Raw genomic sequence first — 115,343 nt, 5'->3', positions numbered from 1 at the left:
TCCACATCGGTCATTTCTATGATAATAAACCCGGCACCACCAATGGCCCGGCTAACATAATGCAGATAGTGCCAGTCGGTAGCGATGCCATCTTTATTCTCGACGGAATATTGACACATCGGCGGCATGACGACACGATTTTTTAATTCCAAACCTTTAAATTGATATGGGCTAAACAAATGGTTCACGAAAACCACTCCTTATCATCCTATTTAAATGCATGCGCACGCATATAAATTAGCACGGATAAATTTCTTTGTCAACTTCATCAAATACGTTTCGCATAAAGAAAAAACCTTCAGAACGTGTCTGAGGTTTTCAAGAATCATAACGATGTTTTACAGTCGTAGCAATTGAACTCAATTCCTGTAATAACTGTTCCTTGGAGAGATTATCTCGCAATAAAGTCTCAACCGTAGCTAGCGATTCCTGAAACTTCACTTCTCCAGACGGAGTGAGACAAGTGTATATTCCCCTGCGGTCATTTTCACATACATCTCTTTGCAGTGTACGGCAATTTTTGGCCTCTAATCTTCCAACTAGCCGTGATATGGCGCTTTGACTAAGGCCAACCCACTCCTGAAGCTCCTGCAAACGCAGCTTTTTATCCTCTGTTTGCGCTAGGAGATATAGAACAAAAAACTCTTTTAGTGAAAGGTCATGCTTAGCTTGCAGTTCTGCTTCAATGCTGTTATTGATCTGTGTCTGGAGATTTGTTATGGACATCCAGCTGTCTATGAGATCGCTTTTACTGCGGCTGCTCATGCTTGCTCCATTCACCTCATCTTTCCCGTCTTTAGGCGTCGTACCCTCATTTAAACATGTTAATTCATTATTCTATCTATCTTATTTTGAATAGTCAAACAGGTTCATGTTTTATGATGGGGAAAGCTTCGTCCTTGGAAATGCGGATCATTTCGCCAGGAAAAGACGCTTTAAAATACTTTTCAACCCGCAGGTGAATATCCTTTTGATACCACTTGGACAGATCATGTGTCTCAAATAATTGAGGCATGCCCAATCTTTCTGAACGCCTGCCCATAAGGCCGTCTCCGATCATTAACGTATCGATCCAGATTCGGTCCACAATTCCTTTCAGTACGTCTGGAAAATCAGGTGTAAATGGCAGAACCGGAGAAAGTGCAGCCTGGGTAAAAATGCCCGCATCATGCAATTCCCTTAACGCCTTGAGCCGCAATTTGATTCCGGGAGCATACGGGGCAAAAATTCGCTTCACATCTTCACGGTCTGTTTCAACCGTCATCGATACGAGAACTTCACATCGTTCCTTTAATACGATCAGCAAATCCATATCCCTTGTAATCAAAGGGCTGCGCGTTTGAATTTGGAGCAAATCCGGCGGATTGTCAATCATTTCCTCCAAGAGCCGCCGGGTCAAGGCTGCATTGGCTTCGACCGGCTGGTACGGGTCTGTTGCCGATGACATAAAAATATTTACCGGTTTGTTGTTGCGGCGAAGTTTGAGAATTTCATTCCGGTAATTTTCAGCGGCGTTTGTTTTGATGTCCACCCATTCTCCCCAAGGCATCTCCTTAAATTTTTGAATCGGCATTTCTCGGACATAACAATATTTACACGCAAATGCACAGCCGCTATATGGGTTTAAGGAATGAGTAAATCCGATATCCAGGTAACCCTTCGCTTCGCTAAGGATTTTTTTCGCGATCTTCTCTTTGATTTCAGTTGGCACTTGATTCGTTGCCCCCCTCCCTTTAACGACCCTTTACTCTCGAGGGATAAAAGTGATCTAACGGTTGTTATCTTGGTTATTTCGCGGATTATTCCCTGTTTGAGAATCTAACGGTTGTATATACGGCTATTCTAACCTATTGTTACTGTTGTGACGATTTTGGCATGAATAACGTGGATTACAACCGTTAGGATTACTAATAGCTCGAATTCCATCGATTAACGTTTGTGGCAACCGTTAGAAATAAACGAATTTTGCAATAGAAACAGTAGCCGCAATAGCAACAACTGTAACACCCGCAGCAACCGCAACACCAGCACCATCAACAGCAACACCAGCACCATCAACAGCAACACCAACCCCATCATCACACTTACCGAACTCCAAATAAAAAACATGGGGATTAATAATATCAATTCCATAATAACAGTATTTTGGGCGAACGACGAAATAACCCCCTAGATATCTCCAAAACTTAAACTTGGATAAATATCTAGAGGGCGTATTTTCTAGACTCCCGTCCAAACGTCCTTGGCGTATTGTCCTTTAAAAAGAAGATCGTCGAGCCAGGCAACCGCTTCTTCTTCGGTCTTGCCGCGGATCGCCCGATACGCTTCACGGATCGTGGTCTCTACATCTGGAGCCATGCGTGTGCCGTCTCCACATATATACAGCCGTCCTCCCTGTTCCAGCAGTGAAATAATAGTCTCCCGATCCTCATTCAGCTTATGCTGAACATACTGCTTGGCTAAAGGATCCTGTCTGGAAAAAGCGGTGTGCAGCTTCACGATACCGGAACGGTCATAGCCTTCAAGCTCCTGCTTGTAAATAAAATCTTCCTCAGGCTTTCTGCAGCCGAAATACAGATGAGCCTCGCCAAGCTTCGCTCCTTCCGCTCGTAAGGCCTCTCGTGCCTGCAGGAAGCCAATGAACGGCGCAACGCCTGTACCAGGACCAACCATAATGATTGGCGTTTGCGGATCCGCCGGGAGCTCAAATCCCGCCCCGGGTCTTCGCAGAAATACGACGACCGATTCGCCGGGCTGACGGTCTCGCAAATAATTCGAAGCGATTCCGCGGTATTGGCCATGACCGCTGCGGGCGGGCCCTTCGACTACACCGACCGTAATGCTGAGCCTGTTCCCGAGAGCCTTAGGCGAACTAGAGATCGAGTAATATCTCGGCTTCAAAGGCGGAAGCAGCTCCAAAAACCGGTCAAAAGGCATCTCGCAGGCCGGATACTTCTCAATCAGCTCCAGCATGCTGACTCTTTTGTGGAGCACCTCACTCTTATAGGTTTCCTCCTCCAGCAGTGCTTCAAGCTCCTTCTTATGCGGCGGGCATGTCGTGTAGGCCATAATTTCGCGCAATTGCGAACGGCTGGCCGCCTCCTGCAGCTCGACACTGTATCCCAGCAAATCCAGCAAACTGATCGGTCTTCCCAGGGGCAGGTGAGCGATGCTGCGCCCACCGCCCTCCAGCAGCAAGTGGTCATCCGTATTCAGTCGAAAACGTTCAACAACCCGCTGTATCAAAGCAGTCGGGTTGCGCGGCAGCACACCCAAGTGATCCCCTTCCTGATAATCAGCGCCTTCCGGCAATTTAATCTCGATGTACCGCGTGCTTCTAGGGCTGTCAGGTCTCTGCAGCTCCCTGTTCTGCACGACCTCTGCATGAAAAGCGTCGTAGCTCTCCGCTAGAGGCATGCCCGTCATTCCGCTGACATAGCTTATTGAGAGGGAGCTTTCTTTTTTATCCACTTTCTTATAGGTGAGCCCAAAAGCCTCCATGATGCCAGCCCACAGCTTCTCTCTCCACTCTTCATATTCTTTCTCGAAGTCGCCGCTGGCATCGCCGCCCCCGCGTTCAACCAAACGTGCAGCGCCGAGCGCTTCAAGACGCTCATCAATATATACCGGAATCCGCTGATATGTGCTGGCCCAGTTATGGTCTCCACAGCCGAAGACGGTATAACGCACCCCTCGCAGTTTTCCTTCTTCCTCCCCGCTCAGCCATTCCACGAACTGTCTGCCGTTATCCGGGGGGTTGCCATTATACGAAGCGGAAACGATTATCACCGCTCCTTCCGTGGGCAATTTGCCGATTCGTGAGTCCAGACTAGCCGATTCGCTCTTGAAGCCAAGCATCTTTCCATGCTCCGCCAGCTCGCGCGCTATGCCTTCCGCCGTCCCGAGATTGGAGCCGTATAGCACCAGCAATGGCGTATCATGCCCCTTCAGCTCTGGATTGGCTGCAATATTCAGCGCGCTGTCCTGCGGTTTGGGCGCCTCTTCCTCCGCCGCCGCAGCAGCTATCGGCTGCTGTCTGACCTTCACCTGGATCGTAAATTGATCCGGCTTCAGCGTCAGCGTCTCTTTGACTTTTAGCTCATAATTGGTATGGTCGATCAAGTCAAAGTGCTTAAGCACCATTCCCAGGGTCAGCGTGGCCTCATGCAGCGCAAACTGCTGCCCGATGCACGCCCTTTGACCATTGCCGAAGGGCTTGAAGGCATGATGCGGAATCTTCCCCTCATCCTCAAACCGCTCGGGACGGAATGCTTCAACGTCGTCTCCCCATACCTCCTTGTCGCGATGCAGCTGGGGGATCAGCACAGTGACCGTATCGTCTTTTGGAATGGCATATTTCCCGCCAATGACGGTATCTTCTTTGGCATATAAAGAAAACGCCGGTGCCGTCGGCCATAACCTTAGACTCTCGTTCAAAATCATGCGAATGTATTTCAATTCCCTGACCTGCTTATAGGTCGGAACGGAGCCGGTAAGAATCCGGTCAACCTCTTCCTGGGCTTTGCGGAGCTTATCCGGATTTTTCAGGAGATAATATATGGCGAATGACAGCAAGCCGCTCGTCGTCTCGTGGCCTGCAATCAGGAACGTAATGATCTGGTAACGGATGTTTTCGTCATCCAGCATCTCTCCGGTTTCCGGATCTTTGCTGGTCAGCATATGGGCGAGCAAATCATCCTTGCTCTCCGTTTTGCCGGCGCGCCGTTCCGAAATGATTTTGTCCACGGTCGAGAACATCGATTGAATATCATGCTGGAATTGACGCTTTGTAAGGAGCATCAATTTATTTTGAATGCCGAGCCTTTGTCCCTGGCTCATCGCTTCGTCCAAGGCACGGGTCATACTGACGACGAAAGGATGGGGCTGATCCCGGTAGAAACTGTTAAACCGGAAATTAAAGCCGCAGAGTCCGATCGTATCCAAGGTTAGGCGCGTCATATCATCCGGGACATGAACCGCCTCGTCCGGATTGAGCCGTGCCCATTTCTGAACGAGCTGCAAGGCGATGTCCACCATCATGTTATGGTAACCTTGCATCGCTCTTTGACTGAAGCTGGGGAGCAGAATGTGATGGGCCTTCTGCCAATTCGGTTCGTAAGTCCAGCTGGTGAACAAGCCGTCTCCCGTAAAAGCACGCACTCTTTGCAGCGGGCTCCAGACGTTCTTGTCAAACCTGGACTGATCGCATGCCTCCTCGACGAGCTGATGCCCGGATATGAGCGTGAGGTGTCCACCCGGCAGTTCTACTCTAAAAATAGGCCCGTACTCTTTAGCCAGCTTCACTAAAGATTGGACGGGCTGATCCGTGTCAATGTCAGGAAGATTCCCGAGAATGCCTTTGGTTTTCGGTTGGGGAATAATAGGATTCGTCTGCTTATCCATCTGTGGTTTTCTCCTTTTTTGTTTGATATATGCAACATCAATAAATACCACAAAAATAGAGTTCAACTCGATTAGATCTTCTACTGCCATACAAGTATACACAAATTTGCATTAAATGCAAAAATAGTCTTTAAGAACCAAAACAAAAAAGCGTCCGAATGATGAACGCTTTGCATCTGAGGGTACAAGCTCCTATTTTTGCAAATATATCGTCAATAACTTGTCGGCGGTTTGCCGCCATGTAAAATACTGAAGGACGCTGTTTCTCGCTTGGATTCCAATTCCGTTTCTTAGTTCTTTATTTTTTCCCAATCTGATTAAATATGGTGCAAACCGTTCAGCGCGCCGATATTCATCAACCAAAAAACCATTACTCTCATGTTTCACTATTTCGGGTATCCCGCCTATTTTTGAAGCAATTACAGGCAATCCCGACGCCATGGCTTCTACATTCACCAGTCCAAAGGCTTCATGCTTTTGGGAGGGACAAACGAAACAATCTGCAATCTGATATACCTTATGAATATCGGAATGTTTCTGCTTCCCGATCCACTTTACAGATACATTCAACTTGGAGGCTGTAGCTCTTAGCTGCTTCATGTACGAAGCGCTCCCCCGTCCCGCAACAACCACTTGAAGAGGAACTTCCTTCCCGGCAATGCTGGCCGCTTTGAGCAGTACAGGAACACCTTTGCGCGGAATAACGCGCCCTACAAACAGAGCCGTAAATTTGTTGTCCAAGCCATATTTTTTCCTGTACTTCGCTCGATCAGCTATCGTTGCGGGGCGAAATCTGCTCGTATCAACCCCGAGTTCCACGGTTCGAATTTTCGATGCCACCTCAGGGAAACGACTCGTTAACTTTTGCTTCAGTGAGCTGCTGTTGGCAATAATAAGCTTGGCATGCCTCAAGCTCGTTGCAATATGGCCGTTAGACGGTACAAATGTAAGTGAATGCAGGAATAAGGCAACCTTCATTTTGGGAAAAGCCTCTTGGATGGCTGCCATATAATGAGGACGATTGTCGACTTGAATGATGTCAAAAAATTTCCCCTGAATATAACGAAGAACAGAGGCAATATAAACCTTGGAGCTGCCCGATTGGACTCTCACGATGTTAACGCCACCCTCGTTGCCTTGAGCGGGCAATCCCTTTGAAGCTCTGCTTATAATAGTTACCTTATGTTTGCTTGCAAGCTGTTTGGCAATAGCAAGAATACATATTTCTACCGATCCGCTTCCAGGAACAGGGATCTGTTCTGGAGCAACGATCAAGATCTTCACTCTATTCCCACCCTCTCAGAGCACGAATTGTGCATGAACACTACTATATTTATTCAATCTTCTGGAATGGGTATAGTCTGTTCACCTTGTTGCCTGCCCTTTTTACAATAGAGGATTTGCTTTATGTAAAATGTTTAAATTGCCTACTCCCGCAAGGGGGAGCACACATAGAATGTGAGATGATGAACGAATTATGCAACAAGGCAGCAAGTATATCGGGAGGGTCTAGAGGATGAGCGTTAAGAAAACTTGTAGGGTAGTGATGAATAAATGGGCCAAAACAAAGGCGCTTCTAAAGAGCAAACAAGTTCTCCCCTTTATTCCGGATACCCGGAAATTCAACTACTCCACCTTGAATAAAATGCTGAGGCTTTATAGCATGGTATATATTAAACCAGAGCTCGGGACTCATGGGAATGGAGTTATACGTGCAAGGCTGCTAAAAAGCGGTGAATATGCGTACCAAATTGGAACAACGGAGAAAACCTTTAAGGATTACAAATCATTTTACAACTCCATCCAAAATTATACGAACAAGAAAAGCTATCTTATCCAGAAGGGCATTCATCTATTGAAATATAACAAACGCCATTTTGATACGAGGGTCATGGTGCAGCTGAATCCAAAAGGAACATGGGAAACAACGGGGATCATTGGAAGAGTGGCGCATCCTAATAAAATAGTGACCAATTATCACAGCGGCGGCACCCTCATGGATACCAAACGCCTCTTCGCTGCCCACATCTCAAATAGCGAAATTCAAAAGAAGATTCATACGCTTAACGAGCTAGGTGTAACTACGGCAAAATCTCTTCATAAGAAGTATCCCGGGATACGGCAAATAGGTCTGGATATTGGCTTCGATCATACCTGGACACCGTGGATTATTGAAGTAAACACCAATCCGGATCCTTATATATTCAACAAATTGAAGGATAAATCGATGTACAGAAAAGTAATTCGTTATAAACGAGCAGCTGCCGCAAAATAATGACTAGTCGGCAATGCATTCAGTACGCGGCGTATTATGGAACAGATGGCTGATTCTTTATACCATGCTGGAACGATATTAAACAGAAAACCGCTGAGGCGGTTTTTCTTGTTTATATCCCTTAATTTAGCGTTTTGGCTTGTAAAACATCGACAGGTTGTCGGCCATTTTGAGGAAATTTGACTTCGCTCAAACGATAAAACTATGATTGTATTTGGGATTATATTTCATTTTTACTATTATTTTCTGAAAGGATGGTCGTCATGAACAATTCCGGCGGAATCACGCCAGAAAAAGCAGTGTTCAGTTTGTTTAGCGGGGAAAACGGAGATAATCCGTTCCCGTTATTTGCCCAGCTTCGAGGAATGGGGTCCGTTATTCCGATCCCCTTCCCCATAGGCGGTACGGATTATCCGGCATGGATGGTTACGCGTATAGAGGAAGCCATGCTTGTACTGAAGGATCATCATCACTTTACCGTAGACAGCAGCTCCATTGCAGGAACCAGCCGTTCGATGCTCTCCTTATCCAGTTATTCCGATTCAGACTCGCCCACTACTTTCTTTACCGGCAAATCCATGCTAAGTGTCGATGAACCCGATCATCGCCGGTTGCGGAGATTAGTATCGAAGGCCTTTACGCCTAGATTTATAGAGAGCCTGCGTCCGCGTGTGCAGGAAATTGCCGACGAGCTGCTTGACCAGGTGTTAGCCGCAGGCGAGATGGATCTTGTAAAAGATTATGCGTATCCCCTGCCAATTAACGTGATTTCCGAAATGCTCGGCGTACCTAAGGAGGACCGGGAACAAATCCAAACCTGGTCTGCAGCGCTCGCGCATGGTCTTGGACTGGGGCGGCGGGAACCGGGAGTCGATGAGCATATGCGTGCTTTCGGCGACTATACCGCACGGCTTGTCGGCAAGAAACGCGAGCTGCCTGGCGATGACCTGATCAGCCAATTGATCGCGATCGAAGAAGGGGAAGACCAGCTTGACGAAGCAGAACTGGTCTCCATGATTACGCTGCTCATCTTTGCGGGTCATGAAACTACCTCGAATCTGATCGCTACCGGCAGCCTCATGCTGCTGGATCACCCCGAACAGTTGAAGAAGCTTAAAGCCGATCTAAGTCTGGTCCCCTTGGCCGTCGAAGAACTGCTGCGCTTCAACGGGCCCGCCACGATTGCGGGACCTCGTTTTGCCACGGAAGATATCGAACTCGCCGGACAACAAATCAAAAGGGGCGACGCCGTGATTGTCGTACTAAAGTCGGCAAACCGGGACGAAATACAGTTCGCGGAACCGGAAGAACTGGACATCACACGCACGATCAACCGTCATCTTGCTTTTGGACATGGCATCCATATGTGTCTAGGAGCCCCTCTAGCCCGCATGGAAGGAGAAATTGCGTTTACATCTTTATTGACACGTATGCCTGGCCTGCGGTTAAACATCCCACGCGAGAAGGTGGTGTGGAGCTTTACCTTAAGCTCCCAAGGATTAACAACACTACCTGTCGCTTTTTGAAGTGGACTAGGCCGGTGCAAATCCGCTTAAGTCTACGATACATTCGTCCATTCCGCATCTCCATGTTTGCCATACGATATAGCAAAACAGGAGGTGTACACCCATTGAGAATCAATCATTGTAAAGTAAGAAGAATAAGAAAGCAGATATGCCGGTTTAAAAGAGGAAAAAAACGTTTTGTGGTGAAGAAAAAACTTGTTTGCCCGCCGCCAAAAATTGTCGTCAAGGCTCCGACAGGGCCCGTTGGACCTGCCGGGCCTGCAGGGCCTGTTGGGCCTGCGGGGCCAGTTGGCCCGCTAGGACCTATTGGACCCGCTGGAGCCAAGGGCGCTACGGGAGCTACTGGTGCAACGGGAGCTACAGGAGTTACAGGCCCTCCAGGATTGAATGGAGCCCAAGGTATCCCTGGACCACCCGGTCCTACAGGTGCGACAGGGGCCACTGGAGCCACAGGACCTGCAGGAGGGCCACAGGGACCAACAGGGCCTGCCGGGGCTACAGGAGCTACGGGGGCCACTGGCGCTACCGGTGCGACAGGAGCAACGGGGCCAGCCGGAATTTTCTCATCCTTTGACTGTGCGCGTTTTAGCGGTATTACTTTAACTTCAGCAGCCCCAACGGCAACACTGGGAACTGTAACCGTCAATGTAGCTGCACCAACCAACCGAGTTTGGTTAGTAGCATCTTCAACCTGGACGCCAAGCTCAGCCAACCCGACGATTACTTTTAGGATTCTTCGCGATGGAACCACGGTTATTGATACCGCAAGCGATACGCCCGTATCCGCCAATAGCCCGATTACTACGGCTTTTACTACTTGCGATGAAGCACCTCTTGTGGGAACGCATACGTATTCACTGCAGGTAACCGGCAACGCCTTGTCAGGTGGTCAGACCATTACCATTAATCAGGGAGCAATCACTGCTGCTGATATTAATATCTAGCCTGTCATTCAGATCAAGGCGTTACTTCAAATGCTGTAACGCCTTGGTTTAACGAAGCCCTGACTGTCTCTAAATAATCCTTGTTATGCAAAATTCGCGGATCGTCAGGACGATAGGTTCTCGCTAGTTCGTTGTGCTCGTACGCTAATTCAAATTTTCCGATGCTGGAGTAACACACGCAAAGCTGCAAATGTGGAAGCCATGTCCAGCATGCGTAATTAACGAATCCTTGCATCTCTTTGGGCAGATCGAGCCTTGAAGCCGTCTTATACCAAAAAATCGACCGATCCCATTGCTTCTTTTGCATGAAATAATAACCGATTCGGCAACAAAGATCTGCCCTGGGAGCATCATAATGAAAAGACCGAAATGCCCAATCCAGGGATTTATCGTGCTCGCCTAAGAAATGACAGCAGTCGGACAGCTTGCCGCATGCTTGGATGTTGTCCTCCACCCAACCTTGGCCAGTTCGGAGAAATCGGAGATAATATCTCTTCGCCCTTTTATACAAACCATGATCGTACAGCTCATTTGCATAATAATACAAATCGCGTGGTGTAAACCGCTTTCCGTCGGCATCGTGTTTCTCATATATTTTAAGATTACGATCAGATGCCGTTGTTTTTATACTACGGTGCTCTACCTCAATATCGGAGTCCATAATATTGCCGCCTACCTCCAGATATTCATGAACGAATCCTTTCCATTTGAAGTCTCTTTCCCTACGAACGAGCCTGTTTCTTTTGACGCTATAACTCGGCTTGCCGTACTCATCCCGACCCAATACATACTTCATCAGGACGGAATCCACCGATGCGTCCAGGGCGTTCTTAAGAAGCATCAGTTTATGGATATTGTCCGCAGACAGAATATCGTCGGCATCCAGCCACAAAATATAATCCATGGTCGCTTTACTGAAAGAAAAGTTCCTTGCTTCAGCAAAATCATCAATCCACTGAAAATGATATACATGGGGCGTGAATTCGCTGACAATTTCAATGGTCCTATCGGAAGAACCCGTATCTACAATAATCATTTCATCCACGATGGGTTGTACGGATGCGAGGCATCTCGCTATTGTTTCTTCTTCATTCCTAACAATCATACAAAGGCTTATCGTGGCCAAAGCCTTTCCCACCTCCGTTTCGTCTTCGCCTCCAATTAGTTTATGACAAACAGATCAAATGGTTCTGCATGGTTCAGGCAAACCATTTAACTATATCCAACGACAGCATGAGCAATATACGGTTCTTCAAGCGAGGCCACCTATTACATCTTGCAATTGGCAATGAGGCAATTTAATCCACGATTGTCTCTAATAACACTGAGATCAGACGGAAATAACAAAAAAAGGCGTTACAAATTGTATGTAACACCTATTAAGGATATTAAATTCACAATTAAGCAGGAGCTACTTCAGTACACTGGCAGGCCAATTGCCGTACCAGGCATACCCGGTTCTTCTTTCCTGCTCGATCTCGCTAAGATTGTATTTCACGATACCGTCACGGCCAACAAATATAGGCTTGTTCGTGCCGATTTCATAAAAACGGGCCCATATCGGCGTTGTAACGCTGGAGTCCTTCACAACCACGACATCGTCGCTAGTCTTGACAACCTTGATGCCGGTAACTTGGACTGCCTTAAACCACTCTTCCGCTGCTTTAATCGAAGCGCTAATTTTGGAATTTGCCGATCTGGTCTTGAGGAATTTTACGATCGTGGCGCTTTCTGACGAGCTTAAAGATGGGACTTCATAGGCTCGTGCTCCTGCCGGCTTCAAGCTCGATGAGTCATGCTGCTGTCCCCAGACCGTCAGCTTTCCGTTCGTGACAACTTGAGTATTGAGAATGCAGTTAATGCCTTTATCTACGGCCTGCTTACTTTTACTAGCCAGGCTGCTATCCACGAAAGAGAAATCCCCTTTCTTATTAGCAATATCATCCAACAGAATCATGACATTAATCATCGCATTATCATTGTAAGTAATATGTTTATGATAGCCGGAACTTTGATATATTTGCGGCCAGCCGCCATTGGAATATTGCATATTGATCAAGAAGTTGATTCCTTTGATGGCAGCGGCGGAGTATTTGCTGTCTTTCGTCTTCTGATATTCGCCTGCCAGTCTCCGGATTTCCGTATAGGTAGCTTTGTTATCGATCGTTGATTTCGCCCATTCACCACTGATTACGGCGTAATCCTTCCTCCATCCGCCGTCATTCTGCTGATTTTTGAGAATCTCCGAAATACTTGCTGTTGTGCCTGAGGCATCTGCAGCTGCTACTGTCGAAGAAGATGACAGAAGTACCGCTGGTACGGATAGAATCATTGAGAATGCCAAAGCCAAGGATAACGTTGTTTTCTTCATTTTCGAACTCCTCTTTTTAGTTAGTCATATTCAGAATGCGCTTACATTTATATATATACCAATATTTGTTACTTAATTGTAACTTTTTCGTGACCACTTGTCAATTACTGGATGAAAAATGTTCCTCTTATGCGCAAAGACTAATGCGCAATGAAACAAAAGCAGCGAGGATGCCTGACAACAGGTCCTCGCCGCCCTTATCACTTTTTTATGCTAAGCCTAATCCCCGCCTTCGTACCACAGCTCCAGCGGAAGCCCGACTAAAGCCTTTCCGATCCATTCGCGGGCAATATTGTTCGATGGCCCCATGGCGATGCCTGCGCGAGCATCCCGGTACAGCCGCTCGAATATGCCTTTTTTGTAACCGTAACCGCCTGTAACATCAAGCGCCGTTTTGGCTGCCAGATTTGCAGCTTCCGAAGCCTGGATCTTAAACTCCACAAGCGGCAGCAGCAGCTCAACCTGCGGCCGCCCTTGCGCCTGGAGCTCGTTCAACTGCTTGGCCAGCAACAATTGCCACGGTTTCAAGCCGGCGATTGACACCTTTACCTCTGCGAGCTGCTGGCGAATAATCTGATAGTCGGCCAAGCGTTTATTGAAATCCCGGTGAACCATCGCTTTAACGTAAGCCGTTGCCGCTTCCAAAGCCGCTTCGGCAACGCCAAGCCATGTTGACCCAAGGCCGATCAGATAGACGGGCGAGACCCCGCTTTCCAGGATTTCCCTTCCCTGGCCCTCGGCTCCGAGCTTATCCTGTGCCTGGACCCTTACATTCTCGTACTTTATTGGTCCGCTATGATTCCCCCTCACTCCCAAGGCCTCCCAAACGCCCGCGTTAATGCCTGGAAGCGACCCGTCCACGATAAAGAAGCTTACATCGGTCGGCACCTTCGCCCCAGGAGACCGCGTCTGGAACACATAGAAATCCGCCTCCCCTGCACTAGTTGTAAATGATTTTTCCGCATTGAGAATGTAGTCGTTTCCGTCCCTGGCAGCTTCGCTAAAATTAAACCACCAATGGCCGCCTGAAGCCTTTTCACTCGTGGAATAAGTCCCAATCAGCCCATGGTGAACCGGCCGCAGCCAGCGCTCCTTCTGATCTTCATTCCCGTATAGAACGATCGTTTGTGCAGCACCGACATGCATGACGTATACGAGAGAAGTCGATGGACATCCCCGGCCGATTTCTTCCGCAGCCAATGCAAAAGCAACGTAATCGAGCCCCTTGCCCCCATAGCGTTCCGGAATGAGCACCCCATTCCAGCCGGCCTCTGCCAATACATTCAGGTTGGCCCGTGGAAAGCGCCCTTCGCGGTCCGTGACCTCTGCATTTGGCTTGATGAACTGGTCTACGAGTCCTCGTATCTCGGTTCGCAGCTCCTCATAGTCATCATTGGATAAAATAGCAGTTTGCTTGGACTGCTTCGTCATTTGCATCTCTCCTTCTATTTAAATCAATTTCATGATCCTACAGTCCATCAATTCACGGCCGAATCCAACAAGGCCGCCTCCTTCTCCCTGACGAGCGGAATGACCTTCGCTCCAAAGGCCTGCAGGTCTTCGTCATAATGCAAGAAACCGGTTAATATGAGGTTGACCCCGATGCGCTTCAATGCAATAATGCGATCGGCCACTTGCTCGGGTGTCCCGATCAACCCCGTCTTAAACCCGTCATTATACTGGACGAGATCCGCAAAATCCGAATTGGCCCACATCCCCTCCTGCTCTGGAGAAGCTTTTCCGGCAAACTGCACCTGGCTCCGAAAACCCTCAACCGCCTCAGGATCGGCATAGGCAATGATGTCCCTCAGTACCTGGCGGGCCTCTTCCTCGGTATCCCTGACGATTACGAACGCGTTTGCTCCGAAATTCAACATGCGCCCCTTCGCGAGGGCCAGCCTGGATACCTCCTCGATCTGCCCGCGAAAGCCTTCTATTGTATTGCCATTCATGAAATACCAATCGGACACTCTTGCTGCCATCTGCCGGGCGGCTGCGGAATTGCCCCCTTGAAAGACAGGCGGAATAACCTGGGGTTTCGGCTTATGCGGCGCCTCGTTTATCCGGTAAAAGTCACCGCGAAAGCTCGTAACCTCTTCATGCCAGAGCTGCTTCAGGACACGGATAAATTCCTCCGATCGGCGGTAACGCTCGTCATGATCCAGCCAAGGTTCGCCAAAACCGTGAAATTCGCCCTTGAACCAGCCGCTGACGATATTCACGGCAGCCCGGCCTTGGCTGATCTGGTCGATCGTAGAAACGGCTTTCGCAATCGTGCCGGGATGCCACAAGCCCGGCAGTACAGCGGCAATCAGCTTGATTTTGTTAGTTACTGCCGCAAGCGCGGATGCGAGCGCTATCGCTTCGAGCTGATTTTCCGCCCCATAGCTGGCGATAAATCTCGTTTGCAGCAGCGCATACTCAAACCCGTTGTTTTCGGCTATTCGGGCATACCTTTCATTGTCCCGGAAGGACCACCCCGTTTTTTGCGGGATCTTGGAAATGACCAGCCCTCCGCTGACATTCGGGACCCAGTAAGCAAATTTCATGGTCAATTATCTTCACCTCTCCATTCATCGATTTCTGCTTCGGGGTTCACAATTCACTTAACTTTGCGATCTCCTCCCTTGCTATTGTCCTGCAGCAGCCTCCAAATCGGCTCAGTCCATGCTTCCTTATTAGAGCGGAGATAATGATTCGCCAACCCCCGTACGGGATCTCCTGCATAGAACCGCTCATACAGCTGGTGCCGGGCTCCCAGTGGACTGCCGATCAGTTCCCATGCCAGCTTAAACAGCTCTACTTTCTTCTCGGCGCTCACGTTCGCACCTTCGAAATACCGATGCATCAGCCCTGAGATCGGACCGTAAAAATCCTCGACATCCGAAGGAGTTTGCACGAATCCACCGCCCCCTATCTGCTGCAATATTTCGATGGCCCTGGGATAGTAACGCGTCCCGAGGTTTCTGGCTGTTTCGATCAGGTTCAAATCCGGCACATAAACGCCCGCCCCATCGGGCGAAGCCCTTGCCTCCGCGGAGGCAATCAGTGCTTTGATGACATCGGCTTGGATCAGCAGTTCCCCCAGCTTTTCTTGAATGTGAAGAAACCCCGTTACCCCGATCGAATCAGCAACGGCAAACGTAATGCCCGTAACAAACTCCAGCTTAGCAACGAACCGGACGGCATTCTGATGAAAAGCTAATCCGTTTACGGTCTCATTTGCCCGGAGCGCAAGAACCTTTTCCGGATCTCCGTACAACAGCACTCTTTCCCAAGGAATGAGCACATCATCGAAGAACAGTACGGCATCCATCTCATCGTAACGGGCGCTGAGCGGATGATTCCTCTCCCGGGAGTCCGCGAAGGATTCCCGGCATACGATGTGCAGCCCGGCGGAGTCGGCGGGTACGATCAGTACATGGGCATGCTTCCGTTGCGTGGATTCAAACTGTAAAAAAGAAAAAATAATAAAGTCATGGCTGTACGGTGCTCCCGTAGCGATCATCTTTGCTCCCCGAACGACGATGCCTTCCGAGCTCTCCCGCACCACATGCAGAAATCGCTCGGCGATTCGTTCATCCTCAAGCCCGCTGGACCGATCGATTTGCGGATCGATGATCGCCGTCGTCAGAAATAAATCGTTATCCCGCGCCTGCTCGTAGTAGGCGGCTATCTTGTCTTTGAAAGCGGGATCCAGCTGTCCCAGTTCCTCTCGTGCAGCGTACCAGCCTGTAACGATTGAACGCGCATAATCGGATAGCCGGCTCATCATTCCGTGAGTCTCTGCCGACCAGCGGGAGAACGCAGTGCTGCGTTTTTTCAGCTCTTTAAGCGTATAAGGGACAAGAAACGAGCTATGGGCATAGCAGGATGTCCCCGGAAGCTCATAGCCAACTTGCTCCCGGAGATCGGGGGCGTCAAGCATATCAAACAGCGATTTGATCGTTTGTAATGTCCCTGCAAAAGCTGGATGCCCGGCAATGTGCTTGATCCGGCTCCCCTCCAGCCATACGCTGCGCCCGTCATCGAGACTTGCTATAAATTTATCGCCTCGCATGGATGCCCTCCTTCCACAAATATTATTATTCCGATTGATTTGCTCTGTTTTATCCCTTATGATAGCTATTATCCAAATTTTATCAATCAGCAATTACTCGCTAGGTGACGGATAAATAACAGCTTCTCCGGCACCTGTCGGAAAACACAGCAAAAACCCACATTATTAAAGCCTTTGTAGTCCGAAATGGATCGATCATCAAATGAAGAGGTGAATTTGACTATGGGAGCTGGCCGGGGAAAGGATCGAAGAGTTGTGCGGACAAGGATGGTGATCATGGAGTCCTTTGTTGCCATCCTGCAAATTAGGGAGTTTACAGAGATTAGTATTATCGATATTGCGGAACGGGCGAATATTAACCGTTCTACTTTTTATGCGCATTTTTTGGATAAAGAAGACCTGCTGCAGCAAATGGTCGATGAAAAGCTGGATACCTTGACGGAGGTTCTGATAACGAGCTCAGGACAAGGCATGTACATCCCTTCGCCTTCCGATCCTGACCCTTTGCTGCTGGCACTATTTGAACATGTCTTCGCGCATGCTGCATTCTACCGCGTGCTGCTTCATCGAAATTTGCCTGGGCAATTACAGGCCAAATGGACGGATGCGATCCGGAATGGCTTTTTTTGCAGAATATCCAGTTTGGGGTTGGGACAAAAGCTTGAGGTGCCGCTTGAGCTGTTGCTGGACTTTATCGCTTTTTCTACTGGCGGAATCATCGGGAAATGGCTGGAAGACAACTGCGCCTACTCACCGCATCATATGGCACTGCAGGTTACGAGAATTGCCGGGTTTGGCATGTACCCCTCAATGGGCATGCATCGGTAGTAGAAAAAACCCGAACTACTCCTCCCTGCCTTAAGATGCAGACAGGAGTGTCCGGGTTAAATACGGATAATATATCCTCCTTCTGGGTATGCTATAAGTCACTTATTCCCAGAATCGAGGTTCAAAATATGGCCGATCCTAACTGCAATTCTTCCTCATTGAAAGAACATTTGGCAAAACGTCTCCATGAAATCTCTTCATTGGCGCAGCATAACATCGAACTATTGAACAATGAAAATGTATGCCTCGTTCAGCAGTTTGAAAATATGCGAAATATGATGACCGACATCGTGGAGAGCGCAGCGTCTTTTTATTTGAAATGTTATTTATCGCCTTACACGTCTAAATACGAGGATTTGACGATTAGCGTGCGGAATTTATCGGAACGCAAGCATGGCGCGCTCATCGTCGTGGAACGGCAAGATCCGATTGAATCGCTCATTCGCTCCAATATACCGATCGGCGGGACACTCTCCCATGCTCTGATCGAATCGATATTTTATCCCGGAAACCCGCTGCATGACGGCGCTGTGTTGGTTCGCTCCACAACGGTTGTGTCGGCTGCCAACGTGCTTCCCCTATCCAGCATCCGGGTAACGGACAGAAAATTGGGGACAAGGCACCGCGCGGCGATCGGACTGACGGAGCAGTGCGATGCTATCGTGCTTGTCGTATCTGAAGAAACCGGACAAGCTTCTTTTGCCATCAACGGGACCTTGCATCCCATTAATGTGGAGTCTGGCTGACAAACCGGAACCAGCCGAAGTCAAACAGGCTGCCCGGAAGGAAAATGAAGGTCACCTTGCACGTTCCGGTAATTTTCTCGATATCGAATACCCGCTCTTCGTATTCTGCGGAATGCGTGAACTCGACGAGCTGATTGCTCTCGCCCTCCTCCGAGTCAAACCGGATATGAATCGTATTCTTGTCCAGCGGCGAACGGCCGCAAATGATGAGTTTCGTCGCCCCTTCACTGCCAAAGTCCATCTGCTCGAATACCAGGGAGACGTTATTGCCGATGCCTTCGACGCTGTTATCTGTGATGGTATACGTATCGCCGTAAATACGGTCGCTATGGGCGGCGATATTTTGCTCAAATGCTCTGTTCTTCGCTTCAAAAGAAAACCCCTTGATATGCACCTTCTGCCGCAGCACGAAGCAGATCGAGGTCACCCCGCGAAGCGTCTTGGAAAGACGATACGTCTCCTCCTGGTACACGTTCCACTGGCTCTCTTTCTGATAAATGACGTTGGCAAGAAGCTCGCTGCCTTCCTCTCCCGGCATACCTTCCCAAATTTCCAAGGGATACGGCTCGCTCGACAGGGCAAAGACTGAAATCGTAATCGTATCTGAACCATACGGCCCAAAGTCGATCTCATGGAAGCCAACCTGGGTCTCGCCGTCCCTGCTCGTAGCTACGCCCCGTTCATTTCCATTGCTGACCTCGCCTTTGCTATAATCATAGAGCCCGGCAGAAATGAATTTATACGGATCCTTATAGGCCGAACCAAGTCCGCTTGCCGTAAACTCCAACTGGGATATGAGCTTAATTTTGTCCGTACCGTTCTTGCTCATGCAGCGCAGCCTGAATTCTCCGTCTCCAAGAGCGGTGATTATCGCTTCATGCCCATTCGCCTCCACTTTCGCAATATTGGACTCAATGCCCGCGTCATTAACGACGGACCATTCGACATCACGGTACGAAACTGCTGCTGGATTTAGCTGAGCCCTGACCACGATTTCCCGTCTGGACGGATCAAACTGTTGTCCACCCTCGCTGATCAATTCGATTTTGCGGAGCGGTATTTCATTTGCAGCTCCCATGGCGCAAGGCAGCTCTTCATTCTCTGTTCGGGCGCTTATCCCGGCATGGACTCCGTCTTCGTCCACATGGGATTCAAAGACAGCTGTTTGGCTGGCCAGTCCCTGGGAGGTTACTTTCATATGAATCTCTCCGGCCTCCAGGGTCGCAGCGATGATCGCCATGAGCTTGCCGCTAAACAGCCTGCGGCTTCGGCCCTTATATGGATCATAGTCCGTACTGTCTCCGTTATCGAGCCCAATGAGCCTGCCTGCGCCCGTAACCTCGACATGTACCCGGTTATTGGCGTTTTCTACCGGATGGCCCTTGTCGTCCTCCATCGAAATTTCGACAAACATAAGATCCGTGCCATTCGCTACAAGCTGATCCTTATCCGCCTTTAAGCAGATTTTGCTTGCATCCCCGAATGAGGATTTGACGTCAGTGGCTATGATCCGGCCTGTCTCATCATAGGCGATGGCTTTCAATTCCTCTGGCGCATAAGGAATTTGCCACCAGCCGACAAGTTCAGTTCCATGCTCATGATCGATATCATGCCTGCCAATCGTTTCGCCATTGAACTGCAGTTCGATTCTCGGCGCGTTTGAGCAGACCCGCACGTCGATCAATTGCCCCGGATTGAAATCCCAATATGGCAGGATGTGCACCATCGGTTTCGTTCTGTAATCGGTCCAAGCCGACTGATAAATATAGTACGAATCTTTGGGAAAAGTGGCCGTATCAATCTGCCCAAAATATGAGCTCTTCGTATGATACGGCGTCGGTTCGCCGATATAGTCGAATCCGGTCCATATAAACTGGCCTAGTGAGAAAGGCGTATCCCGTTCAGCCAAAATGCAGGCTTCCGCCGATTTGGCTCCCCAGCTCGTAGAGCTGTTGCCGAGTGCAGAGCACTGCTCATCATCATCGGCAAGTATGGATTTTGCAAACGGAAAATGGTAGATGCCCCGGCTTTGCACGACGGAAGCCGTCTCACTCCCGTAAATGATCCAGTCTGGATGCTCCTTGTGGTGCTGTTTATAGTATTTTTCCGCATAATTATAGCCTGCGACCTTCACGATATCGGCACATTGCTGTGCGTTCTCCCATGGCATATAGTTCGAGCCAATCGTGACCCTGCCATTCTGCTTCGGGTCAAATTCCAATACGGCGTCCATCAGCATCCGAGTGATGTCCTGGCCTCGTTCATCGGCATGGGTATCATAAATCTCATTGCCGATGCTCCACATGATCAGGCTCGGATGGTTCCGGTCCCGCATGACCCAGCTGCGGACGTCCCGATGTGCCCAATCCTTGAAGAACCTGGCATAATCATATGGCGTCTTCGCTCTTTCCCACATATCAAAAGCTTCCGAGACCACAAGCATGCCCATCTCGTCCGCCAGCTCCATCAGCTCTTTGGCAGGCATGTTATGGGCCGTGCGAATCGCATTAGCGCCCATTTCCTTCAGAATAATGAATCTTCTTCGCAGAGCGGTCTTATTAAATGCCGCCCCCAAAGCGCCCAGATCATGGTGCTCGCATACCCCGTTCAGCTTGATTTTGACTCCGTTTAATATGAATCCTTCATTAGGGTCCAGGCGGATGGTTCGAAACCCGATAGCATGGGAAACGGTTTCAAACACTTCCGTTGCATGGCTCTGCGGCTTCTCCCCGCCTGCTACGGCAGGATATAGCCGGGTTATGAGCTGGTACAAATGTGGCTCTTCCGGGCTCCACAGCTTAGGCTGCTCTACCGTTAGCTTCTGCTGGTTAAGGATGGCTGGCCCGGCGCCTGCTGTGATGTGATCCGCAATCTCGGCGATGATCTGGCCTTGACCCATGATCGTATGCGAGAGATAGACATCCTGCTCAAGACTTAGCTGGGTATCAATTTCTACCTCCCAGCCGTGTTCTAACTGCTTTGTCGATATGTATACGCCATCGGAAGCAATGTAATTGGCTGTTCTTTCCTTCAGCCATACATTCCGGTATATACCGGCTCCCGAGTACCATCTGCTGTTAGGGCTCTGGTGCACGACTTTAACGATAATCTCATTTTCCCCTTCAATAACGGCATTTGTGATTTCATGCTCAAATGAAGAATATCCATACTTCCATTCGCCTACGAATTGCCCGTTCACATAAACGGAGGAATCCATATAGACGCCATCGAAGCAGAGCAGCAATTGTTTGCCTTCCTTGGCACATGTAAATTTCTTACGGTACCAGCCAATGCTGTTCTCATAGAGATCAAGTGTATTGTAGATCAGCCAATCATGAGGAATATCGACCGGCTCAAAGGACAGACCTGTATGATCCGCTGTCTTTAGACCGCTTTTGGCAAATTCCCATCCATCATTAAAGAGTGTTTTCTTGTTCATGGTCGGCATACTCGCTTTCTCCTGAGATTTGATAATAATGAGGAAATAAAGAGGCTGACTGCATAATCACATCCTTCAAAATACTATAGCATGTCGTGAAATCCAGTGAGCATGATTAGAGATCATTCTAAGTTTTCCAAAGAATTTTCTTTAAGTTGTTAATCAATAAACTATGCGCTAGATCTAGAAAATCATTTTTCAATTTTTGCTATATGAAAACAAACCTTTACCCTGCTTTATTTGCCTCTTACGGACTATGAATTATTGCATAAAATATATCAATCTATAAAAAGGAGTGATATTATTGGCAAATCGAGATATACGTCTTGTACTTTGGTCTGGCATCAATTTTACCGGTCGTCGAATTGTATTCAGACGTGGAGGAGTTGCGGTTCGGGATCTCGGGGCATTCCGGTTTGACAATGTTCTTTCCAGCTTCAGACTGAGAAATGTTGTTCAGAGATCTCAAGTAACGCTTGTATTGTTTTCGCAAATTAACTTTCAAGGATCGTTCCGGGTATTCCGTGGCAGCCAAAACGTAGCGAACTTAAGCAATTTTAATTTTAACAATGTCACATCTTCGTTCATTTTGGTAGGCCGAGACCTTACAAACTCCGAAATCAATCAAATTCAAAGCTCGGGTAGACCGCCTCAAGACGTACTCGTTATTAGACAATAACACCGTAAAAGGGTGCCTTATGGCACCCTTCCTTTATATGTCTCGGTCCCTCTAATCACATTTTCCGGTAAAACAGCAAATTAGCGAAAAATCATTTAATTTACATTAATTGGTCGTCAGGCATAGAAACAGTGACACTGTACTAAATCAGTACAAGCAAATCGCAACTTTACTCCTAAGTAGTTAGCCTCAAAATTCTACATAATTATACAAATTGTGATTCGTTATTAAAATACCCTGGACATGAAGTAGTTCCTTTTATACCTTTCCTGCGGCAGCTCGCTTTATGCAACCCGTCCCGTAAGAACATGGGCTCATATATTTTTTTGATATCAATGCTATAATAACCCCGTTCACTTTTAGAGAGAGATCAATTTCTTAGAGAGGAATGGAGGGTAAACCATGAATGTGAAAGGTTGCCAAAAGCTTGTCGTTCTTCTGGTTGCCTTGCTTCTATTGGGATTTCAATCCCCGGTTTACGGAGAAAAATCTATGATGAAAGCAACTTGGATATGGCAAACGGATATGATTATGGACGGCGGAGAGCAAATTCTTCGTTTTTCGCGGAATGAAGGCATTAATCTGATCTACCTGCAGATCAATCGACAAATGCCGAAAGAAACCTACGAAGCTTTCGTTAAGCGCGCGCATGAGGCGCAAATCGCGGTTCATGCTTTGGGGGGCGATCCAAGATGGGCTCTTGTGGAATATCGCGACGATATGCTTGGCCTTGCTGATTGGGTGATGGACTATAACGGTTCCGTAACGCCTGAAGGCCGCTTCGATGGCGTCCATCTTGATATCGAGCCTTATGTCCTTGACCAGTGGGAAAGCGGGCCCGATGAGATCATCTCATCCTGGGAAAGCAATCTAAAGGCATTTCTTAGCAAGTTATCGGGATCAGGCCTAGAGCGCGGGATAGATATCCCTTTTTGGTTTGACCACTTCACCCTGGAGAATGGCACCAGTCTAAACGAGTGGCTGATAAGTACGTTTGACCATGTGACAATCATGGCATATCGCAACCAGGTCGATTCGGAGAACGGCATCATCAGCCTCTCCCAGGATGAGCTCGAGCTTGCCAGCAAGCTGGGGAAGAAACTGCTCATTGCGGTCAACACCAAAGAAATGCCCCAGCAAGCCTACACCACCTTTCACGGTCACAGCAAAGAACAAATGGAGCAGACTTTGCAGCTATTGTCCTCTTCGTTAAGTTCCCATACATCCTTCGCAGGGCTTGCCATCCATGATATGCGCAACTGGAAGAACATCTATCAAGATAGTTCGGAAGATGACACGGTACCTGATGGAGAAGAGCCTTCGAAACCGGTTCCTGATCCAACGCCAGATCCGGACCCAGGTCAAGAGCCTGAGCCTGAGCCTGAACCAGAACCGCAACCGGAACCCGGTACGGAGCCTGAGCCTGAACCCATCGACGTTGTGCCTGATGCGCAGCCTGTTCAGCGCGATGAAGTCGTCAGAGGCACCTACATTTGGGAGTCCGGCGAAGTTATCCGGAACAGCCAAGATATTCTGGAATTTGCCATGGAAAAACAACTGAACTGGTTATATGTGCGATTGGATCTTCAGCAGCCGTTCAGCGCCTACTCATCATTTATAAAACAAGCGGCTGCAGCCGGAATTGAAGTGCATGCCCTGGGAGGAACACCGACATGGGCTATGGAATATGAACTACCTAGAATGATGAGGCTCGTCAACTACGTTAAAGATTATAACCGCGCCGTAGAGCCTGATGAGCGTTTTCATGGAATCCATTTGGATATCGAGCCTTATGTGCTGCCTGAGTGGAGGATGGATCCGCAGCAGATTATTTCCGAATGGACCTCGAACCTGGATGCGTTTGTCACAGAACTGAGGAAGGATTCCAACCTCGAGGCCAGCATGGATTTAGCCGTATGGCTGGACAAGTACAAGGTTACCGGCGAGGACATATCCCTCAGCAAATGGATGATTGACCGTATGGATCATGTCGCTCTGATGGCTTTCCGGGACTCGGCCGAAGGCTCCAACGGCATTGTGGATGTGACCAAAGAAGAGATTGCATTCGCAGAGGAGCTGGGCAAGCCGATCTATATCTCCGTCGAAATCAAAGCCAGCCATGAAGGCAATCATATTACCTTTTTTGAAGAGGGTGCAGCCTACATGGAGGAAGAACTCGCGAAACTGAAGGGGTTATTGAAGCATACGTCTTTCAAAGGTACGCTGGTTCATGCTTATACTTATTGGAAGAACGCCAAACCATAAAATAGGCTGGAACCTGAGACCATAGAAGATTATTTTCCTGATATCTGAAAAAATAGAGTCTGTTCAGTTAGTCCCAAAAACAAAAAGTTGGATGTAAACACAACCTGTTTATCATCCAACTTTTTTGTACTGAGCTTTTTGAGCGGGATAGCAGCAAGGCGTAAGCCTACCACCTTCAGTAAATTGTGGGCTGTAGCGACAATTCCAAATCCAAACCCGTTGTATATAGATAGTTTTCCTCTGCCACAGCAATTTTAATAGTTGGAACTTATTTAATGGATTTATAGTAGTTAATTTCTGCGGCGACGAACGGAAAGTGAGTTTAAGTGTATTTCATGTCGTTAGAAGAAGGAAGAAGGCGGTCATGGGCGAGATTCTTGAATATAGGTGCATAAAATCCATTTAATTCCCTGAACTATGCGCTGATAGGATAATTAGATACATGCATTCCATTTAGTGTTCGAACATAGCTTAGTGTACGATTTAGCATAGTTTACGACATAGCTTAGTGCATAGCACCTTAGTAATCGAAAGCAATATAAGACGAGCTAAAGAATGGAATGCAAGTAAACGAGTCAACGAATTCCGCTGAAACGGATAGCTTTCTGAAAGAAAAGGGGCGCCCCTCAGTCATCTATGATGACCTCTGTGGCAGCCCCTTCTGATCTCAACACTATTTAGTTCTCCCTCGATATTCTTCTTGCGAAATCAACGAACTGAAACTTGTCCAGCCGATGCCGGGACTCCGTATACTGAAAGAGCGTCGTATCCTCCAGGTGCACATATCCCCGGACGACAACCACATGCTTGTCCTCTCCTAAGTCCATGCAGCGATAATCTTGCTCAGTAGCCTGTTCTACAGAAATCACTTTCTCGGCATAGCTGATTTTCAACTGTAGCTCCTGCTCCAAATAATGATATATCGAATCAGCCGCGATATCCTCTGTCAAATGCGGAACGACCTCAGCAAGCAGATAATCGATATCCAGAATAATGCGTTCGCCGTCGATTTCCCTGGCGCGAATTACTTTCCACACCGGCTCTTCCGGTTCAATTTGCAGTTCCTTGGCAATCGTGTCCCCGGCAGGAACGCGTTCGGTTGTATAGACCAGGGTCCGGCTTGGTTTGCCGAGCCGCTCGGACAACTCTTTATAGCTGACTAGCCCCGATATCGGAAACTTGAGCCGTCCCGTAGCCAGAACGAAAGAGCCCTTCCCTTTTACTTTGTTGATGTACCCATTCTGTGCCAGCAGGTTCAAGCCCTTGCGCACGGTCTCTCTCGAGGCCCCGTAGGTCGCAGCCAGCTCATTCTCTGAAGGGAGCTTACTCCCTGGCGGCAGCGTACCGTCATCGATTCGTTCAGCGTAATCCTTATAGAGGCTCATAAAAATATTGTTCTTCATCACCTGATCACCTACATCATTGTATCATGATTTGTGGCAATGTCGTTACAGCCCCGCTCCTAGAGCACGAATTTTTATCTGAGCGTAACCTGCAGCACTGTCGTATCGCTGTGAACCGCTGGTCCTTCATATTCCTTCACCTGTTCGATGACGTCCTGTCCGTCCGGCACGATCACCGGTGTAATGACTGGAAGTCCAGCCTGCTCAATCCGCTCCATGTCGAATTCAAGCAGCAGCTGACCCTTGGTAATTGAAGCCCCTGTCTCCACGTGAGCGGTAAAGCCCTCGCCTTTCAAGGAAACCGTGTTGATACCGACATGAATCAAAATCTGAATACCGTTCGTATCTGTTAAAATCAATGCATGCTTGCTCTTGATCAGGTGCGCAACCGTACCGTCAAACGGAGCAAAAACCTTGCCCTCCGATGGAACGATAGCAATGCCTTGTCCCATCTGCTTCTCCGCGAAAGCAGGGTCAGGAACTTCGGACAAAGAAACAATTTCCCCGCTTAACGGCGCCGCGATATCAATGGGAAGCTTGCCCGAATTAGCTTGTACTTCAGATTGTGGTTGAACCGCCTCTTTCTTAGGTTCTTCCGCTTCAGCGTTGACCGCCAAGCCTGTTTTAGACATGCGATACTTGCCATACAAGAGCGTTCCCGCAAAGGGAACCACAAGCACAATAGCCATTCCCAGGAAGAAGATGCCCCATTGGTTCGGGAAAATCGACAGGAAGCCAGGAATGCCGCCGACCCCGATCGAAGACGCTAGAACATTATTAATGGCTAAAATCACGCCCGCGATCCCGGAACCGATCATTCCGAAAATAAAAGGATATCTGTGGCGCACATTCACGCCGAAGATAGCCGGCTCAGTAACTCCCAAGAAGGCGGAAATTGATGATGTTACGGCCAGCCCTTTGGCTTTCTGCTCTCTGGCAACGAACATCATAGCAAGCGCCGCAGCGCCCTGCGCGATATTCGCCAAAGCCAGCATCGGCCACAGGAAGGTTCCGCCTTGGCTGCCGATGAGCTGAATATCGACGGCTAGGAAGGTATGGTGCATTCCCGTGATGACCAGCAAGGAGTACAATCCTCCATAAATCAATCCGCCAAGCGCGGCAAAAGAATCAAAAATGCTGACCAGCCCTGACGTGAGTACGTTACCGATTGCAAACGTGATCGGCCCTACAACGATAAACGCAAGGAATCCGGTCACCAGCAAGGCTACGGGTGCTACGACAAGCAGCTTGATCGAATCATGCACGTGTTTGTTCAGGAAGCTCTCGATTTTCGCTAAAAGATACGCGGAGACCAGGACTGGAAGCACCTGCCCTTGATAACCGATTTTCTCGACATCAAGACCAAAGAGATTCCAGACCGGCACCGTGCCTGCAAGTTTGGCATCGGCATATTGATAAGCGCTCATCAGATCGGGATTGACCAGAATCAGGCCAAGCACGATCCCCAGCAGCGGGCTTCCGCCAAATTGCCGGACCGCGGACCATCCAATCAATACCGGCAGGAAGGCGAAGGCTGTGCTTGCAATCAGGTTGATGATCGAAGCAACGTCTGCCCACTGCGGGTGTACTTCAATGAGTGACTGGCCTGCATAGAAAATGTCCGGTCCCGTCAGTATGTTGTTAATGCCGAGCAGCAAACCCGCCATTACGATCGCAGGCAATATTGGAATGAAAATATCGGCCAGCGTCTTGATCGCCCGCTGAAGCGGATTTTGCTTCTTGCTGGCGAGTGTTTTAACGTCATCTTTGCTCGCTCTTGCTCCCCCGGTAATTTTCAGCATCTCATCATAGACCTGATCGACCAGACCCGGTCCGATTACGACCTGGAATTGGCCCTGGGTCGAGAACTGCCCTTTGACGAGATCATTTTCATCCAATGCCTTGGAATCAACCTTGCTTTCATCCACAAGGGCAAATCTCAATCGGGTCACGCAATGCGTAGCCGCTTCGATATTGTCTTTACCGCCAACGGCTTGGATGATGCGTTCCACATTTTTGCGATCTATGTTCGCCATCGTCATCTGCTCCTGACTTTATAAGAGTGAGTGGTAATTCATGGTGTTAAATATTTTTAATTAATCGTGTTAACAATCCACATGTAGGATCCATACGGCGGCAGCTTGATGGAAGCTGCAAGGTCCGGCGTATCCTTCGTATTCCCCAGTAGTAGCTCCTTAGAATGCGCAGCGGAGAGATTCGCTGTGAACCTGCCTGGCAGCTCAAACTGTACCTCTTCACGGCTGAAGTTCGAAATAACTACCAGTATCTGCTCCGCGTTCTTTCTTGCATAAGCATAAACGCGGGGATGCCCTTCATCAAGGCGCTCATACGTCCCGTCTGTTAAAACCGGAAGTTTCTTGCGCAGCTCGATTAACCGCCGGTAGTGATGATAGATCGATTCCGGGTCTTCCACCTGCGACTTCGCGTTAATCAGCGGATAACGCTCATCGATCTTAATCCACGGCGTACCGGTCGTAAACCCGGCCTGATCGCTATCGTCCCACAGCATAGGCAGCCGCGAATTGTCTCTGGAGCGAACCCTTACGATATGGGCGGCCTCATCAGGAGTCTTACCCCTCTGCATTAGGATCTCATACATATTAAGTGATTCGATGTCGCGAAATTCGGAAATGTCGTTCCATTTCGGGTCTGGCATGCCGATTTCCTCGCCTTGATACACATAAGGCGTGCCTTGCAGGCCATGAAGTGTGGTCGCAAGCAGCTTGGCGCTTTCTTCCCGGTATTCGCCGTCATCCGTAAATCGGGTTAACGCCCGCGGCTGGTCATGATTGTTCCAGAATAGCGCATTCCAGCCTCCGCCCTGCTGCATGCCGACTTGCCAATCGGAGAGCAGCTGCTTAAGTTCCTCGAAATCATACGGTTTGAGCTCCCATTTTTGTCCATTCGGGTAATCAACCTTCAAATGATGGAAATTGAACGTCATCGAGAACTCATGTTCATTCGGGTTTGAATAACGGATACAATGCTCCATCGTTGTGGAAGACATTTCTCCCACCGTAACCAAATTATAAGGCGCGAACACTTTGGCGTTCAGCTCTTTCACATACTCATGAACGCGCGGCCCATCGGTATAAAATCTCCGCCCGTCTCCTGGAGGCACCGATCCGTCATCCATGGGAAAGCTTTGCTCCTTGGAAATAAGGTTAATAACATCCATGCGGAATCCGCTTACGCCTTTTTTCGCCCAGAAGGTGAGCAGATCGACGACCTCCTGTCTAACCTTGTCGTTCTCCCAATTCAGATCCGCTTGGGTCTTATCGAATAGAGTAAGGAAATACTGACCCGTCCCCTCATCGTATTGCCATGCCGAACCGCCAAATTTAGACTGCCAGTTGTTCGGCGGACCTCCATCCGCAGCCGGGTCTCTCCAAATATAGTAATCGCGATATGGGTTGTTGCGAGAGGTTTTCGCTTCCTTGAACCAGCGATGCTCCGTGGACGAATGATTCACCACGATGTCGATCATTAGATGCATGTCTCTTCGTTTCAGCTCCCTAACGAGCTCGTCAAAATCCTCCATCGTCCCGAATGCGGGATCAATATTGTAATAATCCGCTACGTCGTAACCGTTATCATTTTGCGGAGATACATACACCGGCTGCAGCCATACAATGTCGATGCCTAAGCCCTTTATATAATCAAGCTTCTCCGTAACCCCGCGGATATCGCCAGTACCGCTGCCCGTCGTGTCCTTGAAGCTTTTGGGGTATACCTGATAAACCGTTGACGTTCTCCACCAGTCCCGAGGCAGGTTTCCTTTGCTTTCCATAAAGCATCCCCCTCCTTATTATCTTGTATATACAGGTTGTACGTTAAACATATTATACTTGTATATACAGGTTGTCAACCTTCTAAGTATAATTACCCTCTTCTTGCTTGCTGGACTAATATTTTATGAAAAAATCTAATAAATAAAAAAACATCTGTACCTTCCCCCCTTATTGATAAAAATCAATCCTTTGACAGGGAATGTAAGATGTTTAATGCGGCCAGCAAATGGGCATCATTGATGTTCATTGTATAATCTAGTTATTCGGTTGCGCCTAGTTCTGGGATATCACTTCAATAGTTTCAGACGCTACCTCTTGCCCATTAACCAATAGAACGATCCGGTGCTCGCCTGGGTAATGGCGGCGGGTCGTCAAATCCTTCCAGCTATGCTTCCGTGAACCTGTATACCGTGCTCCGCCAGGCAAAGTTCGGTCTGTTAACCGAAATAGCTTGCGCGATGTCTGTCCGTTTGCCTTCACAAAATCGATGCCATATTCGATTCGAACCCGGACGGGATCCCCTTCGCGAAAACGAAGCTCATAGCCAAACACACTGTTATCGCCGATCGCAACTAAGGCTTTGTCTACGGATAATACAGCATTAGACACTAGCGGCACCATCCCCGGTGCCGACGTATCCGTATACCCGAACAGCTCCATGATTTCAGGATCGGCTTTACGGATCAAGTTGCGGCACGCATGCCTCACGATCCAGTCCGTGTCCGGATGTTCGCCAAACCATTCGCGGGATAACTGGATCACCACGGATGGATGATCCTTCGTAATATCATTCAAGTTGTTGGCCACGCTTTTTCGCACATATAATGACGGATCAGCCTTCAGCCCTTCCAGCAAGGGAAGCAGCAGCGCAGGGTCGCGTTTAAACATCGGCAATGCTTGTCCCCAAGGCAAACGCGGCCGGCAGCCCTCGCTGGCAAGACGGCGTACATGCTCGTTATCATGCTTCGACCAAGTCATCATTTGCTGCATCATCTGCTCCGGATCTCGCAGCAGGAACGGCCGTACTGCAAATTCTGCGGTTGATTTGGACGTAAAACGCTCCAAAGCCTGCATCGAAAGCTCCCAATGCTCGTCGGCCTGACCGTGTACCTCCACAAAATCGGGAAAGAACAAATACGGGAACCCCACACACTGCTCATCTATTTGATAAAGAACCTTGATCGCCTCTTCATAATCGCCGGGAAGACAGTGTCCCAGCGTGGAGCTGATTTTTCGTATTCTGGCTTTTAGCTCCAGTTCGCCCCATGGCTCAGCCAATACTTCCGCGATAAATGAAGTTTCGTCAAATGCGCTGTAGGCTCGCTTCACCTTCTTAGCAAATTCGCTTAGAAAATCTTTGTTATACATTAACTTTAACGGCTCGGCCATCCTATATATCCTCCCTGTCTAAATACAAGTTCCTCCAACCATATTAAAGCAACAGCTCTACCAATGGCTACTATAAATATGGGTACAAAAAAAAAGACCAGATTAAAAATCTGCTCTTCTTTTTAATCATTAGCGATGTTCATGGCTTCTTTCAAATCGTCGAAGGTATTCACATTTACCCAGCCTATGCCATCTGTAGACCATGGACGCAGTTTGATTTGATCCAGGGCGTCATTTATGGCATAGGGCCACCAGACGTTTACAAGGCCCATGTCTAAATAAGTCGCGATCCGCTCGAAAATAAAAGCTGTATTGGAAGAGGATATTTTGGAAATACCGACGATTTCGCCCTTGCTTTCTTCTACAGAGAGCTCTTTGCTTATTTTAGTTATATAACCTTCACGATTCACTCTAACCTTCATAGCTCTTGAAGGAATTTCTTTCGTATCATCCACCATGAGAATATCGAACGGCGCTTGAACCGCTCTTAGCAGCAGTTGCGGCTTACAATATATATCCGAGCAAATACACAACATCTCTTCATTGCCGACGAATTCCTCTGCTAATGAAAAAGAGTAAATGTTGTCTTTTACTGAATATTGATCATTATATATAAACTGCAGCCGCACTGTAGGAAATCTTCGCTTCAAAAAAGTCTCAAGCACTTCGTGCTGGTAACCTGTTATTATCGCTATTTCCGAGAGCTGGATGTCTACTAGCCCTTGAATAATGTTTTCAATCAAAGTTTGATTGCCTACCGTGATCATCGTCTTGGGGATATGGTTCGTTAACGGTTTTAGCCGGGAGCCCATTCCCGCAGCAAGTATGATCACCTTCATGGCTGTCCTCCTCTTCATGTTAGGTCCATCCACTTTATAGCATCGGTTTATAGCTTTGCTATTTTCTGAAGAACCTGTGCCGTGACTTCTCCGGATTTTCCTCTTAGCCTTTGAGGGAGAATCTGCCTCATGAATTGCTGGGTTTTGCCATCAATTCCTTGAATCAAAGCGAGATCTATCAGTTCAATCATATGGTCGAAGTTATATGCATGGTAGCCGATTTTCTCACTATAAATTTTTGCAGGAATGGAGTTTGGCCAATCACTCATGACTTTGTCCTTGACAAGCCAATCAGGAAAGATGACGGGTTTTCCCAAGGACCAGGCTTCATAAACAATGCTGCTGGTGTCCGAAATCACTACGTCTGCTGACACAAGCTCTTCCATGGTTGGTTTAGGATGAACCTGATCATAGGGGTGCAAGGAAACGCCGAAATGAAGATGTGAAGGAAAGCTGTGAAGAAATTCCTTGAATGCAGGATAAGAAGAACAGGATTTAGAATGGGTTGGTGCATACAATACGGTTTGCTTGGTTGATTCGGCTGGCGGCTGGATAGTGAATAAAGGATCTAGTTTAGGATAACCTACGATAAACAATTTACTTCTAGGCACTCCGTCGTGAACCAGTTGGTTTACCCATATCGGCCCGGGAACAAAGACATAATCATGAAAGCCGACTTGCTCCCCTGTACGGATCTGTTTGTCTGCAATCCCATGAAACATACTGACATTGATGCCGCAGTGCGCAACCTCGCTCCTGTACTCCTGTTCATTAAAGAAATGAACGTTTACCGCGTCCTTCAACGCCCGGCGATCCGAAACCAGACTATCTGGCAGGTACTTTCGGATCGGCTCAACGATACTTGTTATGATACGGGTGTAGCTTTCGCTTTCAACGGTAATAAAGTTTATCGGTCTGGGCAATTTCTATCTCTCCCTGTTCCTTGCTCCTATCTGTACGAGTAGTTAGTTCATCATATTTGTAGAACATGCCTTTTGCTTGGGCAAACCGCCTGTTACTTAGGAATTAATGACACCCCACGAAAGGCATCGTTCCAATACGAATCACGAAAAAATTCATCATCGACATCGAGATTTACGTCTACGCTGCAAATGCCGTCATCCATCCAATGATGCTCAACGAGTCTGCCTTCCCTCGTATAATTAATTATTAATAGATGCGTCTTGCCTTTGACCAAAGAAGCCAGGCTATCTCTCAAACGCACCGCATCCTCATAGCTGCAGCGCTCGCGGACAAACAAAGCCGAATCTGCCTGGGCAGCTAAGCTGATGAAGCGGCTGATGCGTCTGTCCAATTTGTTTTTAAATTCAGAATAATTCGCAATCGTCTGATTACCGTCAGAGCATGGAAAGTCGTGAAAGGAATGCGCTTTGTATTCCGTGTCCTGAACCGAAAAATATCCATTATGGCTGCCTAGGATCTTTAGATTCTGTTCCTCCATATATCCCTGAAAACGATTGTCCAGCAGACGAATTAAATCTCTTGCCTCATGGATAATCACCCAGTCGACAGGTCCTGAAAAGCTTCTAAGTGCTAGTCTCTTCAATTGGTATGCCACCATGCAATTATAACCAAGGCTCATAACAAGATCATATGGGCGTTGCAGTTCAGACAGTCTCATCCTCATAACCTCCCCGTAGTTCCAACTCTATATATAGTATTCACATCTCTTACTAGGAACTAGATATTAGGAAGGGGGCAAACAAATATTTTCTAAGAGTAGAGTAATGACTAGTCCCTTCTGTCCAAAAAAACAGCTCCCGTCTCTGAAAGAGACGGGAGCTCATTAACTATCTCAATTCTATCCTATCTTGATCCCACCTAAACTAGCACCTTTAACAAACAAGCGCTCAATGTTCTTCTCCACCGCCGGGTCGGGAATGAGCGGCGGCGCTTGATGTGGCTTGCTGCGGGCATCGATAATGACGTTGTCACAAGCCCAATGCTTGTTGTCGTAATAGCTGTTTACTCCGTAAATATCATGAGACGGATTGCTGCGCGTGAAGGTCACCCAGAGAAAATTGCTCAGAGATGCGCTCAGAAACTCGCTGTCGTCGCATAGAATAATCATTGGGCAGGAAGGGAATTCTCCTTTTGCCGCGATCGCCTTGCTGAGCTCATCCATCTCCTTATTCGCGCTCGCGTAATCTCTAAACGCTGGTCCCTCCATGGCGACGATGCCCGGCAGGACGAAACGGACGTTTTCATAGCCGCGAATGTCCTTCAGCCCGTCAGGAACCTCCGTACAGAGCTCCCTTTTCTTCTCCCCATATGCTGCAAAAACAACCTTGCTCCCGGTGTTCAGTCCTGTACCGGAATAATCAAGTGTATCGATTGTCGTGTTCGTATGAAAATGGATATCCCGATGCAGGTCGATACGCTCTAGAATATAGCTCAAGAATTCGACTTCGCGATAAGTGCTTAGCGGCTGCTTATCTTCGGCGGTAATAAACAAATATTTCGCCAAGCTCAATTGGTTCGTTCCTAGAATATGATTGGCAATTGTCAACAGCTCGGCCGGCTGCTTGACCTCCTGGTACGGCGTATATCGCTCGCTGCCGATCGCGAACAGGAGCGGATGCACGCCTGCAGCGTCAACCGCCTGTACCTCTTTCACGCCCGGAACCTCCAGCTTGACGGCATCACCGGTCAGCTCGTGGATCAGCTCACCAAACGCCGTATCCTCCTGCGGAGGACGTCCGACAACCGTAAACGGCCAGATAGCATTCGGTTTCGCGTATACTTTGTGTACCTTCATGACGGGGAAAGGATGAACCAAGCTATAGTAGCCCAGATGATCACCAAAAGGTCCCTCCGGCTTTGTCTCTCCGGGATGAATTTCACCCGTAATGACGAAATCAGCGTCATGGCTGATGCAATAGCCGTCAACATAACTATAGCGAAAACGCCGCCCGGAGAGCATTCCCGCAATCGTCAGCTCGCTCATTCCCTCCGGCAGCGGCATGACGGCAGCCAGGGAATGCGCTGGATGACCGCCGACAAAGCAGCTTACCTTCAGCGGCTTACCTAGCTTGTTGGCCTTGTCCTGGTGAATGCCGATTCCGCGATGGATTTGATAGTGCATACCGACTTCTCTGTTGATCTCATAGTCGTTGCCGCTAAGCTGCACACGGTACATGCCCAGATTGGAATTCATAATTCCCGGCTTGTCCGGATCCTCTGTGTACACTTGCGGAAGCGTAATGAACGCTCCTCCGTCCATCGGCCAATGATGGATTTGCGGCAAATCCGAAATTTGTATTTCCTGCATGCCGGACGGCAGCCCCCCTGGTTTCTTGACAGGCAGCGCAGTCAGGGCGGCTAAACTGGAACTCATGCTTTGAAGCGGCTTCTTCAAGGCTTTCATCGGATCATTGCGCAAAGCGATGACGTTCTCTGCCGCCTGCCACGTATTGCGAAAAATAAACTTGCTCCGCTCGATCGTACCGAAAAGATTGGAGACAGCCCGATATTTCGTGCCCTTGATGTTCTCAAACAAAAGTGCCGGTCCTCCGGCTTCATAAACGCGCAAATGAATAGCGGCCATTTCCAGATAAGGGTCCACTTCCTCACGGATACGAACCAGATGCCCATGTCTCTCCAAATCAACGACGCATTCTTCCAAATTGCGATACTTCATATGTATACTCCATCCATTCTCCAGAGATATTCGTTCTAGCAATTGCTACATAACATCATCATTGTTGCTTTCCTCATGATAACATATCAGAAGCGGGCTAGAGTAGTTTAATAGCCGGCTCACTTGTGAACAATGTCCAAAATAACATGCACCGAAAATAGGAACAGCCCCCAAACCTTCTATAGGATAGAAAGTCTGAGGGCCGATAGCTTGATCCAGATTAATGTGAAATCATCGCTTTAGCATCCGGCATCGATTCGTTCTCCGGCAGCTCCTCCTCCGGTTTGCTCCGCGGCTTGCGCAGCAGAATGCTGAGCAGCAGCCCGGAAACCGCAATGCAAGCTGTCAGAAAGAAGGTATCGCCAAACGCTAGCGTTGAACTCGCCATGACATCTCCGGCTGTCTCCGGTGCCGTCATATGCTTCGTTATATTTGAAGTTAAATAGCCCGTCAATCCGGCGATAGCAAAGGAAGTAACAACCTGCTGCGTTGCCGAAGTCAACGGTGTAACACGATTCACAAGCTTACGGGGCGCCGAATTAAGAATATGCGTATTTAACGGCATCATCGTCATGCCCATGCCTGCCCCCATAAGAATAAGCGGCATTACAACCATGATCATCGACGTATCTACCTTGATCTGTGAGAGCAGGAACAAAGCCGTGGAAATCAGAGTCAACCCGGTCATGGCTAGCGGACGCGCCCCCCATTTATCAAACAGCCTTCCTCCAATCGGCATCATGGTCATGGAGGCCAGCGCCTGGGCCAGCGTCGTGAACCCGCTCTGCAGCGGCGTAAACCCTCTTACGTTCTGCAAATAGAGAGGCACCATCAGAATCGCACCGAACAGCGCAATCTGCACGATCCAGGATAGCAGCACACCCCTGGTGAAATCGGAAGAGCCGAAGACACGCAGCTCGAGGAGCGGTTCTTTTTTATTCAATTCTACGATAATAAAAATAATCAGCGCGATGCCCCCAACAAGGAGTGCTGTTAATGTAACCGGGGAGGACCATTCCGTTCCCCCTTCATTTACGCCAAAAGCCAGCGTTGCAAACGCGATCGGTGCCAGGATCATCCCCAGGATATCCAGCCCCGGAACCTTCCTGCTCTCAAACTTCGGCAGGAATTCAATACCAACAATGATCGCGGCGATGCCGATTGGCAGATTAATCAGGAAAATCCAATGCCATGAAGCGATTTTAATTAACCAGCCCGATAAAATCGGTCCTGAAGCTGGCGCAAGCAGCATCGGAATGCCCAGCATCCCCATGACCGCCCCTCTCTTATCGGGTGGAGCCAGCTTGAACACCATCGCCATGCCGATCGGAGCAACCATGCCTCCGCCCAGCCCTTGAATCACCCGGAAAATGACGAGCTGTTCGGACGTCTGCGCCAAGGAACACAGCACAGAGCCCAGTGTAAACAAGGTAATCGTAATCAAGAATACCTTCTTTGCGCCGTACTTATCCGTCATCCAGCCCGCAAGCGGAATAACGGCGGACAACGCCAGGGTATATCCCGTTATCGTCCACTGGATAGCCTTTAGCGAGGTGCCGAAGTATTGCTGCAAATTTGGTATAGCCACATTGATGACCGTACTATCGAGAATAACCATGATCATTCCCAGAATAACCGCCAGCAGAGGAGCTATTAACGACTTCATAGAAAACTCTGCCGGTTCATGGATGGCGTCTTTGGACATGAGTTATTTTCTCTCCATTTCTCTGTGTAATGATTTCCCCAAATATATGTTAGGATATAGGGGAAAACAAAAAACTCGTCATGACTACATGGTTTTTTAAAAAACCGCCTGGTCATTGAATACAATAATTCTACTTAAATTTGAACCAATGTCAAACATTTTTTAGGGAAAGAGTGAGGGTTTTGAGTGTAACCAAGCAGAAAATTTTGAATTCGGCGATGCGTTTCTTTTTAGAAAAAGGATATCTTGCTACCTCGATCCAGAATATTGCTGACGACTGCGGCGTAGCCAAAGGCTCCTTATATAATTTTTTCAGCTCGAAGGAAGACATCCTGATTGAAATTTTATTATCTCAGCAGGAGAGCATGATTGAGCGGAAAGAGCAAATTCAAAGCGACAAGTCGCTGTCCTCGAAGGAGATTTTTATCCGCGAAACGGAATGCCAATGCGAATTTTTCTTGAACAACAATTACATGATGCAGGAAATGAAGAAATTCTCGACGCCTGATGGCAAGGTCGCCCCCATTTTGTTTCAAATGAGGGCGAGCCTGCTCAAAAGTAATATAGAGAGCCTTATTCGGGTTTTTGGTGAAGGAATCCGCTCCAACGTCTGGGATCTTGTCTTCATTTATAACGGAATTATTCGCGAGATCATTTTCCTGATGGTGTTCGAGAAAAGATCGCTCATTCTTCGCGACGTGGCTGAGTTTATCGTTCATTGCATGGAAGATATGGCAGCGAATACACAGGCCGCCAGCAGACCTCCGCTGCTCAAACGGGAAGATATGGAAGTATACATGCAATCTGCGCTGCAGGGAGAGTCTTTTTGTACCCGCCACAGACTGCCTGACCTACTCAATGACCTCATGACCACCATACCTGAATTGCAGATTACAAATTTTAAAAAAGCTGAGCTGCAGGAAGCCGCTGAACTGCTCCAGGAGGCATTGCAAGCCAAGCAGCACAAGCCGGTATTGATCCGCTCGCTGATCGGATTTATGGAGAAGGAGCACGGTCTTCGCCATGTGCTGAAGCAAATCGAAAAGCTCGTGTTTGAGGGCTGATTGTTTTTATAGGTGATCGAAAAAAAGCAGCTTAAATCTCTTCAAGAGAAATTAAGCTGCTTTATTTTGTATGGGCGCAGAAGGATTAATCCTCCAGCTCCACGTTATGATATACCTGCTGTACGTCTTCCAAATCCTCCAGTGCATCGATCAATTTCTCAAATTGCGCTTGCGCTTCCTCCGAAAGATTCACGTAGTTCTGAGCCAGCATCGTCAGCTCGGCCACGGTAAATTCCGAAATGCCGGCGCTGCGGAAAGCCTCCTGCACAGCATGGAACTGATCCGGCTCTGCATAAACGATGACGTTGTCCTCTTCCTCAATGATATCCCGGACGTCCAGGTCCGCCTCCATCAGAATCTCAAAAACTTCATCGATCGTTTTATCCGCTACGCCAATAACTGCCGTGGCATCGAACATATAGGATACCGAGCCGCTTACTCCCATGCTTCCGCCGTTCTTGTTGAAGGCCGAGCGTACTTCGGGCGCCGTCCGGTTTACGTTATTCGTCAAGGTGTCCACAATGACCATTGAACCGTTTGGCCCAAAGCCCTCATAACGTAGCTCTTCATAGGTTTCTTCCGAGCTGCCTTTAGCCTTGTCCAATGCACGGTCAATAATCGCCTTCGGCACATTATACGTTTTAGCGCGTTCAAGCACGACCTTCAATGCGCGGTTCGATTCAGGATCCGGCTCCCCTTTCTTGGCTGCCACGTAGATCTCGACGCCGAACTTCGCATATATACGACTCGTATTCGCATCCTTAGATGCTTTCTTCTCTTTAATATTATTCCATTTACGACCCATGTTGTTCCCGCTTTCTTTTATTATTTTACGTTCCTATTATAGCATCTTCCGCCCGTTTGAAAAATTGCGGATGGCTATTAATCACCAACCCCCCTTTAACTTCGGGAGTATATGTTTGTGGTCGCCTCTAAGACTGGAGTGCTGCCTCTTATGTATGTAAATCATTCAAGGGATGTCGGGCTAGTGCCCGCAGGAACATTATACCTCTTCTTACCCACCTGCTTACCTGCTTACTTGCCCTACACCCTTTGAATAGTTCAACACTTATCTAAATGGATCTATAGTAGTTAGTTTCTGCGGCCAAAATGAAAATGTAAATTTAAATGGATTTCATATCGTTAAAAGCAGAACAATTGCCAATCAAGGTATGGATTCCTGAAATAGCTGCATAAAATCCATCTAATCCCCATTATCATCCGTTTAGAGCATAATTAGATGTATGAAATCCATTTACTGTACGACCTGCAAGACAGCTTAGGATCCAGTAGTTGGTATAAAAGAAAGGGGTTCCCCCAGCACGGATGATCACGCTTTGGACAACCCCTTCGCACTCCCCTAATATGTTGCGTACTTACGTCCTACTCCAAATATAACGGCATTTCCTTAACTCCCCGGACGATCATTCCCGGCCGCCATTCCAGCTCGCTTACATCGACTTTGAGCCGAATATTCGGATATCGCTTCAGCAGAGTGTTGATCGCAATTTCCCCTTCCAGCCGGGCGAGCGGCGCACCGAGACATAAATGGATGCCTTTGCCAAAGGCCAGATGCGGGCTCTTCTCCCTTGAAATATCAAAAAGATCGGGATCGTTGAACTGCTCCGGGTCCCGGTTTGCCGAGCTCAGGGAAATAATCACTGATTCTCCTCTTTTCATAGATACACCCTTGAATTCAAGGTCCTCCTTAACCCAACGGCCCGTACTGAATTCAACGGGACCGTTGTAGCGGAGCACTTCTTCGATCGCTGTATGAATCAGTTCCGGACGACTCTGCAGGATCCGAAGCTGTTCCGGATGCTGGAGCAGTGCAAGAATACCGTTGCCGATCAAATTGACGGTCGTTTCGTGACCAGCAATGATGAGCAGCATAACCAGATTAAACAGCTCATGCTCCGTAAGCCGATCTCCTTGTTCCTCCGCAATAATTAATTGGCTGATCAAATCATTGCCCGGCTGTTGTCTGACTTTGGAGAACCAGTCCGCCAAATACTCCCTGAACTCCATGATTAAATTGCGCACGTCCTCATCAGGCTCCCGGCCAGAGCGTTCGATAAGCGCATTCGACCAGACCCGAAACTTATCGCGGTCCGAATTCGGCACGCCCAGCATTTCGCTGATTACGATGATCGGCAGCGGAAATGCATATTCATCGATCAGATTGATTGACTCCTGGCCTTCTACCTCCGCCAGCAGTTCATCGGCGATTTGCTGGATCCGTTCCCTCATGCCGGAAATCAGCTGCGGCGTAAAGGCTTTTTGTACCAATCCTCTCAATCTCTTATGATCCGGCGGATCGGAGAACAACATATTATTATTGATAAAGAGCATATCTTCTTCAATCCCAGCATTTCTCATATCCTTCACAAAACGAGGGTCCTTCAAAGCCTCAACAGCATCGCTATACCTAGTAATGATCCAGCCATAATGCCCATCGGGGAAAAGAATACGCATAATCGGTTCTTTCTCTCTCATTTGTTCATAGGTCGGAAACGGATTCTGCGTGAATGCTTCAGTAAACAAATTTTCACTTAAGGACGAATTGGTCTGCATGGAAATAGTCTCCTCTCTCCTCATTTGAAATTGTTGAGCAGCTACAAGAAAATATTACCATGGCGTTTGCGGTGATAGCAAATATACGCAAATTTGCCTATTTTTATAAAATAATAGGCACTAAGACAGCAGATTTCTCCAAATATACACCTCTGTCCGCATCCAAGCGATATCCGGGATCAAACCCTGCTGACCGGCATGAAGGCTCATACGATTGATCAACTGGCATCTATTCATACCCATTTTAAATTGTATAGTCTAACAAATAAGCACATTCGAAACATGCATCATATAAAGTGATATGGAGACATACCAAATATGAGAGGAGAACAATGCCATAGGCCATGGATTCACATAAAATATGCTTCATTTATTGCGTTAGCCAACAAGATGTGTTGCAGGAATCGCTTCGCCATATTTCGGCTCTCCACATCCCCGACGGATTCGAAATCGAAATTATTTCGGTATCCGGAGCTCAAAGCATTACCTCCGGCTACAATAGAGCAATGCGTCAATCTGATGCAAAATATAAAGTATATCTGCATCAGGATGTTTACATTATCCATGAAAATTTCCTAGAAGATACGATTCGTATTTTTCAACAGCATCCAAATCTCGGGCTTATGGGAGTAATCGGTTCTGCCTATATTCCGCCAAGCGGGATGTGGTGGGAAGCCGCAGAGAATTATGGCCAGGTATACGGCAGCCACTCTGGCCAGATGGAACTGCTTGCCTTCAATAATAGTGAAGCAGGCCGCTCTTACCAGCCTGTCGCTGCAATCGATGGCTTGCTAATCATGACGCAGTCGGATATTCCTTGGCGTGAGGATTTATTCCAGGATTGGGATTTCTACGATTTGTCCCAATGTATGGAATTTTATAGGGCAGGTTATGAGGTTGGCATCCCTTCACAGGACACCGCATGGACTGTTCATGACTGCGGCGTGGCTGATTTGTCCAAATACGAGGAGAATCGCATACGGTTTATCCAGGAATATGCTCAGGATATCCGTAAGAGCTTTATGTTTTACTATGAGAAGAAATTAAATGAATGTGCTGCCGCACCATCCTTATACGAAAAAACAGCTTTATCTTTAATTGAGAAGCATTCACGTGATTATGAGGTAAGCACCGAACTCAAAAAAGCAATCAAAAAGGAGCGCTGGAATACAATGAGTTTTAATGGAGAATATCAGTTTTCCGAATTGCTTGACATCGTCAAAAAAACCGAAGGCTACTTAATGGAGCTCGAAATTTTAGGTCTTCTCCATTTGCCTTTGCTCGTAGATCATTTGGATGGAGAAATCGTAGAGATCGGCACCTTCAAAGGTAAAAGCGCGATAGCGCTTGGTCTTAGCAGCCAATATCTAACCACGCGCAAACGTTCTATTCACATTATCGATCCCTTCTACCACCCTGCTTTACCTGTAAACTATGAACATGATTTTGACGAAAATATCCGAAATGCCGGGCTGGAACCTCATATTCACAAAATCAAAAAACCTAGCCAAGAGGCTTATGACGACTGTCCGTCCAAGATCGCAGCGCTCTTCGTCGACGGAGATCACAGCTACGACGGGGTTGTTCACGATATTGTACACTATGCTTCAAGAGTTGTACCCGGAGGTATTATCGCCTTCCATGATTACTCATATAAAGATTGCCCTGGATACGAATGGGCAGAGCTTCCGGGGGTTACAAAAGCGGTGGATGAAATGTGCGCAAGGGATGAATATGCTTATTTATGCGACTATAACAGCATGCGGCTTGTCCGCAAGCTATAAAGTAATGAGTTCAACCCATGCGTCCAAAGCCCCGCCTTGCCATTATTGATACCCGATTTCCTTGGAAGCTCAGCGGGTTTCGATATTGGGAGAATGTTCAGATGCATGTCGAGCGTCCGGACACCCTGTTCTTTGCGACTGAACCTTACACGGATGATTTCCCTGCGGTCGTGCATCCCTTTTCTCAATTCAAGGAGTTAGCCGTTTCTGAACAGATTACGGATGTCTATTGCGTTTTTTTGAACTTGGTCGTAAGTTTGCTGGGAGCATGCACCCTCCCCGATGGAACTCATATGCCGGGCTCAAATCCATATTTGGATATTCGCTCATTTTTGATCGAACGGCAGATTAGGCTGCATACGACGCTTTACCCTGGCGGCGGCCTCGTACAAGATACAAGATCCGAATATCTGGACATTGTTGCCAGTCATTGCTCCACCGTCTTTACGAATATTGAAGATGTTCTCATAAAAATGAAATCGAGCATCTATCAGCCTGTGGTCGTTAATACTAAATTATATAACTACGCTGCAAGATCGTGGTCATCACCCATTCAGCTTGTTTTCTGCGCCTTTAATTACCCCAGAAAAGGATTCCCGTTGCTGGTTCAAGCTTATAATCTGCTTAATTCAGATGATTTCCATCTTCACATTGTAGGAGATTGGGAGAGTCAGCTTGGCTACTTCATAAATAAACGCATTACTTTCCATGGATTGCTAGCGCCCGAGCAGTTAAAGACCTTATACCAAAGCTGCCATGTGTTCATCAATTGCAGTATTAGCGACCACATGGCTTTAGATGGATTTCCAACGACGGCCGCTGTAGATGCCATGGCTACAGGATGTCTTCTGGTGACAACGAATCCGCGCAATGACCAGCTTATATTAAAAGAGGGAATTCATTATATCAAAATAGATGCTAACGTAGAATCCCTCCTCTCCGCTCTTTACTGGATCAGGGATCATCTTCCCAAAACAAGGCTGATAGCGGCAAAAGGCGCGAAAATCATCAAAGCCGCTTTTGACATGAAGAAGGTTGTAAAAGCTAAGCTGGCCCATATGCTCGGTAAGCGGTAATTATAAAATCCCCTTTCGTAAAATCCCGATTGCAACCATGAGGACATGGTTAGTCAATCCAAGTTTTACTGCAAGGGGATTTATGATTAAGGATTCGTCCTTGTCTTTTTGAAGACGGCTGGGACTCCTGCATAAAGAGCTTGAGGAGGGACGTCACTTGCCACAAATGAACCGCCCCCGATCATAGACCAGGCTCCTATGCTCACTTTCTCGCGAATAGCAGATCCTGTACCGATAAAAACGCCTTCTTCTACAGTGACATGACCGCTAACGTTGACTCCTGGCGAAATCGTACAATAATCAAAAACCGACACGTCATGCGCCAGCGTAACATTCGTATTGACGATGACGAAATTGCCCACCTGGACATTTATGCTCACTATAGATCCTGCGCAAAGAATACTATTGATCCCCAGCCGGCTGTTCTTAGGAACGTTCACGGATGGATGAACTAACGCAGGAGCGAATCGAAAGCCAGCCTCCTTCGTTTTAAATACGAATTTCCGCTTCAGGGCCGGGTCGCCTACTCCAGAACAAATGATTTCCGCTTCATTTCTGTATTTAGCGATATGCGCTATATCCCCGAGCACGGGAACATTGTCTACAAATTGTCCCCGCATTTCTATACGCTCATCAAGGAACCCTATCACATTTCGCCCCAGCACCTCGCATAGGGCGAGAATTTCCCGCCCCATGCCGCCACAGCCCCAAATCAGCAAATTTGCCTCACTCATGGATCAAGCTCCTGACAATACGCTCAACCTGTTCCTTTCTTATATCTTCCCAGACGGGCAAGCTAAGAATCCTCCGGCTAATTTCCTCTGTAACCGCTAGCGATGTACGAGGATGATAATCGAACATTTTTTGCCGATGACAAGGCGGTGAGAAATAAGTTCTTACCTGAATGGCCAATGCTTGCAATTTATCGACGTAAAACCTGTTTTCTTGATCAACCGGGCATAATATCGGATAAAATTGGTTGACGATTTTGCCTGCAATAGCCTGAACCTTCCATCCAGATTCTAATAATTTATAATCATTTAACGCTTCCTTGTACCATTCTCCGATCTTCTCCCTAATTTTAATCTTCTCAGAGAACACATCTAAAGTCGCGAGTCCTACGGCAGCCGTATATTCAGAAATTTTGCCATTCAATCCCAACTGCCCTGACGACCGCTCTTCATTAAATCCAAAATTCGTGGAGCGTCGTATACTTTGTATTAACTCGAGATCACCGCTATATACAATGCCTCCTTCGCCAATTCCAAAAGATTTCGTAGCATGGAAGCTGTACACGATAGCTCCTCCAAAACTGGTGAGATCCTGCTCCTCCATGGTCGTTCCGAAACTTGAAGCAGCATCAATAACGACGGGGATGCCGCGCCGAATCAACGATTCATAGTAAGCCAGATCAAGCTGTGTGCCAAACGTTGCGTAAGGAACGACGACGGCTGCCTCATCCCCGAGCTTCTCCAGTGCAAGTTCCAGCTTGTGTTCGTCCATGCACCAGTGTTCAGGGTCGATGTCGATATAATAAGGCTCCAGCCCGCACCACATCGCACTCAGCGGTGTAGCTGGAAAGGTAAAGCTGGGCATCAGAGCATATTTCCCTTGCCGCTTCAATTGGGAAATAGCCAATAGTAGACCTATTGTCGCATTGCTGACCGTGACGACGGCCCCTGTATGATTAAAATGTTCCTTGAGAATACGCTCTTCAAATCTTTTGTTCAAAGGACCATTGTTCGTATATATTCTTGATTCATCGATTTCGTCCAAATAACGTTGATAGTATTGTTTGGGAACCACTTTTGGCTTTAGAAACGGAATATACTCCATTAACACATCACAACTCCCTAATACTTCTTAGTCAAAGGCTCAGGATGTCTTGCCGTCTTGATCCCAAGCTCTAACATGCGCCGGACTTTATTCCAATCCCCGGGCTCATTGAGCAGGTATGATTTTGGATCCCAAGGAACACATTTTAACCAGTGATGATAGAACATGGACGAAGTTGTTATTTTGGCGCACATCAGCGGCTCTGCATCATTCACCACCCAGTGCTCCGGTACGACATAATAGTAAAATGGGTGATATATCAAGTCTGCGCGGGTTTCTTTTGCGAAGTTTACCAGCTTCTCAATTCGGTCTTCGGCAAACTCATCATCATCGTCCAGGTGAGTTATAAATTGGCCTGAAGCCAGCTCGAGCGCGCGATTTGTAGGGATGCTTCCAGCCACCAGCCAGTGTTGATAGGTCTCGGCCGGATACTCGCCACGGCTCTCCCGGTTTTCAAATATGATTCTTGGATCATTGAACTGGCGAATGACTTCTTCGGTATGATCAGTGCAGCAATCCCCGATGACGATGATTTCCAAATGCGTGTAGGTTTGGTTCACGGCTGACTTCAAACTGAGGTTTAATAATGAATCGGCGCGGTTATATGTGGGGATGCAAATCGTGACCAACGGCTGTTCCATCTCATAAACTTTCTTGTAATCATCGGTACTAGACGCTTGTAAGTAGTCTAAGCTCGTTACCAATGAGCTCACCCCCAGGCGCGAATGGTCTAAAGTCATAAATATGCTTGAACTTTATCTTCTGCAATAACTCTATATTATTCGTAAAATACAAGTCCGGCCCAATCTTGCGAATTCCATGAATCGGTTGGCCCAAATAACTTCCCACGCGGGCAATGACAAGCGAATCCCCGTTGCATTGTTGCAGCAGTTTGCGCTGCCACTCTTCCTGCGGATTCTTCCATTCCTCAGGACAGGAAGCAAATACAGGTATTTTGGGATTAGCTGCGACAATTTCTGCAATTTTATCCGGATCGGAGATGTTGACAAATAATGATAGAGGCATCTTATGCGGCGACCAATTTATGCCCCACTTACTTTCGAAATAGGATTGGTTATGGTGAAACAAACTGTTCTTCTGCTCCTCATCCCACTGGTTAAAAGTTGCGCTGCCCTTGTGATACACAAAAGCATCCTCCGCCACGGCTAGTCTATAGCCAGCGTGCCGCATCCGCAGGCAGAAATCATCGTCCTCAAACATGCCCGTTCCAAAATTCTTATCCAGTGAACCTAATTTCTTGAATATCTCCTTCTTGATCGCAACGCAGAAGAAACCAAGCATTTCCGTATATCTCATTCTTCGGTCGTACAGCTCATAAAATTCATCAAGCCAAACTTCGTTTGCACCTTGGATTTCATCTCCAACAAAGAAATCAAGCCTCTGGTCATTCCCAACATAGTTGGACATGGGACCAACGGCTGCGATTTGCGGGTCTGTCTTGAAAGGACGCAGTAAACGAGGCAGCCAATCTTTGGATACGATCGTATCGTTATTCAACAATACGACATAATCCCCGGTTGCATTCAAAATTCCAATATTATTTCCTTCAGCGAAGCCATTGTTTTCAGATAACAGAATCGTTTTAATGTCGGGATAACTCAGCTGCAGCAAGCGGGCTGACGTCTCGTCGGTAGATGCATTATCGACCACTATGATTTCAAATCTAGGATAAGCGGTATGCCGCAGCAAACTATTTAAGCAGCGTTCCGTGAAGGTCCAATTATTGTGAGTCACGATAATGACACTGACTTTTGGATAAAGCGCGGTAAGAACAATGGAGTGAAAGTCCTTGTACCGGTGTTCCCACGTATTCTCAGCTGCAAATTGCCGGCGCTTCTCCCTTGCTCTTGCTTGCTCTTCACCATTCTCTTGAAGTCCTCTAGCGATAGCTGCTTCAAATTCCTTCGGCCCGCTTGCAAGAGACACATATTCGTTCATCGGGGCGAGCTCTGGCAGCGGTGTGGATACGACGGGTTTGCCTGCAGACAGGTATTCGTATATTTTTACCGGATTTGTTGCCAATGTCAGGGAATTGATAAGAAACGGAATGATGCAGACATCAAAAGCATGCAGGTATGCCGGCAGCTCATGATACTGTTTCTCGCCTAGGAGAAACACATTTTGCAGCTTCTCTATGTTTGAGGTATCGCTATAGTACGTATCGCCAACCAATACGAAATTCCAATCCGGATTGCTTTTTGCAAGCTCATACACCAATGCCATGTCAAACCAGTCAGCAATGGCGCCAATATACCCGACAATCGGTTGATTAACCTTCGCTATATCAATAGGCCTGTAGCTGGGCTTCACGGAAAAATGTTCAAATTCCCCCGCATTGGGGATTAAATGAACAGACGGATTTAGATTCCGCGCTTTTTGATAGAGCACACCGGACGAAGCAACGACGGCATCTGCCCGGTTCATTAGAGTAGGCTCCAGCGCGAGCAGCTCGTCGGATGTATTCGAGAATCCGGCATGTTCATCCATGCAATCATAAATGACTTTATTATCCTTCAGATCAAATACAAGCATGGACCAGAACGGAAGATCGACGATGGATGCCGTTTGTCCGATATTGAACTTTTGCTTCAGGGCCTCAATCGACCATTTCATGTATCGTTTATCGAGCGGATGATCGATGGTATCGCGATAAGCGTTAAGACTGTTATGCGAGCACAATTGAACAAGCCAGACATTCTCCTCCGCCTCTCGAATCTGCAGCGCGGCTTGAACGTCCTCAAATGTAGCCTCTACACTGCCGATCGGCATCGTTTCAATCGCGAAATAAAATACCCTGTACCCATGTCTGGCGAACTGCTGACAAATGTGCTGCGGCCTTTGCCATCGGTAACCCCAGTCAATAATCGGAAAACGAAACAGAGTGATATTGTTGGGATCTAGTGAAGAATTCAACGGTTTCAGCTTATAATCATTTTTTGGAGGTTCATATAAGGACACTGGTGACACTGGTCTGATTGAATTTTCAGTCAACACCCCGCTGTCCGCTGGGGAAGCCGGTTTAACCGGAACAATAGGCGGGGCTATTGGCAAAACGGGACTTGGTAAATTTTCAGTGTCCCGATTCTGCTTGGCTTGAATCCTCTTGTCTTTTGTCGCTTCCCAGTACTGTATTTTACGCAGCAATGCCCTTCTTTGTAGTCTTGCCCGTCGTCTGCCTTTCTTCCATCGAATGGCCCCGCTTAACATTCTTAATAACCTTCGCTGCTCTCTCGTGTACACATTGATCCACCTTTCCGCCTTGGTCTAAATTCCTAAATAATTGCGAATGGTTCGGGGATGCTGCCCCGAGAATGGTACAGTTCTGATCTCATATTCGCCGTGCTGGAACGACCAGTCCGGGTCGCCTATATTGTCATATAAATTAACATCTCCACGGCGATTGTCGTTAAATTTGAATTTCTTCCCGAAGGCATAATGATAATGATAAATGGGTACTTCAATGCGTTCAGACGGCAGCGCCCAAATGTCGCTTTCGGGCCCCTTAAGTGTACAGTGATGTTTCTGGTCACGATAACGTATGCCGATCCCGTTTCGCCACATACGGATGATATCATTCGACCATCTCTCGTCATTGGGTGCATTAACGCGCACCGTCCATGGGTCCTTCCAGAAATTGATAATCGGGAATCTCAACACCTGGGCGGTCGTATGGGCTAATATGCCGGGGATGACCGATTCGAAGGCATCATCGAATATTTCATCCGCATCAATATTGGCGATCCATTCACCCTGCGCCTGATCCACCAAAAAATTTCTAACTTCAGATTCATTCCATTCATCCGTATAAGCAGTTCCCTGTTTATTGCTAAATAAGCGAATGTTGTGCTTCCTCATAAATGACTTGATAATGGAGATGGAATTATCACTGCTTCCCCCATCAACGATAAGAATCTCGTCGGCAAAGGACGTCACCCTCTCCAGAAATAGCCTCAAAAAAGTCTCCTCGTTCAAAACGGGTGTAATTACCGTAATAGTCATCTGTCACCACACTCCAAATATCATATAATTCACAGTCTATTCCCCTAGTTTGAAGGGGAACATCGGCATTTGCCCTTTTACTGCACAAAACAACTATTGACCGAAAATGGTTGACTGCCTCAATCATTTGCCGCTCCCGGCGCATATGTTGAAGAAATATTGAACCTAAATGAGATTGAATACAGAAAGGGCGATATCTTGTGCAGACAGATCTCGTGATTGTAACCTACAATTCAGCCTCTTACATTCAGCGTTGCCTTGATGCCATAAGAACATATACGCCATCTGACTATGCCATCATCGTTGTCGATAACGGGAGTACAGACGGTACTATGGAGTACTTACAAAGCTTCCCCGATATCAAGCTGATCCAAAACGGCCGAAACAAGGGGTTCGCCAGCGCGGTTAACCTCGGCATCGTGAACGGTTCCTCAGAAACGATCGTGATTATGAATCCCGACGTATTCGTAACGAAAGATTGGCTGCCGCCTCTAATTGACGCCCTATGGAGGGATGAACAAACAGCGGTCGTCGCTCCCAAATTAATAAATAGCTCCAACCAATTAGTCGGTGTCGGGACGAACATGGATTGGACCTCTCCTTACTTTTTATGTCCCAATGAACCAGGGATCTTGGAAGAAACCAGAGAATGTCTGGCAGTAAACGGAGCTTGTTTTTTATTAAAGAGGAAATTACTGGATAACCTCGGTTTATTAGATGAACAATACTTTCACTATTTTGAAGAAACGGACTATTGCTTTAACGCCATTTATTGCGGTTACAAAATATTGTTCTGTCCAGACAGTACGATTTATCATGAATACTACCCCAATCCGGAACGAGAGGAAGCGATCAAGCAGTATTGGGTGCACAGCGAAGCCCGGTTTAATCGCAAATGGAGCTATCAAGGCAATGGGATCGTTGCTAAAAACGCATGAAAAAGGATGGGCTGATCATTTATCAGCCCATCCTTTTTTTACTGATCTCTTAAATTCAATTCAACTCGATCTGGAATTTTGCCCCTTTATCGCCCGCAAATACAATCGTGCCGTTGTTCGGCAGTTTTACGGTATTGCTGCCGCTGACGCGTTCGAAGTTCAAGCAGATCCCATGCTCATCATAGACGGCAAACGAAGCATTGGAGGGCACTGTTACCTTCATTGTCTTGCCGGCCGCTGCATCGGGAACGGAGAGCCATCTCGCATATCCTTTATCTTGAATAGTGAGGAAGGAACGAGAACCAAGATAAAGCGGTTTGACGGCTTCTTCGCGAACAAACAAGCTTCCACCGATTTCTAAATACTCCAGCCCGCTCTGGCTGAAGAAATTATAATCCATCGTATCTCTTCCGCCCATGGCTGGAATTTGCAGCTCGCTGACCGCTCTGTTCGCATCGATCATTTTGCGGTTGAGCAAGTAATTCGGCGCCTCCGGGAATATCTCCACAGTCTGGACAGGCATCATTGCCAAATACAAAATAGAGGAATACTTCTCATTAACCGCGAAATATTTCTTCCCGGCCCTTTCCTTCCAAGCCGCTTGTGCCTCGGCTGACAAGGAATGCGCCTCCAGCTTCTCGGCGGCATAATGAGATATCGCCGTCTGCCCTAAGCCAGGCAGCGTGGAATAGGCTCTGAGCCATAGATAGGTGCGCCCGTTCTGTTCATGAACAAAACTCGCCTTGGTGCTGCCATCCTCTTTTACAAAAGAACCATCCGCCGTGTAGACATACTTCTCGATCGGATAATCCGGTATATTAAGTACGGATACAATCATTTCGTTATCTTCGGTAATGTCCACCTTCATTAGTGCGTTGCTCACTCCGTAGATGCCGGCATGCTCAGCAGCCTCTTTCGGCATGGCCGCCTTGACAGGGATTCCATGCGACTTCTCCGGTTTCAGTTCAGGAATAACACCTTTTTCGTGAAGCGCGCTAAGGAGGATTTCATTGGCAAGCAATTGATCTGTCATGCTGCTCCCGCCTGATGAGACCACGGCGGCAGCCATATTATGTTCTGGAAGCACCACGAGGGAAGCATGGTACAGCATCGTGTCACCACCCTTGGACAGCGCCTGAATGCCGTATTCGCTGAACGGGAACATATTTACCGTGTCCCAGCCAAGCCCGAACCCAAACGCCGAATCCGCTTCCTTAGGCCACAATCCTCTTCTGTATTCTTCCTGCTGCATCGCTTTGACCGATTTTTTACTGATGATCGAATCGACCTGACCCGTAAATATTTGCGAGAATTTTACCAAGTCCTCTGCGGTAGAATAAATACCGCCCGAACCGATGACATTGACAGTTTCATTTGGCAGCCGCCCTGGATATACCGGAAAGTATAACGGTGCCGACTGGCTTGTTTTAACATGATCCTGCGGCGTTTTCGTATGCTTCATATTTAAGGGCTTTGTAAAGGCCGTGTGGATATAATCCGTGAAGCTGAGCCCGCTGACACGCTCAACTAAAATTTCAGCCAGCGTGAAGCCGTCATTGCAATATACAGAGAATGCGCCCGGGTCAGCTTTCAAATTCTGCTCGGCAAGCTGTGCCAATAACTGATCATGCGCGTAAGTGTCGTTATCCTCGAACAAAAACGTATTGCTAAGGGCGCCCCCCTGCAGCCCGGAAGAGTGATTCAGCAGCATGCGCGGCGTGATTTGCTTATAGCGCGGGTCTTTCATTTTGAAATCCGTAATGTAGTTGACGACGGGAACGTCCAAATCTACCTTGCCCTCATCAACTAGCTTCATAACTGCAGCGGCGGCAAACATTTTACTGGTGGACCCGATGCCATACATCGTCGTGGCGGATATCTCAGCCTTTCCCTTCCCCGCATCTTTGCTGGCTACCCCGGAAATTACGATGTCCCCCTGATCGATCAGCGCATACTGCACACTGTTTGTGTCATAGGATTCTACCAGCAGCTTAGCCTTCCTGGAAGCAGTATCTCTAGTAACCTTGTAATCCCGGTTGAAATGCTGCTTGGTGCTCTCATACTCTGTCCCAATCCCACTGTCTGCCGCCACACTTCCTATCGGCATGAGCAGGCTCGCGGCAAGCATGATCGATACGGCGATACGTCCTTTTTTGTTCATCTCTCTCCCTCTCAATCCTAGTTATAATGGCAAATCATAGATAATACGCTGAGAGTACCGGTTTCGTTCAACGGGCCAATAATATTCGTATGAAAGTGTGGGCAGAGACATTCCGATTCACTTCCCAAGAACTCTATGTAAGCCTCCATCGCAAAAAAAAGAATCCGCATCCAATGCGGATTCTTCATATCCAATATAGTTGGTACGGTATAGCATGCTTACCTAGATAAGCCGCATTACAGAGCTCCGACCGCGCTTTGAAACTGCGCTTGATGCAAACGGCTGTACGGGCCGCGAGCTGCGAGCAGCTCCTCATGCGTTCCCTGCTCGGCAATACCCTCCTCGTTGACGACGACGATGCGGTCGGCATTTTTGATCGTTGCCAGCCGGTGGGCGATTACGAGCGTCGTACGGCCTTTAGACAATTCGGCCAGTGATTGCTGAATGACCTGCTCCGTCTCCGTATCCAGCGCTGAAGTCGCTTCATCCAGAATGAGAATCGGCGGATTCTTGAGGAACATCCGCGCGATCGCGAGACGCTGCTTCTGTCCGCCGGACAGCTTCACGCCCCGTTCACCGATAACCGTCTCCATGCCGTCAGGCTGGGATCGGATAAATTCGTCCAGACGGGCCCGGCGCGCCGCCTCCCAGATCTCCTCTTCCGATGCGTTCAGCTTGCCGTATAGTATATTTTCGCGAATAGTTCCTGCAAATAAATACACGTCCTGCTGCACGATCCCGATCTGATGGCGCAGCGACTGCATCTTGATGTCCCGAATGTCTACGCCGTCTATTGTAATCGCTCCTGACTGCACTTCATAGAAACGCGGCAGCAGGCTGCACAATGTCGTCTTGCCGGCACCAGATGGCCCGACAAAGGCCACCGTCTCGCCTTGACGAATCGTCAGGTTAATATTGCTCAGTACAGACGATTCGCTATCGTATCCGAAGGACACACCCTCATAGCGAATCTCCCTCCGCAGTTCGCCGATCTCCACGGCATCCGGCCTATCCGCAATATCCGGTTCGGTATCGAGCAGCTCGACATAGCGCTTAAAGCCCGCGAAGCCTTGCGGGTAGCTCTCGATGATTGCATTGATTTTCTCAATCGGCCGGAAGAAGACGTTCGTCAGCAGCAAGAAGCCGACAAATTCGCCATAGGACAACTGCCCGCGAATAACGAACCACGTACCGCAAACCATGACGAACAGCGTCACCAGGCGCATCATCATGTAACTGATGGCACTGTTCTTGGCGATCAGCTTATAGGAGAACAATTTCGTCAGACGGAATCGTCCGTTATTCACAGCGAATCTTTCCTTCTCATGCTCTTCGTTCGCAAACGCCTGAACAACGCGAATTCCGCCGACGTTATCTTCGACACGAGCGTTAAAGTCGCCCACGTCGGTGAAGAGCTGATGAATCGCCTTGGTCATTTTGCCGTTAAAATACACGACAAGCCAAATGATGACGGGAACGACAACAAAGGTGAGAACCGCCAGCTTCCAGTTAATCGTAAGCATGAGCGTAAAAGAACCGGCCAGCGTCATGACGGCTATGAACAGATCCTCAGGTCCATGGTGAGCCATTTCGCCAATTTGCATCATGTCGTTCGTCAGTCTCGACATCAGATGCCCTGTCTTCGTGTTATCAAAAAAACGGAAGCTTAGTTTCTGAATATGATCAAACAGCTTCTTGCGCATATCCGTCTCAATATTTATCCCGAGCATATGCCCCCAGTAGTTGACGATATACATCAGAACCGTATTTAACAGATATAATGCCAGCAATCCCAGCGATGCCCAAACGATCAGATTCCATTCTTCATTGGGCAGTAAATCATCCACAAACCGGTTTACGACCAAAGGAAAACCCAGCTCCAGCAGGCCGGCGATCAAGGCGCAGCCGAAATCAAGCAGGAACAAGCCCTTATAGGGCCGGTAGTAAGCAAAAAAACGGCGAATCATCATACTCATTGGCTCATTCCAGCCCCTCTCTATTTTATTTTTTTCACAGCAGCTAGGCTGGAGATTCCGGAATGGCCGCCCCTCTCCTTCAAACCTGGAGGTGACGGCCAAATATTAATGCCATTGTAACCCACGTTGCTCGAAGCTACAATACACATTTGCGAAATCGTATTTGTACAAACTGAACGATTCTCATAGAAGCTGCTTTCACACGTTAGCTTGCCGCAGCTAGCCGTTTGCTGCTTGAACGAGTGCAAAGCGAACCGCACGGCTGATCAAGGCGGGCAGCACCGAGATGTGGCTCTCCCCGGCAAACTCGCAATATTCCACGCGCAGCTCAGATCCCTGCTCAGCCAGCTTCGCCAGTCGGTCAGCGAGCCCGCTCGCGTTCTCGACCATTCGGCTGGGATGTGACTGCTCCAGCTCCCCTGCTGTAATCAGCAAGCTCAGCTTTTGGGGCCTGCTTGAGCTATCCGCCTGCCCAGCTCCCTGCCCCATACGGGATACAAATCTCTGCTCCGCTTCAGCCATATAGGATTTGTTCCAATGAATTGAGGGACTGCCAGCAATATAGTTCTGAAATAAATGCGGTTGATCGAACAGAGCCTGCAGCACGAATAAGCCGCCAAGGGAATGCCCCAGTACGGCCTGCCTGCCGCCATCAATGGGAAATTGGCGTTCCACCTCCGGCTTCAGATCCTGCTCGATGAAATCAATGAACTCACTGACGCCGCCCAGCTCGGGCCAAGGCTTGCCCTCCGGTCCGGGAATGATCTGATCAGGCTGCGTCGGCATCGTGTAATCATAGTAGCGCGCAGGATCAAATAGCGCATCGCCCGGATAGCCGATGCCGATCACAACGGCGGGAGACACACCGGTTTTCTTCTGTACACGGGATTGTGCACGGACAGCATCCACCATAGTAGCAAATAGCGCATTTCCGTCTAGCAAATAGATGACCGGGTAGCCGCCTGAAGGCGGCGCTTCCTCCGGCTTAAAGGCAAAAATGCGATAATCGCGGTTCGCTGCCGTTGAGCGCATATCCCAATACTCCGTATTCGGCAGCGTAAATGACTGATTAATATTTTTCAACGAAACCACTCTCCTTCTTCATTGATCTAGAGCAACTCGTTAGCTGCTGCGGCAGAGTCGCATTCAGGCAATGCCCCGGCCTTTGGCTCTGTAGAGCAGAAAGATGAAATAAGGCACGCCAAGTAAGGCTATAACAACGCCTACCGGCAGTTCCGACGGAGCGAACGCCGTCCTGCCGATATAATCGGCCAGCATGACCATCAGCGCCCCCACTATACCGCAAACCGGCAGCATGTGCCGGTGCGTCTGGCCAACAAGGGCCCTTGCAATATGCGGGGCCATCAAACCGACAAAGCCGATCCCGCCCGAGACGGACACGCAGGCGCTGACAATGCCGATGCTGCACAGCAAGAGCAAGGCTTTTTCTTTTTCCGAGGCAATCCCCACGCTAATCACGCTGTCTTCATCCAGCTGGAACAAATCGAGCATGTACGACTTCCACACAATGAGCGGTGCTAGAAGCAGGAGCCAGGGAAGCATGGAAATGATATATTTCCAGCTGGCGTTATAAATGCTGCCCATATTCCATACCGCGGCCATTTCAAAATCGCCAGGGTTCATTTTCAAAGTCAGGTACAGAGAAATGGCGCTTAAGCCCGAGCCGATCGCAATGCCGGTAAGCAGCAGCCGCTGCGGCTCCAGCCGGCCATTTTTCCAAGAGAACATGTAAATCAGCATCGCAGCGATCAGCCCGCCTGCCAAGCCAAAAAGCGGCATCGCCAGAATAGACAGCCACCCGTCTCCCCGAATTTGTCCTTGATAGAAAAAGAGGAAAATAACCATGGCCGCCCCTGCGCCCGAATTAATCCCCAAAATGCCGGGATCGGCCAATCCATTGCGGGTAATACTCTGAATGACGGCTCCAGCCAACCCTAGCCCAGCCCCGACAAGCAGTGCAATGACGATCCGCGGCAGCCGAAACTCGAAAATAACCAAATCGTGCTCCGGCTGGGGGTGAATGCGCAGCAGCGTCTGGACGACATCCCGGATTCCGATATCGAAGGTGCCGTTCGTCAGGCTGATATACGCCGCCGCGAGAACCAGGGCAAGTCCAATCATAAACACCCCGGCAAAACGTAGATTCCTTGATCTATACACGCTTACCATCCCCCTTGGATCGAATTAAATAAAGAAAAAAAGGAACACCAAGCAGGGACGTAACTACGCCAATCGGCATTTCATAGGGATAATTCAAAAAACGGCTAACTACGTCGCAAAGTGCCAGAAACAGCGCTCCAACGATGCCGGAGCAGGGAATAATCCACCTGTAATTTACACCGGTCAGAAAACGGACGATATGAGGCACAATCAAACCGACGAATCCGATTTTGCCCGCTAGAGCTACTGAGATTCCCGTTAGAATGACGACGGTTAGCATGGTCGCGAATTTAATCAGCTTCGTTTTTTGTCCGAGACTAAGGGCAATTTCTTCACCGAGGCTCAGTACGGTGATGGACTTGGACAGCCAAATGGCCAGCACAATGCCTATGACGGCAAACGGTATCGCCAGTTTGATCAGCTCCGGGTTCAATTGATGCAGCCGAGCATTGTACCAGAAGCTGATATTCTGTGAAATTTGAAAATAAGCTGCCATCGCCGCGGATAAGCTGCTCAGAAACGTGCCGATAATCGTACCCAGAATCGCCATGTGTACCGGCGACAATCCGCCGGGGAGCAGCGAGGCAAGCCCAAAGACGATCACGATGCTGAGCGCCGAGCCCATGAAGGAATACAGGATCATTTCCATCGAGTTAGAATCCGGCATAAATACCATGCAGAGCGTGATGGCAAATGCCGAACCGTCCGAGACGCCCATAATAGATAATTTCTTGTCATCCCCTGCATTAATGCCCCGGATATGGCGAGAAAAGCTCCAATGAGCAGTGCCCCAACAGCTCTAGGCAATCGGGAATGGATGATGATTTGATGATTCACATTACCTGCATCGAAATGAAACAGCGCTTCTCGAATCGTGCCTATATCGATGTTCTTTGCACCATATATCACGGATATCACAATCGTAAACACGATTAGAAACGGAGAGCTCCCTAAGATCAGGACAGCTGCAGAATGCCTTGCCCGCATACCCGTCTCCGTCACTTCGCTTCAGCTAATTTGCTGTTCTTGATGGCTTCCAGAAACGCAATTTTGCTGTAAGCCGTACCGCCTTGAGCGCTCGGATCAACGATGTTCACGAACAGATTACCGTTTTTCACCGCATTGATGCTGCTCCAGATCGGGTTGCTCTGCAGTTCTTCCAGCGTTTTTGGCGTGTCCTTGTTCTCAGCCTCTGAGAATTGGACGAACAGGTAATCCGGATTCATTTCAGACAGCTTCTCCAGTGAGATCATTTGCTGCGCCTTCGCCTGCTTTACTTCCTCTGGTACATCCGCCCCCAGATCTCCGTAAAGCGATGGATTAAAGAAGACATCCTCCGGATAGATCATCATACTGCCGGCACGCAGCCGGATCATCAACACACTTTTACCCTTAAGGGCTGGTTCGATTGTCTCCCTCAATTCAGCGGCCTCTTGCTTGTACGATGCAAGCAATTGATCCGCTTGCTCTTCCTCGCCTGCAAGTTCAGCAAGCAGCTTCAAATTTGCTTCCCAGTCCGTAGAAATATGAGAGACAGGAATCGTCAGGCCCACCTTGTCCAGCTTCTCCAGCGTCTCAGCGGGAAACTTCGTACTGGCCAAAATAACGTCCGGCGCCAGCTTTAGAATCGTTTCGACGTTCGGCTGCGTCTTCTCCCCAATCGCGACTGCTTCTGCAGTTATTTTCGCAAATAACGGCTCGAAAGAACCTCCCATCGTCATCGCGCCCGCCGGTTTAACGTTGAGTACGAGAGCATCCTCCATTGACTCTACCGAACCGGTAATGACGATTTTCTCGACCTCGGCCGGCACCGTGTATTCCTGCCCCAAATATTTGATCGTTCTTGTCTCAGCCGATGCATGTCCGTCCTTGTTTGCGGAATTGCCGGCAGAAGAAGCGGAATTCTCCGTTTGCTGATGGGTTGTACCTGCGTTAGCCGGCTGGGCCTCTTCCTTGGCTCCACACGCGGATAGACCAAGCATCACCCCCAACGCTATAACTAGTAACGTTGATTTCTTTAACATGTCTTGCTCTCCCCTCATCTTCGATCATCCTTGAGAATCATATCTTTTTCATCGATAATCATTCTCAATTACAAATTATAGGCTGCCGATTTCTAACGGAACATAGACTAAATCCAGAAGGTGTTTGGACGATATCCATTTGGGTCCGCCAAGATAAGCAAAAAAGGAGCTATCTCAATAGTGATTTAGATGGCTGCAGCTCCTATTCTTTAGCTCTGTTTATATAAGCTGTTGGATATACCAACCTGTCGTAGTACAGGTGGTCGTACAGTTTTCGTACAGTCTTCATACAGATCGTATAGGCCGTAAAGTAAATGGATTTCATGTATCTAATATCCTCAAAAACGAATGCTTAAGGGGATTAGATGGATTTTATGCAGCTATAATCAGAGTCCATTCCATGATTGGCAATTTTCCCCCTTTTAACGACATGAAATCCATTTATATTCACATTTCCTTCTAGACCGCAGAAACTAATAACTATAAATCCATTTAAATGGAAAGAGCCAAAGCGGTGAGTATGAAATATGCTTAAGATGAGCCGCCATGAAGCAAAAAGCGCCATTTCCGGGGCTGATAGCCCAAGAACTGGCGCTTTTGTTCGTAAAAATGAATTCATCCGTTCCCGCTTTGAAAAAACTACTTTGGGACAGCAGCTATTCGTGTGCCTCCCTTTTTCTACTTCAAAATGCTATTTAATACATCATCGATGATTTTTCCGTTGGCAATCACACCCGTATAGAGCCAGCTCGATTCATTATCAAATTCATATATCTGGCCGTGCTTCACCGCCGGTAGTCCGGCCCAGATCGGATCGGTGAGCAGTTCTTCCATCGGTACAGCGGAGCTGACTATGAAAATGTAGTCTGCATCCAGCTCAGCCAGCTTCTCCGCCGAGATCTGATTCCAGTTCGCCGTGGCTGAAGCGGATATTTCCTGCACGACGGACGGCACCTTCATCCCGAGATCCCGATAGAGAACATCTCCGCTAGAGAGCTTCTCATGAACGATGTAAGTGCTCTTGCCTAGAGGCCACAGGACTGCAGCAGATTTCTCGCCGATGGCGGCTTGCAGCTTCTCATTGGCCTCATTCGCCTTCGCGTCGTAATCCGCGAGAGCCTTCTTGGCTTCCTCGGCCTTGTTTAGAACGTCTCCGACGGTAAGCAGCTCTTCCCGCCAGTCATTGTTCTGCTCTGTACCTACGGAATATGTAGGAGCTATTTTTGAATATTGTTCATATTTATCTCCAGCTGCCATGTCGGCACTGTCCATAAGGATCAAGTCCGGCTGGAAGCTCATTACCGTTTCATAAGGAAGCTCGGACGGAATCGTCGGTACATCCTTCAATTCATATTGCAAATAATTCTGTACCGTCTTGCCGTCTGCTACAGACCATTGCGCGACTGGTTTGACGCCTAGGGCTACGAGATGGTCCTCCAAATAAGAAGCGATGATCCGTTCGGGATTCGCCGGTACCTTCATTTCATGGCCTAGTGAATCCGTAAGCACACGCTCTGCCGGCTGAGATTCTTCGACTTGATTTCCGCCGGAAGCCGGGCTTGCGTTGCCGTTCGTACTAGCCGGGGCAGACCCGCCGGAACAGGCGCTCAACAGCAGAACCAAGCTTAATATTCCTGCTGCTGCAGCATATTTAGGTTTTCTGTTTCTGTTCATTCCTGAATCTCCTCACTGTATGACTGATAATGATAATTATTTTCAACGAAAATATTATAACCTGAATTGGCAGAAGATACAATCAAAATTCTCCAGATGAGAACGACCACAACAAACCGTTCTGTCGATAAGGTACTATGTAACAACTGTTATAGCGTACTCCAATAACTATGACTAACCTATAACTTAAGACTATCAACCGTAATCCTTGGCTACAGATTCCTTGAGCGCCTCTACATAGGCTGTACCCAGCTTCGACAACGGCATGTTCCGATGCGAAATCCAGCCCACATTGATCGACTCGTCACATTCCAGGGGCACCGGAATGATGTCGCGTCCATTCAAATCGGCGCTCAGCACCCCCGTGGAAATCGTATAACCGTTAAGGCCGATCAGCAAATTAAACAGCGTCGCTCTGTCGTTGACCCGGATCAGCTTCTTATGGGACAGCGTGCTTAGAATTTCCTCCGAGAAATGAAACGAGTTGAATTCGCCCTGGTCGAAGCAGAGGAACGGATAATCGTCGAGCTGATCAATAGTGACAATGGGCTGTTTCGCAAGAGGGTTCCTGGCGCTAATAAAAATATGCGGCCGCGCCACAAACAAGCTGGTAAATTGCAGCCCGGCATCGTCCAGCAGCCTGTTTATGACCTTGGCATTGAATTCATTCAGATACAGGATGCCGATTTCGCTGTACATATGCTTGACATCCTCGATCACTTCGTAGGTCTTCGTCTCTCGCAGCGCCAGCTCGTACTCGTCATGTCCATATTGATTCACGAGTTCCACAAAAGCACTGACCGCAAAAGCATAATGCTGAGCTGATACGGAGAAATGCTGGGGAGCCGGCTTCACATTCAAATAGCGGCTCTCCAGCAGCGCCGCTTGCTCGACGACCTGACGGGCATAGCTCAGGAATTCCGCACCGTCCTTCGTGAGTACAATGCCCTTATTCGTCCGTTCAAAAATCGTAATCTGCAGCTCCTCCTCCAAATCTTTGATCGCATTGGACAGGCTGGGCTGCGAAATGAACAAGCGCTTCGCGGCTTCGTTCATCGACCCGCGGGTAGCCACCTCTATCACGTATTTCAACTGCTGAAGGGTCATCCTTCACGCCTCCTTTACTGTGATGATTATTGCATCTTTGCAATAAACCGACCAGTCATCCTGGTCGGCTGTCGGCGTAATATTTAAGCGGCTGATACCATAGATCAAAAATGGTTCAATGTATAGATGCTAAGCCTGTATGACATCGTGTGGTTCGAAAGCGACGATCTGATTTCGTCCGCGTTTCTTCGCTTCATACAGGGAAGCATCCGCCTTGGCCACAAGACCATCGAGATCGGAAGCATGCTCGGGATATGCAGCCACTCCCGCGGAGACCGTTACGATGTCTCCGCATGGACTCACCGTTCTTTCCATCTTCGATCTCAGTCTCTCCGCCACTTTTACTGCATCCTGCTGGGCCGTGTCTGGCAGCAGGATGACGAACTCTTCTCCGCCATAGCGGCAGCATATATGATTCGACCCTGCCGTTTCCGTCATTTGCATGGCCAGAAATTGCAGTACATGGTCTCCAGCCGCATGACCGTAAGTATCGTTTACCCGTTTGAAATGATCGATATCGAGCAGGATCAGCGAGAATGGCTTCTCTTCCTCCAGCCACTTCTTCATATGCTCCTCCATTCCGCGGCGATTCGCCAATCTGGTCAGTGAATCAGTCCTCGATTGATGAGTGGAATAATTGATGCGATTATGAAGAATCGCGAGGCTGTGAACAAGCGCCTTCTTTAACTGAATGACCTCATAGTACCAAGCAGGAATTTTCGCGATATGCTTCTCCTGGTTTTTCTCCGTGCTATTCTCTGTATAATAAGCCAGCTTATGCAGTGGCTGCGCTATTTTATTGGACAGCCAGATGATGAATATGAGCGATACGAACAAGAACGGAAAGGAGGTAACGATCATCTTCTTCAGCATTTCCTTCGCAGGAGCCAGTGTTACCTCCGTATCCCGCTGCGATACCACGCCCCAGTCGGCCGTAGGAATATAACTGTATCCTGCCAGCATGTCCTTCTTCTTCGTGTTAATGACCCGCTCGGCCCCCCGCTCTCCATTCATCAGCTTCCGAACGACCGGATTCTCGTCCACGACTTCATTAACGCGGCTTTGATCCTGATGATATATGATACGTCCGTCCTGATCTACTACGTAAACATACGAGCCGTCTTTGTAGAAATGTTCTCCCAGAATTTCATTGAGAATGTTCATTTCCTTCAAATAAAGCGTCCCGCCAACCAGACCCAAATAATTATACTGCTCATCGAAAATTGGATATGAGATAAAAATAATCAGTCGTCCCGTAATCCCCGTGTAGGGTTTCGAAATGAGCGGCCTTCTCTCTTCCAGCGCTTCCTTGCTCTCAGGTGAAGTCAATATTCTACCTTTAAGATCAAGCGATTGCGGAGATGTAGCCAATACTTTTCCGCTGGGATCAGTAATCGCCACGGAATTGAAAGTATTCGTTTGCATTTTCAAACGATCCGCTTCCTTCAGAAGAGCCGCCTCGTCATCCATGATTGTCGCGATTTCCGCCGCGCTAACGCTCAAAGTCTGCAATGTCGTATAAAGGAAGCCATCCGTCGCCTGCGCCAGCTTCTCCGCATACATCCGGTTCGTCTCCAGCGTGTTGGCAATCAGCGTCTGCTTGTTGGTGTCGTATCCGCTCAGCAAGCTGCTTATCAGCGTTAAACTGAAAGATAATAGAGCCACACAAACAATCAAATACCGCAGCGACAGTTTCATTCTTTTCATTTACGAGTCTCCCATTTCAACTGATGTAGGCTAATCCGTTGAATTCTATCATATTTACGAGTGGTTTTAAACAATGATTTTAGATAGGTCGCTGCCGCATGATAAAGGGATCATCGTAACATCAAAAAAGCCCTCCCCCGCAGAGAAAATGCAGGGCAGGACTGGCAAATTGGGATATATGCTATTGAATTATTGGTTCTCTTGCAGCTTGTGAAAGTGCTCAAATAATTTGTCGCAATCTTCGCGAGCAGGCACCTTCACCATATTCAGCACGCTTGTATCTTTGCCTGTCAAATAATTGCGCAGATGCATGTCGCTGAAGCCGTGTCTATCCGCATCTTCGGCCGTGTTGCAATAGTACACCTCTTTGATGCCTGACCAAATAATAGCGGATACACACATCGGACAAGGCTCGCAGGTCGCATAAATGACGCAGTCGGAGAGGTCCATCGTACCCAGCGTTTTGCACGCTTCTCTAATCGCGACCATTTCCGCATGCTGCGAAGGGTCGGTATCGGCCATCATGCGGTTGCTGCATACGGCAATAATTTCATCGCCGCGTACAATAGTAGCTCCGAAAGGTCCTCCCATGTTGTTGTCCATGCCCTCGATGGTTTTGTCTGCTGCTAGTTTCATGTAATCCATGTTCATACATCCTCCCCATATGATTTTACGATATGCGTGCCTGCCGCGTTGTTGATTGCGGCCTTCAAGCTTTCCGGATTGGTAATAATGACTCGGGAGCCGCTTTTCTCTAGGAAGCTTAGGCTGGCCTCGATTTTTGGCAGCATACTGCCTTTAGGGAAATGCTCTTCGAGCACATATTGCTTCGTTTCGGACACCGTAATTTTATCCAGCGCTTTCTGGTTCGGCTTGCCGAAATGAATGAACACTTTGGGAACACCAGTCGTAATAATCAGGATCTCGGCTTGGATTTGATCCGCCAGCAAGCTCGTTGCCAGATCCTTGTCGATTACGGCATCAATGCCTTCATAAGTCTGATCCGCTCTCTTGACAACGGGAATTCCGCCCCCGCCGACGGCGATAACCACGTAGCCGCTCTCAATTAACGATTTGATGGCATCCTTCTCGACGATGTCGATCGGCTGCGGCGAAGGCACGACGCGCCTGTAGCCGCGGCCCGAATCTTCCACGAAGACCCAGTCCGGGTGCTCCTTTTCCAGCTCCTGCGCTTGTTCCAGCGTAAAGAAGGAGCCTACTGGCTTGCTCGGTTTTTTGAAATTCGGATCATTGCTGCTCACTTCGACCTGTGTGATGACGGTTGCTACCTTTTGCTTCATACCGCGGCGAATGAATTCATTCGTCAGTGCCTGCTGAATTTGATAACCGATGCCGCCTTGGGTATCCGCTACACAGTTGACAAGCGGGACGCTAGGCATGCCGGCCACTTTCTCGGCGATTTCCCCCCTGCGAAGTGTATAGCCTACCTGCGGGCCGTTGCCATGAGTCACAATGACTTCACAGCCCGCTTCTACCATATCTGCAATGTTGACGGCAATTTCGCAAACAGACTCGTACTGATCCTGAATTGTGTCATAATCGTTTCCTTTGACAAGTGCGTTTCCGCCAATCGCTACGACTACCAGTTTTCCCACTTCAATCCTCCCAAGTCACTTAGCTGCCTGCATATTCTCGTTTGTTTCTTGTAGAGAAAAGTGTATAGCACAAACGAAATGATCAGCCCGCTAAAGAACGCAAAGTCTTTTAACGTTACTAATAATGGAGCATTCGTGAATCGGTTCGCCAAAACGATTTCCCCACCTACGATGAGGGGGTTATAAGTGACCATCCATAGTATGATATACGACAGCACCGTCGGAAAGTCCAGTCCTAGAATGTTGAAGCCGCCTTACAGTACATGTTATCAAGAAATTTACATGGAGAACTATCCGCCGAGATTCAATAAGTGTCAAAATGAAAAAGCAAAAGTCCTTAATGCAGAACTTTTGCTTTTGCTTATATGATTCACGATTCGAACATATTGATATGAATCTTAACCACAAGCTTGCGGATGGCCGCCGGCTGCTCAGCCATGCCTGGTCTATGAATATCATGCGGAAAAAATACGGCGAACATTCCGGGCTTCATCGCTAATTTCACTTCTTCATCTGAAGGCTGATACAGCGCATAGTCCCCTTCCTCATCATACGCCTGCACAGGTTGTTCTCCGCCTTCAGCAGGCGACCATCCGATCATCTCCTCGCCTTCGATCAGATAATGCACATCGATATAGGTTTCATGCTTCTCTGCTACCTGCTCTGTAAACGGCTTTGCTTCCAGTTCCATAACCGAAGCATACATCTCATCGCCCCGAATCTCGACGCGCCCAGGGGACGGCGGATCGCTAACGATGCTTTGGATCGCTTCAATCGCCTCTATAATGGCCTTATGCTCAAATTTATGATCATCTTTCCAGGTTGCTAGTGAGCCTAAAATCATATGCATCTCCCCGTAACTAATCATAAATTAACTTTACTTATAATAGCTTCTCGCTAACCGCTGCTGCGGTATTCTCCTTGTTGGCGATCGATTGCTCTTTCGCTCTTTTGAAATATTCGGTATATAGTACGTCCAGCAAATAGAGCTGGGATATTTTCGCTGATAAGGAGCCTCCCTGCAGCGGACCTTCATTGGCTCCGCACAGCAGTGTAATATCCGAATACGAAGTTAGCGGTGACTTGACGAACCGTGTAATCGATATTACCGTTGCGCCGCGCTCCTTTGCCTTCTTCGCCACTTCAATATTGTCCTTGGTTGAACCTGAATACGAAATGATCACAGCTACATCCCGCTCGGACATGAGAGCCGCCGACATCATCTGCAGATGTGAATCAAAGGTGCACTCCGCCTTATTTGTGATCCGCATGAACTTGACTTTGGCCTCCATGGCCGTGATCAGTGACGAGCCCACGCCAAAGAACAATATCCGGTCGGCCCCGATCAAATAATCGATGGCCTGATCTATTTTCTCAATGTTTAATAAATTAAAAGTCTCATTCAATGCGCTGATATTTGAAGACAGCGCCTTGGACGCGACCTGGTCGATCGAATCATCCATGAGCACCTGGTCGGTCAGCTGCGGAATCTCATTGTCCACGGTAATGCTGTGAGCCAGGGCGATTTTAAATTCCTGGTAGCCTTTATAGCTAAGTGATTTGCAAAAACGGAATATGCTGGATTCCCCAACATTACAGGCATCGGCCAAATCCGTAATGGACATGTAGACCACGCTCGCAGCATTTTCCAGCACATAGTCAGCTACCTTCTTCTCTGTATTCGTTAAATTGTTGTACTTGGAATGAATCGAAGTAAAAATACTTAATGGCCGCAAATTCTCTCCCCCTATCGACAAAATAGTGATGCCGCTCCAAGAACGCCCGCTTTATTCCCTAGGGAGGCTTTCAGAATTTTCACATCACGATAGCTTTCCATAACCGCTGCCTTCGTTCTGGCTTCTACAAGCTGAACCAGCTCATCCTGCTCCATTACGCCACCCCCGACTATAACGGCAGAGGGATTAAAGATATGAATGATTGAGGCTAAACCGTAGACGACTTCATCCACCCAGACGTGCAGAACTTGCTCCAGCTGACTGTTTCCCTGCTTGATCTTCTCGAACAGCATTCTGCCATTCCTGCAGTCGGGGTCAACGTCCCTGGCCATTTCCACCAAAGCCGTCGTTGAAGCATATTTTTCGTAAAAAAGAGGGGTACCCCCGTTGCCGCGATCGGCCACGGCATGTGTCACGATATGGCCAAATTCAGCAGCCACGCCGTTAGCCCCCTTATAAACCCGGCGATCGATCACGATGGCCCCGCCGATCCCCGTACCATAAGTCAAGCATAAAAAATCATCCAAGTGCCGGGCAGCGCCGAAAAATGCTTCTCCGAGCGCGGCCGCGTTCACATCATTTTCAACTTTTACAGGTTTATGAAATTTCTCCTCAAGCATGTCCTTTATTCTCATGCCGGTGTAATCTGGTATATTTTCGTTAGCGAAGACGATAATTCCTGCTTCCGAATCAACTTGCCCGGCCGTACTGATGGCAATTGCATCAAAATCGTCATATTCCGCAAGCTTGTCCATCAATCGGGCCATCACATGAGGGCCGCCTTGGCGGCTCTCCGTGGCGTATTCCTGGAATTTCTCCATCCTTCCGTGTTCATCACAGATGCAGAGCTTTGTATTCGTTCCGCCAATATCCGCGGCTAATATTCTCATTCTCTCACTGCCTTCACGAACCGCTGCGTAATTTCCATCGGCCGGGTGATGGCAGAGCCAACCACCGCCGAATATACGCCAAGGTCGTACATTTTCTTCAGCTGCTCCGGCGTCGAGATCCCGCCTTCCGAGATAACGGGAACCGATAGGCGGCTTACAAGCCGCTCCACTAAATCAAAATCAGGCAAAGCTATGCCTTTCGTCGCTTCTGTGTATCCGCTTAAAGTCGTGCCTACGAGATCAAATCCCAGCTCCTCGGCCATGATTCCTTCCTCGAACGTTGAACAGTCCGCCATAAACAACTGATCCTTATACATCTCTCTAATACGCGGGAACAACTCGGAAATCGTCGTCCCATCGGGACGGATGCGGACAGTTGCGTCCATCGCGATAATATCTACGCCTTCATTGTACAGAGCTTCAACTTCCTTTAATGTCGGTGTAATGAACACATCCGAACCTTCATATACCTGTTTGATAATGCCGATGATCGGCAATTGAACTGTTTTCTTGATCTCTCTAATATCTTCCACGCTATTCGCACGAATGCCTGCTGCTCCGCCCAAATAGGCGGCATATGCCATTCTCCCCATAATAAAGGGGCTATGAAGAGGCTCCTCAGGCAGCGCTTGGCAGGATACGACTAATCTATGATGGATCTCTTTTAGCACTTTATGATCTGTATTCATCTGTAAACCACTCCACGTTTTTATATGTTTATTACTCTTTCACTGCCCCGGCCGTAATGCCTGATGTAAAGTAGCGTTGGAACAATACGAAAATGATCAGCATCGGAATTGCGGCAACGGTCGCTCCCGCCATTTTGTAAGCAAAGTTAGGGTTGAGATCCTGCATCAGGGTCGCGGTGCCGACCATTAGTGTTTTCATCAATTTCTCCTGGCCAACGACCAATTGCCACAAATAGTCGTTCCAAACCTGGACGAAATTAAGGATGAACAATGCTCCAATGCCCGGTTTAACGATCGGCAGCATGATTCTCGTAAATGTTCGCCACTCGCTGGCACCGTCGATTCTCGCCGCTTCCCTGAGCGCATTTGGCGTCGTATCGAAGAACCCTTTTAATAGAAATACCCCGAATGCCCCCGCTACGTTTGGCCAGATCATTCCGCCGTAGGCATTTACCATGTGGAAATTCTGGACGATGCGGAAGAGCGGTACAATCATGATTTCCTTCGGAATCATCAAGCTGGATATGAAAATAATATAAATTAGATTGCTGAATTTAAAATTGATTTTCGAGAAAGCGTACGCTGCCATCGAACCGATGACAATGACCAGAATGGTTGTAACGCCAGACACGTAAATACTGTTGAACGTCCACCGCAAAGCGGGCTGGTTTTGAAATATATCGACATAATTGGAGAAAGTAATCGTCTTTGGCCACCAGTCTGGCGGCATCTTGACGACGTCCGAGCTGTTTTTCAAAGAGCTTGTAAATAACCAATATAGCGGAAACAGGTTTAAAACAGCGAAGAGGGTAATGATCGCGTTTGAAACGATATCGAACTTCTCCATTTTTTTCTTGTTCTTGATTTGTGACATTGAGCTTATCCCCCTCACTTCTCCTGAAGCATGCTTTTCAATTGAGGTACTGAGAGCAGCAGCGTGATGATGAACATAATCACCCCAACCGCAGAAGCAACTCCGAGCTGATTATATTTAAATGCGTTGTTGTACAGGTAATACATCAGAGTCACGGAGGCATTGTTAGGACCGCCGCCAGTCAATAACTGGATGACGACGAATATTTTCAGAACAGCAATGATGTTAATGATCGTGATGTACACGGTCGTCGGTTTGACGGATGGAATCAATATTTTAAGGATGACCTGCCATCTGTTGGCCCCATCCACTTCTGCCGCTTCGAATAGATCTTTGGGTACGCCGATCATCGCTGCGATATACAGGATGATTGCTTGGCCGACGTTGGTCGCAAAGGTGACGAAAATAATGACGGGCATAACCGTCTTGGGATTACCGAGAAGGTTCACTGTACCTAGCCCCATATCGCGGGCAAAATACGAAATCAATCCATTTGCCGGATTAAGCAAAAAGCTCCAAACCATACTCATGACAACCATAGAAACCATGACAGGAATATAATAGCTTCCCCGGATGAAGGAGACATATCTGGCGTTCTTGTCAAAGATTGCCGAAGCTACGAATAACGCAAAACCAACCGTAAGAATGACGATAAATACGACAAAGATGACGGTGTTAAATAAGGCCTTGAAGAAAACCGGATCACTAAACAGGGTCAGGTAATTATCGAAGCCGACAAACGTCTCGCTCTGATAGTTAATCCGGTACATGCTCAGCCTGATGCCTTCAATGATCGGATATACAAGGAAGAGCAAGAATACCAGCATCTGAGGTAAAATAAACAAATAACCGGTCATATTCTCTTTGGCATAAATATTTCTTCGTAGTTTCATATCCATTTTACCTTTCTAATTAGCAGCCTTGAGCCTAGCAAACTTCCAATGCTCAAGGCTGTTAATCGTGTAATGTTGATCAGCCGGCAGACTATTTATTGTAGATGACAGAGCCGGCTTTATTCTGCTCAATCACCTTGTTGCCATTCGTTTGATAGTCTTTCACCATTTGCTCAGGCGTTTTTTGTCCCAAGTAAAGCGCTTGAAGCTCTGGGTACAGTACTTCTCTCAATTGGCTGTAGCCTGGAACGTTGCCCGTAAAGTTGAACAAATATTTAGAGTTGGCATCGTAAGCCGCGAAGAGCGGATTTTCGCCTTTCAATTCCTCCGAAACCGAGCTTCTTACAGGGATGCCGTTCTTCGAGGATTTCACCAGTTCGGGATCCGTAGAGAAGAATTTAACGAAATCCTTGGCCACCTCTACTTTTTTCGCATTGCCAGATTGGAACACGCTGGCACCAACAACGTACGTAAAGGACAGCGGATCTCCGCTTTCAGACGGAATATTGGCCAAGCGTACGTCAAATTTCGGCGAAGTGCCATTCTCCATATTCGTCTTCATGTTGCTGAAGAGAACCGGATTGGTAAAACTAATGCCGAGCTGCTGATTCTGGAACATGGCGTTTGCATCGTTGGAGGATACGGACTCAGCACCTGGATTGGTGTAGCCGCCATCATACAGCTTTTTGAGCCAAGCTGCAGCCTTAGCACCGTTTGCATCATCCAGCACAATGTTGCCTTCGCTGCTGAAGAACTTGTTGCCGAACATTCTCAGGTAAGCCAGATTCCAAGTATCGCCTTGGTTATTCACGGCATACAGTGCCATTGGATAAGCATTCGCATATTTGTCTTTAGGCAGGTTATTCTTCAGTCCGTCCAGGATTTGTTGATACTCGTCCATGGTCCAGGTTTTAATCTCGTTTTCGTCGCCGACAAATTTCTCTAAGCCGGCTGCTCTGAACATATCGGCATTGTAGACAAGCGTGCCAGGATTATGCTGGAACGGATAGAAATATACATCATCTCCGAACGTCACCGCATCCCAGAAGCTTTGGTCGATGTCCTTTTTAGCCGCATCATCAACGATGTCCGTTAGCGGTACAAGCGCGCCGCGGTGTACATAGTCGCCCATCGGGAAGACGCTTTCAAAAAACACATCCGGTGGCGTGTTGCTGCTGAGGTTAACATTAAGAAGCTGGTCGCGCTGATCTCCCGCAATCACTTCCACTTTAACGCTGGCATCGTATTTATCGTATTGTTCTGAGAATTTCTTAGCCGCATACTTCAAGAAGCTGTCATAGTCGGCGCCTTGCTCCGAGGCATCCAGGACGCCCTTCCATTGCGGCGTCAGCCATGCCGTAATTTCGACTTTTTCCTTGCCGCCCTTGCCTGCGTTGGATGCCGCATCGCTGCCGGCTTTATTGTTTCCAGAGCATCCCGCAATCATCGAAACAATAACCATAAGTGCAACCGTTGTCATTAACAGACGCTTTTTAAACATGTGTAAGCCTCCTTAAGTAAATAAAGATCCATCGTGAATAGATTAAGATTTTGGATTACTTGCAGTGGCGTTCAACCGCCTGATCGATCATCTGAACGATCCCATCAACTCGGGCCAAATCTTCTTCGCTGATGTTATGCATTGGGGCTCTTACTCCACCGATATCCACGCCTCTTCTTCTCAGCACTTCCTTGATAACGGCATACATGGAGCCATCCTGAGAACATAGGGCGATAATAATGTCGTTAATGTCGCTCTGAATCGCTGTCGCTTCGGCAAATTTGCCGGCCTTTACCCATTCATTCGCTTGCAGGAACAGCTCTGGCATGGAGGCGTACGTTCCGCCGATTCCAGCGTCGGCTCCCATGATTCTTCCGGATACGAACTGCTCATCAGGGCCGTTGAATACGATCACGTCATCACCGCCGACTTTTTTGAATCGCTCAATGTCCATGGTCGGCATCGAAGAATTTTTAACGCCAATGACTTTTTTATTCTCCAGCATTTTGGCGAACAATGCCGGACTAAGCGTATATCCCGTCGTTTGCGGAATGTTATAAATAATGAAAGGAAGATCCGTTGCCTCAATAATGTCGCTCCAATATTTAAAAACGGCACGGTCAGGAAGCTTGAAGTAAATTGGCGGGATAGCCGATAGCGCATCATAACCCAGTTCCGCCGCATGCTTCGCTAATTCGATGCTGTCTCTCGTCGACGGAGCGCCCACATGGGCAATCAAGGTCATTTTGCCTCTCAACTGGTTCGCCACATACGTTAGCACGGCTTTGCGTTCATCGAGATTGTGATAGATGCACTCCCCAGAGCTTCCGCCAACGTAGACGCCTTGCACTCCTTTGCCTAACAAGTAATCGCACAGATCCTTCGTCCGCGCTTCCGAAATGTTGCCTTCTTCGTCATAGCATGCATAGAAGGCCGGTAGGATGCCGTGAAACTTTTCTAATGAAGCCATTTTTCTTTCCTCCTTGGTTGTCTGCATTGCCTTTGTTCTCGAATGGTCATGAGCCCTGTGTTCGTAAATTATTTTCACTTATATCTAGTATATGAAAAATATTTCCGCCAGAAATCATGACAAGGTGTTCGTGTTAAATCCGATGACCTCCCCCGTTCGATGATACGAATGCGACATGAATCTGGAAGCCCTTACATAACATTGGGTTGTTAGTATTTAATTTTGGCTCCTTCTATATTCAACTTATCATGAATTTTCGATTTTGTAAATTATTTTCTCCGAAATATAATTGTTGAAAATTTCTTCCGGTGATAGGATATTGAATTTCCTTTCCTGTCTTCATCCTCTTCTACAGATTATTGTGTTACCATATGATCAATTCATTCTAAGGAGAGTAAGCCTAATGACACTAGCAGAAGTGATGACGAAGCTCGAGGAACTGGGCACTGAGCAAACGAAGAAAACCTTTATGCGCCATGGAGCTAAAGAGCCCCTCTTCGGCGTCAAGGTCGGAGATCTGAAGAAGCTGGTGAAGCAAGTGTCTAAGGACCAGGGATTGGCCCTGGCTCTTTATGACACTGGCAATTCTGACGCCATGTATTTGGCCGGACTGTCCATCAACCCGCAAATGATGACATTGCCCCAGCTGAAACACTGGGTCAAACAGGCTAACTGGTACATGCTGGCCGAATATACGGTTGCAGGCGCAGCGGCAGAGAGCCCTTACGCACTGAAGCTGGCAAGGGAATGGATGCGTTCCGATAACGAAATGATCGCGACCTGCGGCTGGAGCACGTATGCCAATTACGTGTCCATTACTCCCGATGACCAGCTTGACCTGGAGGAAATCCGCACCTTGCTGCGGCTGATCGAATCCTCGATTCATGAGGAGCAGAACCGGGTCCGGTATACGATGAATATGTTTGTCATCATTGCAGGAAGTTATGTGACTGGTCTATATGATGAAGCTATTGCCGTCGCTGAAAGCATCGGCAAGGTTCACGTCGATGTCGGCCAAACCGCTTGCAAGGTTCCGTTAGCTGCCGATTACATTCGCAAGGTAGCACAGCGCGGCAAGCTGGGCATCAAGAAAAAAACCTGCATCTGCTAAGGACGCCCATCCTTTAGGACTATAGATGGAGTAAAATTCTGGCCACAGTGAAATAGATGATTAAGCCGGTGCCGTCCACGAGCGTCGTAATGAATGGCCCGGAGATCACGGCAGGGTCCGCCTTCAGCTTATGCAGAACGAGAGGCAGGATGGCGGCCACGAAGGAAGCCCACAGCACGATGATCATTGCCGTTAAGCCCACGACTAAGCCTACGTTCATCTCAACGCCGAGCATCCAGGCACGAAGGTAGGCGATAATAAAAATCGTTGAGCCGGTCATGATTCCGGTGACCAGTTCCTTCCGGATTACGCGGAACAGATCTCTAAAGTGCACTTCACCGACGGCAAGCGCCCGGACAAGCGTGGACACGGTTTGCGTCCCGGTATTGCCTCCGGTGCCAATGAGAAGCGGTATAAAGAATGCAAGCGATATGACTTCGGTCAACGTATCCTCATAATGCCTTAGCACCGTCCCGGTATACGCCTCGGCGACAAACAAAATCAGAAGCCAGATGATCCTTTTTCGATAAAGATGAAATACAGAGCTCTTGAAATAAGTACCCTGAAGCGGCTGGCTTCCGCCGAGCATCTGAATATCCTCCGTCGCCTCCTCCTGCATGACGTCGATCAAGTCATCGACGGTAACGACGCCGATCAGACGCTGCTGGGCGTCCACGACCGGCAGCGCAACCCAATCGTAACGCGACAGCAGCTCAGCCGTTTCCTCTTGGCCCATCGTAGCTGGGACGGAGATAGGTTCATCCGCGATTTCCTGCAGTAGAGTAGCGGGATCAGCCAATATGATTTTTTTCAGCGAAACGACCCCTAACAGCTCCCCTTTCATTCCAGTTACATAAATATAAGCCGTAATTTCTGCCTCGCGCCCGACCTTGCGTATGTGCTCCAGCGTAGTATCCATCGTCCATTGGCCAGGTGCGGCGATATAATCAATTGTTGCCAGGCTCCCTGCCGTTTCCTCCGGAAACGTCATCAAAGTCTGCAGGCGCTTGCGGTAATCGTCCGGCAGCAAATCCAGCAGCTTGTCCGCCTGATAGCGATGAATCGCCAGCATCATGTCCGCTACCACATCACTGGGCAGCTCATTGAGAATTTGCGAAGTCAGATTCACATCCAGATTGTGCAGAATCTTATACTGTACAAGCGGTTCCAGGAACTCCAAAATTTCCGCCGCCACAACCGGGGGAAGAAGCTCCATCAGTCTAAGCTGCTCCTCCGCCTTTAATTTCTCCAAACTTTCTGCCAAATCAATCGGTCTGAAGGCCTCCGCAAATGTAAGCATCTGGTCCAGATCCGCTGTCAAGATCTTCTGCCTCATTTGATTAAGATCGATCATTATAACGTACTCCTTTGAATTTGTTATTCATGCCTAATATTCCATTATACCACGGTTGAAAGCAGGCAAAGCATTTATACAGGTTCTTACTAAGGTATAAGGCGCATGCTTTCTTCAGACAATAAAATCATGTCAACAGCCATCATGAAGCAACCTGCTTTTGATTTCATTGCTACTGAAATCGCTAACAGCTACGATAGTTATAGGATATATGAACTACACATCAACTTCAGATTCAACAAATTAATTTGTGGAGGTCAAAAAATATGGATACTGCACAATCATCTGGCTTTAAAGTTCTAGTGCAGCGGTTCGGCCGATTCCTAAGCGGAATGGTTATGCCGAACATCGGTGCATTCATTGCCTGGGGTCTGATTACAGCCCTGTTCATTCCGACAGGCTGGATCCCGAATGAAGGTCTGGCTTCGCTTGTCGGACCAATGATCACTTACCTGCTCCCGCTCCTTATCGGTTACACGGGCGGACACATGATTCACGGCGTACGCGGTGGCGTTATCGGTGCCGTCGTAACGATGGGTGTAGTTGTAGGTGCGGATATCCCGATGTTCCTCGGAGCCATGATCATGGGTCCACTTGGAGCTTGGGTCTTGAAAATGTTCGACAAATCGGTTGAAGGTAAAATCCCTGCCGGTTTCGAAATGCTGGTCAACAACTTCTCCTCTGGTATCATCGGCGGTGCGCTTGCCCTAGGAGCATTTAAAGGCGTTGGCCCAGTCGTTCAAGCGTTCAGCAACGTTCTGGCTGCGGGTGTTGAGTTTCTGATTAATACGGGCCTGCTGCCGCTCGCTAATCTGCTGATCGAGCCTGCAAAAGTATTGTTCCTGAACAATGCCATCAACCACGGGATTCTTGGCCCGCTGGCATTGGAGCAGGTGTCCAAGGCAGGACAATCCATTATCTTTATGCTGGAGTCTAACCCGGGGCCTGGTCTTGGTATTCTGCTAGCTTACTGGGTATTCGGCAGAGGAATGGTAAAGAACTCTGCCCCTGGTGCGGTTATCATTCACTTTTTGGGCGGTATTCATGAAATCTACTTCCCGTACATCCTGATGAATCCGCGTTTGATCCTTGCGGCGATCGGCGGCGGCATGGCTGGTACGTTTACCTTCTCGATTCTGGGCGCTGGTCTCGTAGCTGCACCTTCGCCAGGAAGTATTATCGCCTACATGGCGATGACGCCAAAAGGCGGATACCTAGCCATGTTCGCAGGTGTCCTGGTCGCAACCGTCGTATCGTTCTTGATCGCTTCCCTGCTGCTGAAGACTGCGAAAGACAGCGGAGAAGAAGGCGGTGACCTGGAAGAAGCACAAGCTAAGATGAAACAAATGAAAGCTGACGCTAAAGGCACCAGCACGCCTAGCGCTTCTGAAGCCAGCAATGAGGTTAAATCCAAAGAAGATGTGAAGAAAATCGTCTTCTCTTGTGATGCCGGTATGGGATCCAGTGCAATGGGCGCATCAATCCTGCGGAAGAAGGTCAACGCTGCCGGCTTGCCGATTACGGTTACCAATACAGCGATTAACGACATCCCGGCTGATGCGGATATTATCTTTACTCATAAAACACTGACAGACCGGGCACGTCTGAAAAATCCGAACGCAGAGCATATATCCATCGAAAACTTCTTGAAGAGTCCTGAATATGACGCGCTCGTCGAAAGATTGAGCAAGTAATCCCAAGCTTGGCGCTGACAGATTTTCTGTCGGCGTTAAGCTCATTTCTCTCGTGAAGGATGATGCCATATCATAATGTCAACTAGACAACGCCGGATTGTAGAGCTGCTGTTCAATCAACAGAATGAAATTACAGCTGCAGATATCGCTGCCGAGATTGGAACCAGTACGCGAACCATTCACAGGGAGCTAATTGATATTGAACCTGCCCTTGCGGCTCATGGCATTACACTTCACAAGAAGTCGGGAATCGGCATCAAAATCGAAGCGGACAGCGAGCAGATCGAATTGTTCAAACAAGAGTTGAATCTATCCGTGCCTGCCGAATATTCTCCCGAGGAACGGAAAATCCTGATCCTGTGCAAGCTCCTGCAGTATGATGAGCCGATGAAGCTGTTCACCCTCGCTCATGAACTAAATGTGACCATGCCTACGATTAGCAGTGATTTGGACCAGCTGGAGGATCAGATCAACGAACAGCAGCTGACACTCGTCCGCAAACGCGGCTACGGGGTTGAATTAACGGGCAAGGAACAAGCGAAGCGGCAAATGATTAGTTTGCTCGCTATCAAATACTTAGATGATTCCGATTTATTTGGACACCAAGATGATCCTAGCGATCATGCCGTTGTACATCCGCTGACCAACCAGCTTCTGAGCATGGTCGGCAAAGCGCAGTTTTTCAAGCTAGAGCGGGCATTCTGGCAAATCAACAAGCAATACCCGATTCGTTTGTCAGAGGCGGCTTATACTCGTTTGCTGATCCGGCTATCTGTGGCTCTGACCCGAATTGAGCACGGCTGTCTCATTCGTCAGGATCAGGAGCTTACTGCCCAACCGGGCACTTCATCTGTCAAGGACAACGGCCAGCTTGCCCGTCTCCTCCAACTGCTCGAATTGGAGCTCCCTCAGGCCGAGGAAGCATATCTAGGCAGCTTACTCAGGGGCGAAGCACAGCATGAGCTGGGATTGCTTGTCAACCATAACGACATGTCGCTCATCGAAACGGTAACCGAGTTGATCCGCTATATCGAGATCAAGACGCAGATTTCTTTTATGAATGACCGCTCGCTCGTCGAGGGCTTGATCCAGCATATGCACCCTGCCTTTCAAAGGATTGCCAGCGGCATTGCCATTCGCAACCCGATTCTGACACAGATCAAAAAAGATTATGACGAACTGTTCACTCTCGTCAGGCAGGGCGTCGATCAGTTCGTGCAAACCCTCCACGTCCCGGACGAGGAAATCGGTTATATCGTGATGCATTTCGGTGCCGCCATCGAACGCTCCAAGCAATTTCCGTGGAAAGTCCGGGCCGTGCTCGTCTGCACGAGCGGCATCGGCTCGTCGAAGCTATTGGCGGTACGTATTCACAAGGAGCTGCCGCAAATCGAGCTGATCGGCCATCTGTCCTGGTATGAAGCTGTACGGCTGCCAGCGGACGATTATGATTTGATTATTTCAACCGTGAATTTGCCGCTGGCATCTGACAGGTATATTAAAATCAGCCCGCTGCTCACGGAGGATGAGGCCACAAAGCTAAGAGCTTTTATTCATGACATTACTTTAAAAAACAAAGAGCCCTCCCCCGCTGCCGCTGCTGACCCGGATCATGGCCCGCTCGATCGGCTGAGACAGCTGCATATCTACTCAGATATTGTGCTGCAGCTGCTGGAGAACTTCAGAGTTCACAGGATGAACCGAAGTTCCGGAGGGCCTGACCTGCAGAGCCAGCTGCTGCATATGATCTCCACGATTGAACAGCCCAGCGTATTGCTGAACAAGGAGAAGATCGTGGACCAGCTGCTGCATCGGGAAGAGCAAGGCAGCCTGGTCATGCCCGATACGGAGATCGCCTTAATCCACACGCGAAGCGAATGGGTACAGCAGCCGCTCATCTCCCTGTTTCGATACGATATGCCGATTAAGCTCAACCATGAAGCCGGTGATGTTAAGCAGGTCCTGCTGATGCTGGGTCCCATGAAGCTGGACAAGGCAAGTCTCGAAGTACTGAGCGAAATCAGCGGAATGCTGCTCCTCACCGACATGGTTGCGCTGCTCGAGGAAGGAAGCAAGGAAGAGATCACAGGTTTCATCTCCGGGCAACTGGAGAAATATATGATAAGAAAATTGGATTGGAGAGATTAAACCATGGCTATTCTATCTACAGACAAAGTGAAACTCAACGTGAAGGTTCAAGACAAATACGAAGCTATCCGCATGGTGGGACAAATGCTGGTGGACGCTGGCCATGCTCCGCAGGAATATATCGAGAAAATGATCGAACGCGAGGACTCCCTGTCTACCTATCTTGGCGGCGGACTCGCCATGCCGCATGGCACGAACGAAGCCAAGTCCATGATCAAATCCACGGGGATGGCTATTCTTACTGCCCCGGAAGGTATTGATTTTGGCGGAGATGAGCCTGCACGGCTAGTCATCGGCCTTGCAGCTATCCGCGATGATCATATGGGAATTCTAACGAACGTAGCCGTCCTCGTCTCGGACGACGATGAAATGGAACGGATCGTAAACGCGACTTCGGAAGAAGAGCTGATTTCGATTTTCGAAGAGGGGCTGAGCGAATGAAGGCCGTACATTTTGGCGCAGGCAACATCGGTCGAGGCTTTATCGGCTTATTGCTCTCGAAGTCGGGATATGAGGTGACTTTTGTCGATGTAAACGATACGCTGGTCAACCTGCTGCAGAGCAAACGGCAATATACGGTCACCTTGGCCAATGAGCAAGCCGATTCAATCGTCGTCGACAATGTAACCGCGATTGACGGCAAAGATCAAGCTCTTGTCGCCGAAGCTGTTGCAGAGGCCGACATCGTAACGACTGCCGTAGGCGTCTCCGTATTGAAGCATATCGCTGCCGCAATCGCTCAGGGCATTGAACTGAGATTGTCGCGCAGCACCCGACCTCTTCATGTCATTGCCTGCGAAAATGCCATCGGGGGCAGTACGCAGCTTAAAAACCATGTCTACGACCATCTGTCCGCACCCGCAAAAGAGCAGGCCGATCGGTCGATCGATTTCCCCGATGCCGCCGTGGATCGGATCGTACCGCTGCAGCAGCATGAGGACCCGCTGCTCGTCACGGTCGAGCCTTTTTACGAATGGACGGTAGACCGGTCGGCCATTCGAGGGGAATTCCAGGAAATCGCCGGCGTCCATTATGTAGACCGATTGCTGCCTTATATCGAGCGCAAGCTTTTCACCGTGAATACCGGGCACTGTATCGCTGCCTATCATGGTTATCTGAGCGGTTACGAGACCATCCAGGAAGCGATGAAAGATCCCGCAGTCGTCGGCGAGGTTAGAGGAGCCTTGCAGGAATCGGGTGCGATGCTTGTAAGGACGTATTCGTTCGACGAGGCCTCTCACAAGCAGTATATCGAGCAAATTCTCGAACGCTTCATCAATCCTTATTTAACCGATGAGATTGCGCGCGTAGGCCGTTCCCCGATTCGGAAAATTTCTCCGAACGATCGGCTCGTAAGACCGGCACGGCTCGCTCACGAACTGGGGATCCCTGTCCCCCATCTGACAAAAGCGGTTGCCGCGGCTCTGCTATTCGACGAGAGCAGCGATCCGGAATCCGCCGAGCTGCAGGCCTATGTGCGCGAGCACGGGGTTCATGCGGCCATTGAGAAATACACGGAGCTACCGCAGGATCACGCGCTGCATGCCCAAATTGCCGATGAATATGCGAAGCTTAAAGAACATCGATCTTGATTAGCAACGCCGATTGACATTTTGAATTATTTCACTTTATCAGAAAAAGAAGCCGTTTAAACTGCAGTGGCTGTTGTATAGCCTACAGTCTATCGGCTTCTTTTCTCGGCAAGTTATCGATATTCACTGGCACGCACTCCTAAACCAAACATAGCGAGACATGGCAAGAAAAGCAACACAGAAAAGAGATAATGCAGATTGAACCAATATAGTGCAACAGCGATAAGCGTATAAATCAGGCCAGCAAAGCTGGACAATATAGGGATCGGACTTTGCGGCACCTGCTCCAGCATCCCGTTGGAATCTTCCTCTTTGATGATCATCATGACTGCCTGCCCTCCCTTTCGATCAAGGGAAGCAATCCCCAATTGCAGTAAAATAGCGCCCATCGTGATGGATACGCACCACACCAGCGTTTGTAAGATCACTAGGCCATCGATCTGCAAGAACAGAGCTACCACAGGGTACCCGATCAGTACGGGAACTACAACCAGCAAAATCGAAGTTATAAATTTCGCCGTGAAAATATGCCTGCCCTTGGTTCCGCTCATAAAATAAAGAAGATAGCTCTGCTTTTCTTGCTGATATAGCGCAGACACAATCTCACCAAACGCCAGCATGGTATAGAGAACGACAAATCCAAATACATAAGCAGGGGTGTTCTGCCCGGTAAGGAAGGAATTAAACATTCCGATTTTTGTGAGAACAATAGCCGCAATCATTCCAATCAGCCATAAGCCTACTCTCACTAATGTAATCTTATTTTTAATAATTAAAATCCAATCCTTGATCATAACTGCATTTTGCGGAGTTGAGATCAGATGGGAAATCCCGCTATCTTTGTTCTGGATCCGTTTATCATTCTCTACAAATCGAAGCCAGCCTTCATAATACAGCTCCCCCATTTTCCCTGTGAGAAGAAGCAATACGATTACACCTGCACCGCAGACCGCAGCAACCGGATACATGATCTGTTCAAATTGGCTCCAAAAAACAGAGGATACCGACTCCAGTGAAACTAACACCCATATGATAAAGCCAAACAACGCCAAATAACCAATCGTCGCTATGCCGACAAATCCCTTTACGATGGCCGGAATATAATACATGGTAATAATCATCAGATAGCGGCAGACCAGATCGACGGTCATCTCGGCTGCAAATCCAATGACAAACAACAATACCCCTGTCGTCAATTTATCGGCCATGCCCAGGCCGCTTGTCAGCGGAATCGTCAGGATTAAAGCTGCCCATAAATATAAAGGCATCCGGGATAGCCATTGTCCCATAATGAGCTGGAAGTTAGAGATACCCGACGAATGAAACAGCATCAAATTTTTTTGCATGTACATTTGCGAAGGCAGATCGTTCATAGCACGGAGCAAGCCGACAAGCAGACTTTCAGCGACAATAAAGAGAATTTTTTTAGATAAATCGGCCTCCATAAAAATATTCCCAAATTTCTCTGAAAAATAAATGGGAATCGCGATTCCTAGCAATAGAATCCAGATTAGCAATTTAGCCCGGCTGTGGTATAAATATTGATTCAGGAAAGGGCGATTATAGTAATAGATCATCGATTTAATTGTTGAGGGTAACAGGTTTTTCACCCCTTTCTATTAGAGATAGAAAGATCTCCTCCAGCTTGCTCTCCGATTCCATGCCCCGGCTTTGGCGCAGCTCCTCCATCGTCCCCATGGCCTGAATCTTCCCGGCGTCCAGAATAGCAATCGTGTCAGCCATCTCCTCTACCACATCAAGAATATGCGTCGTAAGAAACACGGTGACGCCATTCTTCTTCGCTGATCGATAGATTTGATCCTTGACCTCTCGAGCGGCCAAAGGATCTAGACCATTGGTTACTTCATCCAGGAATAGAACCTCTGGGTTGTGAATGAGTCCGCACGCAATAGCGGTTTTCCTTTTCATCCCTAAGGAATAAGCCTTGATTAACTTATCCGCACTCTCCAGCAAGCCGAACTGAGTCAGCAACTCCTCCGTCCTATGATGGATCTCTTCCCTGCCAAGTCCGTACAAGCCACCGACAAATCGCAGCATCTCCCGGCCTGTTAAGCCTTCATGCAGGAGGGGGACATCAGGTACATAGCCTGTAATTTTCCGAATGCTCTTATCCTTCCACATGTCAATCCCCTTAATCAAAATGCTGCCTGAGGATGGCTTTAGCTGGCCTGTCATCATTTTCATCGTTGTTGTTTTCCCGGCTCCATTACTTCCAAGGAAAGCAAAGATTTCTCCCTGGGGAACAGAGATCGATAGATTGTCTACAGCAAGATGCTTATCATAAAATCGGGTAAGGCCTTTCAGCTCAATCATATGGAGCATTTCGTTCATCTAGCATTCACATTCCTTTCATCATGACTGGAATTGAGTATCAATGAACAATGTAAAGCCAGTTTATTATACAGTAATTAGAATCGTATGTTAAATTTGTAATATTATTTATCTACTGCATCTTATCTGACTTTACTTTTATACTGATAACTGACCAGCCTGTGCAAAATGCTCCGTTGATGAAAAATTGATTATAATTAAAAATTACAATTTAAATCGATAAAATTTTACATTAATCTGTTACAATAAACACTGATCAAAATAAAAAATAAGGATAGGGATGAGACTTGAATTCTACTTCTACTACACAGCAACAAGATTTACAAAACATCAAGAAGCTGCCGATATTGATCTCGCTCATAATCGGGGCCTTCTTCTCCATTCTGAATGAAACGCTGCTCAATATCGCTCTGCCGAAGCTTGAAGTGGCACTGGAAGTTTCTGCTTCTACGCTGCAATGGCTCGCTACGGGCTATATGCTGGTCGTCGGCGTGCTCATTCCTGTATCAGCGCTGCTTGTTCAATGGTTTACAACGCGGCAGATGTTCCTGGGCGCTATGGTGCTGTTTACGGTGGGGACGTTTCTCTGCGGAATCGCCCCGAATTTTGAAATCCTGTTGATCGGTCGTTTACTTCAAGCAAGCGGAGCAGGCTTGATGCTGCCCGTCATGATGAACACGATTCTCGTTCTGTATCCGCCGGAGACGCGCGGGGCAGCTATGGGCACGATCGGACTCGTGATCATGTTTGCTCCAGCGATCGGCCCCACTCTTTCGGGCTTGATTCTGCAGTTTGCCGACTGGCGCTGGCTGTTCTTCCTGGTGCTTCCTTTTGCAATCGGCTCGATCGTAGTCTCGTTCATTTTCTTGAAAAATGTCACCACCGTTACCAAGCCAAGAGTCGACGTACTGTCGATTCTGCTGTCGACGCTCGGGTTCGGCGGCATCGTATTCGGCTTCAGCAGTGCGGGTAAAGCGGATACGACCTGGGCCAGCACGGAAGTATACGTCCCGTTAATCGTAGGCGGCGTGTCATTGCTTCTATTTGTCATCCGGCAGCTAAGGTCGAAGGAACCTATGCTCGATTTCCGCGTTTTTAAATTCTCGATGTTTACGCTCACGACGATCATGCTCATCATCGCAATGATGACGATGTTCTCGACGATGCTGCTGCTCCCCTTCCTGATGCAAGGGGTGTTCCTGATGACGACCTTCGCGGCCGGGCTGGTCCTCCTTCCCGGAGGATTACTCAATGGACTGATTTCACCGGTTACCGGCAAGCTGTTCGATAAGTTCGGCCCGCGTGCGCTTGTTATTCCAGGCAGCACGCTGCTGGTCATCATCATGTGGCTGTTTACGCGAATCGATTTGCAGACAACTACAACGATTCTGGTCCTGCTGCATGTTCTGCTGATGGTCGCCATCGCGATGATTATGATGCCGATGCAAACCAATGGGCTGAACCAGCTGCCGCAGCGGATGTATCCGCACGGGACAGCAGTATTGAACACTTTGCAGCAAATTGCCGGAGCCATCGGCGTGGCGTTATTCATCAGTATTATGACGTCAGGACAGCAATCTTATTTCATGTCGTTAACGGCGGAGCCAACACCTGCGCAAATCGCGGAGGGTTTGCTGTCTGGCATTCATAGAGCTTTTGTAATCGGCTTGGTATTCGCGGTTATCGCTTTAGTACTATCGCTATTCACGAAGCGGACGAAAGCTCCTAAGGAGCAGTTCGCAGCCAGCAACAGCCCATCTTAAAAAGGCTCTAAATAAAAAAAGGACGATTCCCTCTGCTCTTGGGGCCGGAATCGTCCTTTTTGGTAGACTTTTTTAAAAAATTTAATTCCCATAATAAAGAAGGATATATGCAGTTTATTGGATTGCAGAATCTTATGTTGATGATTTTGAATTGCGTGCTATTTACTCAGAAGAGATTCTAGTCGGATTTCTCGTATTTTGTCTGAATCCAGACATGGATGATAACTATTGGGATGATAACTATTGGATTCCTGCTATAATGATTGACGACAAGCATCAAGGCAAAGGTTATGGAAAAGCAGCCATGGAGCCTTGATTCAGTTTATGAGTGTTTCAAATTGTACAAGAATAATGATTGGACATAGCCCAGATAATCAAATTGCGGGAATGTTGTATGAATCTTTAGGATTTATTAAAGTTAGTGTGGATGTAATAGACGGTGAAATAGTTCGTCTACTTCAAATCAATTAGCAAATTAAATGGACTGCCGGCAGGTGACGGCAGTCCATTTAAGTTATTTCAGATTAAATCGTTTCTAAAAACTTGAGCAGCTGCCCACGGTCGGAAACGGACAAAAGCTGGCTTCTGAAATCATCGTCCATCAGTTTCCGGGACAGCGCGACAAGAATTTGCAAATGCTCGTTCCCTTTCGCTTCCTCCGGTACCGCAATCATGAAAACAATCGAGACGGGCTGACCGTCGATTGAGCTCCAATCCAGCGGATTCGCGAGCTTAGCGAAGGCTAGCGCCGGTTCTTTCACGCCGGACGACTTGCCATGGGGAATGGCTACCTTAAAACCGATTCCCGTAGAGCTCATTTCCTCACGGTTCATTACCGCTTCTAAATAAGCGGATTTATCGGCAACCGCTCCGGATTGTTCTAGGGCGTCGATCATCGCGTGAATGCATTCCTCCCTGCTTGCTGCATTCAATGGCATCAAAATAGCATGTTCATTCAGGAGTTCAATAATTTTCAAGTTGTTCACCCACCTAGTTGTTAATTACAGGTTTCTTCAAAACGGATAGTATTAAGGCAGTTACGACGGTTCCGATCGCAATCGCCAGTGCATACAGACCTACTTGCGTTACGGCATTAGGAATCGCCAAGACGAAGATTCCGCCATGGGGCGCTTGCAGCGTAGCTCCAAACAGCATGGACAAGGCTCCGGTTACCGCCGAACCTGCCATAATGGAAGGAATTACGCGGAATGGATCGCCAGCTGCAAACGGAATCGCACCCTCGGTAATGAATGAAATGCCCAGTACGGCGGCTGACTTGCCCGCATTTCTCTCATCAAGCGTAAATTTCTTCGGCGCGATGATCGTAGCCAGCCACAATCCGAGCGGCGGGGTCATTCCCGCGGCCATCACCGCGGCCATCGGACCATAGACGCTGCTGGCCAAAAGGCCAACCGCAAAGGTGTAAGCAGCTTTATTCACCGGACCGCCCATATCGAAAGCCATCATAGCACCGAGCAGCAGCCCGAGCAGCACCGCATTGGTAGAGCCGATCGTATTTAGCCAGTTCGTCAATCCGTCCATCGTGAACTTGACCGGCTCTCCGATGACGTAGATCATGAGCAATCCGGTAATGCCTGTTGCCAGTAGCGGAATAATCAGGATCGGCTTAAGGCCTTCCAGGTTGCGTGGCAGCTTGATCCAATCTTTAAGCCACTTGGCCAAGTAACCTGCCAGAAAGCCGGCAGCAATCCCGCCGATGAATCCCGCGCCGATTTGCGAGGCCAGCATCCCACCGACCAGGCCTGGGGCCAGTCCCGGCTTCTCGGCGATCGAGAAAGCGATGAAGCCCGCAAGGATGGGCACCATCAGAGCGAAGGCTGCTCCTCCGCCAATATCCATAAGCGCTGCGGCCAGTGTCCCCTTCTCATTAAATGCTTCAATACCAAAGATAAATGAAATCGCTATCAACAATCCGCCAGCAACGACGAGCGGAAGCATCGCCGATACCCCTGTCATCAGATGTTTGTATGGCCCTTTACGCGAAGCACCGCGATCAGATTTCGCTTGATTGATCTGCTTCAAGTAATCATCAGCAGATGCCGCCTTCATCGCCAAGGCCTGGTCGAGCAAGCCGGCAGGGTCTTTCAACGCTTGGGCCACGCCCACCTTCACCACAGGCTTACCCGCAAACCGGGATTCAAGGACATCGGTATCCGCAGCGAGAATCACCGCATGGGCCTCGGCAATATCCTGCTCTGTCAGTTCGTTCTCGACTCCAATTGCACCGCGCGTCTCCACCTTGAGCTCGATGTTCTTCGCCTTCGCCGCCTTGATGAGCGACTCCGCGGCCATATACGTATGAGCTACTCCCGTGGGACATGCCGTTACAGCTATGATTTTACGCATTGTTCATTCTCCTCCTCATCATGATGAACTTCCCGCCCGGTTAAATCATCGGTTCGATCTCGATCCGGTTAAGCGATTCCTCTACTTGCTCCATCGTACAGACATCGGTTCCTGATTTGGATGCGGTGACCGTACCCGCCGCTGAGGTCCAACGTGCCATCTCCGCGGTTGTCTTGCAGGCAAGCAGACAGTATGCCATCGCAGCGACCATCGAATCCCCCGCCCCAACCGTGCTAAGCGGTGTAATCGGGAATGGCCTTGCGCGGTACGCTTCCTCTTTCGTTACCAGAATCGAACCCTCGCCTCCCATGGATACCAAGATATAAGACATGCCTTTGCTAACCAAACCTCTTGCTGCTGATACAATTTGTTCCTCGCTCGTGAATTTCGTACCCAATAGCGTCTCTAACTCATAAATGTTGGGCTTCAGGGCAAAAGGCACGGCTTCGATTCCGCGGGCCAGAGCCTCTCCGTCAGCATCCAAAATCGTTCGCACCCCCTTGCGATTTGCAATTTCGATCAGACGACGATAGTAATCTGCAGGCGTTCCCGGAGGCAAGCTTCCTCCGAGGACGACGATAGCCGCATCGTCCAGTCCGGCTTCATAACAGGCAAGGAACTGTTCCAAAAGCTCTTGGCTAGGTATGCAGCCTGCTTCATTAAGTTCGGTCGTTTGCTTTGTATGTTCATCGACGACCTTCAGATTCGTGCGAGTTTCTCCTTCAGCCTCGATGAACCGAGACGGAATTCCCTGTTCACTCAGCTTATCTAAGATGATTTTTCCTTGATGCCCTCCCTGGATCCCCCATGCGATGACAGGAACCGAGAAACTATGTAAAACTTTGGCGACATTGATGCCCTTGCCCCCGGCATCCGTGCGCATCGTCTTGATCCGATTCAATTCGCCCGGCGCGAAGTGTTCCACTGTTACAGTCTTATCTACTGCCGGATTTAAAGTTACCGTATGAATTGTCTTCATCTTGATGTTCTCCCCGCTATCGTGACTTTGATCCCTTCCGCTTCCATCTCGCCGATTGCCTGCTCTGATACCGCTTCATCGACGATACAGTGATGAATTTCCGCTAAATCTGCAACCTTCGCAAATGAAATTTGACCGAATTTGCTATGGTCAGCCACTAAAATAATTTGCTTGGCCGCCTGAATCATGCAGCGCTTCGTTTCCGCTTCAGTCAAATTCGGCGTGGTCAGGCCGGCGTCCGTATCTACGCCATTCATCGCCAGAAACAATTTATTTACGCGAATGGCTCCAATGGAACGATTCGCTAGCGGACCGACCATCGCTTGGGTTTCATGACGCAGCGTACCTCCGGTAAGCAGGATCTGAATATGCTTCGCCTGCTTTAGCACCTCTGCGACCATATTCGAGTTCGTAACCACGGTCAGCTCCTGGAAGTCTTTCAGATGCTGAGCTAAATAATACGTTGTCGTACCCGAATCGAGAAAGATCGTATCCCCCTCCTCGATGAAGGCTAATGCGCTGCGGGCGATCTCTTCCTTTTGTGACCGGTAGCGGTCTTCTTTCTCGATGAAGGTCGGTTCCACGCTATCCTGCTCAATGGCCACCGCGCCACCATGCGTTCTGCGCAGCTGTCTCGCTTCTTCCAAGTCTCTTAAATCCCGGCGTACGGTCGATTCGGATACGTTGAACTGTACAGCCAGCTCCGGAACCAATGCCCGGCCACGGCTTTGTACATATTGTGCAATTTCTCGTTTGCGTTCTTCTTCAAAAAGGGTTGTCATTGTTCTAACCTCATTTCTAGTACGGTTTCTATCTTTATAATATATATCATAAACTTAGAAGATTACGCTCATACGTGATCGTTTGTCGTTGTTTATGATTATATGTGATCATATTGGTTTTGTAAAGCGTTTTCAACTAGGTTATTGGCACAAAATCGAGTATATGTAATCATAAATCATCAAATATGAGCATACGTTGTTCGAAATACCTTGTTATACAAAAAAGGCCCCTTGTCAGCCAATATAGAGGCTAACAAGGAGGCAGAGCCGAATTGCATATTTCCCGTTCTTATGATTGTTCTTCGAAAACTACCGTAAACCGATTATTTACTCGTTGCTTTGCGGACAACAGGAATTATTTCTGTAGCGATGAGCTCAATGCCTGAAGCAACTTTATGAAACGGTAAGCCGCCGATGTCAATCTGGGCAATGAAACGCTGATGTCCAAACAGCTCGTACTGACGAAGGATTTTCTCTGCAATCTGCTGTGGACTGCCCACAAACAGGGCCGTATTCGGACCTGTCATCTGTTCATAATCAGCCCGCGTCATTCTAAACGCCATTCCTCGCTGCCGGTTTACATACGACCAGTAATTCGAGTAATAAGGATAAAATTCATCCTTGGCTTGCTGGGTAGTCTTCGAGACGTACCCATGACCCGTCACACCTAACTTAAGGGCTTCAAAATTATGCCCAGCCTCTATCCCCGCGCTATGGTATGCTGCGACCAGCGGCATAAATCGTTTCGGATCACCGCCAAGCATCGCTATAGCCATGGGAACGCCTAACCGGCCTGCGCGAGCTGCGCTATCCAGCGTCCCCCCGACACCAACCCAGATGGGCAGCTGCTTCTGTACAGGCCGAGGGGAAATTTCGGCATTCCTTAGAGGGGGACGAAATCGACCGCTCCAAGTTATATTTTCATGCTTGTTAAGTTTTAAAAATAATTCCAGATGTTCTGAAAACAGTTCGTCATAATCGCTTGTGTCATAACCGAATAGAGGGAAAGATTCCACAAACGCCCCTCGACCAGCAATAATCTCTGCCCGGCCGTCCGAAACTAGATCTAACGTCGCGAAGTCCTCAAACAGACGAACAGGGTCTACCGTACTAAGCACTGTGGTCGTGCTTGTCAGCTTGATTCGCTTAGTGACTTGTGCAATGGCCGCCAAAATAACAGGGGGCGCAGACACGGCATAGTCCAGCCGATGATGTTCACCCACTCCAAAAACGTCAAATCCCGCCTCATCCGCAAGTTTTGCCGCTGCGATGATATCCATAATCCTTTGCCGTGCACTAACACTTGTTCCAGTAAGGGGATCGGGACCTATATCTGCAAGCGTATAAAGTCCAATTTCGATACCTGAATTTATAGACTGTTCTCCCTCTTTCATGACACTCCTCCTATAAAGCTTTTTAGGATCAGACCAGCATTAGAATACGATTCCCCGATGGATCGGCTGTAGCGAATGCCCCATTCTCCTCCGTAACGGAGGCACCTATATTTTTTAAATTCGCGATGACTTGCTCTCGCGCTGCAGCATTGGGATACATTAATGTAAATGATTTGAGACCGGCACTGTTCTCAGCTGGATGGGGCGCACCCACACCATTCCATGTATTTAAGCCAATATGGTGATGGTATTTACCCGTAGAAATGAACATCGCCTGCGCCCCATAGCGGTTGACGATCTCGAATCCAAGTCCCTTAACATAAAATTCTTCAGCCCGATGCATTTCAGATACGTGCAAATGGACATGCCCCATCACCGTTTCGGACGGCAACCCTTCCCATGCTTTGTTCTGATCTGCTCCCGATAGAAGGTCACTAAAATTCAATGGATCCACAGCCATTTCCACTTCACCTTTATTCCATACCCATTCCGAAGGAGCACGGTCTCTGTAAATTTCAATCCCGTTCCCATCCGGATCCGATAAGTAGAGAGCTTCACTGACAAGATGATCGGAAGAACCGATTCTTAGCCCAAGATGAGCGAAATGCTGAACGATGCGCGCCAAATCCGAGCGGCTAGGCAGGAGCAAAGCAAAATGGTACAAGCCGGTGGTCTTTCCTTGCATCGGCACGACGTTATCAGGTTGTTCAATGGACAGCAAAACCGTCTTTCCATCTGCGGTCAAGTTCGCCGTTTTTTCTGTTTGGTCCAGGACCTTAAAGCCGATGATTTCCTTATAAAATTTCAGCGCACGTTCTAGATGTTGAACCTTAAGATTTACTTGCCCGACATAGATATTGGGTTCGCGGTGAAAGCTCATCATACACACCTCTTTTAAGCTTTTTTCGTTTGGAACAAAATATTGTCTAATGCCCAGGAAGTTCTATTCTTCAAAGCGAGATAAACGGAAATTACAAGTAAAATCAAATCCAGCTCATATCCGGCCATTTGTCCATTGCCAAGGAAGCCTATGGCAAGTTTTACTTTGAGGATTGCAACCGCCATGATGATCGCGAATAAACCGGCGACAACCCTTGTTCCAAGTCCTAATATCATTGCAATTCCGCCTAATAATTCAACTAGCGCTACGACATAGGCAGCAAAACCAGGCATCCCCAAGCTTTCGAAAAAGGCCGCAGTATTGGCAATTCCACCTTGGAATTTGTCAAGCCCGTGTATCAAGAATGTGATACCTAAAATCAACCTTAACAATGTCAAACCCAGCTCATCTTTTCTTACCATTAACTAAACACTCCTTCATCATGATACCAACTGAACAAACCGGAAGACGAAACTTCAATTTATCAGTTGGTTACTTTATGTAAGTTATTATATTTATATAAACTACATACGTCAAGTGTGTAATTATGTAAAAGTAATGTTGAAACTTGTAGAAAGTGATATACTAAGGATATAAGGAGGAGATTCGATTGGATAAATCAATTTGTCCGGGATTTGAACAAGCTATGAGTTTATTAAGCCAAAGATGGACTGGATTGATAATTTATCAGTTATTATCTGGCCCGCAGCGCTTTTGTAATATTGAAACGGCAATCGGAATAAGCGGCAAAGTGCTTTCAGAGAGATTGAAGGATTTAGAGATCGAGGGAATAGTCAAAAGAGAAATCTATCCGGAAACTCCTGTGCGGATTGAATACTCATTAACGGATAAAGGTTTAGCATTTGAGCCCATTTTTAGTGAAATAGAGAAATGGTCTCGGCATTGGCTAAAAGCATAATTCCTGCATGTTGAATGATGGGCCGGATGAAGTCCAAAGTTACAGCTCCTCATGAATAAAACACCGAAGCTCAGGAACGTACAGCTTCCTGGAGCCTCAGTGCTTTTCGTTGGTGAGTTATTATCCTTTTACAATTAATTGTGTTTGGATTCCGAAAGGATCACTTACTGTAATAGCATTTTCTACGCGTTCGAATGCTACGCCTGCTTCTATAATCCGGGCTTCCACCTCGGCCAGCGCCTGCTGATGAGGCAGTGTTACGGTGTAATACGCCAAGCCAGTTGCATCAGCTGCCGCAGGCGGCGCACCCGCTCCTGCCCAGGTGTTAAGCCCAATATGGTGATGGTAGCCGCCCGCGGAAATGAACAATGCAGCCGAGCCGTAATGAGCCGTAACCTCGAAGCCGAGCACATCACAGTAGAAATGCTTGGCCTGCCGGAGATCGCCTACATGAAAATGGACATGGCCAATTACCGTATCAGCAGGGAGCCCCTGCCACTGCGCCTGTTCGGATATATGCAGCAGCCCCTCAATATCCACAGGATCTGTCGTCATCACATACTCCCCGTCAGCGCTGCGCTGCCAGGTTTCCCGCGGCCGGTCCGCATAAATTTCTATCCCGTTATTGTCCGGATCATTCAAATATAGCGCTTCGCTTACTAGATGATCGCCCTGACCCACTGAAACATTGTGCTTGGCCAAGTTGCGCAGCGCCAAGCCAAGCGACACTCTGTCGGGCAATAATATTGCAAAATGATAAAGACCGGAAGAGCGGCTTGCCGATATGCGATAGCCGTCGTTTGCTTCCAGAACTACGAGCGCATGGCGCCCGTCAGCAGCAAGCTCGGCCACATCGCCCTCTTGCTTCAATAGCTTCAGCCCAATCACCTCTTCATAGAAAGCGATTGAGCGCTCTAAGTTTTGTACCTTCAAACGAACCAGGCCAATCTCCGCCTGCGGATGAATAATTTGTGCCATATGTAGGGCCCCTTCCGTCTATATATTTTATGCAAATAACTTGTAATCACATCAGTTACAAATGTTGTAATCAGTATAGTTACAATTAAACTTTTTGTCAATAACCACCTTCAGCGTAAATAAGGTTTAGACTGGGCAACGGGGGATTGCATGTATGCGTGCAACTTTTTTCCAAACAAATCGTCCAAATATTCGACGACGCAATAATTCCAAATTACGTTGGAGGGAGAACCCCATGAATATCACAAAAAAAGCTTCATCCAAAATTGCAATGATCGGACTGGCAGCCATGTTGTCCATCGCCCCGATCACCTTTTCCTCGGCCTCATCAACTGCCGCAGCGGCAAGCAGCAGCAATTCGAAATCAAGTATCAAACTGTTATTTAACGGCCAGGAATATTCACCTTCGTCTGCGCCACTATTTTACAAAGACTCGGTCTATTTGCCGCTTAGGGATATCGGCGAACTGCTGGGCAGCGTCGTATTCTGGAACGCACAGGATCAGAGCGTGACGATGACCTATCCCAATCGTATTGTGTCCATGAAACTAAATGCTTCCATTGCAACCGTTAACGGTACAACGGTGAAGCTGAATTCCCCGGTTATCGTGCGCAGCGGCCGTACCTTCGTGCCCATCCGCTTCTTCTCGGAGGCGATAGGAGCTGGCGTAGAGTGGAATGCCGCCAAGAAAACAGTTTCGTTATCCCAGAAATCGCCCTATGTTCAGGGAGCTGGCGTGAATACAAGCATATGGCTGAATAAGAACACAGGGGATTTATATTTTGCTTACCCGTTTGAAGCAAAACCGGAACACGTGGGCCAATTGAATGTCGATATTCAAGAATTCACGACGATCAGCGCCTACAGCATGCCAAGCGCCCAGCAGAGCTATATCATTACGGTTGAAGACAATTATGGAGAACCACATGTCCATACGAATGTGTACACGGCCTTCATCAAAGACAAACAGGTCATCAGCCAGAGCAAAGCTTATTATTTCCAGCGTTATGAGAAAAACGCCGTAGTGGATCAAGATGGGAATGCGGTTCTCACCGATGGCAAGCTGCTATCAATCATTGACGCCGATGGCCAGGTCATCCGGGAATATGATCTGCCCAAGCTTACCGGCAAAGACGAGAACCACTCCGTTCTAGCTGTAAGCTCATCCTATTTGCTAATCCGCCCGAATCTAAGCGGGCATCTGACATTGATCAACTTGAAGGATAACTCGGCAACCTTATTGTATCAGCAGTTCCTGAGCGGTGAAGAACTTGAATATGCCGAAATGAACGATGTCCCGTATCATGGGGATAATCTTGTCTTTTTGGGTGAGACCGGGGATGGCAGTCTGCAATTCGAGAACCGCAGCCTATATGATAACCATAGTAAAAAGTACGTATTCAAGCTGAAATAAAAGAAGAACCGGGTTTCCCCGGTTCTTTTTCTGTGGATCAGTTTCATGGCGTTTGTGCCGTATCCTTCTCACGCAGGTAATTAATATACGTCAACAATGGCCGTTGTTTCATAACCGTTATAAGTTACCTTCAAAGAAGTTCGACCTGCCTTCAATCCAATGATTTGACCGTCCTCTATCCGGGCAATTGCGGGGTCGCTCACCTCGAAATGGCTATCGCCAGTAACATCTGCGAGCTTGTTGCCCTCCTGATAGTAGGCGACTAGATCCAGCGGTTGGCCGATATTAACACTATATTCTGCAGAGTCCAACAGAACAGCCGTGTACGTCCTCACGACAAAGACAGTGGCTTCTGTCGACATGCTGTTAAATACCGCTCGAATCTTCGTTTGTCCGAGACGATGCCCTGTCAGATTGCCCTCCTCATCAATAGAAACAATAGATTCATCTTCCGAGGTATAAGCAGCTTGTCCCGTGACATCGCTCTTCACTCCGCCATACACAGCTGTAACTACCGTATCGAGCCTCTGCCCCTCGACCAGCGAGTAAGCGTTAGAGTCAAAGCTCAGGCCATCTTCCAAAGGAGCTTCCTCATTAGCCCCTTTGAATTTCAGCAGCTTTTGACCCGCAATTACAACAGCTCCCCCGTCCGTTGTAGGAGCCAGCTTGCTTAATCCGCTTAACGCTCGCTGCCATTGCACATTTCCGTTTTCATCCGTCTTATAAATGCCTTCTGTCGTACCTACCAGATAACCGCCATCCGCTGCTTCCTCAAGGGATTTCACTTCTCCATTAAAAGAAAGCGGGAGATACAGCTCTGTCTCGTGTGAGGCTGTATTTTTAAGGAATACAACTTCATTCGTCTCGGCATCCGTGGCAAAAATGATGTATCCTCCATCATCCGTTGCAAGCGCCGCTCCGCTAATAAGCCCCTGATATTCCTGTGTTTCCAGGATCTGACCCTCTGCATCGAGCCGCCATACGTATTGATTTCTAAAGTAACCGTTATATCCTTCCACCAGGTAGCTTCCGTCCGTCAATTCAATCAATCTGTCGGAATGATATCCGAAACTCGCAAATGTATCGCCAAGCTTGGTCGACCATACCGTTTCTCCTTGATCCGTAACTTTGCCGGCGAAAGCTCTGTCATGAATATTAAACCAGCCCCCCAGATTATTGGCATATAGTATCCCTCCATCCTTTGCGAGCCGAATATCTGAAAAACCCGGAGAGGTACCGCCAGTGAGATGTATATATGCTACACTGTTACCTTCGGCATCATATTTTTCGATAAAAAACGGGCTGTTCCGTTCCCTCCCAATTCCGACAGTGCCGCCAATTAAATATCCTCCGTCCGGTGTAGTGGTGCCAGCTCCTGGAAGATATCTTCGGCCGGGTTCGGAGTTTGCCTCATGAAATTTCTCCCAGTATAAATAACCTTCTGTATCGCCCTTAGCTAAATACAAGTCAAAGCTTTGATTATGAGAACCAATCAGGGAGTATCCGTCCTCCGTCTGCTTCACATCGATGAATCGAATGTCCTTACTTAAAGTCCGTTCCCACTCCAATTCGGCTTCATTGCTTGCAGCGGCAGCCCCCCCTGCCGGCAGAACAACAGCAAGAAGCATAACAGTCAGCAGCCATGCAATCCATTTGCGATTAAGGCGTTTATTCATATTTCATTCCTCCAGTAGAATAGAATATTTGAATTAAGTAGAACGCCTGCTGTCTTTTTAAATCATTGATGCTCGCAGAAGCTGCAGTACAAATGAATCTCCGTATTGGCTAGTATTCTTAACGTGCTGAACTATCTTAGTTCATGCTTCTAAATTACTCCTCTCCTCCTATCTTGTTTAATATTTAAAATTGGACAAGCTCGTATTTTACCACCTCCTGGTTCAACATATATAATTAGACTACGATGCACGTTGGAAGTTTCACTATATTTTCCCATAAATATATATTTTTAGAGCAGCCTCAAACCGATTTAAATACATTAAGAGCGATTCTGACAGCTTCTGGCGATAATAGCTCTCCTCCGGGCATATGCGTAATTTCCTCGCTATATAGTTCCTCCAGCGCTGCGACATCCTTTAGCATGTGACCGGTTAGTATCGCCACGGCTGTCTCTTCTTTATCAATAGTTCCATTCGCTCTAAGCTTCTTCAACCCAGCCAGCGTGGCAGCAGAGGCTGGCTCACAGCCGACTCCGCTGCGGTCAATGACCCGCTTGGCCAGCATGATTTCTTCATCGCTGACCGCTACCGTCACCCCTTGCGTTAGTTCCAGCGCAGCCAGAGCTTTCCGCCAGCTGGGCGGATTGCCGATATTCATGGCACTGGCTCGGGTGACAGGATTAGGCTCGGGCACAAGTGTCTTCCTTTTATGCTCTACCATCCGATGAAAGGGACTAGCTCCCTCTGCCTGTACAAGCGCGATACGGGGCAGCTTATCAATCATGCCAAGGCTCCATAAATCGTCCAAACCTTTGCCCAGCGCGGACACATTGCTGAGAGCGCCTCCCGGAATTGCAATCCATTCGGGCATTTTCCATTGCAGCTGCTGCGCCAGCTCGTAGACGATGCTCTTCTGTCCTTCGATCCGATAAGGATTCAGCGAGTTGCACACATACAATCCAAGAACGTCGCCCCACGTTTCCAAGAAGGCTACCCCGTCGTCGTACGTGCCATCAAACCGTATAACCTGCGCCCCGTAAGCGGTGGATTGACTGATTTTTGCCGGAGAGATATTGCTGGCTGGCGCAAAGACTAAGGAGAAGCTCCCGGTCCAGGCTGCGTACATTGCCAGGGATGCCGAGGTATTTCCAGTCGATGAACAGGCAAAAACATTACCCCCTAGAGATAAACCATGCGAAACAGCTGCGGCCATGCCGTTGTCCTTGAAGGAGCCGCTCGGATTCTCGCTCTGCGCCTTCAGCTTCAACTCCCTGATGCCGGCATATGCTGCACAGGCCTGTGAGCGATACAGTCCCGTGTTCCCCTCTCCCCTAGTCGTCAACACATTATCCGGCAATTCCGGGGCAATCAGCTCTTTATATCTCCACACCCCGCCGGCATAGACTGTACCCCGCTCCGTAAAGAGCCTTTGTTCAAATAGCCGCCTTAACCGTTCGCCGTCCAAGCCGCTTAAATCCCGCCATATTTCCAAAATTCCACCGCAATGACAGCGGATCCGCCATTGTCCAACGAACTCTCCCCCGCACTCTAAGCATCGCAGCGTGTATTCCCGGCCATTTCCGTTCCCCATTCAAATCTCTCCTCGATTCCCCATGGATTTATGTTAATAAGACAACAATAATGGATAGCATAAAATAAGTATAATATATATAATTTAGGAATAGATAAGAATTATTTATATATAAGAGAGGGCATATCCCATGAATATCCATGCTTTACGCATTTTTTATGAGATTGCACGAGCCGGAGGGGTCAGCAAGGCAGCCGAGCAGCTTAATATCAGCCAGCCGGCAGTGACGATGCAGCTGCGCAAGCTGGAAAAGGAATTGCAAATGCGCTTAACGCGCCTGGAGGGAAGAAATGTAGTATTGACCGATGCGGGGAAATGGCTGGCGGCTCAGGCGGACCGGCTGTTTGCCCTCGAAGCCGAAATCGACAAGCAGTGCATTGCCTATCAGCGAGGAAGCATTGGCCGCTTGAAAATATCAGCTACTTATTTGCCGGCAAATTATTTGCTGCCTGATTGGCTCGCGCAGTATCAGCGATCGCACGCCGCGGTTGAAATCAGCATGGTGTCTGGAAATGTGCAGTTTGCACTAGACAGGCTGCTTCGTTATGAGACCGATATGGCCTGGATTGGCGGCTCGCATCAGCAGCTTCCGGCGAACATCGACTTCATCCCGGTTTATGAAGACGAATTATGGTTCGTAGCGCATCGCGATCATCCCCTTGCCGGACGAAGCATTTCTCCGACCGCGTTGTTCGCCTCCCCTTTTATATTAAGGGAATCGGGGAGCTATACGCTTCAGGCGCTGATGTCGCTCTGCCGGGCAGCAGAAATACCCGAACCGCTGCCCGCGGTTCGGGTAAATGGGCCCCAAGAGGCACTGCGCGCCTCGATGGCCGGTCTTGGTATTACCTTCATTTCGGCCATCGAGGCCCGCTCATACATCAACAGCGGTGCGTTAGTACGCATCGAGGCGGGCGAGCTCAAGGCCGGCAACGTTATTTCATGCTGCGTGCGAGCGGGCGACCCTCTGCCTCCGCAAGCCCAGGCTTTCCTGGAGCTTGCTTTGCACGCATCATCAACGGAAGCTACATAGCCTTAAGGCCTTAAAGGGCTGCCGTTTCTGCTTATCCAAGCATCGCAGCCTGCCGTTTGTAATGATCCTCCAGGACTAGGCAAGCCATCGCTTCAACTACCGGAATAATCCGCGGGCAGATGCTTGGGTCATGTCTGCCCTCCGTAATAATTTGCTGCTCTTCGCCCCGAACATTCATCGTTTGCTGCGGAACAGAAATCGATGAGGTCGGCTTAACGACGATACGGAACACGATTTCGTTGCCCGTGCTGATTCCGCCGAGAATCCCGCCAGCATTATTGCTCAAAAATCCGGAAGCATTCATCTCATCGTTATGCTCGCTGCCCAGCATGCCCGCTGCAGCAAAGCCCGCGCCGAACTCGATGCCTTTAACTGCGCCAATCGAGAGCATTGCCTTGGCCAATTCGGCATCCAGCTTATCGAAGACCGGCTCGCCCAGCCCGGCCTTCACGCCGCGAATCCGGCATTCCACGATGCCGCCGCAGCTGTCTCCCGCGGCTGCCAACTGCTCCACCCGTTCAATCATCCGCACGGCAGCGTCAGGATCGCAGGCCCGTACCGCATTTTGCTCAATGATTTCCTCGTTGTAGGTCTCACAGCGGATTCCGCCAAGCTCCTTCGTATAAGCCACCACTTGCACGCCGCGATGCTCCAGCAGCTTGCGCGCTACCGCTCCGGCGGCTACTCGTCCCGCCGTCTCTCTACCGGAAGCCCGGCCGCTGCCGCGGTGATCGCGAATGCCGTATTTTTGCAAATATGTGAAGTCAGCATGCCCGGGGCGGAAAGCGTTCTGGATATCGCTGTAAGCCTCTGGCCGCATATCTTTATTTTCGAGCATGATAAAAAGCGGCGTACCCGTCGTCTTCCCTTCAAACATGCCGGATTTAATGCTTATGATGTCATACTCTTTGCGCGGCGTAGTCACCGAGGATTGGCCCGGTTTGCGGCGGTCCATCTGCGCCTGGATATAAGCTTCGGTCAGCTCCACTCCCGGTGTGACCCCATCCACGATAACCCCAACGGCCGCCCCGTGCGATTCGCCAAACGTCGTAATCTTGAATACTTCTCCAAATGTATTGCCTGCCATATCGATCTCTCCCTCATTCGCTCAATGTTGACATCTTATTATACCTCTCATTATAATTTGTTCATTGATATAAATGAAATTCAAAAACTAATCCTTTGGCATAGACTCTATCTATGTCTCAATAATTTGAACGGTATGAACAAAATAGATCTAGAAGGTGAAGCGCAAATGGATCCAATGGCTTCCATGAATCAAGTCAACATCGAGCTGTATCGCATTTTCCTGCATACCGCACGCCTCGGCAACTTGACCAAAGCTGCCCAGCAGCTGCATATTACGCAGCCTTCGGTCAGTTACGCCATCAAGCAGCTGGAATCACGCCTCGAAGTCAAATTGTTTGACCGGCTCTCCAAAGGCGTACAGCTGACACCGGAAGGCAGCGCCTTGCTTGAGTATGTCGAGCAATCCTTCGCGCTGCTCAAAGCAGGGGAAGAGAAAATTGCCAACCTTAAAAATTTATCAAGCGGCGAGCTTCGCGTCGGCGCCAGCGGACCGATGATCAAACATCTTCTCCTGCCGGCATTGGATGAGTATCACAGCCGGTATCCGGATGTCCGAATTCGTTTATCCCAAGGAAAGAGCAGCGACATTCAAAGCCAGCTTCTTGATGGTCACATCGATATCGGACTAGTTCACTTGCCGCTCAGCGATGATAGGCTGGTCTCCAGCCATCTTATTTCACAACAGCATGTTTTCGTCGTCGGACCTGCCTACCGCCATTTCGCCGGACAGAAGATGACCGCCAGCGGGCTAAACCAAATTCCCCTGCTCTTGTTCTCCAAAGACAGCAGCACGCGGCATTTCGTGGAGAAATGGCTGCATGATTACGGGATCGAAGCTCAGGTCGACATCGAGCTTGGGAGCCTGGATATGCTGATCGAGTTCGCCAAGCGCGGTTATGGAGCTGCCTTCGTCGCCCGCGCCTTTGCTGCCGAGGAGCTGCGCGACGAGACGCTGTTCGAGCTGCAAATCGCCGAGCCGATCCCCTTGCGCTCTATTTCTGTAGCGACACGGCGAGATATGTCTTTATCCGTCGGGGCTAAACAGTTCATGGAGCTCCTTATCGATTCGCTGCGCTCTTCTTACGGATCATGTTTGTAATGCCCGGTTAAGGGTAACTATAAATAGGGACAGCATCAATTATGCCGAAAAGAAGGAGGCTACCATAATGGATCACCAATCTGAGGATCAAATCCGCAACAAGCTTGACGAGAAAGGCGATTCCTTGGCCGAGAAGAAAAAAATTGAAAGCGGCGTTGACATTGAGCCGCAAGCCGATGAATGGGTAGGCAAGCCCGTGGCCTTCGTCGACGACGACAAAACCAGCGGTAAATAAAATACGCTCCAGCATTTGCACCATGAAGCAGTAAATCTGCGCCCAGCAAAAAATAAGCCCATCGTTTGTCCAACGCGAACAAACGATGGGCTTAATTCACTTGTATACCACAACGTCCGCCATGGCTTCCAATCCCTCATAAGCAGCGGTAACGCTCGTCCGTCCCTCTCTTATGCCGGTCATATTCCCCTCGGGATCTATAGCAGCAATCGTTGAATCAGATACCGTGATAACGCTATCCCCGGTAACGGTCATACGGTGCTGCCCGCCTCGATTGTAGATTACGGCCAAAATACAGCGTCTGGCCCACGATCAGACTGTATTCTCCGGAATCCAGCTGCAGCCGGTCTATCGGTGCAGAGCCGTAAACATATACTTCTGCACTCGTCTTCACCCCGGACAACTCGGCGCTAATCGTTGTAACGCCATGCCGCAACCCTGTAATGTTGCCATCGGAGTCTATGGCAACGATATCGGGGTCTGCGGAAGAATACCGGACTTGCCCGCTGACATTGTGAACCTCCCCCTGACCGTATACAGCGGTGACCACTGTATCCAGCGTTTGGCCGATGCTCAGGCTATAGCTATCCGAATCAAAGGCTAAGGATTTGACTTTTTCGGATCGCGGTGGTGCAGACAGCTTAATCATGTTGCCGTATTCTGTAAGCAATATTACGGCACCTTCACGGGTAGCCGCAACCCGGATTACCCGGTCCACATCCGTTTTTGCCCACTCGAGTCTGCCTCCCTCATCCGTCTTTACCACTCCTTTTACCGTTCCGATCAAGTATCCGCCATCATCGAACTGCTCCACGGATAGAACCTTGCCCTGAACCCCGTAGTTTTGAGTCCACAGCGTCTCACCCAGCGCGTCCGTAAGGGTTAATGTCATATCCGTAAAATAATCGGAAGAGGCGATAGCATATCCGCCATTCTTGAGAGGAATGCCAACAGAAGGCTTGACGCCGCCATAACTTTTCGTCCAAATCACATCCCCCGCCCCGTTTAAATTCCAAATGTCCAGCTTTCCGCGATTACAGCCTATCACTGAATAATAGCCTTGCGGCGACTGCTCGATCGATAACGTATCCATATTCCATAATTCAACGAAGCTGCCGGTCTTTAGCATCGTTTCCCAAACGGGCTGACCGTGCTCGTTCCATTTGCCGGCAATGAGGATCATCGGTTCACCTGAATTCACTGCAGCGTAAATGAAGCTGCCATCGGGATTCTCCCGAATATCATACAGCTCGGCGTAACCCACATCTCTGGCCAAATCCTTGCTCCATTCCACTTCTCCGGAAGGATTAACCTTGGCTACATAAGGAATCCAGTCGAAATAATAAAATTCGGGATAGGTTCCGCTTAGAATAAACCCGCCGTCCCGGGTAGGGGCCGCCGACGTAATCGTAACGCGTTTACCGTTATCTCCAGTTAAGTAAAACGTTCTGCTGCCCTGAAGCAGCCCGGATTGATCCACCTTCGATAAATTCACCGCGTCCCTTAAAGCCACCCCTGCCAAATCATATCCGCTTGCCGTTTCATTCAGATGAAAAATCTTGGTATAACCGCTATACTTATGGCTCCACTCCACGATCGGCGGTTCGTCAGAGGAAGTCGCCGCATGCAAAGCGGACGGCCATAGGGAAATCAGCGCAGCAGCAAGCAGGCATAGAACCACTCTTCGGCTTACATCAGTCATTGAAGCGTACTTCATAATTCTCTCCTCCGGGATATAAGAATTATAGGGACTGCTCTCGCTGTTGCTAGGTATCGTGTTTGATCGTTGTTCGAAGTTCGGTTAGAGTCCGGAACTGCCCGTAAGCTTTACCACCTTCTCATACGAGGCGATATATACGGCTCCACCGTCATGCGTCGGCAGCGCTTTTGTCAACAGGCTTGCCGGCTTGCTCCACTTTACGTTCCCCTGTGCATCGCAGGCAATAACCGCATTGGAGAGGCCGATCAGATAACCGCCGGCCAGCGCCGACTCAATTGACCTTGCTGTGCCGTTCATGCCGAGCTCCTTGGTCAACTGCTGCCCATTAAATTGGCCTATAATCAGAACGGATTGATTGAGCCAGCGATCATAATTAACGATGGCATAGCCGTTATTTGGCGCAGGTACGGCCCACCCGATCCCGTCGCCATAATAGTTGATCCATTCAGATTGACCCGAGGCGCTCAGCTTCCACAGCATATAACTGCCGCTGCGGAAAGCCCCGGCAATATAGCCACCATCTGCCGCCGGACGAACGGATTCTATGGACACGTTAGGGTCGTATTTCGTCATGGTAAGCTCATTTTTCCACTGGTAATCTCCTGTGGCGTCAAGCTTCACCATATAGGCGGTGGACTGGCCCGAATTATAAGAATAAATAATTCCCTGATCGAATGTCTCCCGAATCTCGTTAAATTCGACATAATCGCGGCTGAACTCTTCCTTCTCCCAGAGGATAATCCCATCCGCATCCGTCCGGGCTATATAATAATAGGAATCATATCCAGGGACCGTGCCGCCAAGCAGGTATTCCCCGTCGCGCGTATAATCCGCAGCTGTGACAACGACTTGGTTCCCATCGCTGGTTCGGAGATCCAGCGTTTTCTCCCACATGACGCTGCCTTCTGCGTTCAACCTGGCCAAAAAGGCTTGCTGTTTATTTTTCGTTCCAATGATCGTGTAACCCTGATCCGTCTCGTAGATCTCGAATATCTTTATGCCGGTGCCGCTAAAATCAAGCTCCCATTCCTGGACTGGCTCGTGCCCGCTTGCAGCCATTGCCGTTTCAGACGCGAAGCTTGCCACAAGGATTGCAGCCAATATGAGCAAGCCGTACACTTTTCTCAACCGGAGTGCAAATGTCATCTTATTCCTCCATTCTTTAACACATTCCTGGCTCTGGCACTATTAATACACATCAACAATCGCCTTGGCTTCAAGTCCATTGTAGGTCACCGTCAACATTGTCCGCCCCCGCTTCACCCCAATAAGGTTTCCTTCCTCATCCACATATGCAATCGATGGATCGCTGGTGCGGAACGAACTCTCCTTGGTAACATTAAGCGGCGCAGCTCCTTCGAAATAAGTCACGATTACATCGATCGGCTGCCCGATGTTCACGCTATACTCGCTGGAGTCCAGCTGTAATGACTGGACGCTGCCGAGCTTGATGATTCTTCCCTCCACGAGAACGACGGCGTTGCCGTCTGAAGTCGGAATGGCCTTATCCAGGCCGCTGACCTCATAAACCTGCAATATATTCCCATCTGAATCTGTCTGATATACGCCTTGGGAAGTTCCCAATATATAACCTCCGCCCGCCGTCTCATAGAGGGAGCGGACTTGCCCCGTCAAATTAAGTTGGACGACATTGCTCTCTTGATGGCCGCTGTTTTCGTACAACCTGACATAGCCCTGCTGCGTTACTCCGGCCAGCGTGTAGCCTCCATCAGCAGTAGCTGCGGCTTTTCCCGTAGAGAGCTCCGTATATTCCTGTTCATCAGCAATGCTAAAATCTTCAGCCAATCTCCATGTATATAAAATTTGATCCTTGCCTCCGACAACCAGGTAACTGCCATCCTTTAATTCAAGGATCTGCCGAGCATATGGTGAAGTGAATCTTCCGCTTGCAAGGGTCTTCTCTATTTGTACATTACCATCAGCATCCATTTTCCCTGCGGAAGTCTTGGAATAATCGGCCAGATACACCTCCGTATTATTCAGATATAAATACCCTCCATCTTCAGCCTGATGAATGTAATTAAAGGAAGCATGAGACCCGGATAAGTATTCATTAGTCCATTCTATCCTGCCTTCAGCGTTAAGCTTGGCCGCATAATAATCGCTATACCGATAATGAATACCACTTACGGTGGCCCCTACAATATAGCCTCCGTCCTTCGTTGTACCTGCCGCCTCGGGTACAGCACGCTTGCCGTTTGCGGCAATCAGCGGCAGCTCCTCTTCCCAATAAACCGTTCCGTCAGCATGAAGCTTCGCCATATACACGAAATTAGTACTCTTGTTCAAGCCGACCACCGAATACCCATTCCCATATTCGGACACATCCAGCAATTTCAGATTTGCTCCCAATGCGCGTTCCCATTCCAGAGTCCCCGTCGCTTCAGCAGCCGCAGCTTGTGCTGCCGGCAAAGTCCATACGATCGTCATAGTTAAGATCAAGGTGAATATCCTTTGGTTCCACAGTACATTTGTTCTTTTCATCATTCTCTCCTCCAGGATTTAAGAATGTATGACTGTACTTGATGAACAAGACATTCGAGAAATTCATGATGGCCGGTACTCTTTTAGCGATCTAAAGCAGGATCATGCCTCATTACGCTCCTTGACCACCTCCAAGAAACAGGGTATGGGCTTACCACGACCAGAGAGCTATTATTCTGGAAGTTTAATTGTATTTTACCAACTTTTGATAGGTTAAGAGAATGAATCGAAGTACTCAGATCACGAAAAAAACCACTTCTTCCCGAAGTGGCCCCTTAGAACTGTCAAACAATTATAAATGAACCATGTTCAAGATTTCAGCTCCTCAATCGTCTCCTCCCAACGCTGCAGTACTGTCTCCGGCTCCTTCAGCCGAATTTGCACGCCGGAAATAATGTCGGCATATTGCGCAATGTCCTCCCGGCATTCCGCGACTTTAGCTTCAAAGCGGGTTCGCGGATGCTTGGCCTTGGCAAGATCAGGCAGTCTCATTAGCGATAACCGGATATAACATGCGGCCTGGCCCGAAATCACGACTAGCATCGCTTGTCCTGTGCGGGTCATATTGCGCGTCGTGACCGTATTTTCCCATAAACCGAGCCTAAGTGTGGACGGATTTAAAGCGACGATTTCGCCTGCGCTGATCATTGCCGTATGCGGCCAATTTTGCTCTGTAACGGTGAGCAGCATAAATGCCACATGCTGTTTATCCGGCAAATCTGTCCCGTTTAGCAGCGAATATAAGTGAGGAGACAGAACCGCAGAGTCATTATCGTGATTACGCATTATTTCCCTCCTAATCCTTCCTTCAGCGGCTATTTCACCGCCTTCGAATATGCTTCCTTCATGATATTGTAATCGATCGCTCCCTGAAATCTCTGGGTGATTACGCCTTTGGCATTGAGCACATAGGTCGTTGGATAGGCAATGACCTGATACTGGTCGGTGATCCGCCCCGTCTCATCGAGCGCATGTGGAAACGTCAAGCCGAGATCTTTGAGGAAAGACTTCACATGTTCCTTGCCTTCTTCCAAGTGAGTCATATTGACCGCCAGCACAACCGCATCCTTATCCGCATATTTCGCGTAAAACTTCTCCATATGAGGCATCTCCAGCCGGCATGGCGGACACCAGCTAGCCCAGAAATTAAGCAGTACCGTCTTGCCGCGATAATCGCTTAGCTTCACCTCGTTTCCATCCAGATTGTACAAGGTGAAATCCGGTGCACGGTTGCCGACCTTCAAGCCGATTGGAACGGAATCATCCTCTGTGGCTGACTCCCCAGCCGTTATCGGGTTGACATCTGCTTTAGTCATGTAATCATACACACCCCAACCGATCAAGCCCAGAAGCACGATGATGGCGATCCAGTTTTTTCTCATTTGATTTCACTGCCTCCTTTGACTTCGGTCATAATCGTTTGGATTTATCGTGGCGATTCCGGCGATTCCCTATTGAATCCAAGACGAGCATCGCCACTGCCAAGAGAATGAATAAAAGCTGCTCCAGTGAAAAACCGGCCAACACGATATGGCGATTTCCGTCCAGAAAGGGAAAAACGGCAGAGCCTATGCTATACCACAAAACGAGCGGCACGAAGGAGCTTAGCGGTAAATCGAATTTCAACCAGGCTGCAATCGACAGGACTAGAGATAGAAGCGCGCAAAGCGGCAGCTTCCAGCCTAACGAGTCTTCCCACAGAAAGAACATCGTGAACCTGGCAGCCTGTACGGCGGCAAATGCCAAAACTGATGATTTAATAAGAAGTTGAACCAGCGGCCGATTTCTATAGCCCTTGTAAGCAAGATAGGCCATCCCTCCGAGCGCCCCAAGCCATAAGCCCCTTTGACCTCCCGAGAAGTACAGCAGCGACAGGGGATTCGCAAGCGCTTCTAGCGGATCAAAAATCAGCATGCTGAATTTCCATAAGAAAAATCCGATTCCCAGAGCAGTGACGTAAGAATCCTTGATCCAGCGGCCCTCTTCCCGATGACGCAGCCGGATGCTTAGAACGCTGTAACCGATGACGGCCGACAGCAAAAACATGAGCAAATCCGCTCTTAACATTAGCGGCCCAAACGTTATTGTTCCGATTGTATTCCCTCCGCTCTATCCAAGAATCTTTCCGAAATACCCCTCGGGGTATACAAAAAGAATAGGTCTTTTGCTATTTCGTGTCAAGCCGCGCCCATTTCGTCTGCTTCGAGGTTTTCACAACAGTTTAAAAAGACTATAGTCCTATCTTTCGGTACTTGCGAAACCAGTCCAATGCATACTCGTATAACATCATTTGTATAACATATATCACATTGCCAGGGAGTGCATCGATTTGATTGAAATGCGCAATAAGGAAAACTTGAAATACTCCAATGAAATTCCAAAGTGGGCCAAATTTGCCCATATTATCATTATTACCGTTATCGCGCTGATCGGAGCAGGAGCGTTTGTGCTCGGGGGCTATTTTATATTTGAAAAAGAAGGGCTTGGAGCGGTGCTTTGCATTTTCGTAGGAGTCGTCATTGTATGGGCAACGCGCATGATGATCCTGGGGAGCAAACTGCATACCGATTTTACAATAATCAGCGAGCTGCGAAACGATGGCTATTATACCTATTTCAAAAATATAAAAAGCGGCCATGAACACGAGCATCTGATCCCGTTCCAGCGCATGCAGGAGGTTCTTATCGCACGCAAGACGCAGTATGTCTCTTCCGGAAGATCTAACACACCCGGCTATTATGTCGTCTGTGCACAAATTATTATGAAATGGCAGGACGAGCACGGAAATGTCGATTATGCTTTGTTTGGTTTAGGAAGCCGCAGCGACCTGATGAAGTGGGTGCATAAATTTTGGGAGCATCACGTTCCCGTATACCATACGCTTCAAAATGTCAGCGAAGCTTCAGCGCAGGACTATGCTGCGGGGTACCATGAGCTCGATAAAACGCTGTTAAGCTCCATGGACGCCTTGTCCGACATCGAAACAAGACAACGCAGAAATATTCCAATTTGGCAAAGTACCGATATGAAGCACCGCAAGGCGCAGCGGCACGCTGCAAACGACCAGCGGATTTTCCGCCCGTTGTTCGCAGGGGTCCTGCTGTCCCTATTTCTCATTGCTATGCTGTGGGTCCCCTATTGGCCGATCGAGGAAGAAATGTTTCCCGACAGCTCGCCTTCATCAGTGGTTTGCATATTAACCGTATTAAGCATTGTCGTTTCGAGAACTTACTGGAGACGGGGACAGAAGTGGTATATTCCCCTTGTCGATACCCTGGTCATTTTAACGGCGTATTTTGCCGGACTGCTAACAGCCAAACTGTGGCAGCCTATTCCTTCGATTTATTTTGAAGCGGTTTTGATCGACGTGCTGACAGCCGGATTTTTCCTGATCACTATATTCCTCGTATTCAAGCTCATCTATTTCCGCGATTGGCTGGAGAAGCGGAGCAAATAACAATAAACCGACCTTGCTCCAAAGGTCGGTTTATTTATCGCGCAGCTTTTACCCCGTTCCGTTAATGACGCGAAACGTCCCGCTGCCAAAGGCGCAAAGCTCTCCGTTTTCCAGCCGGGCATAAGCCTGGGTCGAAATGGATTTGCGGGAACTGTGTATGATTTCTGCGGTAACGACGATGCGTCCCTGTTCGGCCTTCGCTACATAGTTCATGCTGAGATTGGTTGTCACAACGCTGTCATGAGGACGCGCAAGCATAGCGGCCAGTCCCATCGCCGAATCGACAAGCGTGGCATATACTCCGCCGTGGACGATGCCGATGAGGTTCAAATGATGGGGCTGAATGTCCAGCGTCACGATAACTTTTCCTTCGTGAATCTCCGCGATTTCGCAGCCCAAGTAATCCCAAAACGTATTCTGAGCCATGGCATTCCATCTCTCAATATTACGCTGCAAAGCGTCCTTGTCTTCTGTATCTGCATTCATAACCTGCTTCTCCCTTCCCCCGGGATCATAATTGCGGCTTCTCGTTCTCTTCCTCAACCAGCTTGCGGCGCAGCACCTTGCCGGCAAGTGTCTTTGGCAGACTCTCGCGGAACTCGTAAATTTTGGGCACTTTATAGGCAGCGAGCTTCTCTTTGCACCATTGCTTCAGCGACGCTTCGTCAGGCGCCGCTCCGCTGCGTAGCACTACGTATGCTTTCACCGTCTCTCCGCGATAAGGGTCGAACACGCCGGCGACGATAGCCTCGGCAACGTCGGGATGCTCGAAGAGCACTTCCTCGACCTCCCGGGGATATATATTGTAGCCGCCCGCAATAATCAAGTCCTTGCGCCGATCGAGAATGTAGAAAAATCCGTCCTCGTCCATGCGCCCCAAATCCCCGGTCAGCAGCCAGCCTTCTTTTAGCGTTTTATACGTATCCTCCGGCCTGTTCCAGTAGCCTTTCATGACCTGGGGGCCGCGCACGGCCAACTCGCCGATTTCGCCAGGCTTCACATCCTCCAGCGTATCCGGAACTACGATGCGGGCTTCCGTATCAGGCAAGGGGATGCCGATGGAACCGCTTTTGCGCTTCTCCCAAATGTTGTTGGCATGCGTCACGGGAGACGCCTCTGTCAAGCCGTACCCTTCGATCAGCTTGCCTCCCGTCAATGCCTCGAACCGGGTCTGAACCTCAAGCGGCAGCGGCGCTGCGCCGCTGATACATACATTGATGGAGGATAAATCGTATTTCCGGACATCCGGATGGTTGATGATCGCCACATACATTGTTGGCGCCCCAGGGAATACGGTCGGCCTCTGCCGATCAATCGCCTTCAAAATCTGATCTACCTCGAACCTCGGCATCAGGATCAGCGTTCCGGCCATATACACCGCTTTATTCAGAAGCACTGTCATGCCGAACACATGAAAAAACGGAAGCGCCGCCAAATATTTCTCCTCTGCCTCTCGGCCGCGGTAGAACCACAGATGTGTCTGCAGCGTATTCGCCACTAAGTTGGCATGCGTCAGCATCACGCCTTTCGCGAAGCCTGTCGTCCCACCCGTATATTGTATTAGCGCCAGATCCTTTTCGCCGTCCACCGCAGCCTCGCAAGGCTCTGGTGAAGCTCCCTTGATTAGTTCTTTTAAAGAAAGCACCCTGCGGCCGTAGTCTATCTTCACGTACATGCCGTCCTTTTTGGCCTTGATGGGATACAGCACGTTTTTGGGAAAAGGCAAATAATCCTTCACCGAGGTGACGAGGATATAGTCCAGGCCGTCTCCGCCCACGCCAATTGCGTTCTTAACGCGAGCGACGAGCGCATCCAAGGTGACGATCAAGCGCACGTCGGCATCCTTGAGCTGATGCTCCAGCTCCCGCGGCATATAGAGCGGGTTCGTCATAACGACGATCCCGCCCATCAGCAGCGTCCCGTAATAAGCGATGACGGACTGGGGGCAATTGGGCAGCATGACCGCGACCCTCTCCCCTTTCCCAATGCCCAGCTTCAACAGTGCATTGGCAAAACGATAGCAATGATCAAGCAGTGTGCCGTAGCTTATTTTGGCGCCCATAAATTCAAGAGCGATTTTCTCCGGATGACCTGCTGCGGAATCTACCAGAAATTTTGCCAGATTATGTGCAGGATATTCAAAGGTCGGTGGTACTTCAGCGGGATAATGTCTCAACCAAGGTTTGTTTGACATTGCCGTCCACCCCTATCTTCGGATGTTCGTTACACAACGTATTTCTCGGCTGCGATAACTTTTCCGGCAATTTGCCGCTTCAAGCCTATCAGGTCGACCAGCGTTCTGCGCGTCAGCTTCTTGAGCACGGACAACTGCGTCCGCAGCGTATCTCCCGATTCCATCGCCGCCAGCAGCTCCTTCGCCCATCCTTCCACCTGCCCGAACTGCTCATGAATAAACAACGTTGTCATATTGACCGGAAGCTCCGCCTTCGCCTCATGGGACGTTTCCATAATTTTGAGGGTTCGCAGCAGCGCGCTTTCCATCGCATAAATCGAAATCATCATATCGGCAAGCAGACTCAGGATTTCCTGCTCCTGCTCCAGCTTCATTTGGTACTTCTGCACCGCGCCCGCACCGGTCATCAAGAATATCTTCTTGGCCATGGCCAGCATATGGGCTTCCTGCTCCAATGTCCCTTCAAAGGAAGCGGGCGGTGTCATGCCGAGCAGCTCCGACTGCAGCGCTATCGCCTTCTGCATTAGAGGGAGCTCGCCCTTCAGCGCCCGCTTGACAAGCGTTCCCGGAATGAGCAATCGATTGATTTCGTTTGTCCCTTCGAATATGCGGTTAATCCGCGAGTCGCGGTATATCCGTTCGATCGGATACTCCTGAATATAGCCATAGCCGCCGTGGATCTGAACGCCCTCGTCGGCGACGAAGTCCAGCACCTCGGAGCCGAACACCTTATTGATCGAGCATTCCAGCTGATATTCGGCGATCGCTTTGGCCGACTGGTAGCCGACATCCGCACTTTGATGATCCACATCAGCGAGGCCGACGTCGAATAATCCAGCCGTTCGATACACCATGCTTTCCAGCACGAAGGTGCGGACGTTCATCTCTGCCAACTTCTGGCCAATCAGCGGAAAAGAGCTGATCGGACGGCCGAACTGCGAGCGTTCGTTGGCATATTGGGCTGAATGCTGGATCGCATCCTTCGCTGCGCCGACGCAGCCGGCAGCCAGCTTGAACCGGCCGATGTTCAGAATGTTGAAGGCAATCAGGTGGCCTTTGCCAACCTCCCAGAGCAGGTTATCGGCAGGCACCTTCACGTCCTCCAGAATGAGCGGGCAGGTCGAGGAGCCCTTAATCCCCATCTTTTTCTCCTCAGGCCCAATGCTGACGCCCTCCATTTCGCGTTCGACGATGAATGTGCTGAAGTCTTTACCATCAACTTTGGCATATACGATAAACACGTCGGCAAAGCCTGCATTTGTGATGAATTGTTTTGTTCCGTTCAGCACGTAATGCGAGCCGTCTTCAGTCAGCACAGCCGTCGTCTTTGCGCCAAGCGCATCCGAGCCCGAGGACGGCTCTGTCAGGCAGTAGGCGGCAATTTTCTCTCCGGTTGCGAGCAGCGGCAAATATTTCTGCTTCTGCGCTTCCGTCCCGAAATACACAATGGGAAGGGTGCCGATGCCGACGTGCGCACCGACTGAGAGAGCGAAGGAAGACGCCTTCGTTAACCGTTCATTGATCAGCGTTGCGCTCACTTTATCCAGCCCCATCCCGCCGTAGCTCTCCGGTACCTCAGCGCCTAGCAGCCCGAGCTCGCCTGCTTTTCTAAGCAGCTTCACCGTAAGTTCATAGTCCAGCTTCTCGATCTCTTCGTCGAGTGGCAAAATTTCCGCGGCCACGAAATCTTCCGTCGTCCCGGCGATCATGCGGTGCTCCTCCGTGAAGTCCTCCGGCGTCGTTACTCTGCGGCAGTCCAGATCCTCAATCACGAAGGCTCCGCCTAACACTTTACGTGCGGATTCCCGTGTGGTGTCCGCCGCTTGGACCGTATCGTTATTCATCCTTGATCAGCTCCTTTTTCTTTCCGATTTCTACTTGACGGCAAATACAAAACTCTGAACACTCATCCGGATACCGCCTGCTCCCTGCCATGCACTTCGAAGACGCTGGCTGCGCCCATACCGCCCCCGATGCACATCGAGACGACACCATACCCGCCGCCCCGCCGCCGCAATTCGGAAATCAGGCTGATGGACAGCTTCGTCCCCGTGCAGCCAAGCGGATGGCCAAGGGCGATCGCTCCCCCGTTTACGTTGACTTTCTCCTCCTCGATCCCTAGCTCGCGGACAATGTGCAGACATTGCGAGGCGAACGCCTCGTTGATCTCATAGATCGCAACGTCGTTCTGCGAAATGCCCGCCTGCCCCAGCGCCTTCGGAATGGCTTTGACTGGACCGACGCCCATCATCTCCGGCTCCACGCCGCTCAGCGCAAAGGAGCGGAAGGTCGCCAGCGGCGTCAACCCCTTCGCTGCAGCGCTCTCCTTGCTCATCACAACGACCGCTGCCGCTCCATCGCTCATTTGCGACGTGTTGCCAGCCGTTACCGTCCCGCCGAGCTTGAAGCCCGGCTTCAGCCTGGACAGCGCCTCAAGCGTCGTATCCTGCCTCACCCCTTCGTCCTCGTCAAAAACGAATGTCCGGCTGCGGATATGCCCGCTCTCATCCACGGTCTTCTCCTCCACCAGCACTGGAACAATCTCGTCTCGAAATTTCCCGGCTGCGATCGCCTTTGCCGCTTTACGGTGCGAGCTTAGTGCAAAACGGTCCTGGTCTTCCCTCGCAACGCCGAACCGCTCCGCAACACGCTCAGCGGTATGGCCCATCGCCATATAAATTTCCGGCTGCTTCTCCACGATCTGCGGATTCGGGGACACCTTGAAGCCGGTCATGGGCACATGGCTCATACTCTCCACGCCGCCTGCGATAATCACGTCAGCATGGCCCAGCATGATGCGTTCCGCCGCCAGGGCGATCGTCTGCAGCCCCGAGGAGCAGAAGCGATTGACGGTCATTGCCGGAACAGTTACCGGAAATCCAGCATATAACGCCATAATGCGGGCAAAATTAAGTCCCTGCTCCCCCTCCGGCATGGCGCAGCCGATGAGAATATCCTCGACCTCTCCTTTATCCAGGCCAGGAGCCCGTTCCATCACCGCCTCCAGCACGGTGCGGCCGAGATCGTCCGCACGGACATGGGCCAGGCTGCCCTTCTTCGCTTTACCGACAGCAGTTCTCGCCATCGCTACTATTACCGCTTCCCTCATCCTTGCTCCCTCCCCTGTTCATTTGAATACCGTCATGAGACCCCAAAACTTAATTGCGCAGCGGCTTGCCGGTAGCCAGCATATGCTGCATCCGCTGCCGGGTCTTCGGTTCGCCGCAGAGGCTGAGGAAAGCCTCGCGCTCCAAGTCGAGCATATATTGCTCGCTCACATAGCTGCCCGGCGGAACATCTCCACCGGCCAGCACATGAGCCAGCTTCTTCGCGATGAGCAGATCGTGGTCGCTGATATAGCGGCTCTCCCTCATACTGATCGCGCCCATTTGCAGTACTGCCTTGCCTTCCGAGCCGGCCACGCGGATCAATTCCTCAAGCGGCGGTTCATACCCGGCGGCCGACATCCGAAGCACCGCCTGCTTCGCTTCATGAATCAAGTAATCCGAGTTGACAACCACCCGATCGTGCTCCTTGAGATAACCGAGCGTCTTGGCATCATGTCCGCTGCTCGACACCTTGGCCATGCCAATCGTCTCAAAGGCCCGGTTGAGCAGAGGCTGCAAATCCCCGTCTGCTCCCGCATGCCTGCTGGCCCGCAGCGCAAGCTCCTTGCACCCTCCGCCGGCGGGAATCAGTCCGACGCCGGCCTCGACCAGCCCATAGTATGTCTCCGCCGCGGCGATCACCTGATCCGCGGGCATGCACGCTTCCACGCCGCCGCCTAGAGTCATTCGGTGCGGAGCTGCCACGACAGGCTTCTCGAATCGCTTCAAATTGTACATCGTGCTCTGAAACAGGCGGATGATGTCGTCGATCTCATCCCACTCTTCATCCTGGGCCTCCATCAGCAGCAGCATCAGGTTTGCGCCGACACAGAAATTACGTCCCTGGTTGGCAATGACCAGGCCCGCAAAATTGCGCCGCACCTCCTCTACGCTCTGCGAGATCATCGCTAGGATGTCGCCTCCAATGGCATTGTTCGGCGAATGGAACTCGAGGCAGGCCACGCCGTCACCCAGGTCGATCAGGCTCGCTCCGCTGTTCGCTTTAACGACCTTGTTCTGCTCTTTAAGCTCTCGCAGGGAAATTCTCTCCGGCGGAATGTTTACCTGCTTATATTTCAGCCCCGAAGCCTGGAATAAGACTCCGCCTTCCTTCTTGTAGAACGTCTCATTTCCTTGCGCGAGCCATTCCTTCACCCAGACTGGAATGCTCAAGCCTTCGGCTTTCATCCGTGCGACAGAGCGGGGCAGGCCGATGGCATCCCACGTCTCAAAGGGACCGAGCTCCCAATTGAAGCCCCATTTCATCGCTTCAT

General features: G+C 48.9%; 95 protein-coding genes and 1 pseudogene (2 of these 96 cut by a window edge). 23 read left to right on the top strand and 73 right to left on the bottom strand.

The window, feature by feature from the left end:
* The 6 genes from MKX50_RS12430 to MKX50_RS12405 all read right to left on the bottom strand — a co-directional run.
* A protein-coding gene (locus MKX50_RS12430; RefSeq protein WP_339159873.1) for an NADH:flavin oxidoreductase/NADH oxidase crosses the window boundary here: on the bottom strand, positions 1-188 show its start. It extends 835 nt beyond the left edge of the window; only the first 188 of its 1,023 coding nucleotides appear in the window; the start codon lies at positions 186-188; its stop codon lies beyond the left edge, outside the window.
* A gap of 130 nt (positions 189-318) precedes the next feature.
* A complete protein-coding gene (locus MKX50_RS12425) occupies positions 319-765 on the bottom strand; it encodes a MarR family transcriptional regulator (RefSeq protein WP_339159870.1) in 447 nt (148 codons plus the stop codon).
* A 94-nt stretch (positions 766-859) separates the two neighbouring features.
* Positions 860-1,711, bottom strand: a complete 852-nt coding sequence (locus tag MKX50_RS12420) for a radical SAM protein (RefSeq protein ID WP_213588380.1) — start codon at positions 1,709-1,711, stop codon at positions 860-862.
* A gap of 237 nt (positions 1,712-1,948) precedes the next feature.
* Positions 1,949-2,098, bottom strand: a complete 150-nt coding sequence (locus tag MKX50_RS12415; protein WP_339159866.1) for a hypothetical protein — start codon at positions 2,096-2,098, stop codon at positions 1,949-1,951.
* A gap of 122 nt (positions 2,099-2,220) precedes the next feature.
* Positions 2,221-5,403 carry a bifunctional cytochrome P450/NADPH--P450 reductase gene (locus tag MKX50_RS12410; RefSeq protein WP_339159864.1) on the bottom strand — a complete coding sequence of 1,061 codons (3,183 nt, stop codon included), beginning with the start codon at positions 5,401-5,403 and terminating at the stop codon, positions 2,221-2,223.
* A gap of 192 nt (positions 5,404-5,595) precedes the next feature.
* Positions 5,596-6,687: a glycosyltransferase family 4 protein gene (locus MKX50_RS12405; RefSeq protein ID WP_339159861.1), complete on the bottom strand. Its 1,092-nt coding sequence runs from the start codon at positions 6,685-6,687 to the stop codon at positions 5,596-5,598.
* A 262-nt stretch (positions 6,688-6,949) separates the two neighbouring features.
* Between MKX50_RS12405 and MKX50_RS12400 the strand changes: the two genes are divergently transcribed.
* The 3 genes from MKX50_RS12400 to MKX50_RS12390 all read left to right on the top strand — a co-directional run bounded on the left by MKX50_RS12400 (position 6,950) and on the right by MKX50_RS12390 (position 10,148).
* Complete coding sequence (locus tag MKX50_RS12400; protein ID WP_339159859.1) at positions 6,950-7,678, top strand: YheC/YheD family protein; 729 nt, start codon at positions 6,950-6,952, stop codon at positions 7,676-7,678.
* A gap of 263 nt (positions 7,679-7,941) precedes the next feature.
* Entirely contained in the window at positions 7,942-9,204 is a 1,263-nt protein-coding gene (locus MKX50_RS12395) for a cytochrome P450 (protein ID WP_339159856.1), read from the top strand.
* A gap of 179 nt (positions 9,205-9,383) precedes the next feature.
* Positions 9,384-10,148: a collagen-like protein gene (locus tag MKX50_RS12390; RefSeq protein ID WP_280530394.1), complete on the top strand. Its 765-nt coding sequence runs from the start codon at positions 9,384-9,386 to the stop codon at positions 10,146-10,148.
* Positions 10,149-10,161: 13 nt separating this feature from the next.
* Here the strand turns inward: MKX50_RS12390 and MKX50_RS12385 are convergent, their stop codons facing one another.
* The 5 genes from MKX50_RS12385 to MKX50_RS12365 form a co-directional block, all read right to left on the bottom strand.
* A complete protein-coding gene (locus MKX50_RS12385; protein WP_339159854.1) occupies positions 10,162-11,253 on the bottom strand; it encodes a glycosyltransferase family 2 protein in 1,092 nt (363 codons plus the stop codon).
* 306 nt (positions 11,254-11,559) lie between these two features.
* Entirely contained in the window at positions 11,560-12,519 is a 960-nt protein-coding gene (pelA, locus tag MKX50_RS12380; protein ID WP_339159852.1) for a pectate lyase, read from the bottom strand.
* A gap of 219 nt (positions 12,520-12,738) precedes the next feature.
* A complete protein-coding gene (locus MKX50_RS12375; protein WP_339159850.1) occupies positions 12,739-13,950 on the bottom strand; it encodes an acyl-CoA dehydrogenase family protein in 1,212 nt (403 codons plus the stop codon).
* 47 nt (positions 13,951-13,997) lie between these two features.
* Entirely contained in the window at positions 13,998-15,074 is a 1,077-nt protein-coding gene (sfnG, locus tag MKX50_RS12370; protein ID WP_213588388.1) for a dimethylsulfone monooxygenase SfnG, read from the bottom strand.
* Between the two features lie 47 nt (positions 15,075-15,121).
* The gene (locus MKX50_RS12365; protein ID WP_213588389.1) at positions 15,122-16,579 is read right to left on the bottom strand and encodes a 4-hydroxyphenylacetate 3-hydroxylase N-terminal domain-containing protein; all 1,458 of its coding nucleotides are present in this window, start codon (positions 16,577-16,579) and stop codon (positions 15,122-15,124) included.
* 186 nt (positions 16,580-16,765) lie between these two features.
* On the opposite strand from MKX50_RS12365, the gene MKX50_RS12360 reads away from it, so the two are divergent.
* Positions 16,766-17,407 carry a TetR/AcrR family transcriptional regulator C-terminal domain-containing protein gene (locus MKX50_RS12360; RefSeq protein WP_339159847.1) on the top strand — a complete coding sequence of 214 codons (642 nt, stop codon included), beginning with the start codon at positions 16,766-16,768 and terminating at the stop codon, positions 17,405-17,407.
* Positions 17,408-17,535: 128 nt separating this feature from the next.
* On the top strand, positions 17,536-18,153 hold the full coding sequence (cdaS, locus tag MKX50_RS12355) for a sporulation-specific diadenylate cyclase CdaS (RefSeq protein WP_213588391.1): 618 nt from the start codon (positions 17,536-17,538) through the stop codon (positions 18,151-18,153).
* Here the strand turns inward: cdaS and MKX50_RS12350 are convergent.
* Positions 18,134-21,592, bottom strand: coding sequence for a glycoside hydrolase family 2 TIM barrel-domain containing protein (locus tag MKX50_RS12350; protein WP_339160103.1), 3,459 nt, complete (start codon positions 21,590-21,592; stop codon positions 18,134-18,136). The genes cdaS and MKX50_RS12350 overlap by 20 nt on opposite strands.
* A 1,171-nt stretch (positions 21,593-22,763) precedes the next feature.
* Here MKX50_RS12350 and MKX50_RS12345 point away from each other — a divergent pair.
* Positions 22,764-24,536, top strand: a complete 1,773-nt coding sequence (locus tag MKX50_RS12345) for a hypothetical protein (RefSeq protein WP_339159845.1) — start codon at positions 22,764-22,766, stop codon at positions 24,534-24,536.
* Between the two features lie 677 nt (positions 24,537-25,213).
* On the opposite strand, the gene treR is transcribed toward MKX50_RS12345, so the two are convergent.
* The 9 genes from treR to MKX50_RS12300 all read right to left on the bottom strand — a co-directional run bounded on the left by treR (position 25,214) and on the right by MKX50_RS12300 (position 37,345).
* Entirely contained in the window at positions 25,214-25,939 is a 726-nt protein-coding gene (gene treR / locus MKX50_RS12340) for a trehalose operon repressor (RefSeq protein WP_339159843.1), read from the bottom strand.
* Between the two features lie 74 nt (positions 25,940-26,013).
* Positions 26,014-27,975: a PTS system trehalose-specific EIIBC component gene (gene treP / locus MKX50_RS12335; protein ID WP_339159841.1), complete on the bottom strand. Its 1,962-nt coding sequence runs from the start codon at positions 27,973-27,975 to the stop codon at positions 26,014-26,016.
* A gap of 56 nt (positions 27,976-28,031) precedes the next feature.
* Positions 28,032-29,750, bottom strand: coding sequence for an alpha,alpha-phosphotrehalase (treC, locus tag MKX50_RS12330; protein WP_339159839.1), 1,719 nt, complete (start codon positions 29,748-29,750; stop codon positions 28,032-28,034).
* Positions 29,751-30,024: 274 nt separating this feature from the next.
* Positions 30,025-31,140, bottom strand: coding sequence for a DNA alkylation repair protein (locus MKX50_RS12325; protein ID WP_213588396.1), 1,116 nt, complete (start codon positions 31,138-31,140; stop codon positions 30,025-30,027).
* 122 nt (positions 31,141-31,262) lie between these two features.
* Positions 31,263-31,979, bottom strand: coding sequence for a phosphocholine cytidylyltransferase family protein (locus MKX50_RS12320; protein ID WP_213588397.1), 717 nt, complete (start codon positions 31,977-31,979; stop codon positions 31,263-31,265).
* Positions 31,980-32,026: 47 nt separating this feature from the next.
* On the bottom strand, positions 32,027-32,902 hold the full coding sequence (locus tag MKX50_RS12315; RefSeq protein WP_339159836.1) for a hypothetical protein: 876 nt from the start codon (positions 32,900-32,902) through the stop codon (positions 32,027-32,029).
* 92 nt (positions 32,903-32,994) lie between these two features.
* Positions 32,995-33,621 (bottom strand): DUF1796 family putative cysteine peptidase, encoded by a 627-nt coding sequence (locus MKX50_RS12310; protein WP_213588399.1) that lies wholly within the window; start codon positions 33,619-33,621, stop codon positions 32,995-32,997.
* 180 nt (positions 33,622-33,801) lie between these two features.
* Positions 33,802-35,640 (bottom strand): UbiD family decarboxylase, encoded by a 1,839-nt coding sequence (locus MKX50_RS12305; RefSeq protein ID WP_339159833.1) that lies wholly within the window; start codon positions 35,638-35,640, stop codon positions 33,802-33,804.
* A 220-nt stretch (positions 35,641-35,860) separates the two neighbouring features.
* Positions 35,861-37,345 (bottom strand): MDR family MFS transporter, encoded by a 1,485-nt coding sequence (locus MKX50_RS12300; protein WP_339159831.1) that lies wholly within the window; start codon positions 37,343-37,345, stop codon positions 35,861-35,863.
* 182 nt (positions 37,346-37,527) lie between these two features.
* On the opposite strand from MKX50_RS12300, the gene MKX50_RS12295 reads away from it, so the two are divergent.
* Positions 37,528-38,409, top strand: a complete 882-nt coding sequence (locus MKX50_RS12295; protein ID WP_213588402.1) for a TetR/AcrR family transcriptional regulator — start codon at positions 37,528-37,530, stop codon at positions 38,407-38,409.
* An 85-nt stretch (positions 38,410-38,494) separates the two neighbouring features.
* On the opposite strand, the gene MKX50_RS12290 is transcribed toward MKX50_RS12295, so the two are convergent.
* On the bottom strand, positions 38,495-39,214 hold the full coding sequence (locus tag MKX50_RS12290) for a YebC/PmpR family DNA-binding transcriptional regulator (RefSeq protein WP_155611207.1): 720 nt from the start codon (positions 39,212-39,214) through the stop codon (positions 38,495-38,497).
* Between the two features lie 578 nt (positions 39,215-39,792).
* Complete coding sequence (locus tag MKX50_RS12285) at positions 39,793-40,983, bottom strand: cytochrome P450 (RefSeq protein WP_213588403.1); 1,191 nt, start codon at positions 40,981-40,983, stop codon at positions 39,793-39,795.
* 344 nt (positions 40,984-41,327) lie between these two features.
* On the opposite strand from MKX50_RS12285, the gene MKX50_RS12280 reads away from it, so the two are divergent.
* Both MKX50_RS12280 and MKX50_RS12275 read left to right on the top strand, forming a co-directional pair.
* Entirely contained in the window at positions 41,328-42,767 is a 1,440-nt protein-coding gene (locus MKX50_RS12280; RefSeq protein ID WP_339159828.1) for a glycosyltransferase, read from the top strand.
* Positions 42,768-42,868: 101 nt separating this feature from the next.
* Positions 42,869-43,843 carry a glycosyltransferase family 4 protein gene (locus MKX50_RS12275; protein WP_339159826.1) on the top strand — a complete coding sequence of 325 codons (975 nt, stop codon included), beginning with the start codon at positions 42,869-42,871 and terminating at the stop codon, positions 43,841-43,843.
* Between the two features lie 86 nt (positions 43,844-43,929).
* On the opposite strand, the gene MKX50_RS12270 is transcribed toward MKX50_RS12275, so the two are convergent.
* The 5 genes from MKX50_RS12270 to MKX50_RS12250 all read right to left on the bottom strand — a co-directional run bounded on the left by MKX50_RS12270 (position 43,930) and on the right by MKX50_RS12250 (position 49,699).
* Positions 43,930-44,577, bottom strand: a complete 648-nt coding sequence (locus MKX50_RS12270) for an acetyltransferase (RefSeq protein ID WP_213588406.1) — start codon at positions 44,575-44,577, stop codon at positions 43,930-43,932.
* The gene (locus tag MKX50_RS12265; protein ID WP_213589364.1) at positions 44,570-45,679 is read right to left on the bottom strand and encodes an aminotransferase class I/II-fold pyridoxal phosphate-dependent enzyme; all 1,110 of its coding nucleotides are present in this window, start codon (positions 45,677-45,679) and stop codon (positions 44,570-44,572) included. The genes MKX50_RS12270 and MKX50_RS12265 overlap by 8 nt, the downstream gene beginning before the upstream one ends.
* A gap of 17 nt (positions 45,680-45,696) precedes the next feature.
* Positions 45,697-46,320, bottom strand: coding sequence for a glycosyltransferase family 2 protein (locus MKX50_RS12260; protein WP_339159824.1), 624 nt, complete (start codon positions 46,318-46,320; stop codon positions 45,697-45,699).
* Positions 46,321-46,348: 28 nt separating this feature from the next.
* Positions 46,349-48,613 (bottom strand): glycosyltransferase, encoded by a 2,265-nt coding sequence (locus MKX50_RS12255; RefSeq protein ID WP_339159822.1) that lies wholly within the window; start codon positions 48,611-48,613, stop codon positions 46,349-46,351.
* 351 nt (positions 48,614-48,964) lie between these two features.
* Positions 48,965-49,699, bottom strand: a complete 735-nt coding sequence (locus MKX50_RS12250; RefSeq protein ID WP_339159820.1) for a glycosyltransferase — start codon at positions 49,697-49,699, stop codon at positions 48,965-48,967.
* A 200-nt stretch (positions 49,700-49,899) separates the two neighbouring features.
* Between MKX50_RS12250 and MKX50_RS12245 the strand changes: the two genes are divergently transcribed.
* Entirely contained in the window at positions 49,900-50,637 is a 738-nt protein-coding gene (locus MKX50_RS12245) for a glycosyltransferase family 2 protein (RefSeq protein ID WP_339159819.1), read from the top strand.
* Between the two features lie 55 nt (positions 50,638-50,692).
* On the opposite strand, the gene MKX50_RS12240 is transcribed toward MKX50_RS12245, so the two are convergent.
* The 19 genes and pseudogenes from MKX50_RS12240 to MKX50_RS12150 all read right to left on the bottom strand — a co-directional run bounded on the left by MKX50_RS12240 (position 50,693) and on the right by MKX50_RS12150 (position 72,636).
* Positions 50,693-52,798 carry a serine hydrolase domain-containing protein gene (locus MKX50_RS12240; protein WP_339159817.1) on the bottom strand — a complete coding sequence of 702 codons (2,106 nt, stop codon included), beginning with the start codon at positions 52,796-52,798 and terminating at the stop codon, positions 50,693-50,695.
* Between the two features lie 236 nt (positions 52,799-53,034).
* Entirely contained in the window at positions 53,035-54,765 is a 1,731-nt protein-coding gene (locus tag MKX50_RS12235; RefSeq protein ID WP_213589366.1) for an ABC transporter ATP-binding protein, read from the bottom strand.
* 228 nt (positions 54,766-54,993) lie between these two features.
* Complete coding sequence (locus MKX50_RS12230; protein WP_339159816.1) at positions 54,994-55,866, bottom strand: alpha/beta hydrolase; 873 nt, start codon at positions 55,864-55,866, stop codon at positions 54,994-54,996.
* 54 nt (positions 55,867-55,920) lie between these two features.
* Positions 55,921-56,964: an iron ABC transporter permease gene (locus MKX50_RS12225; protein WP_339159815.1), complete on the bottom strand. Its 1,044-nt coding sequence runs from the start codon at positions 56,962-56,964 to the stop codon at positions 55,921-55,923.
* Positions 56,948-57,942, bottom strand: a pseudogene (locus tag MKX50_RS12220) (iron ABC transporter permease). Before MKX50_RS12220 ends, MKX50_RS12225 begins: the two are co-directional and overlap by 17 nt.
* Positions 57,943-57,953: 11 nt before the next feature.
* Positions 57,954-58,979: an ABC transporter substrate-binding protein gene (locus tag MKX50_RS12215; protein WP_339159813.1), complete on the bottom strand. Its 1,026-nt coding sequence runs from the start codon at positions 58,977-58,979 to the stop codon at positions 57,954-57,956.
* Positions 58,980-59,657: 678 nt separating this feature from the next.
* Positions 59,658-60,653 (bottom strand): iron-hydroxamate ABC transporter substrate-binding protein, encoded by a 996-nt coding sequence (locus MKX50_RS12210; protein ID WP_339159811.1) that lies wholly within the window; start codon positions 60,651-60,653, stop codon positions 59,658-59,660.
* A 195-nt stretch (positions 60,654-60,848) separates the two neighbouring features.
* Positions 60,849-61,760 carry a LysR family transcriptional regulator gene (locus tag MKX50_RS12205; protein WP_339159809.1) on the bottom strand — a complete coding sequence of 304 codons (912 nt, stop codon included), beginning with the start codon at positions 61,758-61,760 and terminating at the stop codon, positions 60,849-60,851.
* A gap of 129 nt (positions 61,761-61,889) precedes the next feature.
* A complete protein-coding gene (locus MKX50_RS12200) occupies positions 61,890-63,467 on the bottom strand; it encodes a sensor domain-containing diguanylate cyclase (protein WP_339159807.1) in 1,578 nt (525 codons plus the stop codon).
* Between the two features lie 189 nt (positions 63,468-63,656).
* The gene (locus tag MKX50_RS12195) at positions 63,657-64,112 is read right to left on the bottom strand and encodes a nucleoside deaminase (RefSeq protein WP_213588418.1); all 456 of its coding nucleotides are present in this window, start codon (positions 64,110-64,112) and stop codon (positions 63,657-63,659) included.
* A gap of 2 nt (positions 64,113-64,114) precedes the next feature.
* A complete protein-coding gene (locus tag MKX50_RS12190) occupies positions 64,115-65,083 on the bottom strand; it encodes a carbamate kinase family protein (RefSeq protein ID WP_339159806.1) in 969 nt (322 codons plus the stop codon).
* A gap of 370 nt (positions 65,084-65,453) precedes the next feature.
* The gene (locus MKX50_RS12185; protein WP_213588420.1) at positions 65,454-65,927 is read right to left on the bottom strand and encodes a YhcH/YjgK/YiaL family protein; all 474 of its coding nucleotides are present in this window, start codon (positions 65,925-65,927) and stop codon (positions 65,454-65,456) included.
* Positions 65,928-65,964: 37 nt separating this feature from the next.
* The gene (locus MKX50_RS12180; RefSeq protein WP_213588421.1) at positions 65,965-66,819 is read right to left on the bottom strand and encodes a MurR/RpiR family transcriptional regulator; all 855 of its coding nucleotides are present in this window, start codon (positions 66,817-66,819) and stop codon (positions 65,965-65,967) included.
* A gap of 11 nt (positions 66,820-66,830) precedes the next feature.
* A complete protein-coding gene (locus tag MKX50_RS12175; protein WP_213588422.1) occupies positions 66,831-67,709 on the bottom strand; it encodes an ROK family protein in 879 nt (292 codons plus the stop codon).
* Positions 67,706-68,398, bottom strand: a complete 693-nt coding sequence (locus MKX50_RS12170; RefSeq protein ID WP_213588423.1) for an N-acetylmannosamine-6-phosphate 2-epimerase — start codon at positions 68,396-68,398, stop codon at positions 67,706-67,708. The genes MKX50_RS12175 and MKX50_RS12170 overlap by 4 nt, the downstream gene beginning before the upstream one ends.
* Before the next feature lie 31 nt (positions 68,399-68,429).
* Positions 68,430-69,272 carry a carbohydrate ABC transporter permease gene (locus MKX50_RS12165; protein ID WP_155611182.1) on the bottom strand — a complete coding sequence of 281 codons (843 nt, stop codon included), beginning with the start codon at positions 69,270-69,272 and terminating at the stop codon, positions 68,430-68,432.
* A gap of 14 nt (positions 69,273-69,286) precedes the next feature.
* Positions 69,287-70,165: a sugar ABC transporter permease gene (locus MKX50_RS12160; protein WP_213588424.1), complete on the bottom strand. Its 879-nt coding sequence runs from the start codon at positions 70,163-70,165 to the stop codon at positions 69,287-69,289.
* A 91-nt stretch (positions 70,166-70,256) separates the two neighbouring features.
* Positions 70,257-71,666 (bottom strand): sugar ABC transporter substrate-binding protein, encoded by a 1,410-nt coding sequence (locus MKX50_RS12155; RefSeq protein ID WP_339159802.1) that lies wholly within the window; start codon positions 71,664-71,666, stop codon positions 70,257-70,259.
* 55 nt (positions 71,667-71,721) lie between these two features.
* A complete protein-coding gene (locus MKX50_RS12150; RefSeq protein WP_339159801.1) occupies positions 71,722-72,636 on the bottom strand; it encodes a dihydrodipicolinate synthase family protein in 915 nt (304 codons plus the stop codon).
* A gap of 403 nt (positions 72,637-73,039) precedes the next feature.
* On the opposite strand from MKX50_RS12150, the gene MKX50_RS12145 reads away from it, so the two are divergent.
* Complete coding sequence (locus MKX50_RS12145) at positions 73,040-73,747, top strand: DNA alkylation repair protein (protein ID WP_339159799.1); 708 nt, start codon at positions 73,040-73,042, stop codon at positions 73,745-73,747.
* Between the two features lie 19 nt (positions 73,748-73,766).
* On the opposite strand, the gene mgtE is transcribed toward MKX50_RS12145, so the two are convergent.
* Positions 73,767-75,101: a magnesium transporter gene (gene mgtE / locus MKX50_RS12140; RefSeq protein WP_213588428.1), complete on the bottom strand. Its 1,335-nt coding sequence runs from the start codon at positions 75,099-75,101 to the stop codon at positions 73,767-73,769.
* Positions 75,102-75,367: 266 nt separating this feature from the next.
* Here mgtE and MKX50_RS12135 point away from each other — a divergent pair, with 266 nt between their 5' ends.
* The 4 genes from MKX50_RS12135 to MKX50_RS12120 all read left to right on the top strand — a co-directional run bounded on the left by MKX50_RS12135 (position 75,368) and on the right by MKX50_RS12120 (position 80,535).
* Positions 75,368-76,795 (top strand): PTS mannitol transporter subunit IICBA, encoded by a 1,428-nt coding sequence (locus MKX50_RS12135; RefSeq protein WP_213588429.1) that lies wholly within the window; start codon positions 75,368-75,370, stop codon positions 76,793-76,795.
* 75 nt (positions 76,796-76,870) lie between these two features.
* Positions 76,871-78,943 (top strand): PRD domain-containing protein, encoded by a 2,073-nt coding sequence (locus MKX50_RS12130; protein WP_339159797.1) that lies wholly within the window; start codon positions 76,871-76,873, stop codon positions 78,941-78,943.
* A 3-nt stretch (positions 78,944-78,946) separates the two neighbouring features.
* Positions 78,947-79,384, top strand: coding sequence for a PTS sugar transporter subunit IIA (locus MKX50_RS12125; protein ID WP_213588431.1), 438 nt, complete (start codon positions 78,947-78,949; stop codon positions 79,382-79,384).
* On the top strand, positions 79,381-80,535 hold the full coding sequence (locus MKX50_RS12120; RefSeq protein WP_339159795.1) for a mannitol-1-phosphate 5-dehydrogenase: 1,155 nt from the start codon (positions 79,381-79,383) through the stop codon (positions 80,533-80,535). Before MKX50_RS12125 ends, MKX50_RS12120 begins: the two co-directional genes overlap by 4 nt.
* A gap of 113 nt (positions 80,536-80,648) precedes the next feature.
* On the opposite strand, the gene MKX50_RS12115 is transcribed toward MKX50_RS12120, so the two are convergent.
* Both MKX50_RS12115 and MKX50_RS12110 read right to left on the bottom strand, forming a co-directional pair.
* Positions 80,649-82,112, bottom strand: a complete 1,464-nt coding sequence (locus tag MKX50_RS12115) for a hypothetical protein (protein WP_339159794.1) — start codon at positions 82,110-82,112, stop codon at positions 80,649-80,651.
* A 4-nt stretch (positions 82,113-82,116) separates the two neighbouring features.
* Positions 82,117-82,887, bottom strand: a complete 771-nt coding sequence (locus MKX50_RS12110; RefSeq protein WP_339159792.1) for an ABC transporter ATP-binding protein — start codon at positions 82,885-82,887, stop codon at positions 82,117-82,119.
* 287 nt (positions 82,888-83,174) lie between these two features.
* Between MKX50_RS12110 and MKX50_RS12105 the strand changes: the two genes are divergently transcribed.
* Positions 83,175-84,650 (top strand): DHA2 family efflux MFS transporter permease subunit, encoded by a 1,476-nt coding sequence (locus tag MKX50_RS12105; RefSeq protein ID WP_213588434.1) that lies wholly within the window; start codon positions 83,175-83,177, stop codon positions 84,648-84,650.
* A 151-nt stretch (positions 84,651-84,801) separates the two neighbouring features.
* Positions 84,802-84,966 (top strand): GNAT family N-acetyltransferase, encoded by a 165-nt coding sequence (locus MKX50_RS12100; RefSeq protein WP_339159789.1) that lies wholly within the window; start codon positions 84,802-84,804, stop codon positions 84,964-84,966.
* A gap of 208 nt (positions 84,967-85,174) precedes the next feature.
* Here the strand turns inward: MKX50_RS12100 and MKX50_RS12095 are convergent, their stop codons facing one another.
* The 7 genes from MKX50_RS12095 to MKX50_RS12065 form a co-directional block, all read right to left on the bottom strand.
* Complete coding sequence (locus MKX50_RS12095) at positions 85,175-85,636, bottom strand: fructose PTS transporter subunit IIA (RefSeq protein WP_339159788.1); 462 nt, start codon at positions 85,634-85,636, stop codon at positions 85,175-85,177.
* A 4-nt stretch (positions 85,637-85,640) separates the two neighbouring features.
* The gene (locus MKX50_RS12090; RefSeq protein ID WP_213588436.1) at positions 85,641-87,017 is read right to left on the bottom strand and encodes a fructose-specific PTS transporter subunit EIIC; all 1,377 of its coding nucleotides are present in this window, start codon (positions 87,015-87,017) and stop codon (positions 85,641-85,643) included.
* 40 nt (positions 87,018-87,057) lie between these two features.
* The gene (gene pfkB, locus MKX50_RS12085; protein WP_339159786.1) at positions 87,058-87,996 is read right to left on the bottom strand and encodes a 1-phosphofructokinase; all 939 of its coding nucleotides are present in this window, start codon (positions 87,994-87,996) and stop codon (positions 87,058-87,060) included.
* Entirely contained in the window at positions 87,993-88,778 is a 786-nt protein-coding gene (locus MKX50_RS12080) for a DeoR/GlpR family DNA-binding transcription regulator (RefSeq protein WP_213588438.1), read from the bottom strand. The genes pfkB and MKX50_RS12080 overlap by 4 nt, the downstream gene beginning before the upstream one ends.
* A 323-nt stretch (positions 88,779-89,101) precedes the next feature.
* Complete coding sequence (locus MKX50_RS12075) at positions 89,102-90,172, bottom strand: LLM class flavin-dependent oxidoreductase (RefSeq protein ID WP_213588439.1); 1,071 nt, start codon at positions 90,170-90,172, stop codon at positions 89,102-89,104.
* A 28-nt stretch (positions 90,173-90,200) separates the two neighbouring features.
* On the bottom strand, positions 90,201-91,052 hold the full coding sequence (locus tag MKX50_RS12070; RefSeq protein ID WP_213589371.1) for a VOC family protein: 852 nt from the start codon (positions 91,050-91,052) through the stop codon (positions 90,201-90,203).
* 14 nt (positions 91,053-91,066) lie between these two features.
* On the bottom strand, positions 91,067-91,474 hold the full coding sequence (locus MKX50_RS12065) for a DoxX family protein (protein ID WP_213588440.1): 408 nt from the start codon (positions 91,472-91,474) through the stop codon (positions 91,067-91,069).
* A gap of 188 nt (positions 91,475-91,662) precedes the next feature.
* On the opposite strand from MKX50_RS12065, the gene MKX50_RS12060 reads away from it, so the two are divergent.
* A complete protein-coding gene (locus MKX50_RS12060) occupies positions 91,663-91,971 on the top strand; it encodes a helix-turn-helix domain-containing protein (protein WP_213588441.1) in 309 nt (102 codons plus the stop codon).
* 120 nt (positions 91,972-92,091) lie between these two features.
* Here MKX50_RS12060 and MKX50_RS12055 read toward each other — a convergent pair whose 3' ends face one another.
* Positions 92,092-92,949: a VOC family protein gene (locus MKX50_RS12055; protein ID WP_213588442.1), complete on the bottom strand. Its 858-nt coding sequence runs from the start codon at positions 92,947-92,949 to the stop codon at positions 92,092-92,094.
* Between the two features lie 235 nt (positions 92,950-93,184).
* Between MKX50_RS12055 and MKX50_RS12050 the strand changes: the two genes are divergently transcribed.
* Positions 93,185-94,363 carry a copper amine oxidase N-terminal domain-containing protein gene (locus MKX50_RS12050; protein WP_213588443.1) on the top strand — a complete coding sequence of 393 codons (1,179 nt, stop codon included), beginning with the start codon at positions 93,185-93,187 and terminating at the stop codon, positions 94,361-94,363.
* An 80-nt stretch (positions 94,364-94,443) separates the two neighbouring features.
* On the opposite strand, the gene MKX50_RS12045 is transcribed toward MKX50_RS12050, so the two are convergent.
* Together MKX50_RS12045 and thrC are read right to left on the bottom strand one after the other, a co-directional pair.
* Positions 94,444-96,039 carry an Ig-like domain-containing protein gene (locus tag MKX50_RS12045; protein WP_339159783.1) on the bottom strand — a complete coding sequence of 532 codons (1,596 nt, stop codon included), beginning with the start codon at positions 96,037-96,039 and terminating at the stop codon, positions 94,444-94,446.
* A 301-nt stretch (positions 96,040-96,340) separates the two neighbouring features.
* The gene (thrC, locus tag MKX50_RS12040) at positions 96,341-97,630 is read right to left on the bottom strand and encodes a threonine synthase (protein ID WP_213588445.1); all 1,290 of its coding nucleotides are present in this window, start codon (positions 97,628-97,630) and stop codon (positions 96,341-96,343) included.
* A 130-nt stretch (positions 97,631-97,760) separates the two neighbouring features.
* On the opposite strand from thrC, the gene MKX50_RS12035 reads away from it, so the two are divergent.
* Positions 97,761-98,663, top strand: a complete 903-nt coding sequence (locus MKX50_RS12035; RefSeq protein ID WP_213588446.1) for a LysR family transcriptional regulator — start codon at positions 97,761-97,763, stop codon at positions 98,661-98,663.
* A 31-nt stretch (positions 98,664-98,694) separates the two neighbouring features.
* Here the strand turns inward: MKX50_RS12035 and aroC are convergent, their stop codons facing one another.
* On the bottom strand, positions 98,695-99,750 hold the full coding sequence (gene aroC / locus MKX50_RS12030; RefSeq protein WP_213588447.1) for a chorismate synthase: 1,056 nt from the start codon (positions 99,748-99,750) through the stop codon (positions 98,695-98,697).
* Between the two features lie 135 nt (positions 99,751-99,885).
* Between aroC and MKX50_RS12025 the strand changes: the two genes are divergently transcribed.
* Positions 99,886-100,851: a LysR family transcriptional regulator gene (locus tag MKX50_RS12025; protein WP_339159780.1), complete on the top strand. Its 966-nt coding sequence runs from the start codon at positions 99,886-99,888 to the stop codon at positions 100,849-100,851.
* Between the two features lie 67 nt (positions 100,852-100,918).
* Entirely contained in the window at positions 100,919-101,086 is a 168-nt protein-coding gene (locus MKX50_RS12020; protein WP_196427160.1) for a hypothetical protein, read from the top strand.
* A gap of 96 nt (positions 101,087-101,182) precedes the next feature.
* Here the strand turns inward: MKX50_RS12020 and MKX50_RS12015 are convergent, their stop codons facing one another.
* From MKX50_RS12015 to MKX50_RS11985, 7 genes are all read right to left on the bottom strand, one after another.
* Positions 101,183-101,341, bottom strand: coding sequence for a hypothetical protein (locus MKX50_RS12015; protein WP_213588448.1), 159 nt, complete (start codon positions 101,339-101,341; stop codon positions 101,183-101,185).
* Positions 101,322-102,803, bottom strand: a complete 1,482-nt coding sequence (locus MKX50_RS12010) for an Ig-like domain-containing protein (protein ID WP_213588449.1) — start codon at positions 102,801-102,803, stop codon at positions 101,322-101,324. Before MKX50_RS12010 ends, MKX50_RS12015 begins: the two co-directional genes overlap by 20 nt.
* 84 nt (positions 102,804-102,887) lie before the next feature.
* A complete protein-coding gene (locus MKX50_RS12005; RefSeq protein ID WP_213588450.1) occupies positions 102,888-103,952 on the bottom strand; it encodes a hypothetical protein in 1,065 nt (354 codons plus the stop codon).
* A gap of 42 nt (positions 103,953-103,994) precedes the next feature.
* Entirely contained in the window at positions 103,995-105,257 is a 1,263-nt protein-coding gene (locus MKX50_RS12000; RefSeq protein ID WP_339159779.1) for a hypothetical protein, read from the bottom strand.
* Positions 105,258-105,620: 363 nt separating this feature from the next.
* Positions 105,621-106,097 (bottom strand): pyridoxamine 5'-phosphate oxidase family protein, encoded by a 477-nt coding sequence (locus tag MKX50_RS11995; protein WP_213588452.1) that lies wholly within the window; start codon positions 106,095-106,097, stop codon positions 105,621-105,623.
* A gap of 29 nt (positions 106,098-106,126) precedes the next feature.
* Positions 106,127-106,693: a TlpA disulfide reductase family protein gene (locus tag MKX50_RS11990; RefSeq protein ID WP_213588453.1), complete on the bottom strand. Its 567-nt coding sequence runs from the start codon at positions 106,691-106,693 to the stop codon at positions 106,127-106,129.
* A gap of 28 nt (positions 106,694-106,721) precedes the next feature.
* Complete coding sequence (locus MKX50_RS11985) at positions 106,722-107,378, bottom strand: hypothetical protein (protein WP_339159778.1); 657 nt, start codon at positions 107,376-107,378, stop codon at positions 106,722-106,724.
* A gap of 262 nt (positions 107,379-107,640) precedes the next feature.
* Between MKX50_RS11985 and MKX50_RS11980 the strand changes: the two genes are divergently transcribed.
* Complete coding sequence (locus MKX50_RS11980; RefSeq protein ID WP_213588455.1) at positions 107,641-108,768, top strand: hypothetical protein; 1,128 nt, start codon at positions 107,641-107,643, stop codon at positions 108,766-108,768.
* A 48-nt stretch (positions 108,769-108,816) separates the two neighbouring features.
* Here MKX50_RS11980 and MKX50_RS11975 read toward each other — a convergent pair whose 3' ends face one another.
* The 5 genes from MKX50_RS11975 to MKX50_RS11955 all read right to left on the bottom strand — a co-directional run.
* Entirely contained in the window at positions 108,817-109,254 is a 438-nt protein-coding gene (locus tag MKX50_RS11975) for a PaaI family thioesterase (RefSeq protein ID WP_213588456.1), read from the bottom strand.
* 25 nt (positions 109,255-109,279) lie between these two features.
* Positions 109,280-110,962 (bottom strand): long-chain fatty acid--CoA ligase, encoded by a 1,683-nt coding sequence (locus tag MKX50_RS11970; protein WP_213588457.1) that lies wholly within the window; start codon positions 110,960-110,962, stop codon positions 109,280-109,282.
* Between the two features lie 29 nt (positions 110,963-110,991).
* On the bottom strand, positions 110,992-112,806 hold the full coding sequence (locus tag MKX50_RS11965; protein ID WP_213588458.1) for an acyl-CoA dehydrogenase family protein: 1,815 nt from the start codon (positions 112,804-112,806) through the stop codon (positions 110,992-110,994).
* Between the two features lie 62 nt (positions 112,807-112,868).
* Positions 112,869-114,071: an acetyl-CoA C-acyltransferase gene (locus MKX50_RS11960; protein ID WP_213588459.1), complete on the bottom strand. Its 1,203-nt coding sequence runs from the start codon at positions 114,069-114,071 to the stop codon at positions 112,869-112,871.
* Between the two features lie 49 nt (positions 114,072-114,120).
* A protein-coding gene (locus tag MKX50_RS11955; RefSeq protein ID WP_339159775.1) for a 3-hydroxyacyl-CoA dehydrogenase/enoyl-CoA hydratase family protein crosses the window boundary here: on the bottom strand, positions 114,121-115,343 show its 3' portion. Its footprint extends 1,171 nt past the window's final position; the window shows 1,223 of its 2,394 coding nt (coding positions 1,172-2,394); its start codon lies off the right edge, out of view; it ends in the stop codon at positions 114,121-114,123.

Origin of the sequence: Paenibacillus sp. FSL W8-0186 (genome assembly GCF_037969765.1) — a bacterium.
Lineage (GTDB): Bacteria > Bacillota > Bacilli > Paenibacillales > Paenibacillaceae > Fontibacillus > Fontibacillus woosongensis.
This window is presented reverse-complemented; position numbering and strand designations above follow the sequence as displayed.

What these genes read in the sequence shown, in the direction of transcription:
- MKX50_RS12425 (WP_339159870.1), bottom strand. Translation starts at nt 765, where the DNA reads ATGAGCAGCCGCAGTAAAAGCGATCTCATAGACAGCTGGATGTCCATA.
- MKX50_RS12410 (WP_339159864.1), bottom strand. Translation starts at nt 5,403, where the DNA reads ATGGATAAGCAGACGAATCCTATTATTCCCCAACCGAAAACCAAAGGC.
- MKX50_RS12400 (WP_339159859.1), top strand. Translation starts at nt 6,950, where the DNA reads ATGAATAAATGGGCCAAAACAAAGGCGCTTCTAAAGAGCAAACAAGTT.
- MKX50_RS12395 (WP_339159856.1), top strand. Translation starts at nt 7,942, where the DNA reads ATGAACAATTCCGGCGGAATCACGCCAGAAAAAGCAGTGTTCAGTTTG.
- MKX50_RS12385 (WP_339159854.1), bottom strand. Translation starts at nt 11,253, where the DNA reads ATGATTGTTAGGAATGAAGAAGAAACAATAGCGAGATGCCTCGCATCC.
- pelA (WP_339159852.1), bottom strand. Translation starts at nt 12,519, where the DNA reads ATGAAGAAAACAACGTTATCCTTGGCTTTGGCATTCTCAATGATTCTA.
- MKX50_RS12375 (WP_339159850.1), bottom strand. Translation starts at nt 13,950, where the DNA reads ATGACGAAGCAGTCCAAGCAAACTGCTATTTTATCCAATGATGACTAT.
- MKX50_RS12365 (WP_213588389.1), bottom strand. Translation starts at nt 16,579, where the DNA reads ATGCGAGGCGATAAATTTATAGCAAGTCTCGATGACGGGCGCAGCGTA.
- MKX50_RS12360 (WP_339159847.1), top strand. Translation starts at nt 16,766, where the DNA reads ATGGATCGATCATCAAATGAAGAGGTGAATTTGACTATGGGAGCTGGC.
- cdaS (WP_213588391.1), top strand. Translation starts at nt 17,536, where the DNA reads ATGGCCGATCCTAACTGCAATTCTTCCTCATTGAAAGAACATTTGGCA.
- MKX50_RS12350 (WP_339160103.1), bottom strand. Translation starts at nt 21,592, where the DNA reads ATGAACAAGAAAACACTCTTTAATGATGGATGGGAATTTGCCAAAAGC.
- MKX50_RS12345 (WP_339159845.1), top strand. Translation starts at nt 22,764, where the DNA reads ATGATGAAAGCAACTTGGATATGGCAAACGGATATGATTATGGACGGC.
- treR (WP_339159843.1), bottom strand. Translation starts at nt 25,939, where the DNA reads ATGAAGAACAATATTTTTATGAGCCTCTATAAGGATTACGCTGAACGA.
- treP (WP_339159841.1), bottom strand. Translation starts at nt 27,975, where the DNA reads ATGGCGAACATAGATCGCAAAAATGTGGAACGCATCATCCAAGCCGTT.
- treC (WP_339159839.1), bottom strand. Translation starts at nt 29,750, where the DNA reads ATGGAAAGCAAAGGAAACCTGCCTCGGGACTGGTGGAGAACGTCAACG.
- MKX50_RS12325 (WP_213588396.1), bottom strand. Translation starts at nt 31,140, where the DNA reads ATGGCCGAGCCGTTAAAGTTAATGTATAACAAAGATTTTCTAAGCGAA.
- MKX50_RS12320 (WP_213588397.1), bottom strand. Translation starts at nt 31,979, where the DNA reads ATGAAGGTGATCATACTTGCTGCGGGAATGGGCTCCCGGCTAAAACCG.
- MKX50_RS12310 (WP_213588399.1), bottom strand. Translation starts at nt 33,621, where the DNA reads ATGAGACTGTCTGAACTGCAACGCCCATATGATCTTGTTATGAGCCTT.
- MKX50_RS12305 (WP_339159833.1), bottom strand. Translation starts at nt 35,640, where the DNA reads ATGAAGTATCGCAATTTGGAAGAATGCGTCGTTGATTTGGAGAGACAT.
- MKX50_RS12300 (WP_339159831.1), bottom strand. Translation starts at nt 37,345, where the DNA reads ATGTCCAAAGACGCCATCCATGAACCGGCAGAGTTTTCTATGAAGTCG.
- MKX50_RS12290 (WP_155611207.1), bottom strand. Translation starts at nt 39,214, where the DNA reads ATGGGTCGTAAATGGAATAATATTAAAGAGAAGAAAGCATCTAAGGAT.
- MKX50_RS12285 (WP_213588403.1), bottom strand. Translation starts at nt 40,983, where the DNA reads ATGCAGACCAATTCGTCCTTAAGTGAAAATTTGTTTACTGAAGCATTC.
- MKX50_RS12280 (WP_339159828.1), top strand. Translation starts at nt 41,328, where the DNA reads ATGGATTCACATAAAATATGCTTCATTTATTGCGTTAGCCAACAAGAT.
- MKX50_RS12275 (WP_339159826.1), top strand. Translation starts at nt 42,869, where the DNA reads ATGCATGTCGAGCGTCCGGACACCCTGTTCTTTGCGACTGAACCTTAC.
- MKX50_RS12270 (WP_213588406.1), bottom strand. Translation starts at nt 44,577, where the DNA reads ATGAGTGAGGCAAATTTGCTGATTTGGGGCTGTGGCGGCATGGGGCGG.
- MKX50_RS12265 (WP_213589364.1), bottom strand. Translation starts at nt 45,679, where the DNA reads ATGGAGTATATTCCGTTTCTAAAGCCAAAAGTGGTTCCCAAACAATAC.
- MKX50_RS12260 (WP_339159824.1), bottom strand. Translation starts at nt 46,320, where the DNA reads ATGGAACAGCCGTTGGTCACGATTTGCATCCCCACATATAACCGCGCC.
- MKX50_RS12250 (WP_339159820.1), bottom strand. Translation starts at nt 49,699, where the DNA reads ATGACTATTACGGTAATTACACCCGTTTTGAACGAGGAGACTTTTTTG.
- MKX50_RS12240 (WP_339159817.1), bottom strand. Translation starts at nt 52,798, where the DNA reads ATGAACAAAAAAGGACGTATCGCCGTATCGATCATGCTTGCCGCGAGC.
- MKX50_RS12235 (WP_213589366.1), bottom strand. Translation starts at nt 54,765, where the DNA reads ATGATTCGCCGTTTTTTTGCTTACTACCGGCCCTATAAGGGCTTGTTC.
- MKX50_RS12225 (WP_339159815.1), bottom strand. Translation starts at nt 56,964, where the DNA reads ATGGTAAGCGTGTATAGATCAAGGAATCTACGTTTTGCCGGGGTGTTT.
- MKX50_RS12215 (WP_339159813.1), bottom strand. Translation starts at nt 58,979, where the DNA reads ATGTTAAAGAAATCAACGTTACTAGTTATAGCGTTGGGGGTGATGCTT.
- MKX50_RS12210 (WP_339159811.1), bottom strand. Translation starts at nt 60,653, where the DNA reads ATGAACAGAAACAGAAAACCTAAATATGCTGCAGCAGCAGGAATATTA.
- MKX50_RS12205 (WP_339159809.1), bottom strand. Translation starts at nt 61,760, where the DNA reads ATGACCCTTCAGCAGTTGAAATACGTGATAGAGGTGGCTACCCGCGGG.
- MKX50_RS12200 (WP_339159807.1), bottom strand. Translation starts at nt 63,467, where the DNA reads ATGAAAAGAATGAAACTGTCGCTGCGGTATTTGATTGTTTGTGTGGCT.
- MKX50_RS12195 (WP_213588418.1), bottom strand. Translation starts at nt 64,112, where the DNA reads ATGGATTACATGAAACTAGCAGCAGACAAAACCATCGAGGGCATGGAC.
- MKX50_RS12185 (WP_213588420.1), bottom strand. Translation starts at nt 65,927, where the DNA reads ATGATTTTAGGCTCACTAGCAACCTGGAAAGATGATCATAAATTTGAG.
- MKX50_RS12175 (WP_213588422.1), bottom strand. Translation starts at nt 67,709, where the DNA reads ATGAGAATATTAGCCGCGGATATTGGCGGAACGAATACAAAGCTCTGC.
- MKX50_RS12170 (WP_213588423.1), bottom strand. Translation starts at nt 68,398, where the DNA reads ATGAATACAGATCATAAAGTGCTAAAAGAGATCCATCATAGATTAGTC.
- MKX50_RS12165 (WP_155611182.1), bottom strand. Translation starts at nt 69,272, where the DNA reads ATGTCACAAATCAAGAACAAGAAAAAAATGGAGAAGTTCGATATCGTT.
- MKX50_RS12160 (WP_213588424.1), bottom strand. Translation starts at nt 70,165, where the DNA reads ATGAAACTACGAAGAAATATTTATGCCAAAGAGAATATGACCGGTTAT.
- MKX50_RS12155 (WP_339159802.1), bottom strand. Translation starts at nt 71,666, where the DNA reads ATGTTTAAAAAGCGTCTGTTAATGACAACGGTTGCACTTATGGTTATT.
- MKX50_RS12150 (WP_339159801.1), bottom strand. Translation starts at nt 72,636, where the DNA reads ATGGCTTCATTAGAAAAGTTTCACGGCATCCTACCGGCCTTCTATGCA.
- MKX50_RS12145 (WP_339159799.1), top strand. Translation starts at nt 73,040, where the DNA reads ATGACACTAGCAGAAGTGATGACGAAGCTCGAGGAACTGGGCACTGAG.
- mgtE (WP_213588428.1), bottom strand. Translation starts at nt 75,101, where the DNA reads ATGATCGATCTTAATCAAATGAGGCAGAAGATCTTGACAGCGGATCTG.
- MKX50_RS12135 (WP_213588429.1), top strand. Translation starts at nt 75,368, where the DNA reads ATGGATACTGCACAATCATCTGGCTTTAAAGTTCTAGTGCAGCGGTTC.
- MKX50_RS12130 (WP_339159797.1), top strand. Translation starts at nt 76,871, where the DNA reads ATGTCAACTAGACAACGCCGGATTGTAGAGCTGCTGTTCAATCAACAG.
- MKX50_RS12125 (WP_213588431.1), top strand. Translation starts at nt 78,947, where the DNA reads ATGGCTATTCTATCTACAGACAAAGTGAAACTCAACGTGAAGGTTCAA.
- MKX50_RS12120 (WP_339159795.1), top strand. Translation starts at nt 79,381, where the DNA reads ATGAAGGCCGTACATTTTGGCGCAGGCAACATCGGTCGAGGCTTTATC.
- MKX50_RS12115 (WP_339159794.1), bottom strand. Translation starts at nt 82,112, where the DNA reads ATGATCTATTACTATAATCGCCCTTTCCTGAATCAATATTTATACCAC.
- MKX50_RS12110 (WP_339159792.1), bottom strand. Translation starts at nt 82,887, where the DNA reads ATGAACGAAATGCTCCATATGATTGAGCTGAAAGGCCTTACCCGATTT.
- MKX50_RS12090 (WP_213588436.1), bottom strand. Translation starts at nt 87,017, where the DNA reads ATGCGTAAAATCATAGCTGTAACGGCATGTCCCACGGGAGTAGCTCAT.
- pfkB (WP_339159786.1), bottom strand. Translation starts at nt 87,996, where the DNA reads ATGAAGACAATTCATACGGTAACTTTAAATCCGGCAGTAGATAAGACT.
- MKX50_RS12080 (WP_213588438.1), bottom strand. Translation starts at nt 88,778, where the DNA reads ATGACAACCCTTTTTGAAGAAGAACGCAAACGAGAAATTGCACAATAT.
- MKX50_RS12075 (WP_213588439.1), bottom strand. Translation starts at nt 90,172, where the DNA reads ATGAAAGAGGGAGAACAGTCTATAAATTCAGGTATCGAAATTGGACTT.
- MKX50_RS12070 (WP_213589371.1), bottom strand. Translation starts at nt 91,052, where the DNA reads ATGAGCTTTCACCGCGAACCCAATATCTATGTCGGGCAAGTAAATCTT.
- MKX50_RS12065 (WP_213588440.1), bottom strand. Translation starts at nt 91,474, where the DNA reads ATGGTAAGAAAAGATGAGCTGGGTTTGACATTGTTAAGGTTGATTTTA.
- MKX50_RS12055 (WP_213588442.1), bottom strand. Translation starts at nt 92,949, where the DNA reads ATGGCACAAATTATTCATCCGCAGGCGGAGATTGGCCTGGTTCGTTTG.
- MKX50_RS12050 (WP_213588443.1), top strand. Translation starts at nt 93,185, where the DNA reads ATGAATATCACAAAAAAAGCTTCATCCAAAATTGCAATGATCGGACTG.
- MKX50_RS12045 (WP_339159783.1), bottom strand. Translation starts at nt 96,039, where the DNA reads ATGAATAAACGCCTTAATCGCAAATGGATTGCATGGCTGCTGACTGTT.
- thrC (WP_213588445.1), bottom strand. Translation starts at nt 97,630, where the DNA reads ATGGGGAACGGAAATGGCCGGGAATACACGCTGCGATGCTTAGAGTGC.
- MKX50_RS12035 (WP_213588446.1), top strand. Translation starts at nt 97,761, where the DNA reads ATGAATATCCATGCTTTACGCATTTTTTATGAGATTGCACGAGCCGGA.
- aroC (WP_213588447.1), bottom strand. Translation starts at nt 99,750, where the DNA reads ATGGCAGGCAATACATTTGGAGAAGTATTCAAGATTACGACGTTTGGC.
- MKX50_RS12025 (WP_339159780.1), top strand. Translation starts at nt 99,886, where the DNA reads ATGAACAAAATAGATCTAGAAGGTGAAGCGCAAATGGATCCAATGGCT.
- MKX50_RS12020 (WP_196427160.1), top strand. Translation starts at nt 100,919, where the DNA reads ATGGATCACCAATCTGAGGATCAAATCCGCAACAAGCTTGACGAGAAA.
- MKX50_RS12015 (WP_213588448.1), bottom strand. Translation starts at nt 101,341, where the DNA reads ATGACCGTTACCGGGGATAGCGTTATCACGGTATCTGATTCAACGATT.
- MKX50_RS12010 (WP_213588449.1), bottom strand. Translation starts at nt 102,803, where the DNA reads ATGAAGTACGCTTCAATGACTGATGTAAGCCGAAGAGTGGTTCTATGC.
- MKX50_RS12005 (WP_213588450.1), bottom strand. Translation starts at nt 103,952, where the DNA reads ATGACATTTGCACTCCGGTTGAGAAAAGTGTACGGCTTGCTCATATTG.
- MKX50_RS12000 (WP_339159779.1), bottom strand. Translation starts at nt 105,257, where the DNA reads ATGACGATCGTATGGACTTTGCCGGCAGCACAAGCTGCGGCTGCTGAA.
- MKX50_RS11995 (WP_213588452.1), bottom strand. Translation starts at nt 106,097, where the DNA reads ATGCGTAATCACGATAATGACTCTGCGGTTCTGTCTCCTCACTTATAT.
- MKX50_RS11990 (WP_213588453.1), bottom strand. Translation starts at nt 106,693, where the DNA reads ATGAGAAAAAACTGGATCGCCATCATCGTGCTTCTGGGCTTGATCGGT.
- MKX50_RS11985 (WP_339159778.1), bottom strand. Translation starts at nt 107,378, where the DNA reads ATGTTAAGAGCGGATTTGCTCATGTTTTTGCTGTCGGCCGTCATCGGT.
- MKX50_RS11975 (WP_213588456.1), bottom strand. Translation starts at nt 109,254, where the DNA reads ATGAATGCAGATACAGAAGACAAGGACGCTTTGCAGCGTAATATTGAG.
- MKX50_RS11970 (WP_213588457.1), bottom strand. Translation starts at nt 110,962, where the DNA reads ATGTCAAACAAACCTTGGTTGAGACATTATCCCGCTGAAGTACCACCG.
- MKX50_RS11965 (WP_213588458.1), bottom strand. Translation starts at nt 112,806, where the DNA reads ATGAATAACGATACGGTCCAAGCGGCGGACACCACACGGGAATCCGCA.
- MKX50_RS11960 (WP_213588459.1), bottom strand. Translation starts at nt 114,071, where the DNA reads ATGAGGGAAGCGGTAATAGTAGCGATGGCGAGAACTGCTGTCGGTAAA.